We start from the raw sequence: 115343 nt of genomic DNA on the forward strand, positions 1-115343 counted from the left end.
CTTCATCGCCACGTACATGCCCGCGCCCATCTCCGTGTGCTGGGCGATGGTGGCGAGCCGCTCGTGGGCGGTCTCGGTGAGCGGCTTCTCCGGGGGGTAGAGGAAGTAGGCGTAGCCGCGCTCGCGGCCACGGCCGACCCGGCCGCGCAGCTGGTGCAGCTGGGAGAGGCCGAAGTTGTCGCCGCGCTCGACGATCAGGGTGTTGGCGTTGGAGATGTCGATGCCCGACTCGACGATGGTCGTGGAGACCAGGACGTCGAACTTCTTCTCCCAGAAGTCGACGACGACCTGCTCCAGGGCCGTCTCGGACATCTGGCCGTGGGCGGTCGCGATCCGCGCCTCGGGGATGATCTCGCGCAGCCGGGCGGCCGCGCGGTCGATGGACTCCACGCGGTTGTGGATGTAGAAGACCTGGCCCTCGCGCAGCAGTTCACGGCGGACCGCGGCGCCGATCTGCTTCTCCTCGTACGGGCCGACGAAGGTCAGCACCGGGTGCCGCTCCTCGGGCGGGGTGGTGATCGTGGACATCTCGCGGATGCCCGTCACCGCCATTTCGAGCGTACGGGGGATGGGGGTGGCCGACATCGTCAGCACGTCGACGTTCGCGCGGAGCTTCTTCAGCTGCTCCTTGTGTTCCACGCCGAAGCGCTGCTCCTCGTCGACGATGACCAGGCCCAGGTCCTTGAACTTGGTCTCGGACGAGAAGAGGCGGTGGGTGCCGATGACGATGTCGACGGCGCCCTCGCGCAGGCCGTCGAGGGTCGCCCTGGACTCGGTCTCCGTCTGGAAGCGGGACAGCGCCCGTACCGCCACAGGGAACTGCGAGTAGCGCTCGGAGAACGTGCCGAAGTGCTGCTGGACCAGAAGCGTGGTGGGCACCAGGACCGCCACCTGCTTGCCGTCCTGCACCGCCTTGAAGGCCGCCCGTACGGCGATCTCGGTCTTGCCGTAGCCGACGTCGCCGCAGATCAGCCGGTCCATCGGGACGGACTTCTCCATGTCCTCCTTGACCTCGGCGATGGTGGTCAGCTGATCGGGGGTCTCGACGTACGGGAAGGCGTCCTCCAGCTCGCGCTGCCAGGGGGTGTCCGGGCCGAAGGTGTGGCCTGGCGCCGCCATCCGCGCGGAGTACAGCTTGATGAGGTCCGCGGCGATCTCCTTGACCGCCTTCTTGGCGCGGGCCTTCGTCTTGGTCCAGTCGGCGCCGCCGAGGCGGTGCATGGTCGGGGCCTCGCCGCCGACGTACTTGGTGATCTGCTCCAGCTGGTCGGTGGGGATGTAGAGCCGGTCCCCGGGCTGGCCGCGCTTGGCGGGGGCGTACTCGACGACCAGGTACTCGCGGGTCGCGCCCTGCACGGTGCGCTGCACCATCTCGACGTAGCGGCCGACGCCGTGCTGCTCGTGGACGATGTAGTCGCCGGGCTCCAGGGTGAGCGGGTCGATGGTCTTACGGCGCCTGGCGGGCATCCGGGTGCCGTCCTTGCCGGCCGCGCGCTGGCCGGTCAGGTCGGTCTCGGTGAGGACGGCGAGCCGCAGGGCCGGGTCGACGAAGCCGTACTCGATGGAGCCGCAGGCGACGTGCACGACGGACGGGGCGATCTCGGCGAGGTCGCCCTCAAGCCGGGCGGCGATGCCTTCGCCGCCCAGGACCTCGACGGTGCGGGCGGCCGGGCCGTGCGCCTCGGTGACGTAGACGGTCCGCCAGCCGTCGGCGTTCCACTGCTTGGTGTCGGCCAGGGCGCGCGCGGTGTCGCCGCGGTACGTCTCCGGGGCGTGCATGCCCAGCTTGAGGGTGTCCGCCTCGGCGAAGTCCCCGAACTGGGCGAACTCCCCGTCGGCGGCGAACGGCGACACCGACCACCACATCATGCCCAGCTCACGGGCCCGGTCGCGGACGTCCGCGATGCCCCACAGCGAGGCCGCGTTCACATCGATCGGCGCCTGGCCGCCACCCGCGGTCGCCGCCCAGCTGGCCTGCAGGAACTCCTGGCTGGTGGCCACCAGGTCGGCGGCCCTGGTGCGCACCCGCTCGGGGTCGCAGACCACGGCCATGCTGCCCTTGGGCAGCACGTCGAGCAGCAGCTCCATCGCGTCGACGAGGACCGGAGCCAGTGACTCCATGCCCTCGACCGCGATTCCCTCGGCGATCTTGCCGAGCAGCTCGCCCAGTTCCGGGTGCTGCTCGGCGAGGGCCGCGGCCCGCTGCCGTACGTCATCGGTCAGCAGCAGCTCGCGGCAGGGCGGTGCCCACAGGCCGTGCTCGGCGATCTCCAGGGAGCGCTGGTCGGCGACCTTGAAGTAACGGATCTCCTCGACGTCGTCGCCCCAGAACTCGATCCGCAGGGGGTGTTCCTCGGTCGGTGGGAAGACGTCCAGGATGCCGCCGCGCACCGCGAACTCGCCGCGCTTCTCGACCAGCTCCACGCGGGCGTACGCGGCGGCCGCGAGCGCCTGCACGACCTCCTCCAGGTCCGCCGAAGCGCCCCGCTTGAGGCTGACGGGCTCCAGCTCACCGAGGCCCTTGACCTGCGGCTGGAGCACCGAGCGGATCGGGGCCACGACGACCGAGACCGGGCCGGTCTCCGGGTCGTCGGTGCTCGGATGCGTCAGTCGGCGCAGCACGGCCAGGCGGCGGCCGACCGTGTCCGAGCGCGGCGACAGCCGCTCGTGCGGCAGCGTCTCCCAGGAGGGGTAGTCGACGACGGTGTCCGGCGGCAGCAGCGAGCGCAGCGCGGCCGCCAGGTCCTCGGCCTCCCGCCCGGTGGCCGTCACGGCGAGCACCGGCCGCCCCGCCTCGCGGGCCAGCGCGGCGATGGCGAACGGGCGGGCGGCGGGCGGGCCGACCAGGTCGACATGCATGCGGTTGCCGTCCTGGGCGGCCTGCACCGCTTCGGCGAGTGCGGCGTCCTTGACAACGGCGTCGAGCAGACCGTGCAGGCTCATGAAGGCGATTTCCGTCCAGGAAGAGGAAGCAGGGAGTACGCGACGCCTGGGCAGTACGGGGGCGCACTGGCCCTGCGAGGCGTACGGAGGTGTACGGGGTGGCAACGCAAGCCGCCCGACACGTCGAACGGGCCGGGGCTCCCAGCCTACGACGTCCCACCGACAGCCACGGGAAGACCGGCCACGTGCGCGAAAGCGGCGCGCCACCCTGCCCGTCTGCGCCCGGCGGCCTCCCCGGACTCATCCCTCCCGAACCGCGACCATCAATGGAGCAACCACAACGGCGACCAGCCACATCCGCGAAAGCGGCGCCGGCTTAGGCGCAAGTAGTGTCTTCTCGCATGACCAGCGCCCAGCTCACGGCGGCCCGCGCCGCGGACCCCGCACCGCCCGACATACCCGGGCCGGTAGCGCAACGACCTCCGCGCTCCCGGCAGCTCGCCCCGTACTTCCTGGCCACAGGCCTGTTCGTGGCGTACAGCGTGATCTCGGTGAGCCGCTTCCGGCAGCTGCGGACCATGTCCTGGGATCTGGGCATCTTCGAGCAGGCCGTACGCGGCTACGCGGGGCTCCAGGCCCCGATCGCCGACCTCAAGGGCCCGGGCGCGCACATACTCGGCGATCACTTCAGCCCCATCACCGCGCTGCTCGCCCCCGTCTACCGGCTCTTCCCCTCGCCCCTCACCCTGCTCATCGCCCAGGCCGCGCTGCTCGCGCTGTCCGCCGTCCCGGTCACCCGGGCCGCCACCCGGCTGCTGGGTCCGGGGCGCGGGCTCGCGCTCGGCGTCGCGTACGGCCTGTCCTGGGGGCTCCAGCGTGCCGTCGACTTCGACTTCCACGAGATCTGCTTCGCGGTCCCGCTGATCGCCTTCGCCCTGGAGGCGGTCCTGCGCGAGCGGTGGCGGGCCGCGCTGGGGTGGGCGCTGCCGCTGGTGCTGGTCAAGGAGGACCTGGGGCTGACCACGGCGGCGATCGCGCTGGTGGTCGTGGTGCGCGCGCGGCGGACGTCGCCGCGCGCCGTCCCGTACGCGATCGGCGTCGCGGTCTTCGGGGCGGTGGCCGCGCTGCTCACCTTCACGGTCCTGATTCCGGCCTTCAACACGACGGGGGCGTACGGCTACTGGGACAAGATCGGCGGCGGGGGCGGGCCCTTCGACGGCCTCGGCACCAAGCTGCGGACGCTGGGCTGGCTGCTGCTGCCGCTCACCGGGCTGCTGGCGCCGCGCTCCCCGCTGCTGCTGGTCGCGCTGCCGACCCTCGGCTGGCGGTTCGCGTCGTCGGAGAGCCACTACTGGGACACCAACTGGCACTACAGCGCGGTCCTGATGCCGGTCCTGATCCTGGCTCTCGCCGACGCGATCGACATCGCCCGCCGCAGCGCGCGCCCGAGGCTGCGGTCGTACGCGCTCCACCTGCCCGCCGCCGTCGCCGCGGCCTCGCTGGCGCTGAGCACGGCGCTGCCGCTGGCACGGCTGACGGAGGCCGACACGTACCGCAAGAGCGAGCGGGTGGTCGCCGTGGAGCGGCTGCTCGACCGGATTCCGGACGGTGCGACGGTCGAGGCGAACATCGGCCCGATCAGCCGTCTCACCTCGCGCTGCCGGGTGTTCTGGGTGGGCAGGGCCGAGGGCGTCACGCCGGACTTCATCGCGTTGGACAACCGGGCGGGCTGGGCCAAGGATCCGGAGGGGTTCGCGGAGCGGCTGCATCCGCGCGCGGATTACGCGGAGGCGGGGGCGGCCGGGGGCTTTGTGCTGCTGAAGCGGCGCGTCTAGGGCGGAAGACCGACTGAGGCGGAAGACGGTCCAGGGCGGACAGACCTGAGAGCGCGTGGAGCTGGTTGCTCCCCCGCCAGGACTCGAACCCGGACAGATGGCACCAAAAGCCACAGTGCTGCCAATTACACCACGGGGGATGGAACGACCCAGGCCATAGGCCAGACGTCGCGTCAGGCTGTTGGCCGGGCTGCACACACTATGCCGTATCGACTGCCCACGATGCGACGGGTAGGGGTTCACGGACGATCTCGGTCACCTCATCGAAGTTGGCTCGAACGCGCGCTCGGACACCCCGCGAAGCCATCGGAAAACCGGATGCGCTCGCCCGTAGTCTGGAAGGCATGACCACAACGGGGGTAGACCACCAAGAAACGGCCGGGGGGCCGTGGTGGTGGGAACGGCGGCGCGGTGCCGCACTGGACATCGGGCTGGGGGTGGCGTCGGCCGCGGAGTGCGCGGTCGAGGGCGCCACCTTCGCCGGCAAGGCCGGACTGCCGGTGGCGGTCGGCGTGATCATCGGAGTGGGCACCGGCGCCACGCTGGTGCTGCGGCGGCGGTGGCCGGTCGCCGTCGTCCTGGTGGCGATCGCGGTGGCACCGGCCAGCATGGGCTTCCTGCTGACCGTGGTCGGCCTCTACACCCTGGCCGCTTCCGACGCGCCGCGCCGGATCATCGCGGTGCTGGCGAGTATGTCGGTGACCGCGTCGACGATCGTGACGTTCATCCAGATCCGGGAGGATGTCACCACCGGAGCCCTGGATATCAGCGAGGGATTCGTCCCGTTCATCGCGCTCTCGGCCTCGCTCGGGGTGACGGCTCCGCCGGTGCTGTTCGGCCTGTACGTGGGGGCGCGGCGGCGGCTGATGGAGAGCCTCAGGGAACGCGCGGACAGCCTGGAGCGGGAGTTGCAGCTACTCGCCGAGCGCGCCGAGGAACGGGCCGGGTGGGCCCGTAGCGAAGAGCGGACCCGCATCGCCCGCGAGATGCACGACGTCGTCGCCCACCGGGTGAGCCTGATGGTGGTGCACGCGGCGGCCTTGCAGGCGGTGGCGCGGAAAGACCCGGAGAAGGCGGTCAAGAACGCGGCACTGGTCGGGGACATGGGGCGCCAGGCGCTGACCGAGCTGCGCGAGATGCTCGGCGTCCTGCGGAACCAGGACGGCGGCACGACCACCGCCACCCCCTCCCCTTCCGTTTCCGCCTCCGCGGCGGTACCGCTGGCGGCGGTGGGGGTCGCGGCCGCGGCGGCGGCCGAGGCCGCGTCAGATGTACGGGACGACGACGGGCCGTGGCTGGCCGAGCTGGAGGAGCTGGTGGGGCAGTCCCGGGCGGCCGGGATGGTCCTGGAGTTGTCGGTCGACGGCGAGCCGGAGTCGTATCCGCCGGAGGTCGAGCAGACCGCGTACCGGGTGATCCAGGAGGGCCTGACCAACGTGCACAAGCACGCCCCCGGCGCGAAGGTCCAGGTCCGGCTGGCTCACCGGGGCGGCGAGGTCGCCATGCAGGTCGAGAACGACCCGGCGCCCGAGGCGGACCCACACGCCGTGCGCCTGCCGAGCGGTGGCAACGGCCTGCTGGGCATGAAGGAACGCGTCACGGCGCTCGGCGGGGTGTTCGTGTCGGGCCCGACGGACGCGGGTGGCTTCCGCGTGTCCGCGGTCATTCCCACGAGCCGGTAGGCCCGGTGGGCCCGGTGGGCCCGGTAGGCCCCCTGTTACGCGCGGCGGCCGGGGCCGTCAGGCGGGGGTCAGCCGGGTCGGGAGGGTGCCCGAGAGCAGCGTGCCCAGGGCGTCGTCGACGCTCGGGCCCAGGTACCAGTCGCCGCTGTGGTCCAGGCTGTACACCCGCCCCCGCTCGTCGATGGCGAGCAGCGCCGCGCTGTCCGGCTCCTCGCCCAGCGGGCAGACCTCGGTGCCGAGCGCCCGCCCCAGGTCGCCCAGGGTGCGGGCCATGTGCAGTCCGCACAGCGGGTCGAGGTGCAGCGTGGCGGGCGCGAGGTGCCGCCCGGGCCCCACCGGGGTCACGCGCAGCCCGCCGAACTCGGCCCAGGCCTCCACCGCGGCGGGAAACACCACATGCCGGTGCCCGACCGGCGACGCGTACTCGCGCAGGGTGTCGGCCCAGTACTCGGCCCGCTTGATGTCCCAGCGGCCCGGCTGCCAGCCCGCCCCGCGCAGCGCGGCGTCGACCTGGACGGGGAAGCGGGTGGCGGAGGTGCGGTCGGTGGCGGCGGCCATCAGTTCTGGCTCCCGTTTCCGGTCGGGTCGACGATGTGTACGCCGAAGTGGTCGGCGAGCGCCGTACAGGAGCGGCAGGGCGGGGCGAAGGTGCCGTGCAGCGGATCGCCGTCCTCGCGGATGCGGCGCGCGGTGAGCTTGGCGTGTTTGAGCGCCTTGCGGGCCTCGCCCACGGCGAGCGGTTTGCGCTGGGCGCGCTTGGACCGGCCCGTCTCGTACGCGGTGAGCCGCCGGGAGATCAGGATCGTCTCGGGGCAGCGGCCGGTGAAGCGCTCCCGCTGCGCCGTGGTGAGCGTGTCCAGGAAGTCCTGGACGAGCGGGTGCAGCGCGGGGGCGGTGTCCGAGCGGGCCGCCGTGCCGGTGAGGGTGTCCCCCCGTACGGAGAGCGCGGCGGCCACGGTGGGCAGGATGCCGTCCCGGCGCTGGTGCAGTACGGGCGGCGGCGGTGCGTCGAATCCGGTCGCCGTGGCGGTGGCCGTGGCTGCGGCCGTGGCTGTGGCCTTGGCGCTCCAGCTGAGCCGGGGGTCCCCGGTGTGCGGATGGTGTGCGGTGTACATGGTCGTCGTACGTCCCTCCCCGTGCCCTGCGGCGTTAACCGCTTCGGCACTCCCCCGAGTGCGGGAAACAGACTGTCAAATGGGGCGCGTGGTGCGGTAGCTGGCGCGGCGTATGGGGTGTGGACTTTGTCTCACCGTCACCGACCGGTGATCAGCGGTGGACCGCTGGTCACCGAAGCGGAGCCCCGGTGACCGGTGCCCCGTCACCACATAGGCTGTGCCCATCCGTCATCCGTATCCATCAGCTGTGCCGCAGGGGGCAACCGCCATGACGACAGGTCGGCTCGGGCAGCAAGCCGCGCCGCCGAACGCGGCCTACGCCGGGCAGGTCGTGCACTTCCCGGACCCGGTCCGGGCCGCGCGCCACCCCAGAGGTGTACGCGTGGACAGCCAGGGCTACCCGGACTTCTCGCCGTACGCGGGCGCCTCGGCGGAGATCGCCGAGCCCCCGGAGGGTTTCGGCATCGACGAGCTGCGCCTCACGGACTACGTGTCGGCGAACGCCGCGCTGGCCGCCGACGGGCACGCGCTGTGGAGGTCCATCCCCGCGGTGGCGACGCCGCATGGCTGGACCTGGCACCACGCCGTCGGCACCCGCCGCCTGGACCTGGTCCCGGTCGAGGTGAAGGCGCTGCTGCGGCACCACGGCGGCCTCGCGACGGCCCCGGTCGACCAGGCCAAGCGCGGCACCCGCCCGCTCCAGGACCCGCGGCCCGCGCACTTCGGACTGCCGAAGTCGGACGCGTTGGCGGTGAGCGAGCAGCGGCTGCTCGGCATCGAGGAGGACCTCGGCTACCGCCTGCCGGGCGCGTACCGCACGTTCCTGAAAGCCGCGGGCGGCTGCGCGCCGGTGGGCACCGCGCTCGACGCGGAGCTCGGGCTCCTGGTCGACCAGCCGTTCTTCACGGTGCGCGGCGAGGCCTCGGTCAGCGACCTCGGCTACGTCAACAAGTGTCTGCGTGATCACCTGACCAAGGACTACCTGGCTGTCGGATTCGTCCAGGGCGGGATTCTGGCCGTCAAGGTGCGGGGCGAGCGGGTCGGCTCGGTCTGGTTCTGCGCGTACGACGACGCGCGCGACCAGGACGGCTGGGCGGTCGGCGAGCGTGTGGAGCGGCTGCTGCTGCCGTGCGGAGATGACTTCGACGCCTTCCTGGCTCGGCTCGCGGGCAACCCCCCGGAGCTGGAGACCGTGGCGAATCTGATGGTGGACGGCGGCTTCGCGCGCGCCGTTCCCGTACCGGCTGAGGGGTGAGCGCGTTGGTGACCTTCGCGCAGGCGCAGGAACGCGCCGAACAGTGGATCAACGGCGGGATGCCCTCGTACCAGCACCGCGAGGTGCGGGTACGGGAGTTCGAGCTGGGCTTCGTCGTGTGGGCGGAGGACCGCGAGGACGGTCCGCGCTCCGACGGCGGGCAGCAGCGGCTGGTCATCGCCCGGGACAGCGGCGAGGCCACGCTGTGGCCCGGGCTGCCGGTGGGTGACGTCATCCGCCGGTACGAGGAGGAGTACGGCGTTCCGGAGGACGCGCCGGAGCCCGCGGCGGCGGAGCCTGAGCGGGTCGACCTGAACCAGACGTCGTTCCTGCTGTCGCCGCCGGAGTGGCTGCAAGAGGCGGCGGACAACATGGGCATCCCGGACCGCCGCGCTTCGGCGTCGGGGTCTGGTGCGTCCGGGGCCGGTGCGCCCGCGGACGCACCGGCCCCGGGGTCCACGCCCCCCGCAGGATCCGCGGCGCCCTGGGCCGCCGCACCAGAGGCCACGTCCCCGGAGCCCGCGGCCTCTGCCCCCTCAACCACTGCCCCCTCAACCACTGGCTCCTCCACCGGAGGCGCCGCCGCCTCCACGTCACCCTCCTCGGGCTTCTCCACCGACGCGTCCGCCAGCGGCGGTACGGGTACGGGCGGACCCGCGGACGGATCGGCATGGCCGGACGCGAGCAGCTCGCACGGCGGGCAGCACCCCGGCGCCCCCAACGACACAACCGCAAGCGGCAACAGCGGCGGGCCCTCGGACGGACCCGCATGGCCGGGTGCGGGGGGCTCGCAGGGCGGGCAGAACCCGGGCGGCACCGGCGACGCGGCCGACAGCGACCGTACCGGCGGGGCCCCGGCCGGAGCCCCGTGGCCGGACGCGGGCGGCGGCTCGCAGAGCTCGCCCGCTGCCTCCGACGATGCGGCTGCCAGCGGTGAGTCCGCGGCCGGATCGGCGTGGCCGAGTGCGGGTGGTTCGCACGGTGGGCGGCAGGACAGCGGCGCGGCCCCCGGCGGCGGGTCAGCGTGGCCCAGTGCGGGTGGCGCGCAGGGAGCGGCGGGGTCCGGTGACGTGGCCGCGACCGCGGCCGGGGTGCCCGACGGGTCCACGCCGTGGGCCGGTACGGACACCAACGCGGACGGGGACGACCGCTCCGTACCCGCGCCCGCGACGGTCTTCGCGCCCCCGCTCTCGGGCAACGACGCCGACGACACCCCGCCGCCAACCGTGGCCCCGGACGCCCCGACGGCCCTGATGTCCGGCGGTAGCCAGCTTCCCAAGACCACCGTGGCCCGGGCGTTGGATGTCCCCGGCGCGGAGAACTCTTCGTCGTACGGCTACCCGCAGCCGCAGCCGCAGTCACAGCCCGAGCCGCAGCAGACCGCTGCCGGGCCCGGTGGCGCCGGGGATATCTCGGATGCCGCCACCAGCAAGGCGATGGGACCGCCGCGCGGAGCACGCGGCGGTGGGCCGTCGACCCCGCCGCCACCGAGCGCGCCCGGCACGCCCGGCGCGCCGTCCGGTGGCACGCCGCCGCCGTCGGGCCCGGGTACGCCGGGTAACCCGGCCGGGGGCTACGTACCGACGCAGCTCGTCTCCCAGCTCGGCCCGGACGGACCGCAGCCGCCGCCCCAGCCGCCGACCCCGCCGCCCGGTGGGGGCGACAGCGGCGGCGGTGTGCACCACGCCGCGACGATGCTGGCCGACCCGAGCCAGGGCGGCGGCCTGTCCGTGCCCAAGCCTCCCGGCGCTCCCGGCACCCCCGGGGCCCCGCAGCCTCCGGGCCCGCCCGGGACCCCGGGTACGCCGCCCGGTGGCGTGCACCACGCGGCCACGATGTTCGCCGACCCGAGCCAGGGCGGCGGCCTGTCCATGCCCAAGCCCCCCGGCGCACCCGGCACCCCCGGGGCACCCCAGCCTCCCGGCCCGCCCGGAGCCCCGGGAGCCCCTGGCGCCCCGCAGCCTCCCGGCGCACCCGGCGCACCCGGCGGCGGTGTCCACCACGCCGCCACCATGTTCGCCGACCCGAGCCTCGGCGGCGGCGCCCCCGCCGCACCACAGCCCCCGGGCCCGCCCGGAGCCCCGGGAGCCCCGGGCGGCACGCCCGGCATGGCCCCGCCGCCCGGCGCCCCCCAGCCCCCCGCCGCGTACGGCTATCCGCAGCCGCCGCCCGGCCAGCCCACCGTCGGCCCCGGCTACCAGGCCGTGCTGCGCTACCGCGCGCAGGACGGGTCCGAGCAGCAGCTCATCCGCCGCTCGGCGCCCGGCACCCCGCACCCCGAGTGGCAGATGCTGCACGAGCTGCGCGCGATGAACGTCTCGCCGCAGCAGGTGCTCGAACTCCACACCGAGCTGGAGTCCTGCGAGCTGCCCGGCGCGTACTGCGCCCGGATGATCCGGGAGACCTGGCCGCAGGCCCGGATCACCTCGATCGCCCCGTACGGCAGGGATCACGCCAGCCGTCAGCAGGGCATGCGGCAACTGCTCGCGCACCAGGGCGAGCTGCACCAGGTCGCGGACGGCCCGGCACGTCCGGGCCCGGTCCGCGCGCCGCTGCAGCCCGTACAGCCCGCGCCGCCGGTTCCGCCGGACGCGGTGGGACACGAGCTGATGGGCGCCTTCGGGCCGCAGGGCGTGTTCCGCTTCGACCAGCGCGCGGTGTCCCGCGCGGGCGTGCCGGAGATCGTCGCGCACACGCTGGTGTGGGCCGGGCTGCCGCTCGACTTCAACCCGTTCTTCTGGGCGCAGGCCCAGCCGGGCCGCCCGGTGCCGACGCTCGCCGAGCTGGCGCAGGAGCGCCAGGTGCAGCCCGCGTCCGACGCGGGGTCGTACCTGGTCATGGGCAGCGACTTCGGGCGCGCGATCTGTGTGCAGTACGGCACGGCGCACATCGTCGCCGTGCCCGTCGAGGCGGGCCCTGGCGGCGCCCCGGTGCCGCCGCAGTTCGTGAACACGGGGCTGCCCGAGTTCGTCCGCTGTCTGGCGCTGCTCGGCCGGATGTGGCGGCTGCGGACGGGCCTGAACCAGGAGCAGGCCGCGCGCTGGACGATCGACTTCCAGCAGCAGCTGGCGGCGCTCGACGCGGCGGCGCTCGGCTCGCCCGAGAGTTGGTGGTCGGTGCTGCTGGAGCAGATGTGGGACGGCCTGCTTTAGGCACAGGCTTAGCCCGGCTGGTCGCACACCCAAGGGGGCGCCTCGTCTCAGGACGGGGCGCCCCCGCGTGCGTGCGGAGTGTCGCGTTATGGGCGCTTCGGGCCGATCCACCAAGATGTGGGGCGTAGCAGCAGCACATCGAAGGGGTTCCAGGATGCGTACACCGTCGTCCCCCCACGGCTTCGACGTCGTACGGCGCCGCGGCTACCGAATCGAGCAGACCGACGCGTACGTCACCGAACTGTCCCGGGACCGGGACGCCGCATGGGAGCGGGCCGCGCGGCTGACGGTGCTGGAGCGGGAGATGTCGGCGGAGGCGGAACGGCTCCGTACCGTGGTCGCGCAGCTCGCCCCGCAGACGTACGAGGTACTCGGCGGGCGCGCCCAGGCGATCCTCGCGGCGTGCGAGGAGGAGGCGGACGCCGTACGGACCGCCGCGCGCGAGGACGCCGCGCGAGCGGCGGAGGCGGACACGGCGTACGAGACCGCGCTACGGGACGCGGCGCGCGCCTACGCCGAAGCGGTACGGGAGGAGGCCGACGAGCGGGCCCGGCAGTCGCTGGTCGTCGCGCAGAGCCGCGCGGACGACGCGAGGCTCGCGGCGCGCCGCGAGGTGAAGGACGTACGGGGCGAGGCGCTGGCGGCGCTGCGGGATGTACGTCAGCGCTCCGAGGAGATGCTCACCGCACTCGGCAAGGAACAGGCCGAGCGCTGGGACGAGGCGGGCCGCGATGAGGCGGCCCGCGAGGCCGAACAGGAGGAGCTGCACGCGGAACTCCTGACGGCCGCCGAGGCACAGGTATCGGAGGCCAAGCGGGCGTTCGCCGAAGCGGAGGAGTCGGCCCGGCACGGCCAGGAGGACGCCGAAGCGCGCGGCGCGGAGCTGGTGGCGGCGGCGAAGGCCCGGGCCGACCGCGTCGCCCGCGAGACGGACCGGGTCCTGCGCGAACACGCGGAAGCCGCCGAGGAACTCCGCTCCCACATGGACCACGTCCGCACCAGCCTCACGGCTCTCACCGGCCGAGCCCCGGTCGAGGACACCCCCTAGGGGGGTGTCTCCCGATCGTCGCGGGCCCGCGACGCCTGGCACGGGCGCCTCGGACCACCGCCGAATCACCCAAGTACGTCCCGTACGAGGGTGATCCGGCCGCACGCCAACGCATCGCGTCAGACGCCGCAGGCGGATCCGCGAAGATCGGAGAGACGCCGCTAGGACTTGTCCGCACGCGGCGTCGCGTCCTCGCGTCGCGGCGGCGCGACCCCCTCGCCCGAAGGCGCGGGAGGCTCCGGCTCCGGCTCCGGCTCCGGCTCCGGCTCCGGCTCGAGCTCCGCCCCAGTCCCAGTCCCAGTCTCCTGCGCCAGGACCGGAAACCTGCGCGGCGCGAGCAGCAGGAGCGCGAGCAGGGCGAGTCCGGCCGCGCAGGCTCCGCCCAGGTAGACCCACTCGACCGCCGCGTCGACCGCCCGGCGCAGATGGTCGGCGTCCGGGCCGGGGTGGGTGAGCGAGCGGGCGACCGCGTCGAGGTCACCCGCGCCGCCGAGGCGCGCGGCGAGCACGCCGTTGGCGACGGCCCCGAAGAGCGCCGCGCCCACGGTCTGCCCGATCTGACGGTAGAAGAGGACCGAGGCGGTCGCGGTCCCGCGTTCGGCCCAGCCGACCGTCGACTGCACGCCGACGATCAGCGGGAGTTGGAAGAGCCCGAGCGCCGCGCCAAGCAGCAGCATCAGCAGTGCGGGCTGCCATGCCGCCCCCGGATAGGGGAGCAGAGGGAAGGCGAGCAGGGTGAGTCCGGCGAGGGTGATGCCGATCACCGCGGTGTCGCGGAAGCCGATCCGGTTGTAAACGTGCTGGCTGAGCGCCGCCGACAGGGGCCAGCTCAGGATCATCGCGGAAAGGACGAACCCGGCCTGGGTCGGGCTCAGTCGCAGTACGGACTGGGCGTACGTCGGCAGGAAGACCGTGGGCACGACCATCAGCAGCCCGAGCGCGCCCAGCGCGAGATTGACCGCGGCGATCGTGCGCCGCCGCCACACCCAGCCGGGTATCACCGGCTCGGCGGCCCGTCGCTCGATGACCACGACGGCCGCCGCCAGCACCAGCCCGATGCCGAAGAGCAGCAGCGAGGGCGGGGAGAGCCACGGCCAGGCGACTCCGCCCTGCACCAGCGCGGTGAGGACCACGCCACCACACGCGAACACGGCGAGCGCGCCCGCCCAGTCGATCCGCGCCCGGTCGGTCCGTGCCCCAGGGCCCCGTTCCCGTACCGGCTCATGCAGGTGGCGGATGACGAAGAACAGGGCCAGCAGGCCGGTCGGGACGTTCACCAGGAAGATGAACCGCCAGTCGGCGTAGGTGGCGATCAGCCCGCCGATCCCGGGCCCCGCGAGCGCCGACGCGGCCCATACGGTGGACAACTTGGCCTGGATCTTGGGGCGTTGCTTGAGCGGGTACAGGTCGGCGGCCAGGGTCTGCACGGTCGACTGGATGGCGCCGCCGCCGAGTCCCTGGACGACCCGAAAGGCGATCAGGGCCGCCATGTTCCAGGCGAAGGCGCAGAGTACGGAGCCCAGCAGGAACAGCGCCATACCGGTGATCAGCACCGGCTTGCGGCCGAAGGTGTCGGAGAGTTTGCCGTAGACGGGGATGGTGACGGTGACGGCGAGCAGATAGCCGGAGAACAGCCAGGAGAAGACGGAGAAGCCGCCGAGGTCGGCGACGATCTGCGGCACGGCGGTCGCGATGACCGTGGCGTCGAGGGCGGCCAGCGCCATCGCGAGCATCAGCGCGGCGACCACGGCCCGCCGCTTGCGGCTCTCTCCCGCCTCTCCCGCCGCTCCCACTGAAGTCCTTTCCCTATGCATCTACCTGCTCCCGGGACACCCTCTCATCCGATCCTCGCGGGGCGGGAGGGTCTGGGCCCCTGAGGAGGCGTCCTCCTGGGGTCGCAGACCCCTAGGGGAACCTCGGTAGTCCGGGCGGGGGGCAGCTCGTACCGGCGGAGGACGAGCCGCGCGACCTGGCGTCCTAGCGTGGAATCACCGGCCACACCTGCGGTGAGCACGACAGACGGGGTGGGGTTTTCCCCAGGATCAAGACGGGGCCGGGCACCAGCGCGCCCGGCACCCTCCGCCCAACAGACTGAGTGCGTACGGCGGGTGGTGCACGGCATCACCCGATATCGGCGATACGAGGAGAGTTACCGTGACAACGGCTGTAAGCATTCCCAGGCACGGGGGTACTGGAGGGCGTACGGCCGTCGCGGCACGAGCGCGGCAGGTCGTGAAGGCCTACGGCTCGGGCGAGACCCGGGTCGTCGCGCTCGACCACGTCGATGTGGACATCGCCCGCGGCCAGTTCACCGCGATCATGGGCCCGTCGGGCTCGGGCAAGTCGACGCTGATGCACTGCCTCGCGGGGCTGGACGTCGTAAGCGGCGGGCAGATCTTCCTCGACGAGACCGAGATCACCGGCCTCAAGGACAAGAAGCTGACGCAGCTGCGCCGGGACCGGATCGGGTTCATCTTCCAGGCGTTCAACCTGCTGCCCACGCTCAGCGCGCTCGAGAACATCACGCTGCCGATGGACATAGCGGGCCGTAAGCCAGACCGGGAGTGGCTGAACCGCGTGGTGGACACCGTCGGCCTGGCCGGGCGGCTGAAGCACCGGCCCAGCGAGCTGTCCGGTGGCCAGCAGCAGCGCGTCGCGGTGGCCCGCGCGCTGGCGGCTCGACCGGAGATCATCTTCGGCGACGAGCCCACCGGAAACCTCGACTCGCGCTCCGGCGCCGAGGTGCTCGGCTTCCTGCGCCAGTCCGTGGACGAGCTGGGCCAGACCATCGTGATGGTCACCCATGACCCGGTGGCCGCCTCGTACGCGGACCGGGTGCTGTACCTCGCGGATGGCCGGATCGTCGACGAGATGCACCAGCCGACCGCCGACCAGGTCCTGGACCGCATGAAGGACTTCGACGCCCGGGGGCGTACGTCATGACCGTCCTGAAAACCTCGATGCGCAACTTCTTCGCGCACAAGGGACGGATGGCGCTCTCGGCCGTCGCGGTCCTGCTGTCGGTGGCGTTCGTCTGCGGCACGCTGGTCTTCACCGACACGATGAACACCACGTTCGACAAACTCTTCGCGGCGAGCGCCCCCGATGTCACGGTCAGCCCCAAGTCCGCGGAGAGCGAGGACGAGGCACCGCGGACCGGCAAGCCGGAGGCACTGCCCGCTTCCGCCGTGGAGCGGGTGAAGCAGGCGGACGGCGTGAAGTCCGCCGAGGGCTCCGTCTCCAGCATGAGCGTGACGGTCGTCAACTCCGAGAACAAGAACATGGGTTCCAGCAGTGGCGCCCCGACGATCGCCGGAAACTGGACCACCAACGAACTCCGCTCCATGGAGATCAGCAAGGGGCACGAACCGCGCGGCCCGACCGAGGTGATGGTCGACGGCGACACCGCCGAGAAGCACAACCTGAAGATCGGCGACGAGCTGCGCACCATCGCCGTCACCGGCGACTTCACTGCCAAGATCACCGGTATCGCCTCGTTCAAGGTGACCAACCCCGGTGCCGCCATCGTCTTCTACGACACGGCGACCGCGCAGAAGGAACTCCTCGGCGCCACTGACGTGTTCACCCATGTCAACGTCGCGGCGGCGCCCGGTGTCAGCCATGAGCAGCTGAAGAAGAACGTCAGCGCCGAGCTGGACGGCGCCTTCACGGTGCGGACCCAGCAGGAGACCGCGCACGCCAACCGTGAGGACGTCGGCTCCTTCCTGGACGTCATGAAGTACGCGATGCTCGGCTTCGCCGGAATCGCCTTCCTGGTCGGCGTCTTCCTGATCATCAACACCTTCTCGATGCTGGTCGCCCAGCGCACCCGCGAGATCGGCCTGATGCGGGCCATCGGCTCCTCCCGCAAGCAGGTCAACCGCTCGGTGCTGGTCGAAGCGGTACTGCTCGGCGTCTTCGGCTCGATCCTCGGTGTCGGCGCGGGAGTCGGGCTCGCCATCGGTCTGATGAAGCTGATGTCGGGCCTGGGCATGGAGCTGTCCACCCAGGACCTCACGGTCAGCTGGACGACCCCGGTGATCGGTCTGGCGCTGGGTGTCATCGTCACGGTGCTCGCCGCGTACATCCCGGCCCGCCGGGCGGGCAAGGTCTCCCCGATGGCGGCCCTGCGGGAGACGGGGACCCCTTCGGGCGGCCGGGCCAGCGCCGTACGCGCCGTCATCGGCCTGGTCCTGACGGGCGTGGGCGGCTTCGCCCTGTACCTCGCGGGCACCGCCGACCGGGCGAGCGACGGGTCGCTGTGGCTCGGTCTTGGTGTGGTGCTCAGCCTCGTCGGGTTCGTGGTGATCGGGCCGGTGCTCGCGGGCGGTGTGGTCCGGGTGATCAGCGCGCTGGTGCTGCGGATGTTCGGCCCGGTCGGGCGGATGGCCGAGCGCAACGCCCTGCGCAACCCCCGCCGTACGGGCGCCACGGGTGCGGCCCTGATGATCGGCCTGGCGCTGGTCGCCTGCCTGTCGGTGGTCGGGTCCTCGATGGTCGCCTCGGCCACCGAGGAGCTGGACAAGTCGGTCGGCGCGGACTTCATCATCCGGAACGAGCAGTTCAACCCGATGGTGCCGAAGGACGAGGAGGCGGTGACGAAGACCCCGGACCTCGCCCATGTGACCCGGGTCAAGGAGGTCAAGGCGACCCTGACCGCCCCGGACGGCTCGACCCAGTCCGAGGAGTTCGTCGCGACCGACGCGACCTACACCAAGGATCTGCGCCGCGAGACCGTCGCCGGTGACCTGTCGGCGGCGTACGGCAAGAACGCCATGTCCGTCGGCGACATCTACGCCGCCAAACACGGCGTCAAGGTCGGCGACGAGCTGACGGTCGCCTTCGACCGTGGCCGGACGGCCACGCTCAAGGTCGCGGCGATCACTTCGGATGACACGAGCCTCGACAAGGGGGCGAAGTACACCAACATCACCACCGCGGCCGCCTATGTCCCAGCCGACCAGATGCCGCAGAACATGATGATCCTCGCCGAGGCCCGGGAGGGTAAGGCCGACGAGGCCTACGCGGCCCTCAAGGCCTCGCTCGCCGACTCCCCCGCCGTCAAGGTGCAGAACCAGGCCGACTACAAGGAGGACCTCAAGAACCAGGTCGGCCAGCTCCTCAACATCGTCTACGGCCTGCTCGCGCTGGCGATCATCGTCGCGGTACTCGGCGTCGTGAACACGCTCGCCCTCTCCGTGGTCGAGCGCACCCGGGAGATCGGCCTGATGCGGGCGATCGGTCTCTCCCGCCGCCAGCTGCGCCGCATGATCCGTCTGGAGTCCGTCGTCATCGCGCTCTTCGGCGCGCTGCTCGGACTCGGGCTCGGGATGGCCTGGGGCGCGACCGCGCAGAAGCTGCTCGCCCTGGAGGGGCTGAAGGTCCTGGAGATCCCCTGGACCACCATCGGCACGGTCTTCGTCGCCTCGGCGTTCGTGGGTCTGTTCGCCGCGCTGGTCCCGGCATTCCGGGCGGGCCGGATGAACGTACTGAACGCGATCGCCACCGAGTGATCGCCACCGAGTAAGTACGACCGTCGGCCCCGAGACGCTGCGCGCGGCGTCCCGGGGCCGTCACGCGTTCCGTACGCCCTGCCGCACGCCCTTCCGTACGCCCATCTGTGGGCCGCGTACTACGCCCCGGTATCCTGCGGGTGTCCACCTCCCAGAGCATCGAAGCCGAAGGGCACCCCTTTGAGCGCCAACTGCCCGGCCGCCGCCGTCGTCGTTCTCGCAGCGGGTGAGGGCACCCGTATGAAGTCGAGCACCCCCAAGGTCCTGCACGAGATCTGTGGCCGGTCACTGGTGGGCCATGTGGTCGCCGCCGCTCGGGAGCTGGACCCGCGGGAGCTGGTCGTGGTCGTCGGACACGGGCGGGAGCTGGTCACCGCGCATCTCGCGCAGGCCGACCCGGCCGCCCGTACCGCCGTGCAGGAGCAGCAGAACGGCACCGGCCACGCCGTACGGATGGGCCTGGAGGCCCTCGGCGGCGGGGGCCGGGTGGACGGCACCGTCATCGTCGTGTGCGGCGACACCCCGCTGCTCACCGGCGAGACCCTGCGCAGCCTCGCCACTACCCACACCACGGACGGCAACGCCGTGACGGTGCTGACCGCCGAGGTGCCGGACGCCACCGGGTACGGGCGGATCGTGCGGGACGAGGCGACCGGCGCGGTCACCGCGATCGTCGAGCACAAGGACGCCAGCGACGTCCAGCGCGCCATCCGGGAGATCAACTCGGGGGTCTTCGCCTTCGACGGGCAGCTGCTGGCGGACGCGCTCGGCAAGGTCCGTACCGACAACAGCCAGGGTGAGGAGTACCTCACCGACGTACTCGGGATCCTGCGCGAGGCCGGGCACCGGGTCGGCGCCTCGGTCGCGGGCGACCACCGCGAGATCGCCGGGATCAACAACCGGGTGCAGCTCGCCGAGGCACGCCGCAGCCTGAACGACCGGCTGCTCACCGAGGCCATGCTGTCCGGTGTGACGGTGGTGGACCCGGCCACGACGTTCATCGACGTGACGGTGACGTTCGAGCCGGACGCGCTGGTGCACCCCGGTACGCAGCTGCTCGGCGCCACGCACCTCGCCGCCGGCGCCGAGGTCGGCCCGAACTCCCGGCTGAGGGACACGCGCGTCGGCGCGGGCGCCCGGGTGGACAACACCGTCGCGGAGGGCGCCGAGGTCGGCGAGCAGGCGACGGTCGGGCCGTACGCCTATCTGCGTCCCGGCACCCAGCTCGGGGTGAAGGCCAAGGCCGGTACGTACGTGGAGATGAAGAACGCCGTAATCGGCGACGGCACCAAGGTGCCGCACCTGACCTACGTCGGTGACGCGACGATCGGCGAGCAGTCGAACATCGGCGCCGCGAGCGTGTTCGTGAACTACGACGGTGAGGCCAAGCACCGCACCACGATCGGCTCACACTGCAAGACGGGCTCGGACAATATGTTTGTGGCGCCTGTCACGGTCGGGGACGGCGCCTACACCGCCGCCGGCTCGGTGATCACCAAGGATGTGCCGCCCGGTTCGCTGGCGGTCGCCCGGGGCCAGCAGCGGAATATCGAGGGCTGGGTGGCTCGTAAGCGTCCGGGCAGCGCCGCCGCGAAGGCGGCTCAGGCCGCTGTCGCGGAGCCGGACAGCGAGAGCTGACCGGAAACAGGTGCGTCGAACACCGCGTAACGTGGTAGACGCACACATCGGGTGTCCGGAGGGTTTCCCTCCGGGAAACGGCTGGCTCGCGCGACGTGAACTCGCGGCCAGAGACGCCAGAGAACACGTCTGAGGAGACAGTGCTGTGACCGGGATCAAGACGACCGGCGAGAAGAAGCTGATGCTCTTCTCCGGCCGCGCCCACCCCGAGCTCGCCGAGGAGGTCGCACACCACCTGGGTGTCGGCCTCGTCCCGACCAAGGCCTTCGACTTCGCCAACGGCGAGATCTATGTGCGCTACCAGGAGTCGGCGCGCGGGGCGGACTGCTTCCTGATCCAGAGCCACACGGCTCCGATCAACAAGTGGATCATGGAACAGCTGATCATGATCGATGCGCTGAAGCGGGCCTCGGCCCGGAGCATCACCGTGATCGTCCCGTTCTACGGCTACGCCCGCCAGGACAAGAAGCACCGCGGCCGTGAGCCCATCTCGTCCAAGCTGATGGCCGACCTGATGAAGACCGCGGGCGCCGACCGTATCGTCGCCGTCGACCTGCACACCGACCAGATCGTCGGCTTCTTCGACGGCCCGGTCGACCACCTCTTCGCGCTGCCGATCCTCGCGGACTACGTGGGCACCAAGGTCGACCGGGACAAGCTCACGGTCGTCTCCCCGGACGCGGGCCGGGTGCGCGTCGCGGACCGCTGGTGTGACCGCCTCGGCGCCCCCCTCGCCATCGTGCACAAGCGCCGGGACAAGGACGTCGCCAACCAGGTCACCGTCCACGAGGTCGTCGGTGATGTCGAGGGCCGGGTCTGTGTCCTGGTCGACGACATGATCGACACCGGTGGCACCATCTGCGCCGCGGCCGACGCCCTGTTCGCGCACGGCGCGGAGGACGTCATCGTGACGGCCACCCACGGTGTGCTGTCCGGCCCGGCCGCCGACCGCCTGAAGAACTCCAAGGTCAGCGAGTTCGTCTTCACGAACACGCTGCCCACGCCTGGCGAGCTCGACCTGGACAAGATCACGGTCCTGTCGATCGCGCCGACCATCGCGCGTGCGCTGCGCGAGGTCTTCGAGGACGGCTCGGTGACGAGCCTCTTCGAGGACGAGGCGAACTAGACACCTGCGAGCTTGCCCGCAAGATCCTTTTGAGTGCGGCCTCCCAGCCGAGTAGACTGTCAAAGTTGCTCGGCGAGGGAGGCCGCACTTTCTGTGTGCGGCGGTCCGTTATCGACGCGCTCTTCGTAGCAGGCCAGTCGTGGCCGGGTAACCACCACTGGTTTTTCTCATACGAGGAGTGCACACATGGCCGAGCTGAAGATCACCGCCGAGACCCGCACCGAGTTCGGCAAGGGCGCCTCCCGCCGTCTCCGTCGCGAGGACAAGCTGCCCGCCGTCGTCTACGGCCACGGCACGGACCCGGTCCACATCGCCCTTCCGCACCACGACACGCTGCTCGCGCTGCGTACCTCGAACGTCCTGATCAACCTGGACATCGACGGCCGCAGCGAGCTCGTCATCCCCAAGGCCGTCCAGCGTGACGTCCTGCGCACCGGCATCCTCACGCACGTCGACCTGATCATCGTGAAGCGCGGCGAGACCGTCAGCGTCGAGATCCCGGTGCACGCCGAGGGCGACCTGGCCCCGGGCGCCAACCTGCTCGAGTACGTGCTCAACGCGCTGCCGGTCGAGGCCGAGGCCACCCACATCCCCGAGTCGATCACCGTCTCGATCGCCGGTCTCGACGCCGGTGACTCGGTCCTCGCCAAGGACATCACCCTCCCCAAGGGCGTCTCCCTGGACGTCGACGGCGACACCGTCGTCCTGCAGATCCTGGCCGCGCAGGCCGAGGAGGCCCCGGCCGAGTCCGCCGAGGGCGCGACCACCGAGGCCTGAGCCTCGCGTAGCTCGTACACGTAGTACGTCAGTGCCGGGTACCGTCTGCCAGGACGGGCCCGGCACTGACGCTTGCGGCACACCCCTGACGTGCGAACACGGACACGGAGATACGCAGATGACCACGCCGGACGCCAGCTCAGCCCCCTGGCTCATCGTGGGTCTGGGCAATCCAGGCCCCGGCTACGCGGACAACCGCCACAACGTCGGGTTCATGGTCGCTGACCTGCTCGCCGAGCGGATCGGCGGCACGTTCAAGCGGCACGGCAAGGCCCAGGCGCAGGCACTCGAAGCCCGGATCGGCCCGCCAGGACCCGGCAGCCGCCGCGTCGTGCTGGCAAAGCCCATGTCGTACATGAACCTCTCCGGCGGCCCGGTCACCGCGCTGCGCGACTTCTACAAGGTGCCCACGGCCAACATCGTGGCCATCCACGACGAGCTGGACATCGACTACGGCGCGCTGCGCCTGAAGCTGGGCGGCGGTGACAACGGCCACAACGGTCTGAAGTCCATCACCAAGTCCTTGGGCCCCGACTACCACCGAGCCCGCTTCGGCGTCGGCCGCCCGCCGGGACGCATGCAGGTCGCCGACTTCGTCCTCAAGGACTTCTCCGCGACGGAACGCAAGGAGCTGGGCTACCTCGTCGACCGGGCTGCGGACGCGGTGGAGTGCCTGATCCTGGACGGCCTGGAGCGCGCGCAGTCCACGTACAACTCCTGAGTCAGCTGATCGCCCCGTCTTTGACGGCCTCCACGAACGACGCCCAACCAGCGTGGGGGATGAGCAGCGCCGGACCGCTGGGGACCTTGCTGTCGCGGACCGGGACCACGCGGGGAAGGCCGTCGGCGACTTCCACGCAGCTGCCGCCTTGGCCGTCGCTGTACGAGGACTTGCGCCAGGTTGCCGCGCTCAGGTCGGGTCCAGTGCTCATGGTGTCGAGTGCTCCTCCGCCGCCGATTCCAGCAGACCCAGGGACGCCTCCGGCGACAGTGCGGCAGCCCTGACGCGATCGTATGACCTCTGGTACTGCTCAACCAGCCCGGGATCTTCGATGAGTTGTCCGCTCCCCGCGCCTTCCGCGTACACGACTGCCGGAGCGTCGCTGAACGTCAGGAGCGAGGTCATTCCGTTGATGAACGCCTCAGCGGATGCCGCGAAGGGAAGAACCTGCAACACCACAAGGGGCGTTCGCCCCAGGTTGACGAGGTGTCGCAGCTGCCCGCCCATGACGTCGCGGCCTCCCATGGGGACCCGGATCACCGTTTCATGGAGAACAGCCCACAACAACGGGCCCGTTGTGGCGCCCAGGATCCGCTGACGCTCAGTCCGGAGCTGGACGAGTTCCGCGATCTCGTGCGGGTCGGCGTAGGGCAGGGTGACCTGAGTAACCGCCCGCGCGTACGCCTCCGTCTGCAACAACCCCGGCACCAGCATCGGCGCGTACTCGCTGATCGTCTTCGCCAGCTTCTCCAACTCCGCCGCATCAGCGAAGTAGTCCGCGTGCTTGGACTTGCGGGCCAGGCGGCACAGCCGCTGGAAGTGCTCGCCCGTCCCGAACTCCCCGTCGAACAGGCGGGAGAGATCCGGCTGCGGCCGTCTCGTCGCGGACTCGAACTGGCCGATGTACGCGCCCGAGCAGAAGGCCTTCGCCCCCAGCTGCTCCTGCGACCATCCCATCTCCTCCCGCTTACGGCGGAGTTCGGCACCGTAGAAGGATCTCGGGTTGGTGTACGGGTCCAGGCTCTTCGGCTGCGCCATCGATAACGCCCCCTCGTACGCCGCGCTGTGCGCCACACCGACGCCCATCCCTACCGAGGGTAGCGACATATGGCCACACCGTGAGCATGTTGACCGAATACCGCCCCATGGCCAAGGATCGCGGCCATGCCCCCCACAGCCGCCGTCCCCCTGTTCACCACCCATGGCCTGCTACGCGCCGGGCGGCGCGTCGGCTCGGTACTGCTCGTCGTGCTGCTGCTCGTCGCGGGCGCGTGGACGTCCTGGGACACCGCCCGGCATGTGATGCTCACCAGCGGCCAGGAGCGCGGCACGATGACCGTGACCCGCTGCGACGGCGACACCTGTACGGGGTCGTACGCCCCGTCGACCGAGGGGGCCAAGCCCCGCGACCGCGTCGTGATCGAGCGGTCGATCGGCGAGCACAAGGGCGCCACCGTGCCGGTCGCGATCAAGGCGGGCTCGGATGACGTCGTACGGATCGGCGGCGCGGGCTTCCTGTACGCCTGGGTGCCGCTCGGCGGCGCGCTGATGCTGGCCGGGGTGGTCATCGGGGGCGGGCTGCGGCTGACGCGGGCCGCGTGGGCTACGGGGTTGGCGGGGGCGGCGCTGCTGGTCGCGGCGTTTGTCGCGCTGTGAGGGTTACAGCTCGTCCACGGCGGTCAGGTCGATGTCGATGTCGTACGGCACCGTGGTCTTGACCTGATCGTGGTAGATGCCGGTCAGCGCGTAGGTGCCGGATGCTGTGCCCAATTGATAGATCTGCACGGCGGGGTTCTCGTCCTCTCCCATCTCGACCAGCCAGAAGTGGGGGATACCCGCCGCCGCGTACTTGTGCGGCTTGGTCTGGTGATCGCGAGCCTCCGAGTCCGGCGACACGACCTCAATCGCAAGCAGCACGTCGGACGCCGCGTAGTAAGTCTGGTCAGGACCGGTGACAGCTTCGGCGTGAACCACGGAGATATCAGGCTCGGGACCGTTGCGCGGGTCGAGAACAACGATCATCTCGCGCCTGACCCTCAGAATCGACGGAAGCGTACCGCGCAGCCCGCTGACCAGCAGGTCGATCACATTGGCATGGAAATTGCGCTGCGGACTCGCGAAGACCAGGCTCGCGTCGATCAGTTCGGTGTGCGGCGGGAGATCAGGCAGCGTGAACAGGTCGTCCACGGTGTATCCGTTCTCGGGCGGCCGCGGCCAGTGATACCGCTGGAGCCGCTCGACGGACTCGGCAGGCATGCTTTCTCCCATGGACGGGAGCAAAGCATGCACCGTTCACGGTAGCCGCGGGTTCGCGAGCTGGTCATCACATCGAGTGGCCCCGCAGGCCTGACGCGGCCGGGGCCGGGTGCCGCCAGCGCGTGGCGGCACCCGGCCCCGGTCTCGTACGGGCGAACAACCGACGGATCAGCCGGTGTTGCGCAGGCCCGCCGCCACACCGTTCACCGTGAGCAGCAGGGCGCGCGCCAGCAGCGGGTCCGGCTCCTTGCCCGCCGCGGCCGCTTCGCGCTGCCGCTTCAGCAGGGTGACCTGGAGATACGAGATCGGGTCCAGGTAGGCGTCACGGATGCCGAAGGTCTGCTGGAGTACCGGCTGGGTGTCCAGGAGTTCCTTGCCGCCGGTGATCCGCAGTACCTCGCTCACGGTCAGGGCGTGCTCGGCCCTGATGGTGTCGAAGACGTGCTTCAGGTCGTCCGGCACGAGCGAGTCGACGTAGTGCTGGGCGATCCGCAGGTCGGTCTTGGCGAGCGTCATCTCCACGTTGGAGAGGAAGTTCTGGAAGAAGTGCCAGTGCTCGTGCATTTCATCGAGCACCGAGTCCAGACCCGCCTCGCGCAGTGCCTTGAGCCCCGAGCCGACGCCGAACCAGCCCGGCACGATCTGCCGCGACTGGGTCCAGCCGAAGACCCACGGGATAGCCCGCAGCCCGTCCAGGCCAGCGCCCGAGTCGGGGCGGCGCGAGGGCCGGGAGCCCAGGTGCAGGTCGGCGAGCTGGTCGACCGGGGTCGCGGCGAAGAAGTACGCGGGCAGGTCCGGGTCCTCGACCAGGCGCCGGTACGCGGAGTGCGCGGCGTCCGAGACGGTGTCCATCGCCGCGTCCCAGCGGGCCAGCGCCTCGTCGGACTGGCGCGGTGAGGTGTGCAGCGCGGACGCCTGGAGGGTGGCCGCGACGGTCAGCTCCAGGTTCTCCCTGGCCAGTGAGGGCACCAGGTACTTGTCACTGATCACCTCGCCCTGCTCGGTGACCTTGATCTCGCCCTCCAGGGTGCCCCAGGGCTGCGCGAGGATCGCGTCGTGCGAGGGGCCGCCGCCGCGGCCGACGGTGCCGCCACGGCCGTGGAAGAGCCGCAGCCGGACGCCGTACCGGTGGGCGACGTCGCGCAGGCGGCGCTGGGCCCGGTGGATCTCCCACTGGGAGGTGGTGATGCCGCCGAACTTGGAGGAGTCGGAGTAGCCGAGCATGACCTCCTGGACGTCGCCGCGCAGCGAGACCAGGCGGCGGTAGGACGGGTCCGCGAGCATCTCGTCGAGGATGACGTCCGCGGCGCGGAGTTCGTCCGTCGTCTCCAGGAGCGGCACGATGCCGATCTTGGCCCAGCCCGCGTGCAGGTCGATCAGGCCCGCCTCGCGTGCCAGCACGGCCGCCGCGAAGACGTCGTCCGCGCCCTGGCACATGGAGATGATGTACGACTCGATGACCTCGGGTCCGAAGACCTCCAGGGCCCTCTTGACCGTGGCGAAGACGCCGAGGGTCTTCTCGCCCGCCGCGTCCAGCGGCGCCGGGGTGGGCGCCAGCGGGCGGCGTGAGCGCAGCTCCTTGGCGAGCAGCTTCTGCCGGTACTCGCGCGGCATGTCCGCGTACCGCCAGGACTCCTCGCCGAGGCGGTCGAAGAGCTGGCCGAGCGCGTGGTGGTGGGCGTCGGCGTGCTCGCGTACGTCGAGCGTGGCCAGCTGGAGGCCGAACGCGGCGAGCGTGCGGATCGTCCGGTCCATCCGGCCGTCGGCGAGCAGGCCGCCGCGGTGCTCGCGCAGCGAGGTCTGGATGAGGGTGAGGTCGTGTAGCAGCTCGGCGGTGCCGAGGTAGTCGCGGCCCGGCTCGTGCGGGGTGCCCTTGGCGAGGCGCTCGCGGGTGTTGACCAGCTTCTGCCGTACGCAGGTGGTCTTGAGGCGGTACGGCTCCTCGGCGTTCAGCCGCTTGTAGCGGGGGCTGATCTCCGGGAGGAGCTCCAGGTCGGTCTGGAGCGAGGTGAGGAGTTCCTCGGTGGCGCCGGTGTAGCGGATGGAGTTGGAGAGCAGGCCGCGCAGGAAGTCGATCATCTCCAGCGCGTCGGTGATGCCGTGCTCGTGCTGGAGGATCAGCACCTCCCAGGTGACGGCGGGGGTCACGTTGGGGTTGCCGTCGCGGTCGCCGCCGATCCAGCTGCCGAAGGTGAGCGGGCGGGTGTCGGCCGGGAGCTCGACGCCGACGCGCTCCAGCTCGGCGCCCAGGTCCTCCAGGACGTCGCCCACCGCGCCGGTGTGCAGTTCGTCCAGGTAGTAGATGGCGTTGCGGGCCTCGTCGGCGGGCTCGGGGCGTACGACACGGAGCTCGTCGGTCTGCCAGACGGAGTCGATGTTCTCCGCGAGGCGCAGGTCGAGGCGGCGCTGGTCGGCGGCGGCGCGGGGCGCGTCGAGGAGCTCGGCGATCCGGCGCAGCTTGGTGAGCACGGAGCGGCGGGCGGCCTCGGTGGGGTGGGCGGTGAAGACGGGGCGCACGTTGAGGTGCTTGACCGTCTGCCGCAGGTGCTCGGGGTCGGCGTCCTTGAGCAGGTCGGCGGTGCGGGCCAGGGTGCTGCCGTCGGCGTCGCGCCTGATGCGCAGCTCGCGGCCGCGGTGCACCTGCTCGGTGACGTTCGCCAGGTGGAAGTAGGTGGAGAAGGCACGGACCAGCTTGGCCGCCGTCTCCAGCTCGGTCTCGCTGAGCAGGCGGGCCGCGGCCTCGCCGTCACTGCGGGTGAGGGCGCGGACGCGCTCGACGAGGTCGAGCAGCTCGGACCCTTCCTGTCGTACGAGGGTCTCGCCGAGCAGATCTCCTAGGCGGCGGATGTCCGCGCGCAGCTCGGCGTTGGCGCGCTCGTCGCTGGTGTTGGTTGTCGTTGCGGCCTGCTGGTCGGCCTGCTGGTCGGCACTGCTCACAGGTGCGGCTCCTTGCAGTGTAGAGCTCGTCTGGGGCGGTTCCCGGGCCACGCGGCGTCAGCCGTTAGTCGTCAGCGCCGGGATTCCGGGGAAGACTCAGAGCGGACCACGCTGTCCGACGTCACCAGGATAGGTCTCGAATCGACACCACCGATCCGTGGCCTCTTGTGGGCGGGCTGACCGCTGCCATACTTACGTTGCCGTAGGTTACGGGAGCGTAGGTGCCCCGTGACCACGCGCATCGCGCATTCGCGCACCGCGCCTGGCGATGGCGCACCGCATGCGCACCGCACTTCCGCCCACCCTCGACCCCACAAGGGGACGCCCATGACCTCGAGCTCCGACGCACGCACGAGCTCTGCCGTGATCGACGACACCCCGCAGGCGGCTGACACCTCACAGGCCAGCGACTCCTCGCAGGCCGCCACGGACACGCCGCCGCTGCCCCCCGCCACCCTCGGCGGCGACCAGAAGCGGTCACTCGAACAGCTCACGCTGCTGCTGTTCATCACCGTCCCCTTCGTCGCCCTGCTCGCGGCGGTGCCGCTGGCCTGGGGCTGGGGGGTCAGCTGGCTGGACCTGGGCCTGCTGGTGTTCATGTACTACCTGGGCTGCCACGGGATCACGATCGGCTTCCACCGGTACTTCACACACGGCTCCTTCAAGGCGAAGCGGCCGCTGCGGATCGCGGTGGCCGTGGCTGGCTCGCTGGCCGTCGAGGGGCCGCTGGTGCGCTGGGTCGCCGATCACCGTAAGCACCACAAGTTCTCGGACGCCGAGGGCGACCCGCACTCCCCCTGGCGCTACGGCGAGACGGTTCCGGCCCTGCTCAAGGGTCTGTGGTGGGCGCATATCGGATGGATGTTCGACAAGGAGCGGACCTCCCAGGAGAAGTACGCGCCGGATCTGATCAAGGACCCGGCGATCCGCGCCATCTCCCGTAACTTCCTCGGCTTCACCATCCTGTCCCTCGCCATCCCGCCGCTGGTCGGCGGCCTGGTCACGATGTCCTGGTGGGGCGCGTTCACGGCGTTCTTCTGGGGGTCCCTCGTAAGAGTGGCGCTGCTGCACCACGTCACCTGGTCGATCAACTCCATCTGCCACGCGGTCGGCAAACGCCCGTTCAAGTCCCGTGACCGCTCCGGCAACGTCTGGTGGCTGGCGGTGCTCTCCTGCGGCGAGTCCTGGCACAACCTCCACCACGCCGACCCGACCTCGGCCCGGCACGGTGTGCTGAGGGGCCAGCTGGACTCGTCGGCCCGGATCATCCGCTGGTGCGAGCAGCTGGGCTGGGCGTACGACGTGCGCTGGCCCTCCGCCGCCCGGGTCGACGCCCGCCGCAAGCCACAAAGCGCCGACGCGGCATGATTGACGACGTGGCGACCGACCCGAGCACCAACAGCAACAACGACAAACCCCGGCGCGCGCGCCGGACCCGGATGACCGGGGCCGAGCGGCGTCAACAGCTGCTCGACATCGGTCGCACCCTCTTCGCGCAGAAGGGCTTCGAAGGCACATCGGTGGAGGAGATCGCGGCCAAGGCCGGGGTCTCCAAACCCGTCGTCTACGAACACTTCGGCGGCAAGGAGGGCCTGTACGCGGTCGTCGTGGACCGCGAGATGCAGCGCCTCCTGGACATGGTGACCAGCTCCCTCACGGCGGGCCATCCCCGCGAACTGTGCGAACAGGCGGCCTTCGCCCTCCTCGACTACATCGAGGAGTACACGGACGGCTTCCGCATCCTGGTACGCGACTCCCCCATCCCCCAGTCCACCGGCGGCTTCGCGTCCCTGATCTCCGACATCGCCACCCAGGTCGAGGACATCCTCGGCCACGAGTTCAAAAGCCGCGGCTTCGACCCCAAGCTGGCCCCGCTCTACGCCCAGGCCCTGGTCGGCAGCGTCGCCCTGACCGGCCAGTGGTGGCTGGAGGTCCGCAAGCCCAAGAAGGCCGAGGTAGCGGCCCACCTGGTCAACCTGGCCTGGCACGGCCTGGACGGCCTGGAACCCAAACCCCGCCTGATAGGCCACCGCAAGAATTGACACCACTGGTCCCCCTGACACGGGGGCCAGCCCCTGCCCTCCCTGTCAGTAGTTCGGGTCACGCTCTGAATCTTTCGCAGTAAGGGGAAGCGAGTCCCGCGAACCACCCCAGAGAGAATCCGAGCTCAGGCATTCCTCAGACCGAGGGAGTTGCGTGAAGATCAACATCGCCGTATTGTTTCCAGCCGTCGGCCGAACTGACCAAGCGGCCGGGTGCGCGGGGGGATTCGACGGGCTCTGACCAGGCCGAAATGCGCCACTTACACGATCCCCCCATGCGCGCTTTGCGCCATAAAGGGGAATGAAGACTATGCATAAAGTCACGAAGAGGCTGGCTCGCAGCGCCGCCATAATCGGGGTTTCGGTGGCGGCCATGGGGGTTAATGGAACCGCCCAGGCGGCAACGGGCGGCTGCCCGAGCGGCGGTAAACTTCCTGGCGGGGATGTGTGCACGACCCTTTCCAGTGGCGTGCTTCACCACTGGAAGACCTCCCGGAGCCCAGGCGTGACCCTCACCAGTCGCTACGAGAAGAAGAGTGGCTCCCGCATTACAGCGAAGCTCGGCTACTCCTTTAAGGGCTCGAACTACTGGGGCGGACAGTTCACCCAGAGCAAGGGTCAGGTGAAGCAGAAGAAGTGGAGCCGCACTGCGTGGAACACCAAATGCAACTCAACCATTGGCATGTTGTGGGTTAAGGGTCAGGGGACCTTCCAGACGCCGCCTGGCACCTGCTGACCACTTGATTCTTGCGCGTCTCGCCCCGGGCTACCTCTTGGGGCGAGACGCCCTGCGTAAGGCCTGATTCCTAAATGCTGAGTGCCGTATTTAGCGGACACCGAAACTTTGTCATTGGTGCAGTCTTCGCCATTCTCATCCTGTCGTCGCTCGCCTTCCAGGTGGCCCGCAGGCGCTCCGACCGCCCTTGGATGTACGCGGCGTTGACAGCTTCCGTTGCTGTCGAGGTAAGTCTCACCATATTCTTCCCTGGAGGGGCAGGGATAACAGGACAGTGTGCCATCAATCGTCGCATCACTGAACCTTTTGCAACCGAGCAGGGCCTGTTGAATCTGGCAATGTTCCTGCCTGTCGGATTGTTTGGGATTCTGGCAATCCGCCGACTCGTCCCTGTCATTGCCGGGGGCGTGCTTCTGTCTCTGGTCACGGAGACGATCCAAGCCACTGCCGCATGGGTGGGCCGCAACTGCGACAGCAGCGACGTCCAGATGAACAGTCTCGGTGCCCTGACCGGCGCGCTGCTTGGATGGGCGATTCTCCTTCTCGGTAAGAAGTCCCTCGCACCCTGGCGCGACGGCCTCAAGGTGACCGCTGTCGTTGGCGGGTCCTTGTTGCTGGTCACGGGTACCGTCTGGAAGTTGTGGATCACGCCGCTTGCTGTCGATGCCACCAGCCTGCAGATCGCCAGCTCCAACGAGCAGCGTGCAGCCGAGAGCGCCCTCCGTGAAGCCTTTGGTGACCGCTATCGCATCGCCAAGGTCCAACTGCAGCCCGGTACACACGGTGCCTCAGACATGTTGTTGATCACTCTCGACGAAGGATTTGCCGAGTTGAGCTGGCCTGACCAGGAGCAGCTCATGGTGAGTTTGGAGAGCACCAGCGAGCCGGGGCCGTCGAGCTTCCCAGTCAAGGGTTCGACCGCGGCTCCGAAGGACGCTGACGGCGCACTCGCCATCGCCACGCGATACGCCAAGGAGCGTTTTCCCTGGGGGCTTAGGGGCTCAGAGCCCACCGTTCACCCCGTCGGCGACGATGCCGCGTTCGGATGGATGGTGAACTGGCGCAGCCAGGCCGACGGAGTCCTCATGCCTATGCGCTTGGACATCCAGGTCAACAGATCGGGCCGCATCTCCCAGTTGCTAACCCGGAAGGTCGACTCGCCGATACAGCTCCCAGACCGTCGTGTTCCGGAGGAACGGGCTGCGGCTGCCGCACAGAAGCTTTACGCTTCCGCTCCCCAGGTCCAGGTAGGGCGCGGCAACCTCCTGGCAGTCCGTCGGGGTGCGGAGTGGCGCGTCCAGTGGCTGATACCAGTCACCGTTGCTGAGGATGAGGTGTACCCCGTATACGTGGACGCCGAATCAGGCCGGGTCGACGAGAGCGCCACCCCGGAGCAGGGCTTGGCGGTAGAACCAGAGAACTGAGGCAGTCTCCCAACACCGGTTGATGGCGGTGGCCGATCACATCACCTGCGCCGCCCCACGCGGGCGGCACCGGGCCGGGCCACAGCGGGACGGGGTGCGGCGGCCGGTCGTGGTCCGGCAGGCCGTACGGACGAGACCCCGCCCCGGACCGTACGCCACCGACACCCCGCTCGACGGCCACGCCTCCGCCCCAGTCCGCCCGTACCTCCTCACCCCCGAGCAGCGCCGACGCCGTCGCGCGCTCTGGCTCACGACGTACGGGGTCGACGTGGGCCCGCGCCGTACCCACGGGGTGGAGGTGGCGGCGCGGTGAACCGGAACCGGCTGCTTCCCTGGACCGGGGCGAACGGGCAGCGCTGTTATCTGTCCACGGACGGCAGCGGACCGCTGTCCCGGTACGCCGACCAGATCGAGTACGCGCAGCTCGCGCTCGCGGGCAGGCTCATCGACCGCGCCCGGGACGTGCTCGCCGGGCCCGCGCCGCCCCTCGCGGAGCTCGGGCTGCTGGCCGCTCAGTTGGCCGACGCCCTGCGCGACACGCTGCTCATCGCCGAGAGCCGGGGCGCCCGCCTCGCCGTAGATGACAGCTCGGACGAGGGCCTGGGCGACGACGGCACATCCCCCTGAGCCGGGCGCTAGTCTCCGCCCTGGCTACGCCTCACGTCGTGTATAGCCTGCATATGACCACCGTCGCCGGCAGGGATGGGCGTAGCCGATCACCACAAGGCAAGGTCACTGTCATGAGCGCACAGTCCGTTCACTCTCATGGAGAGGCCACTGTTCCCCCTGCGGGCACCGTCGCGGAACTGCGGCGGTCCCTCGCCCGGTACGGATTTCCCGGCGACCTGGAGATGTTCGAGAAGCAGCTCGCCGAGGCCATCGCGAACCACTCGACTGTAGGCGGTTTCGAAGCGGTGGACCACGTCGTCCGTTTCCTTCCGCAGCCGCCTCTATATCCGGTGCAGCACCGAAGCCATGTCCGCACTCGCGCAGGTCAGCGCGGAACAGCGGACGGCCGCCGGTGAGTGAGCCGAGCCGCTCGAAGAACACGACATCGCGAAGCAGTCCCGCGCGGCCCTGAACCTCAGCGAGGGTGAAGAGCGAGAGGTGCACGCCGCGCTGGAGCTGATCGCCTCCGACCCGGCCGTCGGCAATCCGGTAGCCGGCTGGATGCCACCGACCGGTGGTGCGGGTGTACGAGCTTGATCCCGTGACCAAGGCGTACGCGTTGTCCGGTATCCATCACGACCGGCTCAAGGTCACAGTTCCGTACGACATCGACATCGATATTTCGCTGGACGCGCTCGGGCAGCTCTGAGCGTGCGGCGACCGTTAGCTGCGGGTGATGTCCGCGCCGATGACGAAGCCCTTCGCCGGGCCCTCGGGGAGCACCGCGTCCGTGCCGTACGGGACCCGGTGCTCGTCGGTGTAGATCGCCTTCTGGGGGTTGGGGGAGGTGAGCAGGACGACCGCGCCGTCGCCGTCGTGGTCGTCGACGAGGACGTACAGGGGAATCCCGGCGCGGGCGTACTCGCGGCGCTTGCGGATGCGGTCGCGCTGCTCGTTCGTCCGGCCAGGCGAGACGACCTCGATGATGACCGCGACTCCTGCCGCATCGACGCCCAGGCCCTCCTCATCCGGGATCTCGTCCAGGTCAGCTGGGGCGATGAGGATGTCGGGGGTCCAGGCCTTGCGGCGGTGGATGACGTTCACACCCTGGCAGGGCAGGTGGACGCCGCCTGCCATGTGCGCGTCGAGCGATCGGCGGAGGCGGTTGACCAGTACAGCGTGGCGAAGGTCGCCGATGGGCGACACCTCGATGGCCTCGTCGATGATCTCCGCCCGGTAGCCCTCGGGAAGCTCCAGGGACTTCCACGCCTGCCACAGGACCTCGTCCAGGCCCGCCGATACGTCCGGCTCCAGGAACTCCAGGCGGTTGCCGACCGGGTCGTAGGAGTAGAAGCGGCGGTGGCCCGGGAGGTTGTCGTCCCAGGTGATCTCGGCGCCGCGGGCCGTGAGGCGGGCGGCGTACGCCGAGATGTCGTGGACCCGTAGGCCCGGGTGGGCCTTGGTGGCCGGGCGGAAGTCGGGATCGATGCCGAGGTGGAGCTGGACGCCGTCGACCTGGAACCAGCAACCGCCGCGGGCCGCCAGGGGCGGGGGCTTGGGGATCTCGGTCATGCCGAGCACTCCGGCGTAGTACGCGCGGAGCTGGTGCTCCGAACCGGGCGGGGCGGCTAGTTGGACGTGGTCGACGGCGGTCAGCATCGAGAGGTCAGCCCTCCTTCGTGGCCACCGCGAAGATGCGGCGGAACGGGAACACCGTGCCGTGCGGGCCCGGTGGGTAGGCCTTGCGGAGGAGGTCGCGGTATTCCGCCAGGAACTCGGCGGTCGCGTCCGGATCGTCGGCGAGTGCGGTCAGGGCCGGGCGCAGGGCCGTGCCCCTGACCCAGTCGTAGACGGGGTCTTCGCCGGTGAGGAGCTGGGAGTACGTGGTCTCCCAGGCCTCGGCCGCGCAGCCGAGGTTCACCAGCCGCAGGAGGTAGTCGGCGGGGTCGAGTACGTGGACATAGCCGCGGCTGTGGGCGCCGAGGCGGTCGCGCCATCGTGGGGATTCGCAGAGTTCGGCGAGCAGGGCATGGCTGGGTGAGGTGAAGTTGCCGGGGACCTGGAGGGCGAGGCTGCCGCCGGGTCGTAGGCTCTCGATCCAGAGGGGGAAGGACTCGGGGTGGTTGGGGACCCACTGCAGCGCCGCGTTGGAGACGATCAGGTCGTACGTGCCGTCCGGCGTCCAGTGCGCCGCGTCGGCCAGCCGGAAGTCGAGGTAGCCGCCGCCCGCGGTCGTGCCCGCGTACTTCTCGGCCTTGGCGAGCATCTCGGGGGAGCTGTCCAAGCCGGTGATGTGCGCGTCCGGCCAGCGGTCGGCCAGCAGGGCGGTGACATTGCCCGGCCCGCAGCCCAGGTCGGCGATGCGTGGGGGCACTCCCCCGGTGTCCGGCAGTTCTGGTATACGGGCGAGGAGGTCGAGAAAGGGGCGGGTCCGGTGACCTGCGTGCCGGAGGTACTGTTGCGGGTCCCAGGTTGGTGCGGCTTGCATGTGTTCGAGCTCCCTGCCTGGTGCGAGCGAGAGAAGCCGTAACGCGCTTCCCTCACGAGGAAACCTGACGATGCCCACAGGGAATCCGAATTATCTCTTGACGTCAAGAGACTTCATGTCGACAGACCTACTACACTGATCGCCATGGAGGACGAGGTCGATCGCCTGGTGGCAGCGTGGCGCCGTGAGCGCCCTGACCTCGACGTGGAACCACTCGAGGTACTGAGCCGCGTCAGCAGGCTCGCCCGCCATCTGGACCGGGCCCGCAGGCTCGCCTTCGCCGAGCATCAGCTGGAGCCCTGGGAGTTCGACGTCCTCACGTCGCTGCGCCGAGCCGGTGCGCCGTACCAGCTCTCGCCGGGACAGCTGCTCACCCAGACCCTGGTCACCTCCGGCACGATGACCAACCGTATCGACAGGCTCGCCAAGAAAGGCCTGGTCGAGCGGCTCCCCGACCCCAGCGACCGGCGCGGGGTGCTGGTGCGCCTCACCCCCGAGGGCCGCGAGAGCGCGGACCAGGCGCTGGCCGGACTGCTGCACCAGGAGCGGGCGATCCTCGCCGAACTGTCGCGCGCCCAGCGCGGCGAGCTGGCCGGGCTACTGCGCCAGCTGACCGCGCCGTTCGACAACATCCCCTGACCCGGCCAGGTCCACCGGGCCGACACCGGCCCTGCGGGCGAGCGCGACGGCCGCGAGGGTGGAGTGCACGCCGAGCTTTCCCAGGACGTTCTGCATATGCGTCCGAACGGTGTGCGGTGACAGGAAGAGGCGCTCGGCGACCGCCTTGCGCCCCAGGCCCGCGACCATGCACCGGAGCACCTCGCGCTCGCGCGGGGTGAGCGACTCGACCAGCCGTTCGCTCTCCGTGCGATGCTTGCGGGCCGCGGTGAGTTCGCGCAGTACGCCGGTGAGCAGGGCGGGTGGCAGGTGGGTCTCGTCCCGCAGTACGCCCCGGATGACGGTCAGCAGCCGCGACAGCGAACAGTCCTTGGCGACCCAGCCGGACGCACCGGCCCCCAGCGCGAGCGCGGCGCGACGCGGGTCGTCCTTCTCGGCGAGCACCACCGTACGGACCGACGGGTGCCCGGAACGGACGCCTGCCACCAGGGAGAGGCCGTCCACCAGGTTGTCCCCGCCGTTGGCGGGCACGGGCGCGGGCCCGGACGCGGGGCGCGGGCCCGGCACCGTACCCGGTGGAGCACCCGCGCCGGTGGGGCCGCCGCCCGCCGCGGCGTCGCCCAAGTCGGCGTCGACGAGCAGCACATCGAAGGCACGGCCTTCGGCTACCGCTCGCTCCAGACAGCGCAGCGCGGCCGGGCCGCTGCCCGCCGCGGAAACGTCCACGTCGGGCTCCGCGGCCAGCGCGGCCGCGAGAGACTCGGCGAAGATGCGGTGGTCGTCAACGACCAGGACCCGGATTCGCACCACGAGAAACCCCCAGGCTCCGTCTTCCGGCGGACGGCTTCCGGGAGTTGGTCCCGGAGCCCCGGTGGGGGACGGACCGGCGCGAGTACGACGCCCTGGACAAAGGGTCACCGCAGCCCGCACGGCCGCCGCCGTGCCGTGACTGGTACCCCTACTCCGGGCGTCGAACCCGACTGTCTCGCCCCCTGATCAACACCGGCCCCCACCGGTGCTGTGCATCAGCGTACGGCCGAGAGCCGGAAGCGGAAGGCGATTTGCAGAACTGGCCGTCGGACAGTGGCAGACGTGTTTCAGCGGGGGCGCGTGGGACGCGGCTAGGTCGTGTCCGCAAAGTCCCGTCGTCGCCCGGAGGGCGGCCCGGCGGCGTCTGGTGCGTGCGATCGCAAGGCGCCGGAGCGCCCTCGTGGCGGAGTCACGTGGGCGTTTCGGCAACGCCGCGAGCGTGCGTGCCAGGCGTCGCCGGGCAGGCGGGACTTTGCGGACACGGCCTAGGGGCCTGTCCGGCGGGTGCCACCTCAGGCCATGCGGTGCGCGCCCCGGGACGGGAGCGCGGGGAAGACGCGGGGCGCCGGGAGGCCCGCCGTGGTGAACGCCTTGTCGAGGGCGGCCGTGAGGGGCCGCACCGCTGACTCGTCCGCCAGGACGATCGCCGAACCGCCGAAGCCTCCGCCCGTCATCCGGGCGCCCAGCGCGCCCGCCGCCAACGCCGTGTCCACGACCAGGTCCAACTCCGCGCAGGAGACCCGGAAGTCGTCGCGCAGCGAGGCATGGCTCTCCGTGAGGATCGGGCCGATGGCCCGCACGGAGGAGGTGTCGGCCAGAAGGGCGATCGTTCGTTTGACTCGTTCGTTCTCGGTGACGACGTGGCGGACCAGGCGGCGGATCTCCGCGTCGTCCAGCCGGTCCAGGGCCGAGGGCAGTTCCGCGTACGGCACGTCCCGTAGCGCGGTCACGCCGAGCGACGCGGCACCCGCCTCGCAACCCGCCCGCCGCTGGCCGTACTCCCCGCTGCTGTGCGCGTGCGTGACCCGCGTGTCGACGACCAGCAGCCGCAGGCCGTGCGCGGCCAGGTCGAACGGGACCTGACGCTGCGAGAAGTCCCGGGTGTCCAGGAACAGCGCATGGCCCGCCGTACAGCACGCGGACGCCATCTGGTCCATGATCCCGGTGGGCGCGCCCACATAGGCGTTCTCAGCGTGGCGGCAGAGGACGGCCAACTCCCTGGGCGGGATGTCCAGTCCGTGCACCTCGTTCAGCGCGAGTGCGGTGGCGACCTCCAGCGCGGCGGACGAGGACAGGCCCGCGCCGTGCGGCACGGTCGAGGCAAAGTGCAGGTCCGCGCCACCGACCGGGTGCCCCGCCTCGCGCAGCGCCCACATCACGCCCGCCGGGTAGTCCGCCCAACCGTCCGTGCGCCCCGCCTCGCGCCCGGGCGCAAGCTCCGCGAGGCGTACCTCGACCACCGCACCCGGCACGTCGGGTGACCCCGAATGCAGCCGGAGCAGGCCGTCCTCGCGGTGTGCCACGGCGGCGAGCGTGGTGTGCGGCAGGGCGAAGGGCAGGACGAACCCGTCGTTGTAGTCGGTGTGCTCACCGATCAGGTTGACCCGGCCAGGGGCGGCCCAGACGCCGTCGGGGGCCCGCCCGTACACCTCACGGAACCCCTCGATGACGTGCGTGACCTGCGTGACCTGCGTGGCCTGGGTGACCTGTGTGGTGTCGTCGACCGTCATGATCGGCCCTCCTCTCTCTGCTGGGCGAACTGCTGGGCGAACTTCCACGCGTCGCTGACGATGCCCGCGAGATCCGCGCGCGACGGCCGCCAGCCGAGGCGCTCATGCGCGGTCGCGGCGGAGGCGACCAGGACCGCGGGGTCCCCCGCCCGGCGCGCGGCGACCACCTCCGGGACCGGGTGCCCGGTGACCTCCCGTACCGTCTCGATGACCTCGCGGACCGAGAACCCGTTGCCGTTACCGAGGTTGCAGACCAGGTGTTCACCCGGAGCGGCCGCGTCCAGCGCCAGCAGATGGGCCTCGGCCAGGTCCGCGACATGGATGTAGTCGCGGACACACGTGCCGTCCGGCGTCGGGTAGTCGTCGCCGAAGACGGAGATGGCCTCGCGCCGCCCCAGCGCGACCTGGAGCACCAGCGGGATGAGATGTGACTCGGGGTCGTGCCGCTCCCCGCAACTGCCGTACGCGCCCGCCACGTTGAAGTAGCGCAGGGACACCGCCCCGAGCCCGTGCGCGGCGCACTCCCCGGCGATCATGTGGTCGACGGCCAGCTTGGACGCGCCGTACGGGCTGGTCGGCGCGGTCGGGTCGGCCTCCGTGATCGGCGTGCCGACCGGTTCGCCGTACGTCGCGGCGGTCGAGGAGAAGACCAGCCGCCGCACCCCGGCGGAGCGCATCGCGGCGAGCAGCGCCATGGTGCCGCCGACGTTGTTCTCCCAGTACTTCTCGGGCTTGGCGACGGACTCGCCGACCTGCGAGAAGGCCGCGAAGTGCAACACCGCGTCACAGGACGGGTCCAGCCACTTCGCCGCGTCCTGAACCCGCCCCTCGATGAACTCCGCCCCCGCGGGCACGGCCTCCCTGAAGCCGGTGGAGAGGTCGTCCACCACGGTCACCCGGTGCCCGGCCTCCAGCAAGTGCGCCGCCACCACACCGCCGGCATAGCCCGCACCACCGGTGACCACATAGCTGTCGCTCATGAACGCGCTACCTCCCGCAGTCTTTCCGCCGCGGCCTCCGGCGGCACGTCGTTGATGAACGCGCCCATGCCGGACTCGGAGCCCGCGAGGAACTTCAGCTTCCCTGACGTACGACGAATGGTGAAAAGCTCCAGCCGCAGCGCGAACTCCTCACGCCGCACCCCGCACTCCCCCAGAGGGCCGAACGGCGCCTGGTGCCAGGCGGAGATGTACGGCGTCGGCGGCTCGCCCTCGCCGAAGATCCGGTCGAAGCGTCTCAGGAGTTCCAGGTAGATCTGTGGGAACTCCGCGCGCGCCGCCTCGTCGAGCGCCAGCAGGTCGGGCACCTGCCGCCTCGGGTAGAGGTGCACCTCGTACGGCCAGCGGGCGGCGTACGGCACGAAGGCCACCCAGTGCTCACCCGCCAGCACCACGCGCTCACCGGCCAGTTCGCTGTCCAGTACGTCGGCGAAGAGGTTGCGCCCGGTCCGCTCGCGGTGCGCGGCGAGCGAGCGGAGGTGCAGGGCGGTGCGCGGGGTGACGTCCGGGTAGCCGTAGATCTGGCCGTGTGGGTGGCCCAGGGTGACACCGATCTCGACGCCACGGTTCTCGAAGCAGAACACCTGGCGTACGGAATCGAGCAAGGCGAGCTCGGCGGTGCGGTCGGTCCACGCGTCCAGTACCAGCCCGGCCCGCTCCTCGGTGAGGGCGGCGAAGCTGGCGTCGTGGTCCTGGGTGAAGCACACGACCTCGCAGCGGCCCGCGTCACCAGCGAGCGACGGGAAGCGGTTCTCGAAGACGACCACGTCGTACGACCTGTCGGGGATCTCGCTCAGCCGGTCGCCGTCCGACGGGCAGAGCGGGCATTCACCCGCCGGTGGGTGGTAGGTGCGGCCCTGCCGGTGCGAGGCGATGGTGACGAAGTCGCCGACGAGGGGGTCGGTGCGGACCGCCGACGTGGTGGCGATCGGGTCGAGGGGGCGCCGGTCCACCGCGTCGCGTACGACATCGTCGCGTACGTCGTAGTAGATGAGCTCCCGACCGTCGGCGAGACGGGTCGAGGTCTTCTTCACTGAGCCACTCCTCCACACAGCACCAACATGCCCATTAAACCAACAGAACCGAACACAAGAAACCATGAGCAAACATGCGCGTCAATGGCTGCGCCCAGCGAGTGGTGTGCCGAGGCGGGATTGAGGTGAGATTGAGGTGGCTTAAGGGGTGATTCGGGGGTGGTTAAAGAGGCGCGGAGTTGCCCGCCCGGTCGAGGAGGCCCGTACGCGCGGCCAGCGCCGCCGCCTCCAGCCGGGAGCCGACGCCCAGCTTCATCAGCACCCGCTGCACATGCGTACGCGCGGTGCTCGGGGCTATCCCCATCCCGGCCGCGATCAGCCGGGTGTCCTCGCCGTCCGCGACCCGCAGCAGCACCTCGACCTCGCGCGGGGTGAGCATCTGGAGCAGCCGCTGGCCCTCGTCGTCCGGCTGAGCGGCCGGGTTGAGCAGCTCGCTGAACGCCCCCTGAAGCAGCTGCGGGGCCACCGCCGCCTCCCCCGCGCGCGCCTTCACGATGGCGCGTTCCACACCCTCGATCCGCTCGTCATGGCGTACGTATCCCGAAGCGCCGGCGGCGAACGCGGCGGCGATCCCACGCGGCGACGGCACCGGGCCGAGCACCACGACAGCCACCTGCGGCCGCTCTCGCTTGATCCGGACCACCGGGTCGAAGATCCCCGGCTCGGAGGGCGTGGCGGTGCCCAGCAGGCACACCTCAGGCGCCCGGGCCACGACCAGTTCGGCAGCCCCGGCAGCGGGCGCCGCCGCCGCGAGTACGCGGTGACCTCGGAGTTTCAGCGCCGAGGCGAGCGCCTCGGCGAGCAAGCGGTGATCGTCGACCACCATGAGCCGCACACCCATCGAGCAACCCCCCAAGTTCCCCACTACCCCCAGCGAGCTCCGGGCCCCCCGGCCCTTCCTTCCCGGGGAAGCTACACGCTTGTTCGACGTTACGCGCCCCCTATCGGCCAGAAGCCCCCCGGAATGTGGAAAACCCGGCTGATCCGGGCCTGTTAGGGGTGCGTCGAAGTACGGGGTACTCATGACAGAGCCCGGTGCCGCGGCAGTGTCGCCGTGGCACCGGGCCCCTTCTCACTAGACCGTCAGGCCGCTCAGCTCGGGCCGAAGGAGATCGCCAGGTATTCCTTGCCGTAGTTCCTGTCGCTGGCCAGCTGCTTCGAGAGGTACAGCCGGCCGTCCTGGTAGAGGAACTCGGAGTGGTCGAAGAGGAAGCCGGTCTCGACGGACCGGATCGAACGATCCGCCGGCATCTGCAGGAGCAGCGTCTCCTTCATCGTGTTCGGGTCGATCGTGACGACCTGGCCGCCCTGGTCGTAGGGCGGGAACTTGTAGGCGAGGATGTTGTCGCCGTCCATGCGCAGCGGCTGGAACTCCCACTTCTCGCCCGCGTCCACCTTGTCGCCCGTGCTCTTGCCGGTGGCCAGGTCGAAGGAGACGATCGCGTTCGACTTGCCGAACTCGCCCGCGGTGGGCAGGTAGAGCTTGTCGTCGCTGACGACCTGCCCGCGGCAGTCCGCCACATCGGTCGCCGCGCACCGGGCGCCGTACTGGTCACCGGGCGCCGTGATCTTGGAGCGGACCTTGGCTTCCTTGCCGCTGACGTCCAGCGCGAAGTAGTCGTAACCGCGGGCCTCGGTGTCCAGCTTCGCCGCGACGACCACCGGCTCGGTGGAGACGACGTGCGCGTACTCGATGCCGTCCGCCATCTTGTACGTGGACTTGACCGCGCCCGTGGTCGGGTTCAGGTACTGGATCTCCACCTTGCGGTCGTCGTAGCTGCCGCACTTACGCACCACGACGAGCGCCTCGCCGCCACCGTAACCACCGTCGTAGCAGGTGTCGGTCACCTTGGGCTTCCAGCGGAGCTTGCCGTCGGCGATGCCCCAGGCGGCGCCGCCGCCGGTGCCACCGGCCGCCACGGTGTCCCCGGCGATGGTGACCTCGTCGAACCGCAGCGGACGGTCACTCGCCTTGGCCGTCTCGGTCCACACCTTCTTGCCGGTGTCGAGGTCGATCGTGACGACCTCGGTGCAGCCGTGGTGCTTCTTGTCCTCGGTGGGCTTGTCCGGCTGGTGGATGATCGCCGTCTTGTTGTCCTTGGTGAGCACGCGGCTCGCGGCGCAGACCGGGCCGTCCAGGTCGATCGTCCACTTCTCGGAGCCCTTGTCCGGGTCGTAGCCGACGATCTTGCTGTCGTCACTCTTGGCGTACACCTTGTCGGTGATCCAGGAGCCGTGCACGTCCAGCGGCGAGGTTTCCTCGTCCACCTTGGGCAGCGGCAGTTGGAACTGCACCTTGGCGTTGGTGTTGCTGGGCACCTTCTCGTCGCCGACCGCGGGCTTGTCGACGTCGGTGCCTTCGCCGCCCTTGCCCTCGCCGCCCTCGCCCTCGCCGCCGCCGCTGGCGCCGGCCGAGCTCTTGGACTCGTCCTTCTTATCGTCATCACCCGTGGACGAGGCGTACCAGACGCCACCGCCGATGATCAGGGCGACCGCGACCGCGGCGGCGATGACGATCATCATGGTGGTGTTGGGCTTCTTGCCGCCGGGGGCGCCAGGAGCGCCGGGCATGCCGGGACCGGCGCCGCCCTGCATCGGCATGGTCGGCGGCTGCTGGTAGGCGCCGTACTGCGGCTGCTGCTGGCCCGGGTAGCCGTATCCGGACTGGCCCATGGGCTGGGTGTGCGGCTGACCGGGCGCGGCCCCGGGGGGCGGGGTGCCGGGCTGGCCGGGCGGCGGCGTCTGCGGGTAGCCGTACCCGGAGCCGCTCTGGGGCGCGCCGAAGCCTCCCGACGGCGGGCCGGGCGGCGGGCTCTGTGGGGCGCCGAATCCGCCGGACGGCGGCGGGTCCTGCGGGGCCCCGAAGCCACCGGACGGCGGCGGCTGGTTCGGCGGCTCGTTCGGGGGCTCGCTCGGCGGCTGGTTCGGGGGCGGGCCCGGCGGCTGGTTGGGCGGCGGGGGCGGCTGGCTCATGGCTGTCTACCTCTGGGAACGGGTCGTGGGGGCGTGGGGTGTGGCGAAGAACGCGAAGTGAGCGCTCCTCACTTGCCGAAGGCCAGCATCCGGGCCGCCTCCTCGTCGCCTGACTTCTTGGCACGCAGCCGCGACGGCGTCATGTAGATCCGCTCGTCGGCGTACGTCATCTGACCGCCGATGCCCATCGAGCTCTCGGCGCTCGCCGCCCCTGCCGGGTGCTTCAGTACGGTCTCCGGCTTGCCGCCGTCCGCACCGAAACGCACGACCTGTCCGGCCTCGCGGTAGTTCGCCTCGACATAGCCGATGAGGCTCTTGCCCTCCATGGCGAGCGGCACGACCGTGCGCTTGGAGTCAGCCTTGGCCCGCCATTCTTCCTTGCCGGTGGCGAGGCTGAAGGCGACGATCTCGTTGTAGCGGCCGCCGCTGGTCGCGGACCCCTGGTCCCCGGTCGCCAGGTAGAGGAGGTCGTCACTCACGACCACGCCGGAGCAGCCGTCGACGTTGCCGCCGAACGAGAACATGCTGCCGCAGCCCGTCTGGAACTTGTCCTTGCCGCCGCCCTGGAGCTGCGAGCGCACCGTGCCGCTGTTCGTGAGCGTGGCGACCGTGAAGGTCTTCTTGTCGTCGTTCTTCAGCGAGAGGACCAGCGGGTCGGTGGAGTAGACCTTGTTGACCGCCCAGTCCTTGGGGCTCCGGTAGGTCCACTGGACCTTGCCGGTCTTCGGGTCCAGCTCCTGGACCTGGGAGTTCTTGTCGGGGCTGGTGTTGCAGGAGGACACGCTGATCAGCTTGGCCCCGCCCGCGACCCCCTTGGGGAAGCACTTCTCCTCGCCCCGCGTGACCTCGAACAGCTTCTTGCCGTCGGACATCGCGTAGGCGACGTGGGACTGCCCGCGGGCGATGGCCACGGTGCCGTCCGTGATCGTGATACCCGGGTCACCCATGGGGAAGTCGAAGGGACCGCCCTCGTCGAGCTCCTTCTTCCAGCCCGCCTTGCCGGTCTTGAGGTTGAGCTCCATGAGCTGGTTGCACTTCGACCGGCTCGTCAGACCGTTCTCGTACATGAGGACGACGTTGCCGTCGGCGTCAGGGGCGTTCGGGGTCGCGCACACCGGGGCGGGCAGCGGGACGGACCACTTCTCGTCGCCGTCACTCACGCCGAAGGCGGAGACTTTCTTGTAACCGGCCTGGATGACGGTGTCGCCCTCCACCCAGATGTTCTTGAGCGCGCCGCCGTCGCCGGGGATCTTCTGGTCGTTCCTGACCATCCAGGCCTTGGCGTCGCCGGGGCTGCTCCCCGCGTTCAGGTCGCTGTTGTCACCGCGGCTGGCGGCGCCGCCGTCACCGTCACCCTTGTCCACCGACTCCGAGGGCGAAGGCGACGGCTTGGCGTCGTCGGTCTGCTCGACGGCGGGCTTCTTCGACTCGTCCTGCTTCTTGTCGTCGTCATTGCCGGTGAGGAAGTAGACGCCGGAGCCGATGACGAGCAGCCCGGCGACGGCCGCACCGATGATGACCGCGGGCTTGCCCTTGAAGGGGCTGCCGCCACCGGGCTTCGTACCGTCGGGCCCGGGCCCGCCCGGGAACGTCGGCGGCTGGCCCTGCTGCGGGTACCCGTACTGCTGCTGACCGTAGGGACCGGTCTGCGGCGGCTGGTTGTACGGGCCCGGCTGGGGCTGTTGGCCGTACGGGCCGGGCTGGTTGTAGGGGCCCGGCTGCTGGGGATAGCCGTAGCCCGGCTGGCCGCCGGGCTGACCCGGCTCGCCGGGCGGTGGGCCCTGTGGCGGCGTAGGCGGCTGCTGCGGCGGCTGACCGGGCGGCTGCTGCGGTGGCTGGCCTGGGGGCTGTGGCGGCTGAGTCATCAGCGGTGTACCTCTTCACGCGGAACCAGCGCCCGACCGGTCTCCCCCGCAATTCCGTTGGCACTAACCGACGGAAAGGAGCGAATCGGACATGGTTCCCGCAACTCTGAGTCAGTCAAGCGGGAGTTCTTTGTATCACCCACGGCCGTGGTGAATCCGGGCCGGTCACCCCCCTGTACCCAAGGGAGAACAGGCCCGTGACGCCCCCGTTATGCGCGCAGAGTCACCAACACCGCAGGTTCGGGGCTCCGCTTACGCGTACTCAGCCGACCGTTTCGGCCAGCTCCAGCCAGCGCATCTCCAACTCTTCGCGTTCGGCCACCAGTTCGCGAAGTTCCGCGTCCAGCTTGGCGACCTTGCCGAAGTCGGTGGCGTTGTCAGCGATCTGCGCATGCAGCTTTGTCTCGTTCTGGGACAGCTTGTCCAGCTGTCGTTCGACTTTCTGCAGTTCCTTCTTGGCGGCTCGCGCGTCGGCGGAGGAGGGAGCCGGGGCCCGCGTCCCCGTCTCCGCCTGCGCCTGCCCCTGTCCCTGAGTCTGCTTGGCGGGAGCGGCGGCCGGTGCCGACGGCGCGGCGGCCTGAAGCATGCGGCCCCGGCGCTCCAGGTACTCGTCAATGCCTCGGGGCAGCATCCGCAGGGTGGCGTCACCCATGAGAGCGAACACCCGGTCCGTGGTCCGCTCGACGAAGAACCGGTCGTGCGAGATCACCACCATCGACCCTGGCCAGCCATCGAGCAGATCCTCAAGCTGGGTCAGCGTCTCGATGTCCAGGTCGTTCGTCGGCTCGTCGAGGAAGAGGACGTTCGGCTCGTCCATCAGCAGCCGCAGGATCTGGAGCCGCCGCCGTTCGCCACCGGAGAGGTCACTGACCGGCGTCCACTGCTTCTCCTTCCCGAAGCCGAACTGCTCGCAGAGCTGGCCCGCGGTCATCTCCCGGCCCTTGCCGAGGTCCACCCGGTCACGTACCTGCTGCACGGCCTGGAGCACCCGCAGATTCGGGTCGAGCTCCCCGACCTCCTGCGAGAGATACGCCAGCCTGACGGTCTTACCGACGATGACCCGCCCAGCGACGGGCTGGACCTCTCCCTCGCTGCGCGCGGCGTCGGCCATGGCCCGCAGCAGCGAGGTCTTGCCCGCGCCGTTCACGCCGACCAGGCCGATCCGGTCGCCCGGGCCGAGCTGCCAGGTCAGGTGCTTCAGCAGCACCTTCGGCCCGGCCTGTACGGTCACGTCCTCCAGGTCGAACACGGTCTTGCCGAGCCGCGACGAGGCGAACTTCCGCAGCTCGGACGTGTCACGCGGCGGCGGCACGTCCGCGATCAGCTCGTTGGCGGCCTCGACCCGGAAGCGAGGCTTGGAGGTACGGGCGGGGGCACCGCGCCGCAGCCACGCCAGCTCCTTCCGCACCAGGTTCTGCCGCTTGGCCTCCTCCGTGGCGGCGATCCGCTCACGCTCGGCGCGCGCGAAAACGTAGTCGCTGTACCCGCCCTCGTACTCGAAGACCGAGCCGCGCTGGACGTCCCACATCCGGGTACACACCTGGTCCAGGAACCACCGGTCGTGCGTGACGCAGACCAGCGCGGAGCGGCGGGTCCGCAGGTGGGCGGCGAGCCAGGCGATGCCCTCGACGTCGAGGTGGTTGGTCGGCTCGTCGAGCACGATCAGATCCTGCTCGGCGATCAGCAGCTGGGCGAGCGCGATACGCCGCCGCTCGCCACCGGACAGCGGCCCGATGACGGTGTCGAGCCCATGCTCGAAGCCGGGCAGGGCGAGCCCCCCGAACAACCCGGTCAGCACATCCCGGATCTTGGCGCTGCCCGCCCACTCGTGGTCGGCCATGTCGCCGATGACCTCGTGCCGGATGGTGGCCTCGGGGTTCAGCGAGTCATGCTGGGTCAGCACGCCGAGATGCAGCCCGCCGCTGTGGGTGACCCGGCCGGTGTCGGCCTCCTCCAGCTTGGCGAGCATCCGGATCAGGGTGGTCTTACCGTCGCCGTTGCGGCCCACGACCCCGATCCGGTCCCCCTCGGAGACGCCGAGGGAGACTCCGTCGAGCAGGGCACGGGTGCCGTACACCTTGCTGACTGCCTCGACATTGACCAGATTGACGGCCATCAACGCTCCAGATGAGGGGACGATCGGCCTTCCAGCGTAGTCGCCGTTACCGGTCACCCCTGGAATCGGGGGTACTGAGTGAACGTTGCACCATGGGATGCGGGCGCCACCGGGGCGCAGCAGTCGAGGGAGCGCGTGGTGGACGTCCAAGGCAGTGTCCAGGGCACGGTGGCGCCGGGTTACGAACCCGTCAGGGACGCCTTCACGGGCAACTTCGCCAAGCGGGGTGAGCGGGGCGCGGCGGTGACGGTGTACCGGCACGGGGAGCGGGTGGTCGACCTGTGGGCAGGCACCCGCGACGTCGACGGAACGGCCCCCTGGGAACGGGACACCGCCCAGATAGTCCACTCCGCCACCAAGGGCGTGGCCGCCGCGATCCCCCTGCTCCTGCACCAGCGCGGCGAGCTCGACCTGGACGCGCCGGTCGGCACGTACTGGCCCGAGTACAAGGCGTACGGCAAGGAGCACACCCTCGTACGCCACCTGCTCAGCCACCGAGCCGGGCTCCCGGCCCTGGACCACCCCCTGCCCGCACACGCACTGGACGCGGCCCCGGACGCGCTCGCCGCGCAGACCCCAGCGTGGGAACCCGGCACGGCGCACGGCTACCACGCGCACACGTACGGCTGGCTGCTCGGCGAACTGGTCCGCCGCGTGACGGGCCGCACGCTCGGCCGCTGGCTGGACGAGGAGGTGGCCCGCCCGCTGGGCCTCGACCTGTGGGTCGGACTTCCGCCCGCCGAAGCCCACCGACCGGGCCGGACCGGCCCGGTCGAGCCACCGGCCTCCTCGTCCTCACTGCGGCTACGCCCCAAGCGCGCGGTCTCCGACGCGTACGCGAACCCCGCCTCGCTCACCCGCCGCGCCTTCGGCTCCCTCCTCAACCCCGACGAGAACGCCCCCGCCTACCGCGCCACCGAACTCCCCGCCTCAGGCGGCATCGCCACGGCCCGCTCCCTGGCGGCCTTCTACGCAGCGCTCATCGGCCCGCTCTCGGGCCACCCCCCTCTCCTCACCCCCGCCACCATCGACCTCGCCCGAGCCGAGGAATCCGCGGGCCCCGACCGCGTCCTCATCGTCAACACCCGCTTCGGCCTCGGCTACATGCTGCACAGCCCCGCCTCACCCCTGCTCTCGCCCAGCTCCTTCGGGCACCCTGGGCGTGGCGGCCCGCTGGCCTTCGCGGACCCGGAGTCAGGCATCGCCTTCGGCTACGTGACGAACGGCTTCCAGAAGGGCGTCACAGCGGACCCGCGGGCCCAGGCGCTGGTGCGGGCGGTGCGGGCGGCGCTGTGAGTTGGTGTGAACACACAATCTCGCCAACTGAGGGATAGCAGCGGGCTCCCCATCACGTCGTGATGTTCGCCAAGAAGGGGAGGGTCGATGAAGGCCTCGAGTCACGACGAGTTCCGAGAGTTCGTAGCGATGCGCTCCACCGCGCTGCTACAGCTCGCGGTGCTACTCACCGGCGGGGACCGGCATGCCGCGGAAGATCTGCTGCAGATCGCGCTGATGAAGGCCTACGGGCGCTGGACGCACATCGAGCAGCCCGAGGCGTACGTCCGCCAGGTCATCTACCGCCAGCAGGTCAACCGCTGGCGGCTGCGCAGGCACCGCGCCGAGACAACGGTGCCCGTACTGCCCGAGTCCAGCAAAGACGCCGACGCCGAGCCGGATACCGAGCTGCGGATCGCGCTGTGGGCGGCGCTCGGTCACCTGTCGAAGCGGCAGCGGGCCGTGGTCGTACTGCGCTACTTCGAGGACCTGCCGGAGGCCGAAGTAGCGGCGCTCCTGGGGTGCCCGGTCGGCACGGTGCGCAGTACGGCGCACCGGTCGCTTACCAAGCTCCGGGGGCTCGTACCAGAGCTCGGGCCCGAAGGGTCCACTCAGCAGGTCCAGCCGCTCAGCTACACGCCGAAGGAGGCCCGGGGATGACGACGGAGCAGGTGGAGCAGAAGGTCCGCGAGACCCTCCACGCGGTCGCCCTGGACCGGGTGCAGGCGCCCGGGGACCTGGTCGAGAAGGTGGTGCGGCGACGCGGCCGGCGCCGCTTCTCGCAGGCCGCGGGGGCGGCGGTGGCCGTGGTCGCGATCAGTGTGGGGGCGGTGTTCGGTTTCGGGGGCGGGGGTACTGAGCCGGACGGGGACAGGCCCGTGCGGCCGGCGTCATCGCCGGACGGCTGGAAGCCGTGGCAGGTGAACGACCCGGACACCGCCGGGAACGGCTGCCTGGTCGACGGCGACGCGCTCTACTGCCAGGGGCACAAGAACGACGCCGTGAAGTTCGACGCCCGGACCGGCGAGCAGCTGTGGAAGCGCAAGGCCACGGGCGAAGGCGGCGTGCAGGTCGGCCGTCCGGTCGGCGTGCGCGACGGCGTCGTCTATGTCTATCGGGACCACTCGGAGAGGCAAGAGAACGGCGACCAATTCAGCACGACGGAACTGGCAGCGCTGGATGCCGACACCGGTCAGGTGATGTGGGCCGAGAAGCTGGCCCAGTCCGACCGCAGCGAACAGGCGGCGATGCTGATCGACGGCGCGGTGCTGGCCAACACCCGTAACTTCCGGACGGTGGAGGCCTTTGACCCACAGACCGGTAAGGCGAAGTGGCGCTACACGTGGGCCAAGGGCACCGCGTGCGACCGCGCGGCGCTGGGCGGTGTGCCCTACCTCCTCTGCCGGCAAGACAGCGCGAATCCGGGCGATACGGAGCTCATCCGCCTCGACCCCGCCACCGGAAACGCCCAGAAGGTCTCGACCATCTCCGGCGAGCAGGGCCTGATGGGGACCTGGGGGGATTCCCTCGTCACTGTCAGCACGGACGCCAAGAGCAGGAAGAACCCCGACGACGACACCGCCGTCAGGAACCTGACGGTGAGCACGATCACCGGCTCCGGGGAGCAGACCACGCATTCCGTGCGACTTGACGGGCGTCAGAGCTACTTCGGGCTCGTCGGCGATCTACTCATCGCCGTATCCCTGAAAGGCGAGGCCACGGCCGTCTCACTGCCCACGGGAGAGGTGCTGTGGACCAGCCCGACGGGGATCGAGCTGCCCAAGGACGACGGCAGGACCGCACTCGTGGCGCCTCCCGTGGTGTCGGACAGCCAAGGCGTCGTGTACGTGTTCAGCCCGACCGGGGACCTGGTCGGCCTCAGCAAGCACACGGGTGAGCGGGTCTGGAGCGACCACGTCGACATCCAGCCGTCGAAGGGCTTCGGCTTCGGCCCCGCGCCGCAACTCCTGCGCTACGAGGACGTGCTGATCGCCCACGCCGATGGCCAGCTCGTCTCGCTGCTGCCACGGATCGGCGACTGACCCGAAGGACGCGGGCCGGGGCGGCACCGCCGTCCCGGCCTGCGGAACGTTGAGCGGCGCACGGGCGTGGCCACGCCGCATTGGGCGGGGCGTCACTCGCCGGTGGTGATCACCGTCGCGCCGGGGGCCGGTGACGGCGCCACCCGTGCCGCGCGGCAGGTGCCCGAGGCGAGCAGGGCCGAGGCCACGCGTTCCGCCGCCGATGTGTCCTTCGTCAGGAAGGCCGTGGTGGGGCCCGAGCCCGAGACCAGTGCGGCCAGCGCGCCCGCGTCCGTGCCCGCCGCCAACGTGTCGGCCAGAGAGGGGAAGAGGGACAGGGCGGCTGGTTGGAGGTCGTTGGCGAGGGTCTCGGCCAGGGCGGCTGTGTCACCCGCGCGCAGGGCGTCCAGCAGGGCGGGGGAGGCGGCGGGCTGGGCTACCGGGCGGCCCTCCCAGAGGCGGTCGAACTCGCGGTATACGGCGGGCGTTGACAGGCCGCCGTGGGCCGTGGCGAAGACCCAGGTGAAGTCGCCGCCCACGGGGAGGGGGGTCAGCAGTTCGCCGCGACCCGTGCCGAGCGCCGCGCCGCCCAGCAGGCTGAAGGGCACATCGCTGCCCAACTCCGCGCAGAGGGTGAGGAGTTCGGGGCGGGGGGTGTTGGTGCCCCAGAGCACGTCGCAGGCCAGGAGCGCGGCCGCGCCGTCCGCGCTGCCGCCTGCCATGCCGCCCGCGACCGGGATGTCCTTCGCGATGTGGAGGTGGACGTCGGCGGGGCGGCCGTGTCGAGCCGCGAGGGCGAGGGCCGCGCGCGCCGCCAGGTTGGACTCGTCCAGCGGGACCTGGTCGGCGTCCGGGCCCTCGCAGGTGATCCGCAACGCGCCGTCGGGCGACGGGGTGACCGTCACTTCGTCGTAGAGGCCGACCGCGAGGAAGACGTTCGCCAGGTCGTGGAAGCCGTCGGGGCGCGCTCCGCCGACCGCGAGCTGGACGTTGACCTTGGCCGGAACTCGTACCGTGACGCTGGCGCTCACTGACCCGACCCCCGGTTCTCGGCGATGCGGGCGAACTCCTCCACCGTCAGCGCCTCGCCGCGCGCCTGCGGCGACACCCCGGCCGCGACCAACGCCGCCTCCGCCGCGGCGGCCGAACCCGCCCAGCCGGACAGCGCGGCCCGCAGCGTCTTGCGGCGCTGCGCGAAGGCCGCGTCGACGACTGCGAAGACCTCCTTCTTGGAGGCGGTGGTCTTGACCGGCTCGGTGCGGCGGACGAGCGAGACGAGGCCGCTGTCCACGTTCGGCGCGGGCCAGAAGACGTTGCGGCCGATGGACCCGGCGCGCTTCACCTCGGCGTACCAGTTGGCCTTCACCGACGGGACGCCGTACACCCGCGAGCCCGGCGTGGCCGCGAGGCGGTCGGCGACCTCGGCCTGCACCATCACCAGGGTGCGCTCGATGGTCGGGAAGGTGGCGAGCATGTGCAGCAGCACGGGCACCGCGACGTTGTACGGGAGGTTGGCGACCAGCGCGGTGGGCGCGGGGCCCGGCAGCTCGTTCACCTGCATCGCGTCGGAGTGCACGAGGGCGAAGTGGTCGGCCCGGGCGGGCATCCGGGCGGCGACCGTGGCAGGCAGTGCGGCCGCCAGTACGTCGTCGATCTCGACGGCGATCACCCGGTCCGCCGCCTCCAGCAACGCCAGCGTCAGCGAGCCGAGCCCGGGGCCGACCTCGACGACCACGTCGTCGGCGCGCACCTGGGCCGTGCGGACGATCCGGCGCACGGTGTTCGCGTCGATGACGAAGTTCTGGCCGCGCTGCTTGGTCGGGCGTACGCCGAGCGCCGCGGCCAGCTCGCGGATGTCGGCGGGGCCCAGCAGGGCGCCTTGGGCGTCGCCGGGGGGCGTGTCGGCGGCGGGAGTGTCGTCAGTGGGGCTGCTCACCGCTCAAGGGTAAGCGGCCCCGGCCCCCGCCCCGGTCACCCCTGGAGCCGCCGCCCGCAGTGCGGCCACGGGCCAGCGCCCCGCTGCACGTACAGCTTCTTCGCCCGGTACGTCTGCTCGGCGGCCGGAGCGTCCTGCGGCCGTCCGCTGCCGCCGAGGCTCTGCCAGGTCTGTACGTCGAACTGGTAGAGCCCGCCGTAGGTGCCCGACGGGTCGGTGGCCCCCGGGCGGCCTCCCGACTCGCACGCCGCCAGCGCGCCCCAGTCCAGCCCGTCGGCGCCCGCCACGCCCTGGACCGGCGCGGGGCGCGCCTTGGTGCCGAACCTCACGATCTGCGTCCGCGGCTCGCGCACCACCTCGGACCGCAGCAGCTTGGGCTTCTGCTTGACGCCGTTGACCGTACGCACCGAGTGGACGAGGCGCCGGGCGCCCGGGCGGCCCTGCTGCTCGACGACCTCGGTGCCCCGATAGCGCGAGGCGTCGGCCGTGCGCCGCACGGCGAACGGGATCGGTTCCTCACGTACCTCCCGGGTCGCGGTGATCCGCATGACCGAGACGGTCTGCCCGTCGCGCGGGAAGCTGGACGGCGGTACGGAGGTGGTGTCCTGGCCGCTCAGCGTGACCCCGGCCTGCTCCACGGCCTCCCGCACGGTCGCCACGTTCGTACGGATGGTGCGCTCGCGCCCGTCGGCCATGACGGTGAAGGTGCGCTCGGTACGGACATCGAGGCGCAGCCCGCTCCGGGAGATCCGCCGGGTGAGCGAGGTGGAGAGATGGGCGCCCTCGGCGCGCACGTCGAGTTCGCGGAGCGCTCCGCCGACGGTGCGCGCGGTGGTCCACTCCTGGCGCCGCTGCCCGTCGACGGTCAGGTCCAGCGGACGGCCGTAGCGGACGACGACCTCGTCACCGTCGGCCAGCGCGGCGCCCGGCGCGGGGATGACGCGGTCGTGGGCGCCGACCTCCACGCCCTCCTTCGCGATCAGCTCGCCGACGTCGCCCGCGAAGGTGTGCAGCTTGCGCGGCCGCTCGCCGTCCACGGAGAGGCTGACAGCCTTGTCCTCGGCGATGAACACGGACGTACCACCGGCGAGGAAGGCCACCACCAGGGCCTGCGGGACCAGGCGACGCAGCGATTCCGGCCGAGGCCGCCCGATGGCCTTCTTACGACGGGCGACGCGGCGGGCCTCGGCCCGGCTCAGCCGCGGGGCGTCGGGAGGGGGCGTGGTGAGCGGGGACGGGGGCTCGGACGCGGGTACCTGTCGGGGCAGCATGGGCTCGGTGGGAGCGGACGCGTACGCGTACTCATCGGACCCAGCCGACTCAGCCGACTCAGCCGACCCGGCCGACTCGTACGCGGGCCGGTAGGTATCCGCGTACGGGACACGCGGACGCGACGGCTCCACGGTCGCGGCGCGGCGGCCGCCACCGCCGCGCGCCGCGCGATGACTGCCCTGCGGATTGCTCACGACGACGCTCCAGGCTCATCAGGGACCGATCGGGCCCGCCGAACCTAGCGGAGCGAGCGTCACTCTCCAAAGTCACGGCACTACGTTGTGTCGCTACCGCCCCGAGCTCAACCGTCGGTAATCGTCAGTAATCGAATGCGCGCGCCGTATTGTCGGCCACCGCCGCCGCCATCGCATCCTCGTCCACGCCCTTCACCTCAGCCATGGCCCGCAGCGTGACCGGAATCAGGTACGGCGCGTTAGGCCGTCCGCGGTACGGCGCCGGGGTCAGGAACGGCGCGTCGGTCTCGACCAGGACCAGCTCCAGCGGGGCCACCGCGAGGGCGTCCCGCAGCGGCTGGGCGTTCTTGAAGGTGACGTTGCCAGCGAAGGACATGAACCAGCCGTTCTCCGCGCAGACCTGGGCCATCTCCGCGTCGCCCGAGTAGCAGTGGAAGACGGTGCGCTCGGGCGCGCCCTCCTCCTTGAGGACACGCAGGACGTCGCTGTGGGCGTCCCGGTCGTGGATGACCAGCGCCTTGCCGTGCCGCTTGGCGATCTCGATATGGGCGCGGAACGACCGCTCCTGGGCCTGGACGCCTTCGGGCCCCGTACGGAAGAAGTCGAGCCCGGTCTCGCCGACGCCCCTGACCTGGTCAAGGCCCGCGAGCTGGTCGATCCGCGCGAGCGCCTCGTCCAGCGCCGCGTCGCCGCCCGCTTCCCTGGCGCCCTGGCGCGACCAGCCGTCGGGGTCACCGTGCACGATGCGCGGCGCTTCGTTGGGGTGCAGCGCGACGGTCGCGTGGACGTGCTCGTACGCGGCCGCCGTGTCAGCCGCCCACTGCGAGCCCGCCAGATCGCAGCCGACCTGAACGACCGTGGTCACCCCCACCGCCGCCGCCTTGACCAGCGCCTCGTCCACCGTGCCCGACTGCATGTCGAGGTGGGTGTGCGAGTCGGCTACCGACACCCTGAGCGGCTCCGGCAGCGGCGGTGCGGTGTCTTTCTGGCTCATGCCCCCAATCCTACGAACAGGGGACGCGCGCCCTGACCCGGCCTACTCGGCCTACCCGGCCTTCCGGTGCTGGAAGGGGTGGAGAAGGTCCGAGAGGTGCCAGTGGTGCCCGGATTCCTCTGACGTCGCCTCTCCCCCTGACGTCGCCTCTCCCGACTCCGTCCCAGGCTTCGGGACCTTCGGGGCCTCCTGATGGCGATGCAGAATGTCCAGGACAGAGGAAACCCGTCCGGCCTGCATGATGCGCACGGTATGCCCGCCACAATTCATACAGGTGGGCCGAGCGATCGGGGACGGTACCCGTTCGCCGTTAACGATGTACATCACGAACTCTCGACCGGCGCCGTCGATGTGGTGCTCGATGTCATACGACTGCTCCCAGCCGTGACCGCAGCCCAGGCAGGCAAAAGCGTATGACTCATGAACGGTGGCAACGGGCTGCGTGGGCCGGTTAGGCCGGGGTGTCGCCGCGGGACCGGGCGGAATTCCGGTGGCGCGGCCGGTGATCTCAGTCATGCCAGCTCCTCTTGCCCTCAGGACAAGCGCGTACGGGACGGGTGCGTCCCTATGACCATTGGACGCCCGCCCCAGCAGGAGCGCATCAAGCCTGTCAATTCTTAGAGTGAGTTTTGCACTTTCCGAAGAAAACCACCCGGTGCGCGTCCCGCACTTTGCCTTTCACGATAGCTCTTTACCGTCTGTTGGCGACTTAAGCGCCGCGTTTTTTGCCGCCACGACGGCGTCGAACACCTCGCGCTTTGGCAGCCCCGCGTCGGCCGCGACCGCCGCGATGGCCTCCTTACGCCGCTCCCCGGCCTCCTCCCGCACCTGGACCCGGCGTACCAGCTCATCGGCGCCGAGCACCTCGGTGGACTCGGGCGCGCCCTCCACCACGACCGTGATCTCCCCGCGCACCCCCTCGGCCGCCCAGGCGGCGAGCTCCGTCAGCTCCCCGCGCTTGATCTCCTCGTACGTCTTGGTGAGCTCCCGGCACACGGCCGCCCTGCGCTCGCCGCCGAACACCTCGGCCATCGCCGCCAGCGTGTCGTCCAGCCGGTGCGGGGCCTCGAAGTAGACGAGGGTGCGCCGCTCCTCGGCGACCTCGCGCAGCCGCGTCAGACGCTCACCGGCCTTGCGGGGCAGGAAGCCCTCGAAGCAGAAGCGGTCGACCGGCAGCCCGGACAGCGCGAGCGCGGTGAGCACGGCCGACGGCCCGGGTACGGCGGTGACCCTGATGTCCCGCTCCACGGCCGCCGCGACCAGCCGGTAGCCCGGGTCGGAGACGGACGGCATCCCCGCGTCCGTGACCAGCAGCACCCGGGCGCCACCGGCGAGAGCCTCGACCAGCTCCGGCGTACGGGCGGCCTCGTTGCCCTCGAAGTAGGAGACCGTCCGCCCTCCTGGCTGCACACCGAGCGCCTGGGTGAGGCGGCGCAGCCTGCGGGTGTCCTCGGCCGCCACGATGTCGGCGGCCGTCAGTTCGGCGGCCAGCCGCGGCGGCGCGTCGGCGACGTCCCCGATGGGGGTTCCTGCGAGTACGAGCGTTCCAGTCACGGGCCCATCCTCGCAGGGTGCTCAGTTCCCTCAGGTTCGTTCCCTACGATGGCGCGGTGACCAGTACCGCGTCTTCCACCGACGCCCGGCAGGGCAGGGGCCCCGAAAAGCCGCCGCAGCCGCAGGAGCCGCCGCAGCCGCAGCCGCCGACCTGGCAGCGTCGGCTGCGCCGTTTCGGGTATGTCGCGCCGCCCAGAACGGACGTGAAGGACCGGCTGGTCCCGCCGTACGCCGAGCCGAGCCGCCAGTTGTGGACGGTGCTCGGGGTGCCCGCGCACCTCACCGCGACGCTGAACCGCGTGCTGGCGTGGGTGGGGCCGCTGCTGATCGCGCTGTTCGCCGGGATGCTGCGGTTCTGGCAGCTGGGCAAGCCGCACGCGGTGATATTCGACGAGACGTACTACGCCAAGGACGCCTGGGCGCTGATCCACCGCGGCTACGAGGTCAAGTGGCCGGACGACATCAACGACAAGATCATCGCTGATCCGTCCTCGGTGCCGGTCCCCACCGACCCCTCCTATGTGGTGCATCCGCCGGTGGGCAAGTGGGTGATCGGGCTCGGCGAGTGGCTGTACGGCTTCACGCCGTTCGGCTGGCGTTTCATGGTGGCCGTACTCGGCACGCTCTCGGTGCTGATGCTGTGCCGGATCGGCCGCAGGCTCTTCCGCTCGACGTTCCTCGGCTGTCTGGCGGGCGCCCTGCTCGCGGTCGACGGACTGCACTTCGTGATGAGCCGTACGGCGCTGCTCGACCTGCCGCTGATGTTCTTCATCCTGGCCGCCTTCGGCTGCCTGGTCATCGACCGGGACAAGGCACGGGAGCGGCTCGCCGCCGCGCTGCCGACCGACGCCGACGGCACCGTACGGGCCGATGCCCAGGTCGCGAGCACGCTGCGGCTTGGCTGGCGGCCCTGGCGGATCGCCGCCGGTGTCTGCCTCGGCCTGGCCTGCGCCACCAAGTGGAACGGCCTCTACGTCCTGGCCGCGTTCGGACTGCTGACGGTGCTGTGGGATGTGGGAGCGCGGCGGGTCGCGGGGGCGCGCCAGCCGTATCTGGCGGTCCTCACGCGGGACTTGGTGCCCGGGTTCGTGGCGACGGTGCCGGTGGCGATCGTGACGTATGTCGCCTCGTGGAGCGGCTGGCTGATCACGCGTGGCGGCTACTACCGGGACTGGGCGGCCGAGCACGGCAAGGACTCGGGCTGGTCCTGGCTGCCTGACTGGCTGCAGAGCCTGTGGCACTACGAGGTCACGGTCTACGAGTTCCACGTCAATCTGACCTCGGGCCACCGCTACGACTCGAGCCCGTGGAGCTGGATCGTCATGGGCCGCCCGGTCTCGTACTTCTACGAGTCCCCCGAGCCGGGCACGCAGGGCTGCCCGGCGGACACCCCCGACAAGTGCGCCAGCGAGGTGCTGGCGCTCGGCACGCCACTGCTGTGGTGGGCGGGGTGCTTCGCGATCCTCTACGTCCTGTGGCGCTGGGTCTTTAGGCGGGACTGGCGCGCGGGCGCGATTCTGTGCGGAATCGCGGCCGGATATCTGCCGTGGCTGCTCTACCAGGAGCGGACGATCTTCGTCTTCTACGCGGTCGTCTTCGTGCCGTTCCTCTGTCTGGCGCTGGCGATGATGATCGGCGCGATCCTGGGGCCACCGGGCTCTTCGGAACGGCGCCGGATGGTGGGTGCGGTCGGCTCCGGTGTGCTGGTTCTGCTCATCGTCTGGAACTTTGTTTACTTCTGGCCTCTCTATACGGGAGAGGTGATTCCGGCTGATTCCTGGCGGGCGCGAATGTGGCTGGATACCTGGATCTGAACATCCCGGTCTGATAACCCCCGGCGACCTGGTCACTTCCGCACCGTAAGGTACGGACCTGTACTTCTGAACGTTGTTCCACAGACATGCGGAAGTACGTGACCGTGACCTGGGGAGGGGAGCGCGACATGCGCAACGGGGCGAAGCACGCCCTGATCGGCGGGGTGTTCGCCGTGATGGTGGGGGGTGCCGGATACGGCGCCTGGAATCTGGTGAGCGATACGACGGGGAGTGGCACGGACAACACCGCGTCGGACAAACCGGCGGCGTCCAGGACCGGACCGCCGAGTGGCGACGAAGTGCGGGAAACGGCCGAGAAGTTCCTCGCGGCGTGGGCCAAGGGCGAGGCGGCAGAGGCAGCGGACTACACGAACAACCGCCCCGACGCGAATACCGCGATCGCCGACTACGCCAGCGAGACGCACATCACCAAGGTGAAGCTGACGTCGGGCGAGGCGGTCGGCGCGAAGGTGCCGTTCTCGGTCGAGGCGACGGTGTCGTACGAGGGCAAGTCCAAGCCACTCGCGTACGAGGGGGAGCTGACGGTCGTCCGGGGCGAGACCACGAAGCGGCCGCTGGTGGACTGGGCGCCGTCGGTCATCCACCCGGAGCTGGGCGAGGACGACACGCTGCGTCTGGGTGAGGCGTCCTCACCCGAGATCAAGGCGGTCGACCGCGACAACCGCGAGCTGACGGCCGAGAAGTACCCGTCGCTCAGCACGGTACTGCCGCAGCTGCGCGAGCGGTACGGCGAGAGCGCCAAGGGCACGCCGGGCGTCGAGCTGTGGATCGAGCGGGGCGACGGGCTGCCGGACAAGACGCTGGTGACCCTGCGGAAGGGCAAGCCGGGCTTGCTGCGGACGACGCTGGACGCGGACGTCCAGGCGGGGGCGGAGAAGGCGGTGAAGCGGTACGCGGAGTCGTCGGTGGTCGCCATCAAGCCATCGACCGGTGAGATCCGGGCCGTCGCCAACAACCGCGAGGACGGGTGGAACGCCGCGTTCGAGGGTGAGATCGCACCCGGCTCCACGATGAAGATCGTGACCGCGGCGATGCTCATCAACAACAACCTGGTGAACGCGAACGGCCCGGCTGAGTGCACACCGGACGCCATGTGGTTCGGAACGAAGTTCACCAACCTCAACGGCTTCTCCATCCCCGGCGGCGGCACCTTCAAGGAGAGCTTCGCCAGGTCCTGCAACACCGCCTTCATCAAGCCGATCAACGGGCTCGGAGACCGCGACGAGACCGCACTCGGCACGACGGCGAAGCAGTACTTCGGCATCGGCCTGGACTGGAACGTCGGCGTCACGACCCGGGATGGGAAGGTCCCTCGGTCCTCCGGGTCCGAGACCGCTGCCTCCTACATCGGCCAGGGCAAGGTACAGCTGAACCCGCTCAACGTGGCCTCCATCAGCGCTACCGCGAAGGAGGGCGTCTTCAAGCAGCCGATCATCGTGCCGCTGAGCCTCGACGACCGGCAGCCCGCCCAGGCAACGCCGTTGCCCACCGGTACAGCTCGGCAACTGCGGGACATGATGCGACTCACCGCGACCGCGCCCTACGGCACCGGACGCACGGCGATGGCAGGTCTCGGCGGCGACAAGGGCGCCAAGACCGGCTCCGCCGAAGTCGACAACGCCACCGCCGACAGCTGGTTCACCGGCTTCCACGGTGACCTCGCGGCCGCCGCCGTCGCCCGGGCCGGTGGCCACGGCAGCGACGCCGCAGCCCCGCTGGTCGCCAGCGTGCTGGGTGCGGGCGGCTAGGACCCGCACCACCGCCCCGCTCCCCCGCGGACGAGCATCTGGCCGGGGAACCGCACGCGCCCCTATAGGGTCCTCACGATGAGGGCCCTGTAGGGGCTCTGTCGCCAGGGAGCAGCAGCACAGGGATCAGTGGGGAGCAGCATGAGCGCCGGGCAAGGCAACCAGCCGCGCAGGACGACCAAGGTCGCCCTGATCACCGGAGCGGCCGCCGTGGTCGTGGCCGGGGCGGGCATCGGCGCGTACGCCATGGTCAGCGGCGGCAAGGACGACACCGCCGCCGAGGAGCAGGTCAAGACCGGCCCGCCGACCGCCGACGAGGTCCGCGAGACCACCGACGCGTTCCTCACCGCCTGGGCGAAGGGCGACGCGGCGGGCGCCGCCGCGCACACGGACGACAGCGCCGCCGCCGAGGCCGCGCTGACCGCGTACCGCGAGAAGGCGCACATCACCAAGGTGAAGCTCGCCCCGAGCGAGGGCGAGGGCGAGGAGGCCGAGGACAAGCAGGTCGAGGTCGAGGGCGAGGACGAGGGCGAAGAGGCGGGCGCCAAGGTCCCGTTCGCGGTCGCGGCGACGGTCTCGTACGACGGCAAGAGCAAGCCCTTCGCGTACGACTCCGAACTCACCGTGGTCCGCGAGCCGAAGGACGGCCGCACGGTGGTCGACTGGACCCCGTCCGTGGTCCACCCGGACCTGCGCGAGGGTGACGAGCTGCGCACCAGCGAGACGGACACCCCGCCCATCAAGGCCCTGGACCGCGACGGCGACGAGCTGACGGCGGAGAAGTTCCCCTCGCTGGTCAACGTCCTGGCCTCGCTCCGGCAGAAGTACGGCGACAAGGCGGGCGGCAAGCCGGGCGTCGAACTCCAGGTCGTACGCGGTAAATCTGCCGCCGAGGACGAGGACGCGAAGAGCACCACGGACACCGACACCGACACCGACACCGATAGCGACACCGACAGCGCCGCCGCTGACGAACTGCCCGACAAGACCCTCCTCCCCGTCACCAAGGGCACCCCCGGCACCCTGAAGACCACCATCAGCGCCACCTCGCAGGCCGCCGCCGAGAAGGAGGCCAAGAAGCACCAGCGCGCCGCCGTGGTCGTCCTCAAGCCGAGCACCGGCGAGATCATGGCCGTCGCCAACTCCCGCCCCGCTGGCTTCAACGTGGCGTTCCAGGGCTCGCTGGCGCCCGGGTCCACGATGAAGATCGTCAGCGCCTCGCTGCTGCTGGAGAAGGATCTCGCGGGGGTCGACAAGCAGCACCCGTGCCCCAAGTACTCCTCGTACGGGGGCTGGAAGTTCCAGAACCTCGAGAAGTTCAAGATCGACAACGGTACGTTCCGGCAGAGCTTCGCCGCGTCCTGCAACACGGCCTTCATCAGCCAGGCCGAGGAACTCCCGGACGACGCGCTGACCCAGCACGCCCAGCAGGTCTACGGGCTCGGCAAAGACGACTGGGCGACCGGTGTATCGACCTTCGACGGCGCGGTGCCGGTACAGAAGGACGCGCCGAAGGCCGCGTCGCTGATCGGGCAGGGCGGGGTACGGATGAACCCGCTGAACGTCGCGTCGTTCCTGGCCACGGCGAAGACCGGCACGTTCAAGCAGCCGTACCTGGTCGACGCGTCGGTCGACAACCGGACGTTCGCGACGGCGCCACGGAAGATGTCGGCGGCGACCCACGACGCCCTGGTGCAACTGCTGCGCACCACGGCGACTTCGGGCTCGGCGGCCCCGGCGATGGCCGGGCTCGGCTCCGACATCGGCGGCAAGACGGGCTCCGCCGAGGTCGATGGCCAGAAGAAGCCGAACGGCTGGTTCACCGGCTGGCACGGCGACCTGGCGGCGGCGGCCGTGATCCAGGAGGGCGGCCGGGGCGGCGAGTCGGCGGGGCCGGTGGTACGCGAGGTACTGCGCGCGGGCAGCTGACGCCGGGGCAAGCGACCCGGATACCGGGTCGCTTGCCCCTTGCACCTACCGCTAGCGTGCGGCCGTATGAGCACCAGCGACACCCTCACGCCCCAGGCCCCCTATCCCGCTGCCCACCCGTACGCCTCTGAGGCCCTGCGCGAGCGCACCGCGTGACGCCGCTCGTCGCGGCGGCCGTGGTGCTGGCCGCCATAACCCACGCCAGCTGGAACGCGATAGCCCACCACCTCAAGGACCGGCTGCTCGCCTTCACGGTGCTCACCGGCGGCGGCGCGCTGATCGGCGCGGCGATGGCCTGCTTCGTACCGCTCCCGGCCGCCGAGTCGTGGCCGTACCTCCTGACCTCGGCGGCGATCCACGTCGCCTACCTCGTACTCCTCATGCGGTCGTTCACCCTCGGCGACTTCGGCCAGATGTACCCGATCGCCCGCGGTACGGCACCGCTCGTGGTGACCGTGGCGGCGGCGGTCTTCGTCGGCGAACGTATCGACAGCTGGCAGTTGACCGGCGTGGCCGTCGCCTGCGCGGGCCTGGTCGGCCTCGCCCTGTGGGGCATCCGCGGCGCGGGCAGGCGCCCGCACTGGCCCGCCCTGACAGCCGCCCTGGCCACAGGCCTGGCGATCGCCGCGTACACGGTGGTGGACGGCGTCGGCGTACGCGCCTCCGGCTCGACCCTCGGCTACATCGCCTGGCTGATGCTCATCCAGGGCCTGGCCATCCCCGCCTACGCCGTCTACCGCCACGGCCGCGCGCTCCCCTCCCTCCTCCGCCCGTACGCCCCGCGCGGCCTCTTCGGAGCGGCCCTCTCCTTCGCGGCGTACGCCCTGGTCCTGTGGGCCCAGACCCGCGCGCCCTTGGCCCCCATCGCGGCCTTGCGCGAGTCCTCGATCATCGTGGGCGCGGCCATCGGCGCGGTCTTCTTCAAGGAGAGGTTCGGCGCCCCTCGGATCGCGGCGGCGGCCCTGATGGTCCTGGGCATCAGCCTCATGCTGCGCACCGCCTGACGCGGGGACACGACCCACCGCGCGGCGCGGCGACCACGCGCCGCGGGCCAGGTATCAGCTGTCGCCGCGGTGAGGAAAACGCGCGCTGCGCAGCCCTCCACTGGCGTCGGCTCAAGGCTTACCCGATAGGGCATCTCAAGAGGCGCTGTGCTGTATCTAGTCGGTTCCGTCATGGGCCGAGAGTCGCGCCGGTCATCGGGACGGAGGAACCTCGTACGTTTCCCACTTCAGGACGTCCCGCAGCGGGTAGAACGTCCCTAGCAACGTCCAGAGACCGGGGAGACACCGACCATGCGGAACGAGCGCCTACGGGCCGTGATGGCGTCCGGAGGATGGACGCACACAGACTTAGCCACCGCGGCGGAAGTTGACCCCAAGAGCGTTGAACGATGGGTCAACTTGGGGCGCACGCCCAGACGGGCAACTGCCCTCAAGGCAGCCGAAGCACTAAGGGAAGACGTGCACGCACTTTGGCCAGCGCTCCGCCAGGCACGCGCGGCAAGATCCGTCAGCCCCGAATTGGTCGCACTGTACGAGCAGCGGGCAGACCTTCCTGTTTCCACCTTCGTTGACCTCTTCACGCAGGCGCGGAAGCACATTGACGTGCTCGTAATACGCGGCTGTCTTCCTGCATGAGGCGTATCCGCGTCTTAATGACCTCCTGCGTGAGCGTGCTGCCGAAGGGCGCGCCGTGCGTATCGCTGTGGGCGACGCGGACAGCAAGAGTGTTCAACAGCGCGGACATGAGGAGAAATTCGGCCATGGGATCGAATCGCGCTGCCGACTCGCGCTCATGCATTACCGGCCGTTGTTGGGCGTTCCCGGGGTCGAACTGCGCACACACGGAACCACGCTCTACAACAGCATCTACCGCGCTGACGATCAGATGTTGGTCAACGCGCATGCCTGGGGCGTGAACGCCTACGGGGCGCCGGTCTGGCACCTCCGACGCAACGGCGATAGCGGTATATTCGACAGATACTCTCAGAGCTTTGAAGCTGTCTGGTCTACGGCGAAACCCGTACAGGGAGGCTGAACAGTGGCACGCACCGAGTACTACGGCGACCCCAACGCACCGAAGCCCAACAGTCTCGTTGTCGCCGCCTCAGCCGTAGTGACCGATACCAAAGGGCACATTCTGCTACAGCGGCGAACTGACAACGACCTATGGGCGCTACCCGGTGGCGGAATGGACATGACCGACTCACTACCGGGAACGGCCGTGCGGGAAGTCAAGGAAGAGACCGGGCTTGATGTGGAGATCACCGGCCTTGTCGGCACGTACACGGACCCCCGGCACATCATTGCTTACAGCGACGGGGAAGTACGGCGGCAGTTCAATGTGTGCTTCACGGCGCAAGTCGTCGACGGAGAGCTAGCCATTTCTGGCGAGTCCAGGGAACTGCGGTTCGTCGCACCGGAAGAAATCGACTCACTGCCCATGCATCACACTCAGCGGCTCCGGCTGACGCACTTTCTTGAACGACGTCCGACTCCATACCTGGGATAACCCAGACACACCAGACGCTCAAACCGCAGCGACCGGGCACGGCCGTCTGTCGTCAGGAACGATTGAAGGACTTCGGACACACACGAGTTCGGACAAGAAGGACGCCCTGCTGTCTCATACTCTCCACTCATGGGCCTCAAGGGCTCGTCGACACCAAGAGGTTCCTCTGCCCCACGGCATGGGCGTGGTTGGGTGCATTGACCTTGGGAGGACTCCGCGATTGGATCGCGGAGTCCTCGGCGCACGGCTGGGGCACGGGGTACGAGGGGCGGTTGCGGTCGTCCCTCGGCAAAGGGGGAGCAGGCCGATGAGACCTTCCGTACGGGGCGCCATGACCGCCACCCTGGCAGCCACCCTCACCTGTCTCGCCCTGCCCGCGGGGGCGGCCAGCGGCGACCCGGTTCCGCGTACCGAGCGGATCAGTGTGGCTCCCGATGGCACTGGCGGCAACAACCACTCGACGGACCCCGTGGTCAGCGGGGACGGGCGCGTCGTGGCCTTCGCGTCGGGGGCGACCAATCTGATGCCCGACACTGATGTACGCAACAGCGTCTACTACCGGACGGCTCCCGGCGCGCCGCTGCGGCGTGTGGTGGTCCCGGGTGAGACGACATCGACGCCCCAACTGTCCGCGTCGGGGCGCTACCTGACCTTCAACTCGTACTCGGCCACGACCGGTACGTCCTCCGTGCACGTCATGGGCCTGCGCACCGGGCGCGTCAAGCGCCTGGCGCCCCCGATGGACGAGGGCTACCGCGTGTCGAACGGCATCGCCCCGATCAGCGCGAACGGCCGGTACGTCGCGTTCGTCGCCCGGCCGACCAAGGACCCGAACGGCGCCTTCGCCTGCCGGGTCATGCTTCTGGACCGCTGGACCCAGAAGGTGCGGCGGGTCAGTCGGCCCTCGGACGGCTCGAAGAACGTCCACCGGTGCGACCAGATCTCGATGAGCGCCGACGGCCGCAAGGTCGCCTACCTGGAGGGCTATTCGGGGCCGTCCGACGACGACCAGGGCGACATCCTGGTGTGGGACCGGGTGACCGGGAAGACCGTACAGGCCGACGTCACCCACGACGGCGCGCCAGCCGACAGGTCGGCGGTCTCTCCGGTGCTGAGCGCCGACGGCTCCAAGGTCGGCTTCAACTCGGTGGCCAGCAACCTGGTTCCGGGCACCGACCCCAACGGCACCACCAGCACCTCCTGGAACGCCTTCGTCCGCGATCTGCGCACCTGCACGCTCCAGCGGTACGACGGCCACTCGCCCACCGATCTCACCCTGCTGTCGGACCTGTCGGCGGACGGCTCGAAGGTCCTCCTGAACACGGCGGACGCGGACCGCAGGACGCGGGGGCTGATCCTGCGCGATCTACGCACCGGCCAGGAGGAGTTGCTGGCGCCAGGGCAGGACGGCGAGCCCGTCACCGTGGGGCAAGCCGTGCTGAGCGCCGACGAGTCGACGGTCGTCTTCGACTCCTACTACCCCGGCCTGGTGCCCGATGACACGAACCTGATCGGCGACGTGTTCGTCCGCACCCGCACCCTGCGCTGATACGCAGAACCGTCAGTACTGCCAGCGAGCCTGTCCGGCACCGTCACGGCAGTAGATGATGCGTCCGTTGGCGGCGCGGGTGGAGCTGCCGACGTCGGCGTTACGGCAGAACTGGCCCGCGTTGTAGCAGTTGCCGGAGTTGGAAAGGATCGGGCCGCACTGGGTGGAGGAAGCGGGGGGCTGCGGGGCGGAGGTCCGCTCCGGCTGGGGCTGCGGCGCAGGCACCGGCTTGGGCTTGGGCTTCGGAAGCGGCTTGCCGTCACAGTCGTGCCCGTCCTGGGCAACGAGGAAGGCCACATCGAAGTCGTCATTGACCTCGCCGGCATCAAGGAGCTGTCGGCAGACCTTCTCTCCGCTTGCGTAAGCCTCGGACTTGCTACCAGGGGACGTGACGGTGGCCGAGGATCGCGCCAGGTAGACGGCGTACTCCAGTCCGCGCTCCTCGGCGGCCTCGATGGCTTCGCCGACGGTCTTACCGGCGTACGAGGAGAGGTCGATCTCCACCGTGGGGGTGGGAGTGGGCGTCGCCTGGGTCGAGCTGGGAGTGGGGGATGCGGTGCTCTCGGAGGCGGAGGGAGAAGGGGTGGGGGTGCTCTTCTCGCTGGCGGCCGTGGTCTCAGGGCTGCAGCCGGTCAGGCCTAGGACAGCTGCGGCGATGGTGGCGGGCATGAGGGTGCGTATGCGCACGAGCGGGTCCTCCGGGGCGATAGCAAGGGAATGTGTCGATCAACGCTGTGGCCGCCAACTGCAGCCCGGCAAGGGCTGCTTGGTCAAGGGGTCTACACCTAACAGCAGTTGATTCTGAGCAGCCTCAAGACACAGAACGTTGAAGCCTGCTGCCCTTGGGGCGCACGAGGGGCGGGGTGGTCCGACACCGGCTCAGCGTCTGCGGCGGGTGGGGGTGACCGGTGCGCACGAAGGGGTGGGTGCGTGCTCGCCCCGGCTCAGCGCCTGCGGCGAGTGGGGATCCGGTGCGCGCGATGGCTGAGTGGGTGGTGCTGCCTGGCTCGGCGACTGCAGGCCGTGGGGTGACCGGGCGCGCGCGGCGCGTGGGAGTGCCGCTCGGCCTGGCGACCACCGACCGGTAGCGCGGGAGGGCACCTCTGGGGCTCGTGAGGTCAGGTCGGGAAGAGAAGTGCGACTTTGGTACACCAAAAGCCGGGCAAAAGGGGCGGCTCGCTGTCCCAAAGTCTCCTTTTACGTCCGACAGGGGTGGGATGGGGTCGCCGAGCAGCCCCCAGCTCGCACCGACCCTGCCCCGGCCCTTGCTCGGCGTCACGCGCTGGGCGTGAGCGACAGCCGACAGCAGACCACCGCCCCCTACCCCCTACCTACCCACCGGGGCGGCAGGCACCGACACGGACAGGCCACACCCACAACCGCACCCCCACGACCACCCCGCCCGACCACCGCCCACGTGCCCGGTCACCCCCCACCAGCCGCAGCCGCTGAGCCGAGGCAGCACCACCCACTCACCCCTTCGTGCGTGCCCTCGGCCCCCACCGCCCGCAGTCGCTGAGCCGGTGTCGGACCACCCACTCCCCTCGTGCGCCCCAACAACCAGCCGCACCCGGCACGCAAACGCTCACCGCCCACTCACCCCTCCCGCTGCCCCGTTTTTGGGCCGCCCGGTGTACCTCAGCCTCGCGGGTCCGGGACGGGTGTCAAGGGTGGAGCGACAGCGGAATCGGCGCAGCCGACGCGACCAAAGGGAGCGCCCTTGACACCCGGCCCGGCCCCGCCACCATCCGACGAACCGGGCGGCCACCGGCGCCCAACGCGGCACTGGCCCACCACAACGCAGCCCCGCCCCACCCCACCCCGCCCCACCAACGCCGGCGCGCGGCCGCGCCACCACACTCGGCATCGGCACGCGGTGGGACCGTCAGGCGCGATCGCGCTCGGGGCCGCCGGAGGAACCGCTCGGCGGGGTTCGGAGCCCGAAGTGCAGCAGGACCCTGATCAGGGCGATCGCTCCGCCGGGGCCGAGGAGAAGTGGCGAGGAGAAGTAGAGCCAGAGCACCGCCGTTCCCCGCTCCGCGGACGTAGGCCGCGGCAATGATCACGGCGCCCGCCCCGGCTGGGCTACCGGTCGTCACCAGGCCGAATCTTCCCTTTCCGGCGAACAGGAACGGGAGCCACAGCCAGGTCAGCAGCACCGCGAGAATGACGACGAGTCCCAGGGTCACGATCATGCGCGCGGAGCCTCCCCGGTGGCCGACTTACGGAGATTCCATGTTCTTCATTCTTCGTATCGCCTGCTTGAGCCTCAGCGAGGAAAGGAAGAGGCCTGGGCCCAACACGAGCCCGGCGAACTCTGCCTCGTTGAGCGAGTACGGCCACGGCGTCAAGGCCACAACGACGCCCAGGAGCAACGCAGATGTCGAAATCACAGCTGCCGTTCGAGGGTTCTTCGGCTTCGAATACGCCAGCAGAGTCCAGCCCACCCAGAGCACCAGCGCCATCATCGGGATGAGGATCATGTGTCAGTTCGTTCGCTTCAATTCGGGCCGATGGCAGGCCAGTTTGAGTGCTCGGAGCATCGCCGCCACCAGTCCAGCCGCCGCGCCGCGACCCGCTCCGCGACCCACTCCGCGACCCACTCCGCGACCCGCTCCGGGAACCAGTCGTCGGGGATTCAGTGGGGGGCATCCCGCTTTGGCGACGGGCCCTCGCTCAGGCTGGCGCCGTCTTCGGGTTGAAGCCGAAGGGGAGTTCCAGGCGGTGGGTGGTCATCAGGGGCTCGTCGCACAGGATGTCCGCCGTCGGGCCGTCCGCCGCGATGGTGCCCTCGCTGAGGATCAGGGAGCGGGGGCAGAGTTCGAGGGCGTAGGGGAGGTCGTGGGTGACCATCAGGACGGTGATGTCCAGGGAGCGCAGGATGTCGGCCAGTTCGCGGCGGGATGCCGGGTCCAGGTTGGAGGAGGGTTCGTCCAGGACGAGGATCTCCGGCTCCATGGCGAGGACCGTCGCCACGGCCACGCGGCGGCGCTGGCCGAAGGAGAGGTGATGTGGGGGGCGGTCGGCGAACGCCTCCATGCCGACCAGGGACAGGGCGTACTCGACGCGGGCCTCCAGGGCGGGGCCACGTAGTCCGGCCGCCGCCGGGCCGAACGCCACGTCCTCGCGGACCGTTGGCATGAAGAGCTGGTCGTCGGGGTCCTGGAAAACGATGCCGACTCGGCGGCGGATCTCGGCGAGGTGGGCTTTGCCTACCGGGAGTCCGGCCACCGTGACCGATCCGGCTCCGGCCGTCAGGATGCCGTTCAGGTGCAGGACCAGGGTGGTCTTGCCCGCGCCGTTGGGGCCGAGCAGGGCCACCCGCTCGCCGCGCCGCACAGTGAAGTCGACGCCGAACAGGGCCTGGTGGCCATCCGGGTACGCGTAGGCGAGGCCGGAGACCTCGAGAGAGAGCTCGAGGGAGGCGGGAGGGGGCGAGTCGGTCATAGCGTGGTCCATCCGAGCAGGCAGATCGGGAGGGCGAGGAGGGGGAGGGTCAGGGCCCGTGACCATTGGCGGCGCGTCGCGGTCACCTCGTCGATGACCGGCATCGTGCCCGCGTAGCCTCGGCTGATCATCGCCAGGTGGACCCGCTCGCCACGCTCGTACGAGCGGATGAACAGGGCTCCGGCCGTCTTGCCGAGTACGCCCCAGTGCCGTACGCCCTTGGCCTGGAAGCCACGCGACTCGCGGGCGATCCGCATCCGGCGCATCTCGTCGGCGATCACGTCGCCGTAGCGGATCATGAAGGACGCGATCTGGACGAGGAGTGGCGGCAGTTTGAGGCGCTGGAGGCCGAGGAGGAGTGCGCGCAGCTCGGTCGTCGAGGCGAGGATCACCGACGCGGCGACGCCGAGTGTGCCCTTGGCCAGGACGTTCCAGGCGCCCCACAGGCCGTTGACGCTGAGGGAGAGGCCGAGTACGTCGACCCGCTCGCCCTGCGCGACGAACGGCATGAGGACGGCGAAGGCCACGAACGGGACCTCGATCAGCATGCGGCGCAGCACGAAGAGGGCGGGGAGGCGGGCCACGGCCGCCACCGACGCGAGCAGCACCGCGTAGAGGCCGAACGCCCAGACCGCCTCGCGCGGGGTCGAGACGACCACCACGACGAAGCAGAGGACGGCGGCCAGTTTGCAGTGCGGGGGCAGGGCGTGGAGGGGCGTGTGTCCGTGCCGGTAGAGGCGGTGGGCGTGTCCGGCACCCATGTCAGACGGACTCCGACACATGGCTGTTGTCGGCCGCGGTGGCCGGTGTGTTCGTACGGCGGCTGCGGACCGCCCAGAAGACGCCGCTGCCGAGTGCGAGGGTCACGCCGACGCCGATCGTTCCCGCGAGGCCCCCGGAGAGCCGCTCGTTGGCGAGGTCCCTGACGCCGTAGTCGGCGAACAGCCAGTCCGCGCCACTGTGCTCCTCGGCCTGCGAGTCGAAGCCCTTGTCCGCGGCGACCTTCTCCAGGCCGTCGGGGCTGGCCGACGCGTAGAAGCTGACGAATCCGGCGAGGAGGAGGGAGGCGGCCAGGCCGACGGTCCAGACCTTGAGGGGGGAGCGCGCGGCGACCGGCTCCGGGGTGCTCTCAGGCGCGGCGTCCACCAGTTCGCCGCCGACCCGCAGCTTGAGCGGCGCGGCCAGGCGGCCCCGAGCCCCGTACACCAGGTCGGGACGGACCGCGATCACGGCGCCGACGGTGAGCGCGGTGATCGCGGCTTCGCCGACGCCGATCAGGATGTGTACGCCGACCATGGCGGTGAGCATCGTGCCGACCGGCACATCCGTCGTCCCCGCGACGGCGAAGAGGAACGTGAAGGCGGCGGCGGACGCGGGCACCGAGACCAGCGCGGCGACGAAGGCCGCCACGGTCACCGAGCGGCGGGCGCGCGGCAGGATCTTGACCAGGCCGCGGAAGAGTACGTACGCGACGACGACGGTGACGATGCCCATGATCGTGATGTTCACGCCGAGCGCGGTGAGGCCGCCGTCCGCGAAGAGCACGCTCTGCATCAGCAGCACCACGGACAACACGAGCACACCCGTATAGGGCCCGACGAGTATCGCGGCCAGCGCACCGCCCAGGAGGTGTCCGCTGGTGCCCGCCGCCACCGGGAAGTTCAGCATCTGCGCGGCGAAGATGAAGGCGGCGACCAGGCCCGCGAGCGGTGCGGTCCGGTCGTCGAGTTCCCGGCGCGCGCCGCGCAGGCTGACCGCGACGGCGCCCGCGGCGACGACGGCGGTGGCCACGGACGCGGGCGCGTTGATGAATCCGTCGGGGACGTGCATGAGCTAGCTCCGGGTTTGGGGGCGGGCGTGGTGCGGTTCATACGGTTCGTACGGTTCACGCGTGGCTGAGCGGGGAGGGTTAACCACCCAGGCACCTTCGCGGAGATGGTCAGCCGTCTGATGATGGTGCCCATTGCAAACCATGTGCAAGAGCGCACCGGGCACAAGTACCTACCGAACCATGGGAAATATGGGACATTTGGTAGATAAGGCCGTGCGATCGTCGACCCTGAGGAGCCCTCCGATGTCTGCTGTCGTCGAGGAACACGCACGGGCCCACATCGTCAGCGACTCCCCTGACGAGCACCGGGCGGTGCCGGTCGACCTGCGCTACGACCCGGAATCCGACCCGCGCACGGTCCGGATCAGCTTCCCCGGCTCCACCGACCGCCATGAGTGGGCCTTCACCCGCGAACTCCTGGAACGGGGGCTCCGGACCCCGGCCCGCAGCGGGGACGTACGGATCTGGCCATGCGGGCGGGTCCAGGCGGTCATGGAGTTGCACTCGCCCCAGGGCGTGGCACTCATCGAGTTCGACCGCCCGCCCCTGGTGCGGTTCCTGCGCCGGACGTACGCGGCGGGGGCGACCGCCACTCACTGACAGCCCGCCACGCACTGAGGGCCCGCGCCGCCCCCTGGCCGGGGACAACACGGGCCCTCATCACCGTCACACCGTCACTTAGGCGTTGACCAGTTCCTTCTTGTCGTCCTTGTCGTCGGGCTCAGGGCCGGACAGCTGCTTCCGCAGCTCCTCGCCCTCCACATCGACGTTCGGCAGCACGCGGTCGAGCCACTTCGGCAGCCACCAGGCCTTGTCGCCGAGCAGCGCGAGCACCGCCGGGACGATGGCCATCCGCACCACGAACGCGTCGAAGAGGACCGCGATCGCCAGCCCGAAGCCGATCATCGTCACCATCTGGTCGCTGGAACCGATGAAGCCGGAGAACACCGCGATCATGATCACGGCGGCGGCCGTGACCACCCGGGCGCCGTGCCGGAAGCCGGTGGAGATCGCCTGCCCCGGCCGCTCCCCATGGACGTACGCCTCGCGCATCCGGGTGACCAGAAAGACCTCGTAGTCCATCGCGAGGCCGAAGACCACACCCACCATGAAGATCGGCATCATGCTCATGATCGGGCCGGGCTGCTCCACACCGAAGAGCGAGCCGAGCCAGCCCCACTGGAAGACCGCGACAACCGCGCCGAGCGCCGCGACGACCGAGAGCAGGAAGCCGAGCGCCGCCTTGAGCGGCACCAGGATGGACCGGAAGACCACCATCAGCAGGAGGAAGGCGAGGCCCACGACCAGTGCCAGGTACGGCATCAGGGCGTCGTTCATCCGCTGCGAGAAGTCGATGTTCATCGCGGTGGCGCCGGTGACCAGCACCTGGGCACCACCGGTGTCCGCCTTGATGTCACCGGCCAGGTCGCGGATGTCGTGGACCAGGTCCTCGGTCTCGGTGGAGCTGGGCTTGGACTCCGGGATGACGGTGATCATCCCGGCGTCGCCCGGCTCGTTGAGCTGCTCCGGCGGAATGACCGCCGCGACGCCGTCCAGTTCGCCGATGGCGTCCACGGCCTTGTCCACCGCGCCCTTGCCGTCGGCGACACCCTTCACGTCGACGGGCACCACCAGCGGGCCGTTGAAGCCCGGGCCGAAACCGTCCGAGAGCAGGTCGTACGCCTTGCGCTGGGTGGTCTTGGTGGACTGCGAGCCGTCGTCGGGCAGGCCCACCTGCAGCGAGGCGACCGGCACCGCGACAATGCCGAGGCCGATGACACCCGCGAGCAGCACCATGACCGGGCGGCGCAGCACCAGGCCCGCCCAGCGGGTCCCGGCGTTGGACTTGGCGGCGTCCTTGGCCGCCTCCTCCGCCGTCTGCGTCTCCGCCTTCTCACGCGCCTTGCGGCCGAACACCCGCTTGCCCGCGAAGCCCAGCAGCGCCGGGATGAGGGTGAGCGCGATCAGTACGGCGATGGAGACGGTGCCCGCGGCGGCGAAGCCCATCTTGCTGAGCATCGGGATGTTGACGACCGCCAGGCCGCACAGCGCGATGACCACGGTGAGTCCGGCGAAGACCACCGCGGAACCCGCCGTGCCCACGGCCCGCCCGGCGGCTTCCTCGCGGTCGTGGCCGTCGGTCAGCTCGGAGCGGTAGCGGGAGACGATGAAGAGCGCGTAGTCGATGCCGACCGCGAGGCCGATCATCGACGCCAGGATGCTGGTCGTCGTCCCCAGATCCAGGACGTTGGCCAGCGCGGTGATCGACGAGACGCCGATGCCGACACCGATGACCGCGGTGAGGATCGGCATGCCCGCGGCCACCATCGAACCGAAGGTGATCAGCAGGACCACCAGGGCGACGGCGATGCCGATGATCTCGGCGGTGCCGGTCTCCGGCTCGACCTGGAGCGCGTCACCGCCGATCTCGACCACGAGCCCGGACTTCTTCGCGTCCTCGCCCACATCCTTCAGGGCCTCGCGCGCGTCCTCCTTCAGCTCCATGGCGTTGGCCTTGTAGCTGACCTGGGTGTACGCGATGGCGCCGTCCTGGCTGACGCCGCTGCCCTCGCTCTTGCCCTCGACGGCGCCCTCGAACGGGTCGGAGACCGAGGCGACCTGGTCCGAGCTGGACTTCAGCGACTTGAGGGTCTCGTTCACCTCGGCCCTGTGGTCGGCGGAGGTGATCTTCTCGCCCTTGGGGGCCTGGAAGACCATACGGGCGGTGGCTCCGTCGGCGCTGGCGCCGGGGAACCGCTCGTCGATCAGGTCGAAGGCCTTCTGCGCCTCCGTACCCGGGATGGAGAAGGAACTGTCGGTGGGGGCTGACGCGGTGGCGGCGCCGAATCCGGCAAAGGCCAGCAGCGCCACCCATATGAGGGCGACAAACCGACGTCGCCTGAAGGCGAGTCGGCCGAGTTTGTAGAGGAACGTAGCCACGGTGGGCGCTCTCCCGGTCAGGTCGTAGCTGGTCAGGGCAGGAAACTGTGCTAGCCCGGGGAAACCCCCGGGCCCCCGGAGCCCGACGACGTGAGCGGTGCGTCAGTTGGAGCTGAGTGGGGCGGGTGGTGCGGTCGTACGAGGGTGGTGCAGGTGGTACGGGTGGTGCGGGTGGTGCCCTCGTACGAGGGTGGTGCAGGTGGTACGGGTGGTGCGGGGGACGTCAGACGCCGAGGGCGGGGAGCACCACGGCGTCGATGTAGTCGACGAGGAAGTCCGGGTCGGCTCCTCGATCCTCGATCAGCTGACGGGCCACGAACGCGCCCACCAGCATGTGCATCACATACTTCAGCGCGGGATGGTCGGCGGCGATCTCGCCCCGGTCCACCGCCCGCCTCAGCAGCGTGTTCAGTCCGGTCATCTCCGGCTCGAACAAGAGCTCCCGCATCGCCTGGTGGAGATCGGGATTGCCATGCGCGGCCTGAGCGAGCGCCCGCATCAGCGCGGAGTTCTTCTCCATCTGGCAGCTGTCGCTGCGCGCGACCATCTCGTGAAAGTCGCCGCGCAGGCTGCCGGTGTCGATCTCCGCCAGGTTGACCGGTTTGTCCTCGCGCAGGGCTCGGACGACCAGCTCCGGCTTGCTCCCCCACTGGCGGTAGAGGGTGGCCTTGCTGGAGTGCGTGCGTGCCGTGACGGCGTCCATGGTGAGCGCCTCGTAGCCCACTTCACGCACCAGGTCGAGCACGGCCGAATAGATCTCGGCCTCACGCTCGGGCGTGATCCGGGTGCGGCGCGACATCATGACCATCGTCAAATCTCCGACCCCCCGGTGCGAACGAAACGGTTTCGTACACCACGACGGTACCGAACCCCGGGAGCGAAACGAAACAGTTTCGTACGTGTCCTAGGTCACCCCGCGATCACCCCGCCGTCACCCCGTACCCCGAGTTGCCGGGGCCCGCCCAGCGGAAAAGCATGAGTGAGTGAGCGACGCTACGAATGCCGGGTATCTACGATTTCCGCACCTGCACGGCGATCTGCTGTGCTTCGCCGCCGAGGACGATCTCTGGGTCGCCCCGCTGACCCCCGCGGGCACCACACCGCAGCGGGCCTGGCGGGTGACCGCCGACCGCACCCGGGTCGGCCACCCGCGCATCTCGCCGGACGGCCAGCAGATCGCGTACACGACCTGGCGCAGCCTCGACCCGGAGATCCACATCGCTCCGGTCGGCGGCGGCCCGGCCCGGCGGCTGACCTACTGGGGCAACAACGACACCAAGGTCTGCGGCTGGACCCCGGACGGCGACATCCTCGCCGTCGCCTCGCACGGCCAGCCCTTCTCGTACTTCACCTGGGCCTACTCCGTACCCACCGACGGCTCCCCCGGCGGCAAGCTGCCCTGGGGCCCGGTGGACGACATCGCGGTGGCCGACATCGACGGCGAGCGCCGCACGCTGCTGCTCACCGGCAAGCCGCCGCACGAGCCCGCCGCCTGGAAGCGGTACCGCGGCGGCGCCATGGGACGGCTCTGGCTGCACGGCGAGCGGCTGCTCGCGGACCTCGCCGGTCATCTCGCCTGCCCGATGTTCGTCGGCGGCCGGGTCGCCTTCCTCTCCGACCACGAGGGCGTCGGCAACCTGTACTCCTGCCTGCCGGACGGCAGCGAGCTACGGCGGCACACCGACCATGACGCGTTCTACGCCCGGCACGCCTCAAGCGACGGCGAGCGGGTCGTGTACCAGTGCGGGGGCGACCTGTGGCTGGTCGACGACCTGTCCGCGTACGGCACGCCCCGCAAGCTGGACGTGCGCCTCGGCGGCCCACGGACCGGGCGGCGCCCCTACCAGGTGCCCGCCGCCCGGCACATCGACGGCCTGTCGGTCGACGAGACCGGCCGGGCCAGCGCGGTCGTCATCCGCGGCAGCCTGTACTGGCTCACCCACCGCGACGGCCCGGCCCGCACCATCGCGGACACCCCGGGCGTACGGGTGCGGCTGCCGGAGATGCTCGGCTCCGGCGGGCAGGTCGCGTACGTCACCGACGCCGAGGGTGAGGACACCATCGAGATCGCCTATCTGCCGCGGGCCAGCGGCGCCCGGGCGCCGCGCCGACTGGCCTCCGGCGAGCTCGGTCGCGTACTGGAGCTGGTGTCCGACCCCGAGGGCGAGCGGATCGCGATCGCGTCGGACGACGGCCGGGTGCTGCTGATCGACGCGGCCGAGGAGTCCAGCGGCGAGGTGACCGAGCTGATCCAGTCCATCAACGGGCCGGTCACCGACCTGGCGTTCTCCCCCGACGGCGGCTGGCTGACCTGGTCGCACCCCGGCATCGGCCGCTCGCTGCGCCAGATCAAGATGGCCCGGATCTCCGGCCCCACGGCGGGCACCGTCGTGGACGTCACCAGCGGCCGCTTCGAGGACGAGAACCCGGTCTTCACCAGCGACGGCCGCTATCTCGCCTTCCTCTCCTGGCGCGGCTTCGACCCGGTGTACGACGTGCACACCGGCGACCTGTCCTTCCCGCTCGGCTGCCGCCCCTATCTCGTACCGCTGTCATCGGCCACGCCCTCGCCCTTCGCCCTGCTGCCGGACGGGCGCCCGGCCGCGGGCGGGCTCGACCCCGACGAAGGCGGTGAGGAGACCGGCGACAGCGGCACCGTCATCGTGGAGACCGAGGGCCTGGAGAACCGTGTGACGCCGTTCCCGGTCGCGGCGTCCAAGTACTCCGCGCTGCACCCCGTCAGCGGCGGCGGCCTGGTCTGGCTGCGCTGGCCGATCTCGGGCGCGCTGGGCGAGACCTTCGCCAATCCGGACGACACCTCGGGCCGCCCCACCCTCGAGTACTTCAACATCGTCAAGGCCACGAAGACCGAACTGGTCGAGGACCTGGACTGGTTCGGGGTCAGCGGCGACGCGACCCGGCTGGTCGTCGTCGACGAGGGCGAGCTGCGCGCCGTGCCGTCCACCGAGTCCGGTGACAGCGACTCCACCGTCTGGATCGACCTGCGCCGCATCCTGCACGAGGTCGACCCGGCCGCCGAGTGGCGCCAGTCGTTCGAGGAGGCGGGCCGCCTGATCCGCGCCTACTTCTGGGAGCCGCAGATGTGCGGCATCGACTGGCCGGGCGTACTCGACCAGTACCGGCCGCTGGTCGAACGGGTGGCGTCCCCCGACGAGTTCGCCGATCTGCTGCGCGAGATGCTGGGCGAGCTGGGCACCTCGCACGCCTACGTCGCGGCCGCGCGCCGCAACGAGGGGCCGCCGCACTACCAGCGGCCGATGGGTCTGCTCGGCGCCAACCTGGTCTGCCGGGACGGGGCATGGACCGTGCGCCGCATCCTGCCCGGCGAATCCTCCGACTCCAAGGCACGCTCACCGCTGGCCGGTGCGGGTATCCGCCCCGGGGCGGTGCTCACCCATGTCGACGGGCGGCCGGTCGACCCGGTGACCGGGCCCTTCCCGCTGCTCGCGGGGTCGGGAGGCGCCACCGTGGAACTGACCTTCACCCCGGCCGAGGGAACAGGCGTGGGGGCAGGCGTGGGGGCAGGCGTGGGAACAGGCGTGGGGGCAGGCTCCTCGCGGCGGGTGGCGGTGGTGCCGCTGATCGACGAGCGGCCGTTGCGCTACCAGGACTGGGTGGCCAAACGCCGCGAGGTGGTACGGGAGTTGAGCGGCGGCAAGTGCGGGTATCTGCACATCCCCGACATGGGGGGCTCCGGCTGGGCGCAGTTCAACCGCGATGTGCGCCTCGAAGTCTCCCGGCCCGCCCTGATCGTGGACGTACGGGGCAACGCGGGCGGGCACATCAGCGAGCTGGTCATCGAAAAGCTCACCCGCACCATCCTGGGCTGGGACCTCACCCGCAACGCCCAGCCCGTGTCGTACGCCTCCAACGCACCGCGCGGCCCCATCGTCGCCCTCGCCGACGAAGCGACCTCGTCCGACGGCGACATGATCACCGCGGCGTTCAAACTGCTGGGGATCGGGCCCGTGGTGGGGCAGCGCACCTGGGGCGGGGTGGTGGGGATGACCGGGCGGCACCGACTCGGGGACGGCACGGTCATCACCGTGCCGATGAACGCGGCGTGGTTCGACGCCTACGGCTGGTCGATCGAAAACCGGGGCGTGGAGCCGGACTTGGAGGTGCTGCGCACCCCGCTCGACTGGGCCGAAGGGCGGCACGCACAGCTCGACGACGCGGTACGGGTGGCGCTGGACCGGCTGGAACAGCACCCCGCGGCGGACCCGCCGGACTACTCCGCGGTCCCGGACCGGCGGCGCCCGAAGCTGCCGCCGCGCGAGCTGCCTCCGGGGGCCTGAGCGCGCGATGGTTACGCAGCGCGATCGATCGAAATGCGTGGAATGTACGGCCATGCCACGCTGAGCGGGCCACATCCCTCACCCACACAGGAGTGAAACTTTCATGGGCATGGCAGACCAGTTCAAGGACAAGGCCGAACAGCTTGCCGAGCAGGCCAAGCAGAAGATGAACGAAGGCAAGCAGGAGGCCACGCAGCGCGGCTCCCAGCAGGAGCAGGCGCGGGGCAAGGCGCAGGAAGCGCAGCAGCGGGCACAACAGCAGGCGCAGCGCGGCTCGCAGCAGGCCCAGGAGCGCGGCACGCAGCAGCCGCAGCCCGGGTCCCCGCAGGCGCGGCAGGCCCAGGAGCGCGCCATGAAGCAGCCGAAGCCCGGCGCGCAGCAGAGCGGCTCGGACATGGCCACGGACGAGGCGCGGCAGCGGGCGCAGCGCTCCGGACAGGAAGCGCGCGAGCGCGGCACGCAGACGGGCCGGCAGGCCAAGCAGCGGGCCCAAGAGGCGGGCCAGGACGCCCAGGACGACTGGAGCTGACCTCCCCCATCGCGGCACAGGGCGCCCCCGGCACTAGCCCGGGGGCGCCCCTCGCCGTCCGCGTGCCGCCGCACCCAAAGGGCGGCTAACGTTCCGCGCGCGCCCCGTCGTCCGCGGCTCCGCCCGCGCCGACCAGCCCCGTACGGACCGACGCCAGCCGGGGCGCGAAGCGCCGCATCTCGCGCTGGCCCACCGTGGCGATGGCCCCGGGCAGATACCCCCGTACGGACTGCATCCCGCGCAGCCACCACTGCGCGTACACATGCGCGGACCGCCGCTCGATCCCGGCCACGATCCGGTCCACCGCGGGCCCCAGCGGATAGGTACGGTTCGACGGCCACGGCAGCCGCTGTCTGAGCTCCCGCATCACCTCGTCCTGGTCGGCGCCGCGCACCATGTCCGTGTCGGTCCAGGAGAGATACCCGACGCCGACCCGTACGCCCTTGTAGCCGACCTCCGCCCGCAGGCTGTGCGCGAAGGCCTCGACCCCCGACTTGGACGCGCAGTACGCGGTCATCATCGGGGCCGGGGTCATCGCCGCGAGCGAGGCGATCTGGAGCAGGTAACCGCGGCTCTCCTCCAGTACGGGCAGAAACGCCCGCGCCGTCACCGCTGAGCCGATCAGGTTGACCTCGATGACGCGCCGCCACGCGTCGGGGTCGGAGCCGGTGAACGGACCGCCGCTGGCGACACCCGCGTTGGCGACGACGATGTCCACCTTGCCGAAGCGCTCCTTGACCTCCCGCGCGACCCGCGCCATCGCCAGATGGTCGGTGACGTCCGCGTACCAGTGGTCGCTCTCGCTGTGCAGCCGCTCGGAGACCTGCTTCAGCACGTCCGGCTCCAGGCCTACCAGCGCCACCTTCGCCCCGCGCGCCGACAGCTTGCGGGCCAGCTGCTCGCCGACGCCGCGCGCGGCGCCGGTGACGACGGCGACCTGCCCTTCCAGGCTGACCCTGCTCATGCGCCCTCCTTGACCTGCTCGACCTGCTCGACCTGCTTGACCTGTACGTACGTTGCCGCCAGTTGACGTATCCGCCCGGTGACGAAGTCCGGGGCCTCGATCGGCGTCATATGTCCGACGCCCGCCAGCTCGACGCTCCCCACACAGTGCGGCAACGCGGCGGCGATCGCACGCGCGTGCACCAAGGGCGTCATACGGTCGTCCGCGCCCGCCACGACAGCCACCGGTACGTCCAACTCCCGTACGCCCTCGTCGAGATCGAGCGCGCCCAGCACCTCCGACCAGCCGTGCCGCACCGCGCGCGGGCACGCGTGCACGATGCGCGCGCAGGCCTCGACCTTGTCCGGCGCCGAGCCCGCACCCATCGTGGCGTAGCGCAACAGCCGCCTGGCGACCGGCGTCACGGGACCGAGCGGTGCCCGCGACCCGAGCAGCGCCCGGGTCAGCCGGGTCCGTAGCCACCCGGCGCGCAGCGGCACCACCCGCGACTCGGCGATCAGCCGCGAGCTCCCCGTACTGCACAGCAGTACGGCCGCCGTGTGCTCGGCGAACCGGGGGCGCGCGGACATGGCCGCCGCCATCAGCGTCATCCCGCCCATCGAGTGCCCCGCGAGCACCGCCCGCTCGCCGGGTTCCAGGGCCGTGGCGAGCACCGCCTCCAGGTCGTCGGCGAGCGCCCGGACGCTGTAGCCGGAGGGCCCGGCGGGCGCCGGGCTGCGGCCATGGCCGCGCTGGTCGTACGTGATGACCCGGTGGTCCGCCGCCAACTCCCGTACCTGGGCGGCCCAGAACGCGGTGGAGCAGGTCCACCCGTGCACGAGCAGCACGGCGGGCGCGTCATCCGGACCGTGCACCTGTACGTACAGCCGCGCGCCGTCGGCGGACACGGCCGTCAGCTCGCGCGCGGGGAGCGGCGGCTCGTACGGCCCGGAGGTCACATGCGTCAGTCGGCTCACGCGCCCGCCTCCACCTTCTTGCTCTTGCCGCGCGGTTTGCGCGTGGCGGGCCCGGCATCGCGCTTCGGGGGCCGCTGGACCTCGTACTCGGCGAGGTCGACACGACGGGTGGCGTTGCGGAACTCGGTCGTCGTGCCGGGCCAGAGCGTCGTGTTGACGCCGTTCTCGTCGAGGTACCAGCTGTTGCAGCCGCCAGAGCTCCACACCGTGCGCTCCATCCGGTCCTGCACACGGCGGTTCCAGGCGGCCACGGCCGACGGGCGGGCGGCGAGCGCGGCCCGGCCGCCCAGCAGGTCCAATTGGCGCATGTAGTCAGCCAGATAGTTCAGCTGGGACTCGATCATCAGAATCATCGAGGAGTTCCCGAGTCCGGTGTTCGGGCCGATGATCGTCATCCAGTTGGGGAAGCCCGGCGCCGTCGCCCCGCGCAGCGACTTCATACCGCCCTTCCAGGTCTCGGCGAGGGTCTGCCCGTCGGCGCCGACGACGCGCTCCGCGATCGGCATGTCGGTGACGCGGAACCCCGTACCGAAGATGATCGCGTCGACCTCGGCCGTGCTGCCGTCCGTGGCGACGACGGTGTTGCCCCGCACCTCGCGCAGCCCGCTGGCGACGACGTCCACGTTGGGCTGGGTGAGCGCCGGATAGTAGGAGTTGGACAGCAGGATGCGCTTGCATCCGATGCGGTAGTCCGGGGTCAACTTCGCCCGCAGGGCCGGGTCCTTGACGGCCCGGCGCATATGGCGCTTGGCAACCGTCTCCACCAGCCCCAGCTCGTTGGGGCGTTTGGTGAACGCCTGGACCTGGAGCTCCCGGATCCCCCAGAGGATGCCGCGCCGGGCGGCGGCGGTGACCGGCAGTCGGCCGTGCAGCCAGCGCTCGGGGCCGGTGATCGCGCGGTCGACGCGGGGCAGCACCCAGGGCGGGGTGCGCTGGAACAGGGTCAGCTGGGCGACCTCGCGCTGGATCTCCGGGACGATCTGGATCGCGGACGCGCCGGTGCCGACCATGGCGACGCGCTTGCCGCGCAGGTCGTAGTCGTGGTCCCAGCGCGCCGAGTGGAACACCTTCCCCGTAAAGCCGTCGATCCCGTCAATGTCGGGGACCTTCGGATCGGACAGCGGCCCGGTGGCCGACACGACGACATCGGCGGTCAGCGTCGCTCCTGCCGCGGTGTCCACCTCCCACCGCAACTCGTCCGCGTCCCAACGCATCCGCGTCACCTCGGAGTTGAACCGGATGTGCGGCCGCAGCCCGAAGGTGTCGGCGACCTGCTCCAGGTAGGCCCAGATGTGCTCCTGCCCGGAGAACGTACGCGGCCAGTCCGGGTTGGGGGCGAAGGAGAACGAGTACAGATGGGAGGGGACGTCACAGGCGCAGCCCGGGTAGCTGTTGTCCCGCCAGGTGCCACCCACCGCACCGGACCGCTCCAGTACGACGAAGTCGGTGATCCCCTCACGCCGCAGCCGGACCGCGGCCCCCAGCCCCCCGAACCCGGACCCGATCACCGCCACCCGCACATGCTCGCGCTGACGCCCGTTCTCACTCATGCCATCGCCTCCCGAAGCGAACCCAGCCCAGCCCAGCCCAACCCAACCAACTGCGCCAGTAACCACTGGCACAATTGGAGAGTAGGGCAGGCCCGTACTCATGGGTAGGGGTCGGACGGGAGAAAGTTACCGGCGGTACAACATAGGGTTCTAACGTGGCTGTACAAGGCGAACAAGGCGAACAAACAGGCGGCGGCGCGCGCGAGTACCGCATGGAGGAACTGGCCGAGCTGGCCGGAATCACCGTGCGCACCCTGCGCTTCTACCGCGAGCGCAAGCTCCTCCCGCCACCCCGCCGCGAGGGCCGCATCGCCTGGTACGACTCCCACCACCTGGCCCGCCTGCGCACCATCACCGCCCTCCTGGAGCGCGGCCACACCCTCAACGCCATCGCCGACCTCACCGAGGCCTTCGAGAGCGGCCGCGACGTCGGCGAGGTGCTCGGCCTCGGCGAGCCCACCGAGGAGACCCCGGTCCGCCTCACCCCGGAGGCACTCGCCGACTACTTCGAGGACGAGGCCACCCCGGAGAACCTCGCGGCCGCACTCGACCTCGGCTACCTGGCCACGGACGGCGACGAGATCGTCCACATCAGCCGCCGCCTGCTGGACGTCTCAGCCACCCTGGTCCGCCAGGGCGTCCCTCTCGCCGCGGTCCTGGACGCGGGCAAACGCGTACGCGACCACGCCGACGCCCTGGCGGAACTCTTCACCACGACGATCCGCACCCACATCCCCGACGCGGACCTGACCGACCTGCGTCCGCTGGCCAAGAGCGTGATCGAGGCGGAGGTCTCACTGGCCCTGGACCGCCACCTGGCCACCCTCAAAACCCCGTAGCCCCGTAACCCCGCAACCCCTACGCGTCGAAGACGACCGTCACCGGCGCGTGGTCGCTCCAGCGCTCCGCGTGGCTGGCCGCCCGTTCCACGTACGCCTTGAGCGCGCGCTCCGCCAGGGCGGGCGAGCTGACGACGTAGTCGATCCGCCAGCCCGCGTCGTTATCGAACGCGCGGCCACGGTAGGACCACCAGGAGTACGGGCCCGCCACGCCCGGGTGCTGAGCCCGCACCACATCCACGTACTCCTCGAAGACCTCGCCGAGCCACGCCCGCTCCTCCGGCAGGAACCCGGCGTTCTTCTTGTTGCCCTTCCAGTTCTTGAGGTCGGCCTCCTGGTGGGCGATGTTCCAGTCGCCGCAGACCAGAACCTCGCGGCCGTCCGCCGCGGCGCGCGCCTTGAGGTCCTTCAGGTACACCAGGAACTCGGCCATGAACCGTTCCTTCTGGTCCTGCCGCTCGGTGCCGACCTCACCCGAGGGGAGGTACAGGCTCGCGACCGTGACGCCGGGCAGGTCGGCCTCCACGTACCGCCCGCTGCCGTCGAACTCCTCGGACCCGAAGCCGATCCGCACGCGGTCCGGCTCCCGGCGCGTATAGAGGGAGACGCCCGCGCGCCCCTTGTCGGCGGCCGGGGCGTGGACGACGTGCCAGCCGTCGGGCTCCCGTACGGCATCCGGCAGCTGCTGCGGCTCCGCGCGCACCTCTTGCAGGCAGACGACGTCGGCGTCCGTCTGGGCCAGCCACTCGACGAAGCCCTTCTTGGCGGCGGCACGCAGGCCATTTACGTTTACGGAAGTCACAGTGAGCACTGGGGCACCATACCGCCGCATAGAAGTACGATAGTCCGCATGGATATACGTCAGCTTCCCTACGACCACCCCGACGCCGTCAAGCTCAACGACCGCGTACAGCTCGAGTACGTCGAGCGCTATGAGCTGGAGGACGAGGAGGGGGACGCCACCCCGCTCGACGCGTCGATGTTCCGGCCGCCACACGGGCTGTACCTCGTCGCGTACGACGCGCTGGGCGTCCCGGTAGCTACCGGCGGCTGGCGCGGCCAGGACAAGAACGACGAGGGGTACGCGGACGGGGACGCCGAGCTCAAGCGGATGTACGTCGTGCCCGAGGCGCGCGGCCAGGGACTGTCCCGCACCCTCCTCGCCCTGCTGGAGGCCGACGCACGGGCCGCGGGGCGGGTCCGGATGGTCCTGGAGACCGGGATAAAGCAGCCGGAGGCGATCGGCCTCTACCTCTCCAGTGGGTACACCGCGTGCGCCAAGTTCGGGCACTACCGCGACTACGACGAGAGCCGCTGCTACGCCAAGCCGCTGAACGGCTGATCCCGGTGAACGGCTGATCCCGGGTTGACGCGCTAGGTCCTGTCGCCCCGCCTAGGCTCGGGTGAGCCGCCACTCGGGGGCGAGGATCGCCCAGTTCTCCTTGTCGTGGCGGATGCCGTCGCAGGGCCAGTACTCGCGCTGCACACCCTCCAGCGTCATGCCGAGCCGCTGGGCCACCGCGGAGCTGCGGTCGTTGTCGGCCCGGCAGCGCCACTCCGCGCGGTGCAGTCCGCGCACGGTGAACGCCCAGTCCAGCAAGGCGTCGCACGCGTCGGTGACCAGGCCGAGGCCCTCCGCGGCAGGCTCCAGCCAGCAACCGATCTCGCATAGCCCGAGCGCCGCGTTGACGTCCACGAACATCACGCCGCCGACCAGCGTGCCGTCGAGCCAGATGCCGTAGAGGCGACCACCGTCCGCGGCCTGGCGCTCGGCGTACCGGCGCAGGGTGGCCCGCGCCCCGTCGAGGTCGTCGGTGATGAAGCCCGCCCCGACCCACGGCCGGATGTGTTCGCGGGCCCGGTCCAGGTGCGCGGCGAACTCCTCGGCGTGCCAGATCTCAAGCGGCCGGAGGGAAGCGTTGTCCCGCAGAGGAAGGGAGAACATGACGACGGCCTCACATTCACACAACAAGCGTTATGGTTATGTACGGTGACAGCATGCCACGCACCAAGGGGGACCACGAGGCCCGCCGCCGCGACGTCTCCGAGGCGGTCTGGCGGGTCCTGGCCGCGCACGGCTTCGGCGGCCTGACCCTGCGCGCCGTCGCCGCCGAGCTGGGCGCGACCACCGGCCTGCTCACCCACTACTTCCCCGCCAAGCGCGACCTGGTCGCCCACGCCCTCGACCTGCTCGAAGCACGCACCGCCGCCCGCCCCCGACTCACCAGCGGAGACGGTCTGCCCGCCATTCGGACAGCACTGCTCCACGTACTGCCGCTGACCGGCGAAGCCACCGACACCAACCGGATCTGGGTGTCCTCCTGGGACACCGCGCTCGCCGACCCCGGGCTGAGCGACGACTACGCCCGCAAGTACGCGCGGGGCCGCGAGAACCTCCGCGACCTGGTCACTGCGGCCCAACGACGCGGCGAACTACCCCCGGGGGACCCGGCGCGCATCGCGGCTGGCGCCCACTCCTTCGTGCTCGGGCTGGTGGTGCAGGCGCTGTTCGACCCCGCGACGTTCCCACCCGAGCGGCAGGTCGAGCTCCTCGACGACTACCTGACCGCGCTGGCACCCTGACCGCCCCGACCACCCTGCCCGCCCCGACCGCACACCCAGCTACGGGATAATGCCCGTATGCGGATCTCAGCCAGGGCGGACTACGCGGTACGTGCCGCGCTTCAGCTTGCCGCGTCGCGGGATGGCGGGCCGCTGAAGGCCGAGGCCATCTCCGACGCCCAGGACATCCCGCACAAGTTCCTGGAAGGCATCCTGAACGACATGCGCCGGGGCGGGCTCGTCCTCAGCCAGCGCGGCGGCAACGGCGGCTACCGGCTGGCCAAGCCCGCCGAGTCCATCAGCATCGCCGATGTGATCCGCGTCGTGGACGGACCGCTCGTCTCGGTACGCGGGGTGCGCCCCCCGGAGCTGTCGTACACCGGCCCCGCCCAGTCGCTGCTGCCCCTGTGGATCGCGCTGCGGGCCAACGTCCGCGAGATCCTCGACGGGGTGTCGCTGGCCGACGTCGCGTCGGCCGAGCTGCCCGCCGAGGTATCCGCGCTGGCCGACGCCCCCAGCGCCTGGGACAACCCCTGACCTACCCCTGACGTGCCCTATCTCGCAGAACGGGATAAGTCTGTCCATCATGCGGACACCCTCTTGGGGTGAGCGCGTCGCTCTGGCACTATCTCTGCCAACCAGGTAGGAAAACTAGGGATGCTGTGAGGTGGCCGTGAGAACGCTGATCCGCGCGGGCCGCTCGCTGCCGCTCCTGACCTCCCGCCGCCACATCGACCTGGAACGTACGTCCAGCGCCATCTGTCGGCGCCACTGAGCCCGTCCGCAGAGCCCGGCTCTCCACACCACAGAGCCAGAGCCCCGCTGCCCTTCCGGCCGACTTCGCCGCCGCACGCTCGCATGCCCTATGCCGCACGCCCTTGAACGGCGCGGCGTACCAATGGGCCGCTCTGCTCGCGACCGCCCGCGATCCCGCCCGTGTTGCTCCGTACGTCTCAGATCGCCGTCCAGCCCTTGAGAGGACACCTCCGTGTCTGCCGCCCGACCGCGCGCCGCCCTGCGTGCCCTCGCCGCGATAGCGGCCCTGCCGTTGCTGCTGACCGCCTGCGGCTACGGATCTCAGCGGGTGCCGGAGAACACGGCGCCCGTCGCGCGGGGCGAGAAGGTCGACGGCCTCGACAAGGTGAGGATCGGCTTCTTCGCCAACGCGACCCATGCCACCCCGCTGGTGGGCCTGGGCAGCGTCGGCCTGGTGCAGAAGGAGCTGGGCGGTACGCAGGTCACGCCGCAGATCTTCAACACGGGCCCCTCCGCGATCGAGGCACTCAACGCCAACTCCGTCGACATGACGTGGATCGGCCCGTCCCCCGCGATCAACGGCTACACCAAGTCTGACGGCAGAAACCTGCGCATCGTCGCCGGAGCCACCTCCGGCGGCGCCTCGCTCGTGGTCAACCCGGACAAGATCAAGTCGCTCGACGACCTCAAGGGCAAGCGGATCGCCACCCCGCAGATCGGCAACACCCAGGACGTGGCGCTGCTCAACTACCTCGCCGGGAACGATCTCAAGGTCAACGCGGAGACCGGCAAGGGCGATGTCTCCGTCGTCCGGCAGGACCCCAAGGAGATCCCGACCACCTTCCAGCAGGGCGGCCTGGACGGAGCATGGGTGCCGGAGCCCACCGCCTCCACGATCGTGGCCAAGGGCGGCAAGGTGCTCCTGGACGAGAAGGACCTGTGGAAGGACGGCGCATTCGTCACCACCCACCTGGTCGTCTCGCAGAAGTTCCTCAAGGAGCACCCGGACGTCGTCGAAGCCGTCGTACGCGGCTCGGTGAAGACGAACAAGTGGATCAACGCCAACCCGGACAAGGCGAAGAAGAACGTCAACGCCAGCCTGGAGACGTACACCGGCAGGTCGCTGCCGGACGACGTACTCGACTCGGCGTTCAAGGCGATCAAGGTCACCGACGACCCGCTCGCCTCGACGCTCCGGGACCAGGCGGAACACAGCGTGCGGGCCGGTCTCCTCAGCGACGCCAAGACCGACAGCATCTACGACCTCTCGCTCCTCAACAAGGTGCTGAAGGCCGAAGGCAAGCCCGCCGCCGACGACGCCGGCCTCGGCGTCAAGTAACCGCACCAACCGCACAACCTCACTCGCCCCACCAGCCCCACCAGCCCCACCCGCCCCATCCGCGCAGAACACCTCAGGAGGTGACCCCATGACGCCCACCGCACTCGTCAAGACTCCCGCCGAGGGGCAGCAGCAGGCACCCGCGGTCGAGTACGCGGCCCGGTTCAGCCACGTATCGAAGTCCTTCGGCCGCCGCGGTGAGCAGCAGCTCGTCCTGGACGACATCTCCCTCGATGTCGAGGCGGGCTCGTTCGTGACCCTCCTGGGGGCGTCCGGCTGCGGAAAGTCCACGCTGCTCAACCTCGTCGCGGGACTGGACAAGCCGTCCGCCGGAACCATCGAGGTGCCCGGTGGCCGTCCTGCCCTGATGTTCCAGGAGCACGCCCTGTTCCCCTGGCTCACCGCGGGCCAGAACATCGAACTGGCGCTGAAGACACGCGGTCTGCCCAAGCCAGAGCGCCGCGGCGAGGCCGAGCGGCTGCTGGAGCTGGTGCGCCTCAAGGGCGCCCACCGAAAGCGCGTACACGAGCTGTCCGGCGGCATGCGGCAGCGGGTCGCGCTGGCGCGGGCCCTCGCCCAGGACAGCCAACTCCTCCTGATGGACGAGCCGTTCGCGGCGCTTGACGCGATCACGCGGGACGTCCTGCACGAGGAGCTGACGCGGATCTGGGCCGAGACGCAGGTCTCCGTTCTCTTCGTCACCCACAACGTCCGCGAGGCCGTCCGCCTCGCGCAGCGCGTCGTACTGCTGTCCTCCCGGCCCGGGCGCATCGCCCACGAATGGCAGGTCGACTACCCGCAGCCGCGTCGCGTGGAAGACGCCGCGGTCGCCAGCCTGTCCATCGAGATCACCGAACACCTGCGGGGGGAGATCCGCCGACATGGCCACCACTGACTCCACATCGGACCGGTCGACATCAGACCAGTCAACCGATCTGACGGAACTCGAGGCAGGGCTCGACGCGCTCGAGACCCACGCCACCTCCCGCACCCCGATCGGCCAGGTGCTCCTGCACCGGGTCCTGCCGCCCGTCACCGCCATCGTTCTGGTGCTGGCCGCCTGGCAGCTCGCGTACGTCCTCGAGATCAAGGAGGACTACCAGCTTCCCGGCCCGCTCCAGGTCTGGGACACCCTGGTCGACCAGTGGTACAAGGGCACGCTGTTCGACGTGATCTGGACGAGCGTCTCGCGCGGGGTCCTCGGCTTCCTGATCGCCGTCGCCATCGGAACGCCGCTGGGCCTGCTCGTCGCGAAGGTGCGGTTCGTACGGACCGCGATCGGTCCGCTGCTGACCGGGCTCCAGTCGCTGCCGTCCGTCGCCTGGGTACCGGCCGCCATCATCTGGTTCGGGCTCACTGACTCCATGATCTTCGCGGTGGTGCTGCTCGGCGCGGTCCCGTCGATCGCCAACGGCCTGGTCTCCGGCATCGACCAGATCCCGCCGCTCTACCTGCGCGCGGGGCGCGTCATCGGCGCCACCGGACTCACCGGCGTACGGCATGTGCTGCTGCCCGCCGCCCTGCCCGGCTATCTCTCCGGACTCAAGCAGGGCTGGGCGTTCTCCTGGCGGTCGCTGATGGCGGCCGAGATCATCGCCCACTCACCCGACCTGGGCGCTGGCCTGGGCCAACTCCTGGAGACCGGACGCGCCTACCAGGACATGCCACTCGTGCTGACCGCGATCCTGTTGATCCTGGTGGTCGGGATCGCGATCGACCTGCTGGTGTTCGCACCGATCGAGCGCTACGTGCTGCGCAGCCGCGGACTCCTGGTCACCCGCTGAAGGCTTGCCCGCGCTTGCGCTCCAGGCCGTCCAGGATGTGGTCCAGGGCGTGGCAAACCTGGGAACGTGTGAGCCAGGAGGCACCGACCGGCACCCGAACGTGGGGTATTCGCCCGTCGGCTGGCCCGAACGGCCGTCGCCGGATGTGGATACCGCCGACCGCCATGGCATAGCGGCGGAGAGCGCGGGCAACCGCTCCGCGCCCGAGCCCCGCAGGCACCACCATGACGGAGACCAGGCCCAGGAGTAGGCCCCGGAGATCGACGGTACGCGTCGCCGCGATGTTCGGCGCTGGGACGCTCGTCTGCGCGACGGTTCTGGGCAGCATCGCCTACGCCACCGACGACGAGGACGTCATCCACGCGTGCGTCAGCGACGGCAACGGCCGTACCCGCATCGTCGAAAGCCCCGACGCGTGCCGACCGAACGAGTCGCCGGTCAGCTGGAACAAGGAGGGCCCCCAGGGACCGGCGGGCCCGCAAGGACCCCAGGGCGAGCCCGGCCCGGCAGGTCCCGAAGGGCCACAGGGCCCTCCCGGCCCCTCCGGCTTCAGTGGACACGAGATCGTCTCGGACAGCACCGAGGTCGCGGCGCCAGGCGAGCAGACGCTTCACGGTCCAGGCCATCTGCGTGGACGGCTAGGCGCGTTCTCCGTCGAGTGGTCGTGACACGGGCCCACCGTGTCACGCTCGCTTTGCGCATCTCGCTCGGGACGATGGACATATGCGCATTTCGTTCCTGATTCACCATGCCGATGGAATCGGCGGGACCATTCGCACCACCATCAATCTCGCCAACGCCCTGGCCGAGCGGCATGACGTCGAGATCGTCGCCGTCTTCCGGTTCCGGACCAAACCCCAGCTGCGTGTCAGCCCGCGGGTACGGCTGCGGTTCCTGGTGGACATGCGGAAGAACAGCGACTCGTACGAGGGCGATCTCCCCCTCGCGAGACGGCCCTCACGGGTCTTCCCGCCCGAGGACGGCCGTTACCCCCAGTACAGCGAGCTGACCGACGAACGGATCGCCGCCGACCTGGCCCGCCTGGACGCCGAGATCGTGATCGGAACCCGCCCCGGCCTCAACGTCCACATCGCCCGCCAGGCCCCGCGCCGCCTGGTCCGTATCGGCCAGGAACACCTGACGCTCGACGTCCATCCCACCCCGCTGAACCTCAAGTTGCGCCGGGTGTACCCACGGCTCGACGCGATCACCACCGTCACTGAGGCGGACGCCGCGACCTATCGTCGCAAGTTCCGGCTGCCAGGCGTACGCGTCGAGGCGATTCCCAACAGCGCCCCTGACCCGGGAGTTCGGCCCAGCACGCTGGACGCCAAGTGTGTGGTCGCGGTCGGTCGGCTGGCCCCCGTGAAGCGGTACGCGGACCTGATCCGGGCCTTCGCGAAAGTCCGGACCGAGCGGCCGGACTGGGAGCTGAAGCTGTACGGCACAGGCCCCCAGAAGAAGATGCTGGCCCAACTCATCGACCAACTGGGGCTCGGGGACGGTGTGACACTGATGGGCTCGGTCACGCCCGTCGAACCCGAGATGGCCAAGGCTTCCGTGCTGGCCGTCTCCTCGAACACGGAGGCCTTCGGCATGACCATCGTCGAGGCGATGCGAGTCGGCCTGCCGGTGGTGAGCACCGACTGCCCACTCGGGCCGGGCGAGATCATCGACCACGGCGTGGACGGACTGCTCGTTCCGCGGCGCGACCCCGACGCCATGACGGACGCGCTGCTGCAATTGATCCAGGACGACGAACGGCGCAAGCGTATGGGCCGGGCCGCCTTGGACAAGGGCCGCCAGTACGATCCGGCGCGGATCGTACCGAGGTACGAGGCGCTGTTCCGGGAGCTTCTGGAGCGCAGGTCGGGCGCCAGAGGACGCCTGCGCCACCTGGACGGCCTGCCCACCGCGTACGTCGTGCACGCCTACTACCACGCCAAGGACTTGACCAAGGTGGCCGTACGCGCGGCCCAGCGGCGCCTTCGGACATCACGGTGACCGGGAAAACCCGAACGTCCCTACGCTTGCGCAATCCGGTCGCGCAGCCAGGAGTCGACGCCGCTGAGCGCCGTCCTGGCCATCGCCGTGGGGTGGCCCGTAAAGCCGTGGGGTGCGCCGGGGTAGACCCGGACCTCGACGTCGTTGTCGGCCGCTGACAACCGACCTGCCAACGCCAGGTTGTCTTCCAGCAACACGTCTGCGCTTCCGACGACCAGCAGCGTCGGGGGGAGCCCGCGAAGAACACCGTAGAGGGGAGAGATATCAGGAACGGTGCGGTCTTCCACCTGGCCGACGTACGCCTGGAGGAAGTATTCGTCCGCGATGCGGCGACCGCCCGGGGTTCGTGCGCTCAAGTCGTACGTGCCGAACTGGAGTGCGGCGCCGGTGAATCGGCCAACGGCTCCTCGGTCTCTCAGCCGGAGCAGGGTCGCCAGAGCGAGTGTGGCTCCCGCGGAGGTCCCGCCGATAGCAAGCCGGGACGTCCCGAAGCGGGCATCGGCTTCTTCGACCAGCCAGAGCGCCGCCGCTTCACAGTCGTCGGGTGCCGCCGGCCAGGGGTGCTCAGGGGCCAGCCGGTAGTCGACGCTGACCACGGCGAGTTGCAGGGCGTCCGCGAGCTCGCGGTTGCGCGTGTCCCCTCCCGCCGCGGAGTCCATGTAGAAGCCGCCGCCGTGTATGTCCAGATAGACGCCCCGCGGCGGACCGGCGACAGGCGTGAAGACCCTGACAGGGACGCGCGCTTCCGCGGTTTCGATCGTCTCGTCGATGGCAGGCGGATGGGCGGCACGAGGAGCAGGCCTCCTCGCGCGTGCCTCCTTGAGCTCCCGCAGTGTGCTGGGGCCCCGGCCTGCCTCCCTCGACTCGTAGAACTCACGCGCCTCATCGACCTGCTCCGCGGGCACGTCAGCGAACAGTGCGTCCAGCGCGAATCGCACACACCCTCCTCATCACTGGGGTCAGAACTGAGGTCAGAAACGACGAGATCCCGCCCGATCAAAATGATCGGACGGGATCTCGTCACCATTCCTGAGCTAACTCAAGAACAGTCGCTGGTGGACCTGTGGGGATTTGAACCCCAGACCCCCTCGATGCGAACGAGGTGCGCTACCAGACTGCGCCACAGGCCCTTGCGACGTGTGAAACCTTAGCACTCCGATCGGGGTGCTTGGAAATCCGTTCCCTGGCTGGTCAGCTCGGTGGCCGGGAGGGGTGGGGTGCGCTGCGGGGTCACTCGTTGGCGGCGCGGGGGCGGTCGCCGTCGGCGTACTGGTCGAAGAGGGGGGTGCGGCCGCGCTCGCGGGAGCGGCGGCCTGCGGCGGCTCGGCGGGCCGGGGCCTGGGCGTCTGGGGTGGCGTCTGGGGTGGGGGTGTCGTCGGCGGGCGGGGGCGCGTGGGGGGCGCGGTCCGTCGCGGCGGGTTCGGCGGCGCTGGAGCGGGCCGAGCTCCAGGTGTCGGGTGCGCCCAGGTCGACGCTGGTGGTGGCGCGCGGGGCGACCGGTGCCGTGACGTAGGTCGGCAGTGGCACCGGGACCGGGTCCCAGCTCTCGCCGCGGGCCGTGCCGCGCTCGCGCTCCCGCTGTTGGTCGACCCACTCGGCGTGATCGGTCTGCTCGACGAGCGCACGGCGGTCGGCGGCGAGCGCGGAGAGTCCCGGCTCGGGGGCCGGTTCGGGGTGGTCGTCAGGATCGGCGGCGGGTGTCGCGGGGCGTCGGGTGCCGGTGCGGCGCTCGCGCAGCCGCTGTGCGGCGAACTCGGCACGGCGCCGGTCCATGGTGTACGTGAAGCGGCGGCGCTCCTGGGAGCGCAGATACACGATGTACGCGCTGAGCAGGGCGGCGGGGGCGGCGGGCGCCCAGAGGAACCCCAGGCCGCCGACGGCCGCGACGATCGCGCCGACGCTGAAGGCGAAGAAGAGCGCCACCGTGGTACGGCGGCGGCGTGCGAGTACCTTCGAGCGCCGGGCCCGCGCGGCGGCCTCCTGGCCCGCAACGCCAGCACCGCCCGACCCGCCAGCGCCGGTCCCTGCGCCCTGGCGTGCGCGCCGGGCCGGGGCCGAGTCCGGGTGCTCGGCGTCCGAGGGTACGGCGGGCGCGGAGGGCATGGCGGAGGACCGGACGTCGATGGCGCGGGAACCCGTCACGGGCTCGGTGCCAGCGTCCGGGCCGGTCCCGGGCTCATCCTCTTCGGTGCGCTGCCGCAGGTCCTTCGCGTACCGGCGCTCCATACCCGCCCGGCCGGACAGCAACCGGATGGCCGTGCTGAAGCGTTCCGTCGGACGGGCCTCATTGAGCTCGTCCTGCCTGCGGAGCCACATCGGCACCAAGTAGGCGGCCCAGGCCCCGACGATGACTGCGTAGATGAGGCCGCTGCTGCTCACGCTCACACGGTAGAGGGGTTTGCGTGAGGCCATCTGCCAATTGCGCCGGTGTGTCGCACGATCTGGCTGATATCTCGAACTTTTTTTGTGACTGGTGCGATCAGCAGCCTTCAATCCCGGGCATATAGCGGGTCAACTGACCCTAGTATTCGAACACTTATTTTATTTATGAGAGTTCCCGTGTTGTGCCTGGTGCCAGCGGTTCAGCAGCCCGTCGGTCGCCTCTTCGACGGTGAGCGCGAACACCAGATGGTCCCGCCAGGCCCCGTCAATGTGGAGATAGCGCGGCCGCATCCCCTCCCCGCGGAATCCGAGTTTCTCCACCACCCGGCGACTTGGCCCGTTCTCCGGGCGAATGCATACCTCGACCCGGTGCAGCCCGACCGTGCGGAAGCAGTGGTCGACCGCCAGCGCCACCGCGGCGGGCATCACCCCGCGGCCCGCGACCGACTGGTCGACCCAGTAGCCGATATGGCCCGAGCACATCGAGCCCCAGGTGATCCCGGCGACCGTCAGCTGCCCGACGAGGTGCCCCTGGTAGTCGATGACGAAGGGCAGCATCCGCCCCGCGTTGGCCTCCGCGCGCAGATGGCGCACCATCTGGCGGTACGTGGGCCGCCGGGCGGGAAGTCCGCCGGGTACGGGCGGCGGAATAGTCGCCTCCCAGGGGCGCAGCCACTCGCGGTTGCGGCGGTTGACCTCACGCCAGGACCGCTGGTCGCGCAGCTTTATGGGGCGGAGGACGATATCGCCGTCCGCCAGTTCCACGGGCCAGGAGGGGCCGTTCAGCTCGGACTCCCGGGTCTGGGGTGGTCGCCGCCGCGGATCTGTTCGACGGCGTGCGTCAGCACCTTCCCCAGTACGGCGAGCCCGTCACGCACTCCGCCCGTCGACCCCGGCAGGTTCACGATCAGCGTGTGCCCGGCGACTCCGGCCAGGCCACGGGAGAGCGCGGCGGTGGGCACCTTGGCGGTGCCGTACGCGCGGATCGCCTCCGGGATGCCGGGGATCTCGTAGTCGAGGACGCGGCGGGTGGCCTCGGGGGTGCGGTCGGTGGGCGAGATGCCGGTGCCGCCGGTGGTGAGGATGACGTCGTATCCGGCGGCGGCGCCCGCGCGCAGGGCCTGCTCGACGGGGTCTCCGTCGGGGACGACCCGCGGCCCGTCGACCTCGAAGCCCATGGCGGCGAGGCCGTCGGCGAGTATCGGGCCTCCCTTGTCGGCGTACACACCGGCCGCGGCGCGGTTGGACGCGGTGACGACGAGGGCGCGCAGCGGCGACGGGCCGGGCTGCGACGACGTACCCGACTGTGCCGGGCCGGACCGCGACGTCATGGCTGCGTGCCTTCCCGCGTGGAGCGCGCCCAGTCGCCGGACTTCCCGCCCGTCTTCTCCTCGACCCGTACGTCCGTGATGACCGCGCCCTTGTCGACCGCCTTGACCATGTCGACGACGGTGAGGGCGGCCACCGAGACGGCTGTCAGGGCCTCCATCTCCACGCCCGTGCGGTCGGTGGTCTTCACCGTGGCGACGATCTCGACCGCGTCATCGGCCACCGACAGGTCCAGCTTCACCCCGGACACCGCGAGCGGGTGGCAGAGCGGGATCAGGTCCGGGGTGCGCTTGGCGCCCATGATGCCCGCGATACGGGCGGTGGCGAGGGCGTCGCCCTTGGGTACCCCTTCGCCGCGCAGCAGCTCGACCACGCGGGGCGCGACAAGCACCCGGCCGGTGGCCCGCGCGGTGCGCGCGGTCACGTCCTTCTCGGAGACGTCGACCATTCGGGCGGCGCCCGCTTCGTCGATGTGTGTCAGTCGGTCCTGCGTGGTCATGCGTGGCGCTCCCGGTGGGGCCTGTGCGGGCCCGTGTACTGGCCCTGTGTGGGCAGACACGGTACCCGCACCGGGAGGTACTCAGCCGAGCAGTACCACGTCCAGCTCGGTGTCGGGCTCGACCTCGGTGGTGTCCTCCGGGATCACGATCAACGCGTCGGCCTGCGCGAGGGCCGCGATGAGGTGGGAGCCCGCGCCGCCCACCGGGGTGACCGTGCCCTCGCCCGGTGCGTACGAGCCCCGCAGGAACTGCCGCTTCCCCGCCGGGGAGCTCAGCGCCTTCTCGGCCCGCAGCACCGCGCGGACCGTCTCGCGGTGCACATCCGGCAGGCCCATCAGCGCGCGGATCGCGGGGCGCGCGAAGAGCTCGAAGGAGACATACGACGAGACAGGGTTCCCGGGCAGGGCGAGCAGCGGGGTGTGGTCGGGGCCGATGGAGCCGAAGCCCTGGGGCTTGCCCGGCTGCATCGCCAGCTTGCGGAACTCGATGCCGCTGCCCGCCTCGTCCTCGTCGCCCACCTGGGAGAGGGCTTCTTTGACGACGTCGTACGCGCCGACGCTGACGCCGCCCGTGGTGACCAGGAGGTCGGCGCGGATCAGCTGGTCCTCGATCGTGGCGCGCAGCGTCTCGGCGTCGTCGGCGACGGCTCCGACGCGGTAGGCAAGGGCGCCCGCGTCGCGGGCCGCGGCGGTGAGCGCGAAGCTGTTGGAGTCGTAGATCCGGCCTTCGGTCAACTCCTCACCGGGCTGAGCCAGTTCGCTGCCGGTGGAGAGCACGACCACGCGGGGGCGGGGGCGCACCCGCACCCTGGCGCGGCCGATCGCGGCGAGCAGGGCGATCTGCGGGGGGCCGAGCACGGTCCCGGCGGCCAGGGCGCGCTCACCGGCTTGTACGTCGCTGCCACGCGCGCGTACATGCGCACGGGCCGCGGCGGGGCGGTACACGCTGACCTCACCGGAGGCGCCTTCGGGAGCGGCACTGTGCGGGGTCATCGTGCCGACGGGGCCCTCGCCGAGGCCTCCGTCGGTCCACTCCACGGGGACGACGGCCTCGGCGCCCGGCGGCAGCGGCGCACCGGTCATGATGCGGGCGGCCTGCCCCGGGCCGACGGTGAGGCCACCGGCGCTGCCCGCCGCGACGTCGCCAATGACCTCCAGGGCGGCGGGGAACTCCTCGCTGGCGCCCGCGACATCAGCCGTACGGACCGCGTACCCGTCCATGGAGCTGTTGTCGAAGGGCGGCAGCGAGACGGGCACCGTGATGTCGTCGACGAGAACGCAGCCCTGGGCGTCCAGCAGCTGGAGCTCGATGGGTTCGAGCGGGCGGACCGCTGCCAGGATGTCCTCAAGGTGCTCGGTCACCGACCAGATGTGGGTCTGGCCGGAGATCTGTTCCGTCGCGCTGGTGCTCAAGATCCCTGCATCTCCTCGGTGACGTAATCACGCAGCCAGGTCCGGAAGTCCGGGCCCAGGTCTTCACGTTCGCACGCGAGTCTGACAATGGCACGCAGGTAGTCGCCACGGTCGCCGGTGTCATAGCGGCGGCCCTTGAAGACCACGCCGTGCACCGGGCCACCAAGCTCCTCGTCGGCGGCGAGCTCCTGGAGTGCGTCGGTGAGCTGGATCTCGCCGCCGCGGCCCGGCTCGGTCTTGCGGAGTATCCCGAAGACGGCCGGGTCCAGGACGTAGCGGCCGATGATCGCGAGGTTGCTCGGCGCGTCGGCCGGGTCGGGCTTCTCGACCAGGCTGGTGATCTGGACGACGTCGCCTTCGCCGGTCGGCTTGACGGCCGCGCAGCCGTAGAGGTGGATCTGCGCGGGGTCGACCTCCATCAGCGCGATGACGCTGCCGCCGTGCTGCTGCTGGACCTCGACCATGCGCTGCAGCAGCGGGTCACGCGGGTCGATCAGGTCGTCGCCGAGCAGCACCGCGAAGGGCTCGTGACCGACGTGCGGGGCGGCGCACAGGACGGCGTGACCCAGGCCCCTGGGGTCGCCCTGGCGGACGTAGTGCATCGTGGCAAGGTCGCTGGACTCCTGGACCTTGGCGAGTCGGGACTGGTCGCCCTTCTTGGTGAGGGCCGACTCCAGTTCGTAGTTGCGGTCGAAGTGGTCTTCCAGCGGGCGCTTGTTGCGCCCGGTGACCATGAGGACATCGTCCAGACCGGCGGAGACGGCCTCTTCGACCACATACTGGATCGCCGGCTTGTCGACTACGGGCAGCATTTCCTTCGGTGTGGCCTTGGTGGCCGGAAGGAAGCGGGTACCGAGGCCTGCTGCCGGGATGACAGCTTTGGTGATCTTGGGGTGCGTCTCAGTCATGCTCCGAAGCGTAACCGGTACGTATGTACGGAAGGCGCCCCTCCCGTTATTTCGTTCCCTGACGGGTACAAAGAGAGGTTTGTGAAACAGTTGTGAACACCGGCAGTGACGACGGTACCGGCCCCACCGAGAAGAGCGCCCTGCGCCGAGAGCTCCTCGACCGCCGACGCCAACTCACCCCACAGGACGCACAGAACGCCGCCGCGGTTCTCGCCGAACGCGCGCGGGAACTCGATGAGCTCGCGGAGGCGGGCACCGTCGCGGCCTATGTGTCGGTTGGCCGGGAGCCGGGCACGCGCGCGTTGCTGACGGACCTTCACGCGCGCGGGGTACGCGTCCTGCTCCCGGTGCTGCTCGCGGACAACGACCTCGACTGGGCCGCGTACGACGGAGACGAGCACCTCGCGCGCGCGGGGCGCGGACTCCTGGAGCCCGACGGCGCGCGGCTCGGCCCGGACGCCGTCCTGGAGGCGGACGTCGTCCTGCTGCCCGGGCTCGCGGTGGACTCCGGCGGGCTGCGGCTCGGCCGGGGCGGCGGCTCGTACGACCGGGTGCTGGACCGGCTGGCGAAGGCGGGCGCCGACCCGGTCCTGGTGGTGCTGCTCTACGACCACGAAGTGGTCGCGCGGGTCCCCAGGGAGCCGCACGACCACCCCGTAGACGCGGTGGTGACGCCGTCGGGTGTCAGGCGGTTCACCGCCTGACACCCGTAGGGCCGGGACGGGTCAGTACGAGCCGCGGAGTCCTACGGCCTGAACACCAGGTGGGCGGCGGTGCTGTCCTTGACCGCCTGTTCGCTGAACGGCCAGTCGAGCAGCTCGCCCTTGGCCCATTTGTCCGTCTGGTCGGTGTAGTTCGAGCTGTAGGCGTGCCCCGACGCACCGGTGAGGTTGATCCACTTGGACTTGTCGAAGTCGTCCAGGTTCACCACCATCCGCATCGACGGCACCCAGGTCACGGCGTAACCGCCCGCCGCGTTCCAGCCGGTGGCGTTGACCGCGCCCTCGCCGCCGCCCAGCTTCCACGGACCGCGGTTGAGCATCCACTTCATGAAGCCGGGGCCCTCGGTACCGATGGTCTGGTTCTTCAGCTCCAGGGTGTGCAGGCGGCCCCAGCTCCAGCTGTCGATGTCCTTGCCCAGCTTGGCGGTCAGCTCCCAGCGGGCGTCCTTCATGGCGCGGGCGAAGAGCTGGTCGCGGGTCTTGGTCTCCTCGTCCAGGCGCGACCCGGGCGAGTGCCACCACTCGTTGTCCTGGTCGTCGAGGATGCTGCGGACCACCTCGAACCAGCGGTCGCCGCCGTCCGGCTGGGCCGCGTCCGCGGCCCGCTTGCCGCACTCGCTCACCCGCTTGTTCGGGTCGTCCACCGGACCGGTGTTCTTGGCCGGTGCGACGCGGATGCACTCGCCCTTGACCCGCAGCTCCTTGGGCAGCTTGTCGCCGAAGGACAGCTTGAGGACGTTCCGCCAGACCGCGTTGAAGTACGCGGCGGCCGCCGAGTCGGCGTCCTGGGTGTAGTCCCAGCCCTCCAGGAGCTGCTGCGCCTCACGGACGTAGGAGTCCGAGATGTCGATCTTGAGCAGCTTGGGTGTCAGCATCTTGGCGATCTCGCTGCTGTTGTCCAGCTGCATGGTGCGCATGTCGTCGGTCGAGATCTTGCCGTTGTTCTTGATCTTCGAGGCGATGAGATCGTTGATCCGCTGGCTGCGCGCCCCGTACCCCCAGTCCTCGGTGAGCTTGTACGGGTACTTCTCGGCGTCGACCACGGCCTGGTTGGCGGTGACGATGTAGCCGCGCTTGGGGTTGTACGCGTACGGCAGCGCGCTCTGCGGGATGTAGCCGGTCCAGTCGTACGCCGTGTCCCAGCCGGGCGCGGGGAGCGAGCCGTCGCCCTTGCCGCGGGTGGGGATCTTGCCCGGCGCCTGGTAGCCGATATTGCCCTCGGTGTCCGCGTAGATCAGGTTCTGCGAGGGCACCTCGAAGTCGGCGGCGGCCCGCCGGAACTCCTTGAAGTCCTTGGCCTTGTTCAGCGCGAAGACCGCGTCCATCGACTTGCCCGGCTCCAGGGCGGTCCAGCGCAGCGACACCGCGTAGCCGTCGGCGCGGTCGGGCGCACCGCCGCCGTTCGGTGCCTCCTGGCCGACCGTGCCCAGTTCCTTGCTGCGGTCGGAGAGGAGCGGGCCGTTGCCGGTCTCGCGGACCGTGATCTTCTTGTTCTTGCCGCCCGCGACCTTGATGGTCTCCCGGCGGGTCTCGAAGGGCTGGACCTTGCCGTCGCGCAGGTAGCCGTCTCCCTGGAGCTTCTCCAGGTAGAGGTCGGTGACGTCGGCGCCGAGGTTGGTCATGCCCCAGGCGATGTCCTGGTTGTGGCCGATAATCACACCCGGCAGGCCAGCGAAGGTGTAGCCGGAGACGTCGTACTGGCACTTCTTGGCGTCGCCCGTGCAGTGCAGGCCCATCTGGTACCAGATCGACGGCAGCTGGGGAGCCAGGTGCGGGTCGTTGGCGAGCAGCGGCTTGCCGGTGGTCGTGTGGGCGCCGGAGACCACCCAGGAGTTGGAGCCGATGCCGGAGCCGTTCGGGCCGAGGCCGTCGGGGAGATCGTCCAGGATCTCGGAGAGGCCGGAGAGCTGGGTGGTCGTGCCGTCGGGGACGGTCTCGCCGCCTGCTAGGCCGGTGCCTGTTCCTGTGCCCGTACCGGTGCCTGTGCCCGTGCCTGCTGCCCCCTGCTGGGTGCCGGCGCCAGTGCCCGTACCCGTACCCGTACCCGTGCCCGCTTCAGCGCCCGTACCCCCGTCAGTCTGCGACGGCGTGCCCTTGGGGTCGTACGTCTCGGTGGTGCGGTCGACCGCACCACCCTCGATGATCGGCTTGTGCAGGTCGTACGGGTACTCGGGGTACAGGTCGGCGATCTGCTTCGGGCCGAGCCTGCTGTACATGAGGGAGCGGTCGATCTCGTCCTTCATGTTCCCGCGCAGGTCCCAGGCCATGGCCTTGAGCCAGGCCACCGAGTCGACCGGCGTCCACTTCTCGATCTTGTAGTCGTTGGTGAACCCGAGGGCCGCGTACTCGACGGAGACGTCCTCGCCGTTCTTGCCCTTGAGGTACGCGTTGACCCCGTCGGCGTAGGCCCGCAGGTACTTCTTGGTCTCGGCGGAGAGCTTGGTGTCGTACTCCTCCTTCGCCACCCGGTGCCAGCCGAGTGTGCGCAGGAACTCGTCGTTGTCGATCTGGCCCTTGCCGAACATCTCGGACAGCCGACCGGAGGTGAGGTGCCGCCGTACGTCCATCTCCCAGAAGCGGTCCTGCGCCTGGACATAGCCCTGGGCCTTGAACAGGTCCTCGTCCGTCTCGGCGTAGATCTGCGGAATGCCGTTGCCGTCCCGCCGTACGTCGACGGGCCCTGCGAGGCCTTCGAGCTTGATCGTCCCCTTGGTCTGCGGGAAGGAGGCACGCACCGTACTGATGCTCCAGTAGGCGCCGTAGCCCACGGCTGCGATCAGCGCCAACACCAGCACGATCACGATCAGGCGGGCGCGTCGCCCCTTCTTCCTGCCGGTCCGCTGACCGGAAGGGGCGGTGGTGTTCGCGGGCATCGCTGTCCTTGTGGGTCTTCGTTCGCCTTCGAGAGCCTTCGAGTCAGGCGAGTGGCAGAGCGGTCCTGGAGTGCTGGAGCAACCATAGGCGGAGGGCATAGCGGCCCTGGACGCGGTGTCCGCAAGGTATATCGCACCGATGATCAGGACCGTAAGGAACGCGTCAAGATTAGGTAGGGTAACTAGACAAGTTAACTAAGTCCTGTCACTCGTGAAAGGAACAGCCGCTGACTGTCGACCAGTTGAACCAGCTCCTTCTCGTCTGCTCGCTCGTGCTGCTCATCGCCGTCGTCGCGGTGCGCGTCTCCTCGCGCAGCGGACTGCCCAGCCTGCTCCTGTACCTGGGAATCGGGATGGCGCTCGGCCAGGACGGCATCGGCGGCTTGGGCTTCGACGACGCCGAGCTGACGCAGGTGATCGGCTATGCCGCACTGGTGGTGATCCTGGCCGAAGGTGGCCTGGGCACCCAGTGGAAGGAGGTCAAACCCGCGCTTCCCGCGGCGGCGGCGCTGTCGACCGTCGGCATCGCGACGAGCGTGGGCATCACGGCGGCTGGTGCGCACTATCTGGTCGGGCTTGAGTGGCAGCAGGCGCTCATCATCGGCGCGGTGGTCTCCTCCACCGACGCGGCGGCGGTCTTCTCGGTGCTGCGCCGGGTGCCACTGCCGTCCCGGGTGACCGGCGTCCTGGAGGCCGAGTCCGGCTTCAACGACGCCCCGGTGGTGATCCTGGTGGTGGCCTTCTCCACCGTGGGTCCGATCGACAGCTGGTACATGCTCGTCGGCAAGATCGCCCTCCAGCTGGCCATCGGGGCCACGGTCGGCCTCGCGGTGGGCTGGCTTGGCGCGTACGGCATCCGGCATATGGCACTGCCCGCGTCCGGCCTCTACCCGATCGCGGTGATGGCGATCGCCGTCGCGGCCTACGCCGCCGGGGCGCTGGCCCAGGGCAGTGGCTTCCTCGCCGTCTACCTGGCCGCGATGGTCCTCGGCAACGCCAGGCTGCCGCACTGGGCGGCGACCCGGGGCTTCGCCGACGGTCTGGGCTGGCTCGCCCAGATCGGCATGTTCGTCCTGCTCGGGCTGCTGGTCACGCCGAGTGACCTGCTGCCGGACGCTCTGCCCGCGATCGTGGTGGGCCTCGTCCTGACGATGGTCGCGCGGCCCGTGTCCGTCCTGGTCAGCCTGTTGCCGTTCCGGCTGCCGTGGCAGGAGCAGACCCTGATGTCCTGGGCCGGGCTGCGCGGCGCCGTGCCCATCATCCTGGCCACGATTCCGCTGGTGACGGGGATCGAGGGCAGTGACCGCATCTTCAACATCGTCTTCGTCCTGGTCGTCGTCTACACCCTGGTGCAGGGGCCGACGCTGCCCTGGCTGGCCAAGGCGCTGCGGCTCGGCGACTCGTCGGAGGCGGCGGACCTGGGGATCGAGTCGGCGCCACTGGAGCGGCTGCGCGGCCATCTGCTGTCGGTGGCGATCCCGCCGAAGTCGCGGATGCACGGGGTGGAGGTCGGGGAGCTGCGGCTGCCTCCGGGCGCCGCCGTCACGCTGGTCGTACGGAGCGGGAAGTCCTTCGTACCGCAGCCGAACACCGTGCTGATGCGCGAGGACGAGCTGCTGGTGGTCGCGACCGATCCGGTACGCGACGCCGCTGAGCAGCGGCTTCGGGCGGTCGGGCAGGGCGGAAAGCTGGCGGGGTGGCTGGGGACCGGGGGCGGTACGCGGGGCGGGGCCAGGGGCGGGCGTGCCTCTGGGACCGCCACTGGGCCCGCCTCTGGGCGCACCTCTGGGCGCGGCAAGCGAACGTCTGGTTAATCACAGGCAGAAAGCTGCTTTGCTTGCGCTTTTCAGAGGCGGAGACGCGCATGAACCCTTACTATGAAGGAACACTGAAAAGAACCACCTCTGCCTGATGCAGAGCTGGCGCGACCGCACGGCGGCCGCGGCCCTGTGCAGGGGCCGGGTATCACCGACGTTCCTGCGCAAGAGGACAGCTCTCGGCGTCGTCAATACGGGCGCGCTACCAGGCGGCAGAAAGGCCTAGGCCGTGGCATCCACGGTCAGCTCCGACTCGGACTCGGGCTCCTACTCGGGCTCCGGCTCCCGTCCCGGATACGGGCAGCTCCTGCGCATTCCTGGCGCTCTCTCGTTCGTCCTGCCCGGCTTCGCCGCGCGGCAGCCCTTCGCCATGCTGACGATGTCGATCGTCCTGCTGGTCCAGCACACCACCGGCTCGCTCGGCAACGCGGGCGCCGTCGCCGCCGTCGCCGGTGTCTCCATGGCCCTGTTCGCCCCGCAGAGCGGCAAGCTGGCGGACCGCTTCGGGCAGCGTGCCGTACTGATCCCCGGCGTCCTGGTGCACGCCACGGCGGTCGCCCTGCTCGCCACGCTCGCACTGACGGACGCGTCGCTGTGGGCGCTGTTCGTGGCCGCCGTGCCGGTCGGTGCCTCGGTACCGCAGGTCGGTCCGATGGTGCGGGCCCGCTGGGCCGCCGCGCTGGACCGGCCCGAGCGCGCTCGTCTGACCCAGACGGCCGCCGCCTTCGAGTCGGTCACCGACGAGCTCACGTTCGTCGTCGGGCCGGTACTCGCCACCGCGCTGTGCACCTGGGTGCACCCGGGCGCCGGTCTGGCCGCCGAGGCCGCGCTGACCCTCGCGGGCGGCCTGCTGTTCGCCGCGCAGCGCGCCACCCAGCCGCGGGCCTACGGCGTGCGCGGCGACGCGGACGCGGGTGTACGGAACGGCGGCGCGATCGACGGCCACGCGCGCGTGAAGCCGGTTTCCGCCCTGTCGGTGCCCGGTGTGCGGGTCCTCGCCGTGGCACTGCTCGGCATCGGAACCGTGTTCGGCGGCATGCAGGTCTCGCTGACGGCCTTCGCGGAAGAGGCCGGACAGCCGGGTGTGAACGGCCTGCTGTACGGCACGTTCGCCGCGGGCAACATGCTCGCGGGCATCGCGTTCGGCGCGATCGCCTGGAAGATCGGACCGCAGCGTCGGCTCCTGTTCGGATACACGGCGCTGACGCTCATGGCGTCCACCCTGTGGGCGGTGCACTCGGTCCCGCTGTTCGCGGTGGTCGGGCTGCTGGTCGGCGTGTGCATCGCGCCCGCCCTGATCACGGGCTTCACGCTGGTCGAGACGCTGGTCCCGGCGTCGGCCCGCACCGAGGCCTTCACCTGGCTGACGGGCGCGGTGGCGCTCGGGCAGGCCGCGGGCGTGACAGCGTCCGGACAGCTCGCCGACGCCCAGGGCGCGAGCGCCGGATTCCTGGTCCCGCTGGCCGGTACGGCGCTGGCGCTGGCGACCCTGGTGGCACTGCGCTCACGGCTCACACCGGCGTCCCAGGGGCGGACCGTGGCGCGTGGCGTCGGTCACCGCGTACCCGTAACAGTGGACTGATCCGACGGAATGCGTCACTATTGAGCGTCGTTAGCACTCATCGAGTGAGAGTGCCAGGAGGAAGCAAGTGCCGACGTACCAGTACCAGTGCACCGAGTGCGGCGAGGGCCTCGAGGCGGTGCAGAAGTTCACCGATGACGCCCTGACCGAGTGCCCCAGCTGCGCGGGACGCCTGAAGAAGGTGTTCTCCGCCGTCGGCATCGTCTTCAAGGGGTCGGGCTTCTACCGCAACGACAGCCGCGGCTCCTCGTCGAGCAGCGCGCCAGCGTCGACGCCCGCCGCGGCCTCGTCCTCGGCCAGCTCCTCGACGTCCGCGTCGTCTTCTTCGTCGTCCTCGTCCTCGTCGGCGCCCGCCGCTTCGGGGTCGAAGAGCTCCAGCGGTGGTTCCTCCGCCGCTTGACGGACACCTCACAGACTGAACTGAAGGGCCCCGCGTTCCTATGAACACGGGGCCCTTTACGCTGCTTACTCCTGATCAGATGGCGAAGGGGACGGGGAACCGGATGGCGAACGCGGAAATCGGTGTGATCGGCGGATCGGGTTTCTACTCCTTCCTGGAGGACGTCACCGAGATCCAGGTGGACACCCCGTACGGGCCGCCGAGCGACTCACTCTTCCTCGGCGAGGTCGCCGGGCGCCGGGTCGCCTTCCTGCCGCGGCACGGCCGCGGACACCACCTGCCGCCGCACCGCATCAACTACCGCGCCAACCTGTGGGCCCTGCGCTCCCTCGGCATACGCCAGGTGCTGGGCCCGTGCGCGGTGGGCGGGCTGCGGCCCGAGTACGGACCGGGCACGCTCCTGGTCCCGGACCAGCTGGTGGACCGCACGAAGGCGCGGACGCAGACGTACTTCGACGGCCAGCCGCTGCCCGACGGGACGGTGCCGAACGTGGTGCACACGACGTTCGCCGACCCGTACTGCCCCGAGGGGCGCGGGGCCGCCCTGAAGGTCGCGCGGGGGCGGGCCTGGGACGCGGTGGACGGCGGGACGATGGTGGTCGTCGAGGGGCCGCGCTTCTCGACCCGCGCCGAGTCCCGGTGGCACGCCGCGATGGGCTGGTCGGTGGTCGGGATGACCGGGCACCCAGAGGCCGTGCTCGCCCGCGAGCTGGGGCTCTGCTACACCTCGCTCGCGCTGGTGACGGACCTGGACGCGGGGGCCGAGACGGGCGACGGCGTCTCGCACACCGAGGTGCTGCGAGTGTTCGGCGAGAACGTGGGCCGACTGCGGGACGTGCTATTCGACGTGGTGGGTGCGCTGCCGAGGACGGAGGAGCGGGACTGCCTGTGCACGCACGCGCATGACGGGTGGGACCTGGGCATCGAGCTGCCCTAAGCCTCGCCTGTGGCCGCCTGACCTCGTCTGCCCCCTGAACCTCACCTTCGGGTGAGCGAGTTATCCACAAGTGGGCGCGGGTCCACAGGCCTCAGCGGGATCTGGCGCGAGCCTGCATCGTGAGGAGCGTTCAGCCGACGTTCCTCACGACAGGCGGTGGTTGCCATGTCCTCTTCCCACTCCCCCACTTCACCCGAATCACCTTCTTCTTCGCCCTCTTCGCCTTCTTCGCCCTCTTCGCCCTCTTCAGCGGTCCCTCCCCCGTGCGAGGTCCCGCACTTCTCGCCGCTGCGCGTACGCGGCGGACAGCGGCAGCTGCTGCACGCGGTACGTCGTAGGCGGCGGCCGCTGGCCGCGGGGCTCGCGGTAGCCGCCGTCGCACTCGCGGCCGCCGGGTCCGGCAGCCTCGGCCCGTCGGGAGGCCAGGAGCGGGCCGCGGCCGCGCCGGAGGAGGGGCGAGAACGGGAACGGGAACGACGGGCCGTCGAGCTGGTGTCGGCGCCGGTACGGATCGCGGACGCGGGGGCGGTGCGGTTGCTGCGCCCCGGTGACCGGGTCGACGTCATCGCGGCCGAAGAGGGCGGGGACGCCCGGGTCGTCGCGACGAAGGCACGGGTGGTGGAGCTGCCCGAGACCGGCGACGAGGCGGCTGGCGACGCGACATCGGCCCAGGAGTCGACATCGGTCCAGGGAGCCCAGGGCGGAGCGCTGGTCGTCCTGTCCGTGCCCCGCCCCACCGCGGCGCGGCTGGCGGGCGCGGGAGCGACGGCGCGACTGGCGGTGACCCTGTGCTGAGCGCCCTGCTGAGCCCCCTGAACCGTACGCGTGTGCCGTCAGCTCACCTGTTCGTGTGCGCTGATTGGACGGAGTTCGGCCGCACCGGGCCTAATGGCACGGCCAACCGCACCAAAGAAGAAGGGCTCCGTGGTGAGCGAGCAGAAGAAGCCGAACGTTCTGGAAGGCTTCAAGGCATTCCTGACCCGTGGAAACGTGGTCGACCTGGCGGTCGCGGTGGTCATCGGTGCCGCGTTCACCAACATCGTGAACTCTGTGGTCAAGGGAGTCATCAATCCCCTGGTCGGTGCCTTCGGGACGCAGGACCTCGACAACTACAGCTCCTGCCTCAAGGCGCCCTGCAGCGTGGACCCGGAGACGGGCGAGGTCGCGACCGGCATCCCGATCATGTGGGGTACGGTCCTCAGCTCGACGCTCAGCTTCCTGATCACCGCCGCGGTCGTCTACTTCCTGATGGTCCTGCCGATGGCCAAGTACCTGGCCAAGGCGGAGCAACGGCGGAAGGCCAAGGAAGGGGTGCACGAGACGATCGAGGTGAGCGAGCTGGAGGTGCTCAAGGAGATCAGGGACACCCTCGTCGCCCAGCGCTCCGCGCCTGGCACCAGCGCTGGTCCCGTGTCCGGCACCGGGTCCGTACCTGGACAGAACGCCTAGGACCTGCTCAGAGGTGGTGCGGCGGCTTCTCGTCGAGGAAGCGCGCCAGGTCGGCGGCGCTGGTGTCGCCACCGGCGGTCGGCCGCTCGCCCCACCCGCGGTCCGTGTCGTCCGACGACTGCTGGTCCAGCGGATCGTCGAAGACGAGCGCGGGCTTCGGCTTGGCCACGGCCTTCGCGGCACGGGGTCCGGGGCCAGGTGTGGGGGCGGTGCTCATGCCTCCAGCGTACGTGGCCGCCCCGGACCGCCCTGCGGCCATCCGGCCCCGGTGTCCGCCGTGCGGGCGGCTCCGGCCGTGGCGCCGTCCGGCGGGCGGTTCCCGGGCGCCCCCCGCTGGGACGCTGTCGGGCATGACGAGCCAGCCAGAACACCCCGTGCGCCCGATGACCGCACGCAGCCGCCATGACACCCACCGCGCGGCCACCCCACTGGAACTCTTCTTCGACCTCGTCTTCGTCGTCGCGGTCGCCCAGGCCGGGGTGGAGCTGGTGCACTCGCTCGCCGATGGGCACCCGGGCGAGGGCGTGCTGAACTACGCGATGGCGTTCTTCGCCATCTGGTGGGCGTGGATGAACTTCACCTGGTTCGCCTCGGCGTACGACAACGACGACGCCCTCTACCGGGTGGTGACGCTGGTCCAGATGTCCGGTGTGCTGATCCTCGCGGCCGGGATCTCCCGTGCCTTCCAGGAACACGACTTTACGCTGCTCTGGCTCGGCTACGCGGTGATGCGGGTCGCGCTGGCCTCGCAGTGGCTACGCGCCGCCAGCGGCGCCGAAGGCGCCGAGAAGCGGGTAGCCCGGCGGTACGCGGGTGGGGTGTTGCTCTGTCAGGTCGGCTGGTCGGGGCTGTTGTTTCTGCCTGAGGGCGGCAGGTCCTGGGTGTTCCTGGTGATGGTCGTCGCCGAGCTGTGCGTACCGGCCTACGCCGAGAAGGTCCGGCCCACCACCTGGCACCCGCACCATATCGCCGAGCGGTATGGCCTGTTCACCATCATCGTGCTCGGCGAGACGATCGCCGCGGCCACGGTCGCCGTGAAGTCGGGGGTCGACGAGCACGACGCGCTGGACGAACTGCTGCCGATCGCCGGAGGCGGGCTGCTGCTGGTCTTCGCCGCGTGGTGGGTCTACTTCGCGACACCGATCGCGGGGCACCTGCGGTCCAACCGGGAGAGTTTCCTGTGGGGTTATGGGCACTACCTGATCTTCGCCCTGGCCGCGGCGATCGGCGTGGGTCTGGAGGTCGCGGTGGAGGAGGCGCTGGGCGAGGCGCATATCTCCACGCTCGCCGCGTCCGCGGCGGTGACGGTGCCGACGGCGCTGTATCTGCTAGCGGTGTGGTTCCTGCACGCACGGCACTTCAAGGTAGGTATGGCGCAGCAGCTGGTGCTGCCGGTGACCGCGGCGGCGGTGCTGGCCTGTACATACGCGGGCCAGTGGGCGGTGCTGGTCACGGGTCTGGTGATGGCGGCGGCGGTGGCCACCGGGGTGACGCTGACGGCCCGCACGGCCCGCATGGGTCGCATGGCCCGCGCGGGGGCCAACTAGCGTGGTACGCATAGGTCATGGACTCTCCGCTCGGCCACTCGCAGCCCACGGATTCGCTGACCGATGTGCGCGGCCTGCGGGTCGGGCACGCTACCCGCAGTGGGGAGGGGTGGCTGACGGGCACGACCGTCGTGCTCGCGCCTGAGGGCGGTGCGGTGACGGCTGTGGACGTGCGCGGTGGGGGTCCTGGCACGCGGGATACCGATGCGCTTGACCCGCGCAACCTGGTCCAGCGGGTCGAGGCTGTCGTGCTGACCGGCGGTAGCGCGTATGGGCTTGAGGCGGCGTCCGGGGTGATGGCGTGGCTGGAGGAGCAGGGGCGTGGCTTCCCGGTGGGCGGCCCTGGGCGGGTGGTGCCCGTGGTGCCCGCCGCCTGCGTCTTCGATCTTGGTCGGGGTGGCGACTGGCGGGCCCGTCCGGACGCGGCCCTGGGTCGGGAGGCGGTGGCCCGGGCGTCTACCGAGGTCGTCCAGGGCAGTGTGGGCGCGGGTACCGGTGCGGTGGCGGGTGGGTTGAAGGGCGGCGTCGGCACCGCGAGCGTCCGGTTGTCCAGCGGCTACACGGTGAGTGCCCTGGTGGTCGTCAACGCGGTGGGCGCGGTGGTGGACCCCGCGACGGGGGTGCTGTACGGGCGGTACGGCGCGGGCCCCGTCACGTACCCACCGCAGGAGCTGCACACCCGGGCCCAGGCCCGGCTGGCCGAGGCCCGCGCGGAGACGGACCGCCGCCAGGCGACGGAGGGGGAGGGCGCGGGGGCAGGGGGCGCGGGGGCGGAGGGGGCGGGGGCCCCGCCGTTTGGGGAGCCGCCGCTGAACACGACCCTCGCCGTCGTCGCCACCGACGCCGAACTCACCCGCGCCCAGGCGCAGAAGCTGGCGGGGACGGCGCACGACGGGCTCGCGCGCGCGGTGCGGCCGGTGCATCTGCTGCACGACGGGGACACGGTGTTCACGCTGGCGACGGGTGACAAGCCGGTGCCCGAGGGGGTGTTGGAGTCGCTCATGGCGGTGAACGCGATTCTGGCGGCGGGGGCGGACACGGTAGCCCGCGCCATCGTGAAGGCTGTCGAGGCCGCCGACACGGTGGACGGACCCGGTGGCGTCTTTCCCGCGTACCGGGACCTCTACCGGGACCTCTACCAGGACTGACGGCCCTTCGGGCACGCGTCGGTCCGGGCGCGCGCCGGAGGGAACCGGTGTCGGCCGTCGTACGTTTTCCCGAACCCAGGACACGATGTCCGACCCAGGCACTACGGTGAGCGGTCACAAGGTGACATGCAGCGACGCAGCGACACCAGGAGACACCGTGAGCGTTCCGTACCAGACACCCGAGGAGCATCTCCATACGCTCCTGGGACGCGCCCTGAACTCCTTCGAGCTGCCCGACGAGACGATACGCCGCCTCGACTCGGCACTCGCGTACGACAGTTCGCTGTACTCCGCGCACCACAGCGGAGGGCTGCACCGCGAAACGCACCGCCATACCTTCCTGCTCGCCGACGGCAGCGCGCTCACGCTGTGGGAGCTCGCTCACAACAGCGCCCGGGGCAGCCAGCCGCAGCACGAGCTCTTCGCGGACGAGGAAGAGGTCCGTACGGCGGCCTCCCGACTGCCGTTCGCTGGCGGCCCCGACCCGTTCGACGAGGCCGCGCCGGGCGGCGGCGCGGGTGGGGGCGCGGGCGGTGACGCGCTGCCGCCGGAGATCCTGCGGCTGGTCGCCGAGTACGCCGCCCTGCCGAAGCGCGAGTACATCACCGAGGGGTCGGCCGACCACGCCAGGCGGCTGCTGCGTCGCGCGGAGAACGCCGACCGTCCCGGCGAGCGCACCGCCCGACGCGTGAGCACGGCACTGGCCCACCAGATCATCCAGGCCTTCCGAAGTCCCTGCTCGGACGCGTCGGGCTTCGGCTTCGCGCTCTACGAGCACGCCTTCCTGCTGCACGACGGCAGCGAGGTCAGCCTCTGGGAGGCCGAGCACACGGCGACCCCGGACGGGCGGCACATGTGCGAGGTGTACCTGAGCCAGGACGCGGCGCTCGCGGCGATGGAGCGCCGCGCGGGCCAGCCCAGCTGAGGGCCGAGGGCCTCACCCGGTGCAGGGGGTAAGGCTCTCGGCTGGCGGACGCCCGGGTGGCTAGGCGGCGGCCGTCACCCGGCTGTCGCCCGCGGGCGCCGCGGCTTCCGCGGCCTCCGCACCCACCAGCACGGGTGTGGTCGTGCGCGCGCCCTTCAGCAGGATGACCAGCGCGGTCGAGACACAGACGCCCGCCGCGACCGCCACCAGGTACAGCAGCGGCTGCCCGATCAGCGGGACCACGAAGATGCCGCCGTGCGGGGCTTGGAGCGTCGCCCCGAAGGCCATCGACAGCGCACCGGTGACCGCGCCGCCCGCCATCGACGCGGGGATCACCCGCAGCGGGTCGGCCGCGGCGAACGGGATCGCGCCCTCGGTGATGAAGGAGGCGCCCAGTACCCAGGCCGCCTTGCCGTTCTCCCGCTCGGTCTGGGTGAAGAGCTTCCCGCGTACGGTCGTGGCCAGGGCCATCGCCAGCGGGGGCACCATTCCGGCGCCCATGACCGCGGCCATCACCTTCAGGTTGCCGTCTGTGGCGCCCGCGCCCAGGCCGCCGATGGCGAAGGTGTAGGCGACCTTGTTCAGCGGGCCGCCGAGGTCGAAGCACATCATCAGGCCGAGGATCACCCCGAGGATGATCGCGTTGGCGCCGCTGAGGCCTTCCAGCCAGTTGGTCAGCGCGCTCTGCAGTTCGGCGATCGGCTTGCCGACCACCAGGAACATCAGGAAGCCGACCACGATCGACGAGAGCAGCGGAATGATGACCACCGGCATGATGCCGCGCAGCACCGACGGGATATGGAGCCGCTGGATGCCCATCACCGTCGCACCGGCGATCAGACCAGCGGCCAGACCGCCGAGGAACCCGGCGTTGATGGTGACCGCCACCGCGCCGCCGACGAAGCCGGGCACCAGACCCGGCCGGTCGGCCATTCCGTACGCGATGTATCCGGCGAGCACCGGCACCAGGAAGTCAAACGCCAGCGCGCCGACCTGGAAGAAGAGCGCGGCCCAGCTGTCGACCTGGCCCCAGGCGAAGTGGTCGGCGACCGACGTGGCCTCCTTGATCTCGTAGCCGCCGATCGCGAAGCCGAGGGCGATCAGCAGGCCGCCCGCCGCGACGAATGGCACCATGTAACTCACGCCGGACATCAGCCATTTGCGCAGCTTGGTGCCGTAGCCATCGCCCGCCTCGCCGGCCGCCTCGACGGGCGACGGCTTGCCCGCGGTGGTGCTCTCGCCGCGCACGGCCTTGCCGCGCACCTGGGCGATGAGTGCGGCCGGTCGGTTGATGCCCGCCTTGACTCCGACGTCGACGGTCGGCTTTCCGGCGAACCGTTCCTTCTCCCGTACGGGAACGTCGTGGGCGAAGATCACGGCGTCGGCCGCGGCGATGGCGGCCGGGTCGAGCCGGGTGAACCCGGCCGAGCCCTGGGTCTCCACGACGAGTTCGACCCCGGCGTCCCGCGCGGCGCTCTGCAGCGACTCGGCGGCCATGTAGGTGTGCGCGATGCCGGTGGGGCAGGAGGTGACGGCGACGATACGGAACGGCTGCCCGCCGCCCGGGCCCGCCTCATCCACGTCCCCGGCGTCCGCGCGTGACTCAGCACCAGCCGTGCCTGGATCATCGCCCCGGATCAGGGCCGCCGTACGCGCCGCGTTGTCAGCTGAGCGCAGTGCCGCGGTGAAGTCGGCGTCCATCAGGCGCCGGGCCAGCGAGGAGAGGATCGTCAGGTGGGCGTCGTCCGCGCCCGCCGGAGCGGCGATCAGGAAGATCAGGTCGGCCGGACCGTCCGGCGCCCCGAAGTCGATGCCCCGCGCGCTGCGCCCGAAGGCCAGCGTCGGCTCGGCCACATGGGCGCTGCGGCAGTGCGGGATGCCGATGCCGCCGTCGAGCCCGGTCGGCATCTGGGCCTCACGGGCGGCGACGTCGGCGAGGAAGCCGTCCAGGTCGGTGACCCGGCCCTGGGCGACCATGCGCTCGGCGAGCGAGCGGGCCGCCGCTTCCTTGGTATCGGCGGACAGGTCGAGGTCGACCAGTTCCGCGCTGATCATCTCGCTCATCGCGGGCTCCTTCGCTCGCATCTGACGGGGGTGGAGGTGCAGGTGCAGGTGGGGACAGCCGGGGGGACGGGGGTGTGGGTCATGCCGCGGGCTCCGTGAGGACGCGATCCAGGGGGACGTCGGCCGTCACGGTGACGGCCGACGGGTCAAGGTCGGCGGGCGCGGGCATCGCGCTGCCGGGCAGCCGCACCGCCGCGGCGCCATGCGCCACGGCGGACGCGAGGGCGTCAACCCCCGCGCCCCCGGCCACCAGGAATCCGGCCAGCGACGCATCGCCCGCGCCGACGTTGCTGCGTACGGCATCGACGCGCGCGGTCGCGAAGTACGCCCCCGAGGCGTCGACCAGCAACTGGCCGTCGGCGCCGAGGCTGGCGAGTACCGCACGGGCCCCGGCGTCGCGCAGCTCTTCGGCGGCCTTGACGGCGTCCCCGACCGTGGCGAGCGGGCGGCCGACGGCCTCCGCCAGCTCCTCGGCGTTCGGCTTGACGATGTCGGGGCGCTCGGCGAGCGCGGCGAGCAGCGACGGGCCCGAGGTGTCCAGGGCGATCCGCGCCCCGGCCGCGTGGGCGCGGCGTACCAACTCCGCGTACCAGGAAGGTTCGAGGCCGCGGGGCAGGCTGCCGCAGCAGGCGATCCAGGCGACCTCGCCCTGCTGGGCGGCCCGCTCGCGGACCGTGGAGAGCAGCGACTCGGCCTCGGCGGAGGTGAGTTCGGGTCCGGGCGCGTTGATTTTGGTGAGTGTCCCGTCCGGCTCGGCGACCGCGATGTTGGAGCGGGTCTGTCCGGCGACGGGCACCGGGGCGACCTCGATGCCCTGCTCGTGCAGGAGTTGGGCGACCAGTTCCCCCGGTGCCCCGCCCAGCGGCAGCACCGCCAGGGTCCGGCGCCCGGTCGCGGCGACGGCACGCGAGACGTTGACGCCCTTGCCTCCGGGGTCCATCCGCTCGCCGGTGGCCCGGATGACCTCGCCGCGGTCGAGCGCGGGGACCTCGTAGGTGCGGTCCAGGGACGGGTTCGGGGTGACGGTGAGGATCATGCGCGTACTGCTTTCGGCTCGGTGCGCGGGTGGCTTGCGGGGGTGCGCTCACAGGCGGGGGCGTACGTGCACACGTACGGCTTCGCGCAGGACCTCACGTACGGCTTCACGTAGGACCGCACGTACGGCTTCATGCGCGGACCACCTCGGTGCCGCCGCTCTCGATCGCGCGCGCGTCGTCGGCGCCGAGTCCGGTGTCGGTGATCAGCAGGTCTACGTCGCTGAGGTCGCCGAAGCGGGCGAAGTGCTCCTGCCCGTGCTTGGCCGAGTCCGCGAGCAGCACGACCCGG

100 protein-coding genes, 2 tRNA genes and 3 pseudogenes (2 of these 105 only partly in view) are annotated in these 115343 nt (G+C 70.6%); 54 read left to right on the forward strand and 51 right to left on the reverse strand.

The annotated features are described in order from the left end of the window. On the reverse strand, positions 1-2943 hold the 5' portion of the coding sequence (mfd, locus tag GCN81_RS26270) for a transcription-repair coupling factor (protein WP_156726973.1). It extends 609 nt beyond the left edge of the window; the window shows 2943 of its 3552 coding nt (coding positions 1-2943); its start codon is at positions 2941-2943; its stop codon lies off the left edge, out of view. Between the two features lie 341 nt (positions 2944-3284). On the opposite strand from mfd, the gene GCN81_RS26275 reads away from it, so the two are divergent. Continuing rightward, entirely contained in the window at positions 3285-4718 is a 1434-nt protein-coding gene (locus GCN81_RS26275; protein WP_156726974.1) for a DUF2079 domain-containing protein, read from the forward strand. A 68-nt stretch (positions 4719-4786) separates the two neighbouring features. Here the strand turns inward: GCN81_RS26275 and GCN81_RS26280 are convergent. Next, positions 4787-4858: transfer RNA gene (locus tag GCN81_RS26280), tRNA-Gln, on the reverse strand. A gap of 204 nt (positions 4859-5062) precedes the next feature. Between GCN81_RS26280 and GCN81_RS26285 the strand changes: the two genes are divergently transcribed. Then, positions 5063-6400, forward strand: a complete 1338-nt coding sequence (locus tag GCN81_RS26285; protein ID WP_156726975.1) for a sensor histidine kinase — start codon at positions 5063-5065, stop codon at positions 6398-6400. Positions 6401-6457: 57 nt separating this feature from the next. Here GCN81_RS26285 and GCN81_RS26290 read toward each other — a convergent pair whose 3' ends face one another. Together GCN81_RS26290 and GCN81_RS26295 are read right to left on the reverse strand one after the other, a co-directional pair. Further along, a complete protein-coding gene (locus GCN81_RS26290; RefSeq protein ID WP_156726976.1) occupies positions 6458-6958 on the reverse strand; it encodes an SUKH-3 domain-containing protein in 501 nt (166 codons plus the stop codon). Continuing rightward, positions 6958-7515 (reverse strand): YwqJ-related putative deaminase, encoded by a 558-nt coding sequence (locus GCN81_RS26295; protein ID WP_156726977.1) that lies wholly within the window; start codon positions 7513-7515, stop codon positions 6958-6960. Before GCN81_RS26295 ends, GCN81_RS26290 begins: the two co-directional genes overlap by 1 nt. Before the next feature lie 268 nt (positions 7516-7783). On the opposite strand from GCN81_RS26295, the gene GCN81_RS26300 reads away from it, so the two are divergent. From GCN81_RS26300 to GCN81_RS26310, 3 genes are all read left to right on the forward strand, one after another. Beyond that, the gene (locus GCN81_RS26300) at positions 7784-8770 is read left to right on the forward strand and encodes an SMI1/KNR4 family protein (RefSeq protein WP_156726978.1); all 987 of its coding nucleotides are present in this window, start codon (positions 7784-7786) and stop codon (positions 8768-8770) included. Between the two features lie 5 nt (positions 8771-8775). Beyond that, positions 8776-11922 (forward strand): SUKH-4 family immunity protein, encoded by a 3147-nt coding sequence (locus GCN81_RS26305; protein ID WP_156727173.1) that lies wholly within the window; start codon positions 8776-8778, stop codon positions 11920-11922. A gap of 154 nt (positions 11923-12076) precedes the next feature. Next, positions 12077-12970, forward strand: a complete 894-nt coding sequence (locus GCN81_RS26310) for a coiled-coil domain-containing protein (protein ID WP_156726979.1) — start codon at positions 12077-12079, stop codon at positions 12968-12970. A gap of 161 nt (positions 12971-13131) precedes the next feature. Here the strand turns inward: GCN81_RS26310 and GCN81_RS26315 are convergent, their stop codons facing one another. After that, the gene (locus GCN81_RS26315; RefSeq protein WP_407698022.1) at positions 13132-14784 is read right to left on the reverse strand and encodes an MFS transporter; all 1653 of its coding nucleotides are present in this window, start codon (positions 14782-14784) and stop codon (positions 13132-13134) included. A gap of 340 nt (positions 14785-15124) precedes the next feature. Between GCN81_RS26315 and GCN81_RS26320 the strand changes: the two genes are divergently transcribed. The 6 genes from GCN81_RS26320 (at position 15125) to pth (ending at position 22745) form a co-directional block, all read left to right on the forward strand. Then, complete coding sequence (locus tag GCN81_RS26320; RefSeq protein ID WP_156726980.1) at positions 15125-15913, forward strand: ABC transporter ATP-binding protein; 789 nt, start codon at positions 15125-15127, stop codon at positions 15911-15913. Next, complete coding sequence (locus GCN81_RS26325; RefSeq protein ID WP_156726981.1) at positions 15910-18483, forward strand: ABC transporter permease; 2574 nt, start codon at positions 15910-15912, stop codon at positions 18481-18483. Before GCN81_RS26320 ends, GCN81_RS26325 begins: the two co-directional genes overlap by 4 nt. Positions 18484-18663: 180 nt before the next feature. Then, positions 18664-20121, forward strand: coding sequence for a bifunctional UDP-N-acetylglucosamine diphosphorylase/glucosamine-1-phosphate N-acetyltransferase GlmU (glmU, locus tag GCN81_RS26330; RefSeq protein ID WP_156726982.1), 1458 nt, complete (start codon positions 18664-18666; stop codon positions 20119-20121). Positions 20122-20266: 145 nt separating this feature from the next. Next, on the forward strand, positions 20267-21247 hold the full coding sequence (locus tag GCN81_RS26335) for a ribose-phosphate diphosphokinase (RefSeq protein ID WP_156726983.1): 981 nt from the start codon (positions 20267-20269) through the stop codon (positions 21245-21247). Between the two features lie 186 nt (positions 21248-21433). Next, positions 21434-22024, forward strand: coding sequence for a 50S ribosomal protein L25/general stress protein Ctc (locus GCN81_RS26340; RefSeq protein ID WP_156726984.1), 591 nt, complete (start codon positions 21434-21436; stop codon positions 22022-22024). 118 nt (positions 22025-22142) lie between these two features. Continuing rightward, positions 22143-22745 carry an aminoacyl-tRNA hydrolase gene (pth, locus tag GCN81_RS26345; protein ID WP_156726985.1) on the forward strand — a complete coding sequence of 201 codons (603 nt, stop codon included), beginning with the start codon at positions 22143-22145 and terminating at the stop codon, positions 22743-22745. Position 22746: 1 nt separating this feature from the next. Here pth and GCN81_RS26350 read toward each other — a convergent pair whose 3' ends face one another. Both GCN81_RS26350 and GCN81_RS26355 read right to left on the reverse strand, forming a co-directional pair. Further along, entirely contained in the window at positions 22747-22956 is a 210-nt protein-coding gene (locus GCN81_RS26350) for a DUF397 domain-containing protein (protein WP_156726986.1), read from the reverse strand. Then, the gene (locus tag GCN81_RS26355; protein ID WP_231626977.1) at positions 22953-23831 is read right to left on the reverse strand and encodes a helix-turn-helix domain-containing protein; all 879 of its coding nucleotides are present in this window, start codon (positions 23829-23831) and stop codon (positions 22953-22955) included. The genes GCN81_RS26350 and GCN81_RS26355 overlap by 4 nt, the downstream gene beginning before the upstream one ends. A 78-nt stretch (positions 23832-23909) precedes the next feature. Here GCN81_RS26355 and GCN81_RS26360 point away from each other — a divergent pair, with 78 nt between their 5' ends. Beyond that, positions 23910-24401: a hypothetical protein gene (locus GCN81_RS26360; protein ID WP_156726987.1), complete on the forward strand. Its 492-nt coding sequence runs from the start codon at positions 23910-23912 to the stop codon at positions 24399-24401. Between the two features lie 3 nt (positions 24402-24404). On the opposite strand, the gene GCN81_RS26365 is transcribed toward GCN81_RS26360, so the two are convergent. Together GCN81_RS26365 and ppc are read right to left on the reverse strand one after the other, a co-directional pair. Further along, the gene (locus GCN81_RS26365) at positions 24405-25001 is read right to left on the reverse strand and encodes a Uma2 family endonuclease (RefSeq protein WP_231626978.1); all 597 of its coding nucleotides are present in this window, start codon (positions 24999-25001) and stop codon (positions 24405-24407) included. A gap of 168 nt (positions 25002-25169) precedes the next feature. Further along, positions 25170-27938: a phosphoenolpyruvate carboxylase gene (gene ppc / locus GCN81_RS26370; RefSeq protein ID WP_156726988.1), complete on the reverse strand. Its 2769-nt coding sequence runs from the start codon at positions 27936-27938 to the stop codon at positions 25170-25172. 327 nt (positions 27939-28265) lie between these two features. Between ppc and GCN81_RS26375 the strand changes: the two genes are divergently transcribed. The 7 genes and pseudogenes from GCN81_RS26375 to GCN81_RS26405 form a co-directional block, all read left to right on the forward strand. Beyond that, entirely contained in the window at positions 28266-29306 is a 1041-nt protein-coding gene (locus GCN81_RS26375; protein WP_156726989.1) for an acyl-CoA desaturase, read from the forward strand. Beyond that, positions 29303-29980 (forward strand): TetR/AcrR family transcriptional regulator, encoded by a 678-nt coding sequence (locus GCN81_RS26380; protein WP_156726990.1) that lies wholly within the window; start codon positions 29303-29305, stop codon positions 29978-29980. Before GCN81_RS26375 ends, GCN81_RS26380 begins: the two co-directional genes overlap by 4 nt. Positions 29981-30485: 505 nt before the next feature. After that, on the forward strand, positions 30486-30716 hold the full coding sequence (locus GCN81_RS32560) for a hypothetical protein (protein ID WP_231626979.1): 231 nt from the start codon (positions 30486-30488) through the stop codon (positions 30714-30716). A 74-nt stretch (positions 30717-30790) separates the two neighbouring features. Continuing rightward, on the forward strand, positions 30791-32140 hold the full coding sequence (locus GCN81_RS26390; RefSeq protein ID WP_156726991.1) for a VanZ family protein: 1350 nt from the start codon (positions 30791-30793) through the stop codon (positions 32138-32140). Positions 32141-32162: 22 nt separating this feature from the next. Beyond that, complete coding sequence (locus GCN81_RS26395; protein ID WP_156726992.1) at positions 32163-32453, forward strand: hypothetical protein; 291 nt, start codon at positions 32163-32165, stop codon at positions 32451-32453. Then, positions 32450-32767 (forward strand): hypothetical protein, encoded by a 318-nt coding sequence (locus GCN81_RS26400; protein ID WP_156726993.1) that lies wholly within the window; start codon positions 32450-32452, stop codon positions 32765-32767. The genes GCN81_RS26395 and GCN81_RS26400 overlap by 4 nt, the downstream gene beginning before the upstream one ends. A 553-nt stretch (positions 32768-33320) precedes the next feature. Beyond that, positions 33321-33458: pseudogene (locus GCN81_RS26405) on the forward strand (Uma2 family endonuclease); the annotation flags it as partial. A 14-nt stretch (positions 33459-33472) separates the two neighbouring features. On the opposite strand, the gene GCN81_RS32010 reads toward GCN81_RS26405, so the two are convergent. The 3 genes and pseudogenes from GCN81_RS32010 to GCN81_RS26415 form a co-directional block, all read right to left on the reverse strand. After that, the gene (locus tag GCN81_RS32010) at positions 33473-34072 is read right to left on the reverse strand and encodes a Uma2 family endonuclease (RefSeq protein ID WP_407698023.1); all 600 of its coding nucleotides are present in this window, start codon (positions 34070-34072) and stop codon (positions 33473-33475) included. Next, positions 34055-34408: pseudogene (locus GCN81_RS32015) on the reverse strand (VOC family protein); the annotation flags it as partial. The pseudogene GCN81_RS32015 and the gene GCN81_RS32010, both read right to left, overlap by 18 nt. A 7-nt stretch (positions 34409-34415) precedes the next feature. Then, positions 34416-35237: a trans-aconitate 2-methyltransferase gene (locus tag GCN81_RS26415; protein WP_156726994.1), complete on the reverse strand. Its 822-nt coding sequence runs from the start codon at positions 35235-35237 to the stop codon at positions 34416-34418. A gap of 144 nt (positions 35238-35381) precedes the next feature. Between GCN81_RS26415 and GCN81_RS26420 the strand changes: the two genes are divergently transcribed. Beyond that, positions 35382-35876, forward strand: coding sequence for a MarR family winged helix-turn-helix transcriptional regulator (locus tag GCN81_RS26420; RefSeq protein WP_156726995.1), 495 nt, complete (start codon positions 35382-35384; stop codon positions 35874-35876). Here the strand turns inward: GCN81_RS26420 and GCN81_RS26425 are convergent. From GCN81_RS26425 to GCN81_RS26460, 8 genes are all read right to left on the reverse strand, one after another. Next, positions 35835-36665 (reverse strand): response regulator transcription factor, encoded by an 831-nt coding sequence (locus tag GCN81_RS26425; RefSeq protein WP_156726996.1) that lies wholly within the window; start codon positions 36663-36665, stop codon positions 35835-35837. The genes GCN81_RS26420 and GCN81_RS26425 overlap by 42 nt on opposite strands. Positions 36666-37177: 512 nt before the next feature. Next, complete coding sequence (galK, locus tag GCN81_RS26430; protein ID WP_156726997.1) at positions 37178-38395, reverse strand: galactokinase; 1218 nt, start codon at positions 38393-38395, stop codon at positions 37178-37180. After that, the gene (gene galE / locus GCN81_RS26435) at positions 38392-39375 is read right to left on the reverse strand and encodes a UDP-glucose 4-epimerase GalE (protein ID WP_156726998.1); all 984 of its coding nucleotides are present in this window, start codon (positions 39373-39375) and stop codon (positions 38392-38394) included. The genes galK and galE overlap by 4 nt, the downstream gene beginning before the upstream one ends. After that, positions 39372-40427: a galactose-1-phosphate uridylyltransferase gene (gene galT, locus GCN81_RS26440; protein WP_156726999.1), complete on the reverse strand. Its 1056-nt coding sequence runs from the start codon at positions 40425-40427 to the stop codon at positions 39372-39374. The genes galE and galT overlap by 4 nt, the downstream gene beginning before the upstream one ends. A 163-nt stretch (positions 40428-40590) precedes the next feature. Next, entirely contained in the window at positions 40591-41268 is a 678-nt protein-coding gene (locus GCN81_RS26445) for a helix-turn-helix transcriptional regulator (RefSeq protein ID WP_156727000.1), read from the reverse strand. A gap of 251 nt (positions 41269-41519) precedes the next feature. Then, positions 41520-43400, reverse strand: coding sequence for an outer membrane protein assembly factor BamB family protein (locus GCN81_RS26450; protein ID WP_156727001.1), 1881 nt, complete (start codon positions 43398-43400; stop codon positions 41520-41522). 68 nt (positions 43401-43468) lie between these two features. Then, positions 43469-45265 (reverse strand): outer membrane protein assembly factor BamB family protein, encoded by a 1797-nt coding sequence (locus GCN81_RS26455; RefSeq protein WP_156727002.1) that lies wholly within the window; start codon positions 45263-45265, stop codon positions 43469-43471. Between the two features lie 262 nt (positions 45266-45527). Continuing rightward, positions 45528-47381: an ABC-F family ATP-binding cassette domain-containing protein gene (locus GCN81_RS26460; RefSeq protein ID WP_156727003.1), complete on the reverse strand. Its 1854-nt coding sequence runs from the start codon at positions 47379-47381 to the stop codon at positions 45528-45530. A 138-nt stretch (positions 47382-47519) separates the two neighbouring features. Between GCN81_RS26460 and GCN81_RS26465 the strand changes: the two genes are divergently transcribed. The 3 genes from GCN81_RS26465 (at position 47520) to GCN81_RS26475 (ending at position 50698) form a co-directional block, all read left to right on the forward strand. Next, positions 47520-48677: a serine hydrolase domain-containing protein gene (locus tag GCN81_RS26465; RefSeq protein ID WP_156727183.1), complete on the forward strand. Its 1158-nt coding sequence runs from the start codon at positions 47520-47522 to the stop codon at positions 48675-48677. Between the two features lie 87 nt (positions 48678-48764). Then, complete coding sequence (locus tag GCN81_RS26470; RefSeq protein WP_156727004.1) at positions 48765-49316, forward strand: SigE family RNA polymerase sigma factor; 552 nt, start codon at positions 48765-48767, stop codon at positions 49314-49316. Continuing rightward, positions 49313-50698 carry an outer membrane protein assembly factor BamB family protein gene (locus tag GCN81_RS26475; protein ID WP_156727005.1) on the forward strand — a complete coding sequence of 462 codons (1386 nt, stop codon included), beginning with the start codon at positions 49313-49315 and terminating at the stop codon, positions 50696-50698. Before GCN81_RS26470 ends, GCN81_RS26475 begins: the two co-directional genes overlap by 4 nt. A gap of 92 nt (positions 50699-50790) precedes the next feature. Here GCN81_RS26475 and GCN81_RS26480 read toward each other — a convergent pair whose 3' ends face one another. The 6 genes from GCN81_RS26480 to rsmI all read right to left on the reverse strand — a co-directional run bounded on the left by GCN81_RS26480 (position 50791) and on the right by rsmI (position 56627). Then, the gene (locus tag GCN81_RS26480; protein WP_156727006.1) at positions 50791-51708 is read right to left on the reverse strand and encodes a 4-(cytidine 5'-diphospho)-2-C-methyl-D-erythritol kinase; all 918 of its coding nucleotides are present in this window, start codon (positions 51706-51708) and stop codon (positions 50791-50793) included. After that, positions 51705-52613 carry a 16S rRNA (adenine(1518)-N(6)/adenine(1519)-N(6))-dimethyltransferase RsmA gene (rsmA, locus tag GCN81_RS26485; RefSeq protein WP_156727007.1) on the reverse strand — a complete coding sequence of 303 codons (909 nt, stop codon included), beginning with the start codon at positions 52611-52613 and terminating at the stop codon, positions 51705-51707. Before rsmA ends, GCN81_RS26480 begins: the two co-directional genes overlap by 4 nt. A 35-nt stretch (positions 52614-52648) precedes the next feature. Further along, on the reverse strand, positions 52649-54079 hold the full coding sequence (locus GCN81_RS26490; protein WP_325065134.1) for a ubiquitin-like domain-containing protein: 1431 nt from the start codon (positions 54077-54079) through the stop codon (positions 52649-52651). Positions 54080-54203: 124 nt separating this feature from the next. Continuing rightward, on the reverse strand, positions 54204-55073 hold the full coding sequence (locus GCN81_RS26495) for a TatD family hydrolase (RefSeq protein ID WP_156727008.1): 870 nt from the start codon (positions 55071-55073) through the stop codon (positions 54204-54206). Between the two features lie 51 nt (positions 55074-55124). Next, positions 55125-55589 (reverse strand): hypothetical protein, encoded by a 465-nt coding sequence (locus GCN81_RS32565; RefSeq protein ID WP_231626980.1) that lies wholly within the window; start codon positions 55587-55589, stop codon positions 55125-55127. 162 nt (positions 55590-55751) lie between these two features. Next, entirely contained in the window at positions 55752-56627 is an 876-nt protein-coding gene (gene rsmI, locus GCN81_RS26500; protein WP_156727009.1) for a 16S rRNA (cytidine(1402)-2'-O)-methyltransferase, read from the reverse strand. Positions 56628-56683: 56 nt separating this feature from the next. Between rsmI and GCN81_RS26505 the strand changes: the two genes are divergently transcribed. The 7 genes and pseudogenes from GCN81_RS26505 to GCN81_RS26535 all read left to right on the forward strand — a co-directional run bounded on the left by GCN81_RS26505 (position 56684) and on the right by GCN81_RS26535 (position 66202). Further along, entirely contained in the window at positions 56684-58441 is a 1758-nt protein-coding gene (locus tag GCN81_RS26505; RefSeq protein ID WP_156727010.1) for a dolichyl-phosphate-mannose--protein mannosyltransferase, read from the forward strand. A 128-nt stretch (positions 58442-58569) separates the two neighbouring features. Continuing rightward, the gene (locus GCN81_RS26510; protein ID WP_156727011.1) at positions 58570-60210 is read left to right on the forward strand and encodes a penicillin-binding transpeptidase domain-containing protein; all 1641 of its coding nucleotides are present in this window, start codon (positions 58570-58572) and stop codon (positions 60208-60210) included. 141 nt (positions 60211-60351) lie between these two features. Further along, positions 60352-62139, forward strand: coding sequence for a penicillin-binding transpeptidase domain-containing protein (locus GCN81_RS26515; protein WP_156727012.1), 1788 nt, complete (start codon positions 60352-60354; stop codon positions 62137-62139). 152 nt (positions 62140-62291) lie between these two features. Then, positions 62292-63143 carry a DMT family transporter gene (locus GCN81_RS26520; protein ID WP_156727013.1) on the forward strand — a complete coding sequence of 284 codons (852 nt, stop codon included), beginning with the start codon at positions 62292-62294 and terminating at the stop codon, positions 63141-63143. 291 nt (positions 63144-63434) lie between these two features. Then, a pseudogene (locus tag GCN81_RS32570) lies at positions 63435-64179 on the forward strand (helix-turn-helix domain-containing protein). Positions 64180-64182: 3 nt separating this feature from the next. Then, a complete protein-coding gene (locus GCN81_RS26530) occupies positions 64183-64653 on the forward strand; it encodes an NUDIX hydrolase (RefSeq protein WP_156727014.1) in 471 nt (156 codons plus the stop codon). A 307-nt stretch (positions 64654-64960) separates the two neighbouring features. Next, on the forward strand, positions 64961-66202 hold the full coding sequence (locus tag GCN81_RS26535) for a TolB-like translocation protein (protein ID WP_197287788.1): 1242 nt from the start codon (positions 64961-64963) through the stop codon (positions 66200-66202). 12 nt (positions 66203-66214) lie between these two features. Here GCN81_RS26535 and GCN81_RS26540 read toward each other — a convergent pair whose 3' ends face one another. The 5 genes from GCN81_RS26540 to GCN81_RS26560 form a co-directional block, all read right to left on the reverse strand. After that, entirely contained in the window at positions 66215-66889 is a 675-nt protein-coding gene (locus tag GCN81_RS26540) for a hypothetical protein (RefSeq protein ID WP_156727015.1), read from the reverse strand. 1535 nt (positions 66890-68424) lie between these two features. Beyond that, the gene (locus tag GCN81_RS26545) at positions 68425-68685 is read right to left on the reverse strand and encodes a hypothetical protein (protein WP_156727016.1); all 261 of its coding nucleotides are present in this window, start codon (positions 68683-68685) and stop codon (positions 68425-68427) included. Between the two features lie 193 nt (positions 68686-68878). Continuing rightward, positions 68879-69649 carry an energy-coupling factor ABC transporter ATP-binding protein gene (locus GCN81_RS26550; RefSeq protein ID WP_156727017.1) on the reverse strand — a complete coding sequence of 257 codons (771 nt, stop codon included), beginning with the start codon at positions 69647-69649 and terminating at the stop codon, positions 68879-68881. Then, positions 69646-70410, reverse strand: a complete 765-nt coding sequence (cbiQ, locus tag GCN81_RS26555) for a cobalt ECF transporter T component CbiQ (RefSeq protein ID WP_156727018.1) — start codon at positions 70408-70410, stop codon at positions 69646-69648. Before cbiQ ends, GCN81_RS26550 begins: the two co-directional genes overlap by 4 nt. Position 70411: 1 nt before the next feature. Then, positions 70412-71479, reverse strand: a complete 1068-nt coding sequence (locus GCN81_RS26560) for an energy-coupling factor ABC transporter permease (protein ID WP_156727019.1) — start codon at positions 71477-71479, stop codon at positions 70412-70414. Positions 71480-71723: 244 nt separating this feature from the next. Here GCN81_RS26560 and GCN81_RS26565 point away from each other — a divergent pair, with 244 nt between their 5' ends. Further along, positions 71724-72080: an SsgA family sporulation/cell division regulator gene (locus tag GCN81_RS26565; RefSeq protein WP_156727020.1), complete on the forward strand. Its 357-nt coding sequence runs from the start codon at positions 71724-71726 to the stop codon at positions 72078-72080. A gap of 78 nt (positions 72081-72158) precedes the next feature. Here the strand turns inward: GCN81_RS26565 and GCN81_RS26570 are convergent, their stop codons facing one another. Together GCN81_RS26570 and GCN81_RS26575 are read right to left on the reverse strand one after the other, a co-directional pair. After that, entirely contained in the window at positions 72159-74420 is a 2262-nt protein-coding gene (locus GCN81_RS26570) for an MMPL family transporter (RefSeq protein WP_156727021.1), read from the reverse strand. Between the two features lie 223 nt (positions 74421-74643). Beyond that, positions 74644-75222 carry a TetR/AcrR family transcriptional regulator gene (locus tag GCN81_RS26575; protein ID WP_156727188.1) on the reverse strand — a complete coding sequence of 193 codons (579 nt, stop codon included), beginning with the start codon at positions 75220-75222 and terminating at the stop codon, positions 74644-74646. Between the two features lie 181 nt (positions 75223-75403). Between GCN81_RS26575 and GCN81_RS26580 the strand changes: the two genes are divergently transcribed. Together GCN81_RS26580 and GCN81_RS32575 are read left to right on the forward strand one after the other, a co-directional pair. After that, entirely contained in the window at positions 75404-78739 is a 3336-nt protein-coding gene (locus GCN81_RS26580; RefSeq protein WP_156727022.1) for a S41 family peptidase, read from the forward strand. 103 nt (positions 78740-78842) lie between these two features. Then, the gene (locus GCN81_RS32575) at positions 78843-79268 is read left to right on the forward strand and encodes a hypothetical protein (RefSeq protein WP_156727023.1); all 426 of its coding nucleotides are present in this window, start codon (positions 78843-78845) and stop codon (positions 79266-79268) included. Positions 79269-79353: 85 nt separating this feature from the next. Here GCN81_RS32575 and GCN81_RS26590 read toward each other — a convergent pair whose 3' ends face one another. Genes GCN81_RS26590 through GCN81_RS26600 form a run of 3 tightly spaced genes read right to left on the reverse strand, consistent with a single transcriptional unit; the run spans position 79354 to position 82738 of the window. Continuing rightward, entirely contained in the window at positions 79354-80232 is an 879-nt protein-coding gene (locus GCN81_RS26590; protein ID WP_156727024.1) for an SDR family oxidoreductase, read from the reverse strand. Further along, a complete protein-coding gene (locus GCN81_RS26595; RefSeq protein ID WP_156727025.1) occupies positions 80229-81188 on the reverse strand; it encodes an alpha/beta fold hydrolase in 960 nt (319 codons plus the stop codon). The genes GCN81_RS26590 and GCN81_RS26595 overlap by 4 nt, the downstream gene beginning before the upstream one ends. Further along, a complete protein-coding gene (locus GCN81_RS26600; protein WP_156727026.1) occupies positions 81185-82738 on the reverse strand; it encodes a flavin-containing monooxygenase in 1554 nt (517 codons plus the stop codon). Before GCN81_RS26600 ends, GCN81_RS26595 begins: the two co-directional genes overlap by 4 nt. A gap of 212 nt (positions 82739-82950) precedes the next feature. Between GCN81_RS26600 and GCN81_RS26605 the strand changes: the two genes are divergently transcribed. Further along, positions 82951-83577: a MerR family transcriptional regulator gene (locus GCN81_RS26605; RefSeq protein ID WP_156727190.1), complete on the forward strand. Its 627-nt coding sequence runs from the start codon at positions 82951-82953 to the stop codon at positions 83575-83577. A gap of 19 nt (positions 83578-83596) precedes the next feature. Here GCN81_RS26605 and GCN81_RS26610 read toward each other — a convergent pair whose 3' ends face one another. Beyond that, the gene (locus GCN81_RS26610) at positions 83597-84409 is read right to left on the reverse strand and encodes an exodeoxyribonuclease III (RefSeq protein WP_156727027.1); all 813 of its coding nucleotides are present in this window, start codon (positions 84407-84409) and stop codon (positions 83597-83599) included. Between the two features lie 18 nt (positions 84410-84427). Here GCN81_RS26610 and GCN81_RS26615 point away from each other — a divergent pair, with 18 nt between their 5' ends. Beyond that, positions 84428-84919: a GNAT family N-acetyltransferase gene (locus GCN81_RS26615; RefSeq protein WP_156727028.1), complete on the forward strand. Its 492-nt coding sequence runs from the start codon at positions 84428-84430 to the stop codon at positions 84917-84919. A 51-nt stretch (positions 84920-84970) separates the two neighbouring features. Here the strand turns inward: GCN81_RS26615 and GCN81_RS26620 are convergent, their stop codons facing one another. Then, complete coding sequence (locus GCN81_RS26620) at positions 84971-85522, reverse strand: GNAT family N-acetyltransferase (RefSeq protein ID WP_156727029.1); 552 nt, start codon at positions 85520-85522, stop codon at positions 84971-84973. A 53-nt stretch (positions 85523-85575) separates the two neighbouring features. On the opposite strand from GCN81_RS26620, the gene GCN81_RS26625 reads away from it, so the two are divergent. The 9 genes from GCN81_RS26625 to GCN81_RS26660 all read left to right on the forward strand — a co-directional run bounded on the left by GCN81_RS26625 (position 85576) and on the right by GCN81_RS26660 (position 92022). Further along, positions 85576-86160, forward strand: a complete 585-nt coding sequence (locus GCN81_RS26625) for a TetR/AcrR family transcriptional regulator (protein ID WP_156727030.1) — start codon at positions 85576-85578, stop codon at positions 86158-86160. A gap of 57 nt (positions 86161-86217) precedes the next feature. Next, complete coding sequence (locus tag GCN81_RS26630) at positions 86218-86676, forward strand: RrF2 family transcriptional regulator (RefSeq protein WP_156727031.1); 459 nt, start codon at positions 86218-86220, stop codon at positions 86674-86676. Positions 86677-86806: 130 nt separating this feature from the next. After that, entirely contained in the window at positions 86807-86914 is a 108-nt protein-coding gene (locus GCN81_RS32920; protein ID WP_325065135.1) for a putative leader peptide, read from the forward strand. Between the two features lie 213 nt (positions 86915-87127). Beyond that, positions 87128-88234, forward strand: coding sequence for an ABC transporter substrate-binding protein (locus tag GCN81_RS26635; RefSeq protein ID WP_156727032.1), 1107 nt, complete (start codon positions 87128-87130; stop codon positions 88232-88234). Between the two features lie 88 nt (positions 88235-88322). Next, positions 88323-89129 (forward strand): ABC transporter ATP-binding protein, encoded by an 807-nt coding sequence (locus GCN81_RS26640; RefSeq protein ID WP_156727033.1) that lies wholly within the window; start codon positions 88323-88325, stop codon positions 89127-89129. After that, positions 89116-90018: an ABC transporter permease gene (locus GCN81_RS26645; RefSeq protein WP_156727034.1), complete on the forward strand. Its 903-nt coding sequence runs from the start codon at positions 89116-89118 to the stop codon at positions 90016-90018. The genes GCN81_RS26640 and GCN81_RS26645 overlap by 14 nt, the downstream gene beginning before the upstream one ends. A gap of 4 nt (positions 90019-90022) precedes the next feature. After that, positions 90023-90268: a hypothetical protein gene (locus tag GCN81_RS26650; RefSeq protein WP_156727035.1), complete on the forward strand. Its 246-nt coding sequence runs from the start codon at positions 90023-90025 to the stop codon at positions 90266-90268. 31 nt (positions 90269-90299) lie between these two features. Continuing rightward, entirely contained in the window at positions 90300-90686 is a 387-nt protein-coding gene (locus tag GCN81_RS32030) for a hypothetical protein (protein WP_197287789.1), read from the forward strand. Positions 90687-90741: 55 nt separating this feature from the next. Continuing rightward, on the forward strand, positions 90742-92022 hold the full coding sequence (locus GCN81_RS26660) for a glycosyltransferase family 4 protein (RefSeq protein WP_156727036.1): 1281 nt from the start codon (positions 90742-90744) through the stop codon (positions 92020-92022). 20 nt (positions 92023-92042) lie between these two features. Here the strand turns inward: GCN81_RS26660 and GCN81_RS26665 are convergent, their stop codons facing one another. The 8 genes from GCN81_RS26665 to galU all read right to left on the reverse strand — a co-directional run bounded on the left by GCN81_RS26665 (position 92043) and on the right by galU (position 98553). After that, positions 92043-92960 carry an alpha/beta hydrolase gene (locus GCN81_RS26665; protein WP_156727037.1) on the reverse strand — a complete coding sequence of 306 codons (918 nt, stop codon included), beginning with the start codon at positions 92958-92960 and terminating at the stop codon, positions 92043-92045. 115 nt (positions 92961-93075) lie between these two features. Next, positions 93076-93152 (reverse strand) — tRNA-Ala (locus tag GCN81_RS26670). A gap of 100 nt (positions 93153-93252) precedes the next feature. Next, on the reverse strand, positions 93253-94401 hold the full coding sequence (sepX, locus tag GCN81_RS26675) for a divisome protein SepX/GlpR (RefSeq protein WP_156727038.1): 1149 nt from the start codon (positions 94399-94401) through the stop codon (positions 93253-93255). Positions 94402-94563: 162 nt separating this feature from the next. After that, positions 94564-95190 (reverse strand): GNAT family N-acetyltransferase, encoded by a 627-nt coding sequence (locus GCN81_RS26680; RefSeq protein WP_156727039.1) that lies wholly within the window; start codon positions 95188-95190, stop codon positions 94564-94566. Next, positions 95187-95735: a MogA/MoaB family molybdenum cofactor biosynthesis protein gene (locus GCN81_RS26685; protein WP_156727040.1), complete on the reverse strand. Its 549-nt coding sequence runs from the start codon at positions 95733-95735 to the stop codon at positions 95187-95189. The genes GCN81_RS26680 and GCN81_RS26685 overlap by 4 nt, the downstream gene beginning before the upstream one ends. Further along, positions 95732-96232 (reverse strand): cyclic pyranopterin monophosphate synthase MoaC, encoded by a 501-nt coding sequence (moaC, locus tag GCN81_RS26690; protein ID WP_156727041.1) that lies wholly within the window; start codon positions 96230-96232, stop codon positions 95732-95734. Before moaC ends, GCN81_RS26685 begins: the two co-directional genes overlap by 4 nt. An 81-nt stretch (positions 96233-96313) precedes the next feature. Further along, positions 96314-97645 carry a molybdotransferase-like divisome protein Glp gene (gene glp / locus GCN81_RS26695; protein WP_156727042.1) on the reverse strand — a complete coding sequence of 444 codons (1332 nt, stop codon included), beginning with the start codon at positions 97643-97645 and terminating at the stop codon, positions 96314-96316. Further along, the gene (gene galU, locus GCN81_RS26700; RefSeq protein WP_156727043.1) at positions 97642-98553 is read right to left on the reverse strand and encodes a UTP--glucose-1-phosphate uridylyltransferase GalU; all 912 of its coding nucleotides are present in this window, start codon (positions 98551-98553) and stop codon (positions 97642-97644) included. Before galU ends, glp begins: the two co-directional genes overlap by 4 nt. A gap of 92 nt (positions 98554-98645) precedes the next feature. Here galU and GCN81_RS26705 point away from each other — a divergent pair, with 92 nt between their 5' ends. Continuing rightward, positions 98646-99257: a 5-formyltetrahydrofolate cyclo-ligase gene (locus GCN81_RS26705; protein WP_156727044.1), complete on the forward strand. Its 612-nt coding sequence runs from the start codon at positions 98646-98648 to the stop codon at positions 99255-99257. Between the two features lie 41 nt (positions 99258-99298). On the opposite strand, the gene GCN81_RS26710 is transcribed toward GCN81_RS26705, so the two are convergent. Beyond that, on the reverse strand, positions 99299-102148 hold the full coding sequence (locus tag GCN81_RS26710; RefSeq protein WP_156727045.1) for a penicillin acylase family protein: 2850 nt from the start codon (positions 102146-102148) through the stop codon (positions 99299-99301). A 242-nt stretch (positions 102149-102390) separates the two neighbouring features. Here GCN81_RS26710 and GCN81_RS26715 point away from each other — a divergent pair, with 242 nt between their 5' ends. From GCN81_RS26715 to GCN81_RS26740, 6 genes are all read left to right on the forward strand, one after another. Next, positions 102391-103962 (forward strand): potassium/proton antiporter, encoded by a 1572-nt coding sequence (locus GCN81_RS26715; RefSeq protein ID WP_231626981.1) that lies wholly within the window; start codon positions 102391-102393, stop codon positions 103960-103962. 232 nt (positions 103963-104194) lie between these two features. After that, positions 104195-105547 (forward strand): MFS transporter, encoded by a 1353-nt coding sequence (locus tag GCN81_RS26720; RefSeq protein WP_231626982.1) that lies wholly within the window; start codon positions 104195-104197, stop codon positions 105545-105547. Positions 105548-105614: 67 nt separating this feature from the next. Further along, positions 105615-105947, forward strand: a complete 333-nt coding sequence (locus GCN81_RS26725) for an FmdB family zinc ribbon protein (protein ID WP_156727047.1) — start codon at positions 105615-105617, stop codon at positions 105945-105947. A gap of 103 nt (positions 105948-106050) precedes the next feature. Next, a complete protein-coding gene (locus GCN81_RS26730) occupies positions 106051-106884 on the forward strand; it encodes an S-methyl-5'-thioadenosine phosphorylase (RefSeq protein ID WP_156727048.1) in 834 nt (277 codons plus the stop codon). 165 nt (positions 106885-107049) lie between these two features. Then, positions 107050-107679 carry an RcpC/CpaB family pilus assembly protein gene (locus GCN81_RS26735; protein ID WP_156727049.1) on the forward strand — a complete coding sequence of 210 codons (630 nt, stop codon included), beginning with the start codon at positions 107050-107052 and terminating at the stop codon, positions 107677-107679. 93 nt (positions 107680-107772) lie between these two features. After that, entirely contained in the window at positions 107773-108333 is a 561-nt protein-coding gene (locus GCN81_RS26740) for a large conductance mechanosensitive channel protein MscL (RefSeq protein ID WP_156727050.1), read from the forward strand. A gap of 7 nt (positions 108334-108340) precedes the next feature. Here GCN81_RS26740 and GCN81_RS26745 read toward each other — a convergent pair whose 3' ends face one another. Then, the gene (locus tag GCN81_RS26745) at positions 108341-108550 is read right to left on the reverse strand and encodes a hypothetical protein (RefSeq protein WP_156727051.1); all 210 of its coding nucleotides are present in this window, start codon (positions 108548-108550) and stop codon (positions 108341-108343) included. 133 nt (positions 108551-108683) lie between these two features. Between GCN81_RS26745 and GCN81_RS26750 the strand changes: the two genes are divergently transcribed. The 3 genes from GCN81_RS26750 (at position 108684) to GCN81_RS26760 (ending at position 111953) form a co-directional block, all read left to right on the forward strand. Next, complete coding sequence (locus GCN81_RS26750) at positions 108684-109880, forward strand: low temperature requirement protein A (protein ID WP_156727052.1); 1197 nt, start codon at positions 108684-108686, stop codon at positions 109878-109880. A 17-nt stretch (positions 109881-109897) separates the two neighbouring features. Continuing rightward, positions 109898-111028, forward strand: a complete 1131-nt coding sequence (locus tag GCN81_RS26755; RefSeq protein WP_156727053.1) for a P1 family peptidase — start codon at positions 109898-109900, stop codon at positions 111026-111028. 157 nt (positions 111029-111185) lie between these two features. Then, the gene (locus GCN81_RS26760; protein WP_156727054.1) at positions 111186-111953 is read left to right on the forward strand and encodes a DUF6227 family protein; all 768 of its coding nucleotides are present in this window, start codon (positions 111186-111188) and stop codon (positions 111951-111953) included. A gap of 60 nt (positions 111954-112013) precedes the next feature. On the opposite strand, the gene GCN81_RS26765 is transcribed toward GCN81_RS26760, so the two are convergent. The 3 genes from GCN81_RS26765 to GCN81_RS26775 form a co-directional block, all read right to left on the reverse strand. Next, the gene (locus tag GCN81_RS26765; RefSeq protein ID WP_156727055.1) at positions 112014-114017 is read right to left on the reverse strand and encodes a PTS fructose transporter subunit IIABC; all 2004 of its coding nucleotides are present in this window, start codon (positions 114015-114017) and stop codon (positions 112014-112016) included. 79 nt (positions 114018-114096) lie between these two features. Then, a complete protein-coding gene (pfkB, locus tag GCN81_RS26770; protein WP_156727056.1) occupies positions 114097-115053 on the reverse strand; it encodes a 1-phosphofructokinase in 957 nt (318 codons plus the stop codon). A 130-nt stretch (positions 115054-115183) separates the two neighbouring features. Further along, positions 115184-115343 carry the final stretch of a DeoR/GlpR family DNA-binding transcription regulator gene (locus GCN81_RS26775; protein WP_156727057.1) on the reverse strand. The gene runs 602 nt beyond the window's last position, so 160 of the gene's 762 nt are visible here — the last part of the coding sequence; its start codon lies beyond the right edge, outside the window; its stop codon occupies positions 115184-115186.

It is taken from the genome of Streptomyces apocyni, assembly GCF_009739465.1.
Lineage (GTDB): Bacteria > Actinomycetota > Actinomycetes > Streptomycetales > Streptomycetaceae > Streptomyces > Streptomyces apocyni.

Coding starts and splice junctions, on each gene's coding strand:
- GCN81_RS26275 (WP_156726974.1), top strand. CDS start 3,285: ATGACCAGCGCCCAGCTCACGGCGGCCCGCGCCGCGGACCCCGCACCG.
- GCN81_RS26285 (WP_156726975.1), top strand. CDS start 5,063: ATGACCACAACGGGGGTAGACCACCAAGAAACGGCCGGGGGGCCGTGG.
- GCN81_RS26290 (WP_156726976.1), bottom strand. CDS start 6,958: ATGGCCGCCGCCACCGACCGCACCTCCGCCACCCGCTTCCCCGTCCAG.
- GCN81_RS26295 (WP_156726977.1), bottom strand. CDS start 7,515: ATGTACACCGCACACCATCCGCACACCGGGGACCCCCGGCTCAGCTGG.
- GCN81_RS26300 (WP_156726978.1), top strand. CDS start 7,784: ATGACGACAGGTCGGCTCGGGCAGCAAGCCGCGCCGCCGAACGCGGCC.
- GCN81_RS26310 (WP_156726979.1), top strand. CDS start 12,077: ATGCGTACACCGTCGTCCCCCCACGGCTTCGACGTCGTACGGCGCCGC.
- GCN81_RS26315 (WP_407698022.1), bottom strand. CDS start 14,784: ATGCATAGGGAAAGGACTTCAGTGGGAGCGGCGGGAGAGGCGGGAGAG.
- GCN81_RS26325 (WP_156726981.1), top strand. CDS start 15,910: ATGACCGTCCTGAAAACCTCGATGCGCAACTTCTTCGCGCACAAGGGA.
- GCN81_RS26340 (WP_156726984.1), top strand. CDS start 21,434: ATGGCCGAGCTGAAGATCACCGCCGAGACCCGCACCGAGTTCGGCAAG.
- pth (WP_156726985.1), top strand. CDS start 22,143: ATGACCACGCCGGACGCCAGCTCAGCCCCCTGGCTCATCGTGGGTCTG.
- GCN81_RS26350 (WP_156726986.1), bottom strand. CDS start 22,956: ATGAGCACTGGACCCGACCTGAGCGCGGCAACCTGGCGCAAGTCCTCG.
- GCN81_RS26355 (WP_231626977.1), bottom strand. CDS start 23,831: ATGGGCGTCGGTGTGGCGCACAGCGCGGCGTACGAGGGGGCGTTATCG.
- GCN81_RS26360 (WP_156726987.1), top strand. CDS start 23,910: ATGCCCCCCACAGCCGCCGTCCCCCTGTTCACCACCCATGGCCTGCTA.
- GCN81_RS26365 (WP_231626978.1), bottom strand. CDS start 25,001: ATGCCTGCCGAGTCCGTCGAGCGGCTCCAGCGGTATCACTGGCCGCGG.
- GCN81_RS26375 (WP_156726989.1), top strand. CDS start 28,266: ATGACCTCGAGCTCCGACGCACGCACGAGCTCTGCCGTGATCGACGAC.
- GCN81_RS26380 (WP_156726990.1), top strand. CDS start 29,303: ATGATTGACGACGTGGCGACCGACCCGAGCACCAACAGCAACAACGAC.
- GCN81_RS26390 (WP_156726991.1), top strand. CDS start 30,791: ATGCTGAGTGCCGTATTTAGCGGACACCGAAACTTTGTCATTGGTGCA.
- GCN81_RS26395 (WP_156726992.1), top strand. CDS start 32,163: ATGGCGGTGGCCGATCACATCACCTGCGCCGCCCCACGCGGGCGGCAC.
- GCN81_RS26415 (WP_156726994.1), bottom strand. CDS start 35,237: ATGCAAGCCGCACCAACCTGGGACCCGCAACAGTACCTCCGGCACGCA.
- GCN81_RS26420 (WP_156726995.1), top strand. CDS start 35,382: ATGGAGGACGAGGTCGATCGCCTGGTGGCAGCGTGGCGCCGTGAGCGC.
- galK (WP_156726997.1), bottom strand. CDS start 38,395: ATGACGGTCGACGACACCACACAGGTCACCCAGGCCACGCAGGTCACG.
- galE (WP_156726998.1), bottom strand. CDS start 39,375: ATGAGCGACAGCTATGTGGTCACCGGTGGTGCGGGCTATGCCGGCGGT.
- GCN81_RS26445 (WP_156727000.1), bottom strand. CDS start 41,268: ATGGGTGTGCGGCTCATGGTGGTCGACGATCACCGCTTGCTCGCCGAG.
- GCN81_RS26450 (WP_156727001.1), bottom strand. CDS start 43,400: ATGAGCCAGCCGCCCCCGCCGCCCAACCAGCCGCCGGGCCCGCCCCCG.
- GCN81_RS26455 (WP_156727002.1), bottom strand. CDS start 45,265: ATGACTCAGCCGCCACAGCCCCCAGGCCAGCCACCGCAGCAGCCGCCC.
- GCN81_RS26460 (WP_156727003.1), bottom strand. CDS start 47,381: ATGGCCGTCAATCTGGTCAATGTCGAGGCAGTCAGCAAGGTGTACGGC.
- GCN81_RS26470 (WP_156727004.1), top strand. CDS start 48,765: ATGAAGGCCTCGAGTCACGACGAGTTCCGAGAGTTCGTAGCGATGCGC.
- GCN81_RS26475 (WP_156727005.1), top strand. CDS start 49,313: ATGACGACGGAGCAGGTGGAGCAGAAGGTCCGCGAGACCCTCCACGCG.
- GCN81_RS26495 (WP_156727008.1), bottom strand. CDS start 55,073: ATGAGCCAGAAAGACACCGCACCGCCGCTGCCGGAGCCGCTCAGGGTG.
- GCN81_RS32565 (WP_231626980.1), bottom strand. CDS start 55,589: ATGACTGAGATCACCGGCCGCGCCACCGGAATTCCGCCCGGTCCCGCG.
- GCN81_RS26510 (WP_156727011.1), top strand. CDS start 58,570: ATGCGCAACGGGGCGAAGCACGCCCTGATCGGCGGGGTGTTCGCCGTG.
- GCN81_RS26515 (WP_156727012.1), top strand. CDS start 60,352: ATGAGCGCCGGGCAAGGCAACCAGCCGCGCAGGACGACCAAGGTCGCC.
- GCN81_RS26535 (WP_197287788.1), top strand. CDS start 64,961: ATGAGACCTTCCGTACGGGGCGCCATGACCGCCACCCTGGCAGCCACC.
- GCN81_RS26545 (WP_156727016.1), bottom strand. CDS start 68,685: ATGATCCTCATCCCGATGATGGCGCTGGTGCTCTGGGTGGGCTGGACT.
- GCN81_RS26550 (WP_156727017.1), bottom strand. CDS start 69,649: ATGACCGACTCGCCCCCTCCCGCCTCCCTCGAGCTCTCTCTCGAGGTC.
- cbiQ (WP_156727018.1), bottom strand. CDS start 70,410: ATGGGTGCCGGACACGCCCACCGCCTCTACCGGCACGGACACACGCCC.
- GCN81_RS26560 (WP_156727019.1), bottom strand. CDS start 71,479: ATGCACGTCCCCGACGGATTCATCAACGCGCCCGCGTCCGTGGCCACC.
- GCN81_RS26565 (WP_156727020.1), top strand. CDS start 71,724: ATGTCTGCTGTCGTCGAGGAACACGCACGGGCCCACATCGTCAGCGAC.
- GCN81_RS26575 (WP_156727188.1), bottom strand. CDS start 75,222: ATGATGTCGCGCCGCACCCGGATCACGCCCGAGCGTGAGGCCGAGATC.
- GCN81_RS32575 (WP_156727023.1), top strand. CDS start 78,843: ATGGGCATGGCAGACCAGTTCAAGGACAAGGCCGAACAGCTTGCCGAG.
- GCN81_RS26590 (WP_156727024.1), bottom strand. CDS start 80,232: ATGAGCAGGGTCAGCCTGGAAGGGCAGGTCGCCGTCGTCACCGGCGCC.
- GCN81_RS26600 (WP_156727026.1), bottom strand. CDS start 82,738: ATGAGTGAGAACGGGCGTCAGCGCGAGCATGTGCGGGTGGCGGTGATC.
- GCN81_RS26605 (WP_156727190.1), top strand. CDS start 82,951: ATGGAGGAACTGGCCGAGCTGGCCGGAATCACCGTGCGCACCCTGCGC.
- GCN81_RS26610 (WP_156727027.1), bottom strand. CDS start 84,409: ATGCGGCGGTATGGTGCCCCAGTGCTCACTGTGACTTCCGTAAACGTA.
- GCN81_RS26615 (WP_156727028.1), top strand. CDS start 84,428: ATGGATATACGTCAGCTTCCCTACGACCACCCCGACGCCGTCAAGCTC.
- GCN81_RS26620 (WP_156727029.1), bottom strand. CDS start 85,522: ATGTTCTCCCTTCCTCTGCGGGACAACGCTTCCCTCCGGCCGCTTGAG.
- GCN81_RS26625 (WP_156727030.1), top strand. CDS start 85,576: ATGCCACGCACCAAGGGGGACCACGAGGCCCGCCGCCGCGACGTCTCC.
- GCN81_RS26630 (WP_156727031.1), top strand. CDS start 86,218: ATGCGGATCTCAGCCAGGGCGGACTACGCGGTACGTGCCGCGCTTCAG.
- GCN81_RS26640 (WP_156727033.1), top strand. CDS start 88,323: ATGACGCCCACCGCACTCGTCAAGACTCCCGCCGAGGGGCAGCAGCAG.
- GCN81_RS26645 (WP_156727034.1), top strand. CDS start 89,116: ATGGCCACCACTGACTCCACATCGGACCGGTCGACATCAGACCAGTCA.
- GCN81_RS32030 (WP_197287789.1), top strand. CDS start 90,300: ATGTTCGGCGCTGGGACGCTCGTCTGCGCGACGGTTCTGGGCAGCATC.
- GCN81_RS26660 (WP_156727036.1), top strand. CDS start 90,742: ATGCGCATTTCGTTCCTGATTCACCATGCCGATGGAATCGGCGGGACC.
- GCN81_RS26685 (WP_156727040.1), bottom strand. CDS start 95,735: ATGACGTCGCGGTCCGGCCCGGCACAGTCGGGTACGTCGTCGCAGCCC.
- moaC (WP_156727041.1), bottom strand. CDS start 96,232: ATGACCACGCAGGACCGACTGACACACATCGACGAAGCGGGCGCCGCC.
- galU (WP_156727043.1), bottom strand. CDS start 98,553: ATGACTGAGACGCACCCCAAGATCACCAAAGCTGTCATCCCGGCAGCA.
- GCN81_RS26710 (WP_156727045.1), bottom strand. CDS start 102,148: ATGCCCGCGAACACCACCGCCCCTTCCGGTCAGCGGACCGGCAGGAAG.
- GCN81_RS26730 (WP_156727048.1), top strand. CDS start 106,051: ATGGCGAACGCGGAAATCGGTGTGATCGGCGGATCGGGTTTCTACTCC.
- GCN81_RS26735 (WP_156727049.1), top strand. CDS start 107,050: ATGTCCTCTTCCCACTCCCCCACTTCACCCGAATCACCTTCTTCTTCG.
- GCN81_RS26740 (WP_156727050.1), top strand. CDS start 107,773: ATGGCACGGCCAACCGCACCAAAGAAGAAGGGCTCCGTGGTGAGCGAG.
- GCN81_RS26745 (WP_156727051.1), bottom strand. CDS start 108,550: ATGAGCACCGCCCCCACACCTGGCCCCGGACCCCGTGCCGCGAAGGCC.
- GCN81_RS26750 (WP_156727052.1), top strand. CDS start 108,684: ATGACGAGCCAGCCAGAACACCCCGTGCGCCCGATGACCGCACGCAGC.
- GCN81_RS26755 (WP_156727053.1), top strand. CDS start 109,898: ATGGACTCTCCGCTCGGCCACTCGCAGCCCACGGATTCGCTGACCGAT.
- GCN81_RS26765 (WP_156727055.1), bottom strand. CDS start 114,017: ATGAGCGAGATGATCAGCGCGGAACTGGTCGACCTCGACCTGTCCGCC.
- pfkB (WP_156727056.1), bottom strand. CDS start 115,053: ATGATCCTCACCGTCACCCCGAACCCGTCCCTGGACCGCACCTACGAG.